The 115,343-nt window shown below is 70.3% G+C and carries 94 protein-coding genes and 2 pseudogenes (2 of these 96 cut by a window edge); 39 read left to right on the forward strand and 57 right to left on the reverse strand.

Features of this window, described 5'->3' with window-relative positions:
• Window positions 1–817 carry the 5' portion of an APC family permease gene (locus ACWD02_RS14585; protein ID WP_451209389.1) on the reverse strand. The gene continues 773 nt to the left of window position 1, outside the view, so the window shows 817 of its 1,590 coding nt (coding positions 1–817); its start codon is at window positions 815–817; its stop codon lies beyond the left edge, outside the window.
• Window positions 814–2,283, reverse strand: a complete 1,470-nt coding sequence (locus ACWD02_RS14590) for an aldehyde dehydrogenase family protein (RefSeq protein WP_451209392.1) — start codon at window positions 2,281–2,283, stop codon at window positions 814–816. Before ACWD02_RS14590 ends, ACWD02_RS14585 begins: the two co-directional genes overlap by 4 nt.
• Window positions 2,284–2,408: 125 nt before the next feature.
• Here ACWD02_RS14590 and ACWD02_RS14595 point away from each other — a divergent pair, with 125 nt between their 5' ends.
• Window positions 2,409–3,608, forward strand: coding sequence for a methyltransferase (locus tag ACWD02_RS14595; protein ID WP_451209395.1), 1,200 nt, complete (start codon window positions 2,409–2,411; stop codon window positions 3,606–3,608).
• Here ACWD02_RS14595 and ACWD02_RS14600 read toward each other — a convergent pair.
• Window positions 3,592–4,446 (reverse strand): oxidoreductase, encoded by an 855-nt coding sequence (locus ACWD02_RS14600; protein WP_451209398.1) that lies wholly within the window; start codon window positions 4,444–4,446, stop codon window positions 3,592–3,594. The genes ACWD02_RS14595 and ACWD02_RS14600 overlap by 17 nt on opposite strands.
• 102 nt (window positions 4,447–4,548) lie before the next feature.
• On the opposite strand from ACWD02_RS14600, the gene ACWD02_RS14605 reads away from it, so the two are divergent.
• Both ACWD02_RS14605 and ACWD02_RS14610 read left to right on the forward strand, forming a co-directional pair.
• Entirely contained in the window at window positions 4,549–5,472 is a 924-nt protein-coding gene (locus ACWD02_RS14605) for a LysR family transcriptional regulator (RefSeq protein WP_451209401.1), read from the forward strand.
• Window positions 5,473–5,623: 151 nt separating this feature from the next.
• Entirely contained in the window at window positions 5,624–6,682 is a 1,059-nt protein-coding gene (locus tag ACWD02_RS14610; RefSeq protein ID WP_451209404.1) for a glycoside hydrolase family 43 protein, read from the forward strand.
• On the opposite strand, the gene ACWD02_RS14615 is transcribed toward ACWD02_RS14610, so the two are convergent.
• From ACWD02_RS14615 to ACWD02_RS14625, 3 genes and pseudogenes are all read right to left on the reverse strand, one after another.
• A complete protein-coding gene (locus ACWD02_RS14615) occupies window positions 6,679–7,995 on the reverse strand; it encodes an FAD-binding protein (RefSeq protein ID WP_451209406.1) in 1,317 nt (438 codons plus the stop codon). The two genes, ACWD02_RS14610 and ACWD02_RS14615, sit on opposite strands and share 4 nt — an antisense overlap.
• Before the next feature lie 41 nt (window positions 7,996–8,036).
• Window positions 8,037–9,227, reverse strand: a pseudogene (locus ACWD02_RS14620) (pyridoxal phosphate-dependent aminotransferase); the annotation flags it as partial.
• Between the two features lie 106 nt (window positions 9,228–9,333).
• Window positions 9,334–11,301, reverse strand: coding sequence for a glycoside hydrolase family 127 protein (locus ACWD02_RS14625; protein ID WP_451209409.1), 1,968 nt, complete (start codon window positions 11,299–11,301; stop codon window positions 9,334–9,336).
• A 167-nt stretch (window positions 11,302–11,468) separates the two neighbouring features.
• Here ACWD02_RS14625 and ACWD02_RS14630 point away from each other — a divergent pair, with 167 nt between their 5' ends.
• A complete protein-coding gene (locus tag ACWD02_RS14630) occupies window positions 11,469–12,125 on the forward strand; it encodes a ThuA domain-containing protein (RefSeq protein ID WP_451209412.1) in 657 nt (218 codons plus the stop codon).
• A 76-nt stretch (window positions 12,126–12,201) separates the two neighbouring features.
• Here ACWD02_RS14630 and ACWD02_RS14635 read toward each other — a convergent pair whose 3' ends face one another.
• Both ACWD02_RS14635 and ACWD02_RS14640 read right to left on the reverse strand, forming a co-directional pair.
• Window positions 12,202–12,699 carry a peptidylprolyl isomerase gene (locus tag ACWD02_RS14635; RefSeq protein ID WP_451209415.1) on the reverse strand — a complete coding sequence of 166 codons (498 nt, stop codon included), beginning with the start codon at window positions 12,697–12,699 and terminating at the stop codon, window positions 12,202–12,204.
• A gap of 127 nt (window positions 12,700–12,826) precedes the next feature.
• Window positions 12,827–15,325 carry an alpha-L-arabinofuranosidase C-terminal domain-containing protein gene (locus tag ACWD02_RS14640; protein WP_451209418.1) on the reverse strand — a complete coding sequence of 833 codons (2,499 nt, stop codon included), beginning with the start codon at window positions 15,323–15,325 and terminating at the stop codon, window positions 12,827–12,829.
• A 265-nt stretch (window positions 15,326–15,590) separates the two neighbouring features.
• Between ACWD02_RS14640 and ACWD02_RS14645 the strand changes: the two genes are divergently transcribed.
• The 4 genes from ACWD02_RS14645 to arfA are packed head-to-tail and all read left to right on the forward strand — an operon-like array spanning window position 15,591 to window position 20,300.
• Window positions 15,591–16,943, forward strand: coding sequence for an extracellular solute-binding protein (locus ACWD02_RS14645; protein WP_451209421.1), 1,353 nt, complete (start codon window positions 15,591–15,593; stop codon window positions 16,941–16,943).
• The gene (locus tag ACWD02_RS14650) at window positions 16,940–17,887 is read left to right on the forward strand and encodes a carbohydrate ABC transporter permease (RefSeq protein ID WP_451209424.1); all 948 of its coding nucleotides are present in this window, start codon (window positions 16,940–16,942) and stop codon (window positions 17,885–17,887) included. Before ACWD02_RS14645 ends, ACWD02_RS14650 begins: the two co-directional genes overlap by 4 nt.
• Window positions 17,884–18,747, forward strand: coding sequence for a carbohydrate ABC transporter permease (locus ACWD02_RS14655; protein WP_451209426.1), 864 nt, complete (start codon window positions 17,884–17,886; stop codon window positions 18,745–18,747). Before ACWD02_RS14650 ends, ACWD02_RS14655 begins: the two co-directional genes overlap by 4 nt.
• Before the next feature lie 35 nt (window positions 18,748–18,782).
• On the forward strand, window positions 18,783–20,300 hold the full coding sequence (arfA, locus tag ACWD02_RS14660; protein ID WP_451209429.1) for an arabinosylfuranosidase ArfA: 1,518 nt from the start codon (window positions 18,783–18,785) through the stop codon (window positions 20,298–20,300).
• Between the two features lie 16 nt (window positions 20,301–20,316).
• Here arfA and ACWD02_RS14665 read toward each other — a convergent pair whose 3' ends face one another.
• Entirely contained in the window at window positions 20,317–21,300 is a 984-nt protein-coding gene (locus ACWD02_RS14665; protein WP_451209432.1) for an arabinan endo-1,5-alpha-L-arabinosidase, read from the reverse strand.
• Between the two features lie 417 nt (window positions 21,301–21,717).
• On the opposite strand from ACWD02_RS14665, the pseudogene ACWD02_RS14670 reads away from it, so the two are divergent.
• The 3 genes and pseudogenes from ACWD02_RS14670 to ACWD02_RS14680 form a co-directional block, all read left to right on the forward strand.
• A pseudogene (locus tag ACWD02_RS14670) lies at window positions 21,718–23,601 on the forward strand (glycoside hydrolase family 48 protein); the annotation flags it as partial.
• A gap of 8 nt (window positions 23,602–23,609) precedes the next feature.
• On the forward strand, window positions 23,610–25,901 hold the full coding sequence (locus ACWD02_RS14675) for a xyloglucanase (protein WP_451209435.1): 2,292 nt from the start codon (window positions 23,610–23,612) through the stop codon (window positions 25,899–25,901).
• Between the two features lie 120 nt (window positions 25,902–26,021).
• Entirely contained in the window at window positions 26,022–27,035 is a 1,014-nt protein-coding gene (locus ACWD02_RS14680) for a LacI family DNA-binding transcriptional regulator (RefSeq protein WP_451209438.1), read from the forward strand.
• Between the two features lie 50 nt (window positions 27,036–27,085).
• On the opposite strand, the gene ACWD02_RS14685 is transcribed toward ACWD02_RS14680, so the two are convergent.
• Together ACWD02_RS14685 and ACWD02_RS14690 are read right to left on the reverse strand one after the other, a co-directional pair.
• Window positions 27,086–27,211, reverse strand: coding sequence for a hypothetical protein (locus tag ACWD02_RS14685; protein WP_451209441.1), 126 nt, complete (start codon window positions 27,209–27,211; stop codon window positions 27,086–27,088).
• A gap of 123 nt (window positions 27,212–27,334) precedes the next feature.
• Window positions 27,335–29,242: a rhamnogalacturonan lyase gene (locus ACWD02_RS14690; RefSeq protein WP_451209443.1), complete on the reverse strand. Its 1,908-nt coding sequence runs from the start codon at window positions 29,240–29,242 to the stop codon at window positions 27,335–27,337.
• A 266-nt stretch (window positions 29,243–29,508) separates the two neighbouring features.
• On the opposite strand from ACWD02_RS14690, the gene ACWD02_RS14695 reads away from it, so the two are divergent.
• The 3 genes from ACWD02_RS14695 (at window position 29,509) to ACWD02_RS14705 (ending at window position 31,856) form a co-directional block, all read left to right on the forward strand.
• Entirely contained in the window at window positions 29,509–30,042 is a 534-nt protein-coding gene (locus ACWD02_RS14695) for a SigE family RNA polymerase sigma factor (protein WP_363206360.1), read from the forward strand.
• Window positions 30,042–30,917 (forward strand): hypothetical protein, encoded by an 876-nt coding sequence (locus tag ACWD02_RS14700; protein WP_451209446.1) that lies wholly within the window; start codon window positions 30,042–30,044, stop codon window positions 30,915–30,917. The genes ACWD02_RS14695 and ACWD02_RS14700 overlap by 1 nt, the downstream gene beginning before the upstream one ends.
• 96 nt (window positions 30,918–31,013) lie before the next feature.
• Window positions 31,014–31,856, forward strand: coding sequence for a pectate lyase (locus tag ACWD02_RS14705; RefSeq protein ID WP_451209449.1), 843 nt, complete (start codon window positions 31,014–31,016; stop codon window positions 31,854–31,856).
• 55 nt (window positions 31,857–31,911) lie between these two features.
• Here the strand turns inward: ACWD02_RS14705 and ACWD02_RS14710 are convergent, their stop codons facing one another.
• Together ACWD02_RS14710 and ACWD02_RS14715 are read right to left on the reverse strand one after the other, a co-directional pair.
• Window positions 31,912–33,027: a pectinesterase family protein gene (locus ACWD02_RS14710; protein ID WP_451209451.1), complete on the reverse strand. Its 1,116-nt coding sequence runs from the start codon at window positions 33,025–33,027 to the stop codon at window positions 31,912–31,914.
• A 71-nt stretch (window positions 33,028–33,098) separates the two neighbouring features.
• Complete coding sequence (locus ACWD02_RS14715; protein ID WP_451209454.1) at window positions 33,099–34,325, reverse strand: pectate lyase family protein; 1,227 nt, start codon at window positions 34,323–34,325, stop codon at window positions 33,099–33,101.
• Between ACWD02_RS14715 and ACWD02_RS14720 the strand changes: the two genes are divergently transcribed.
• Complete coding sequence (locus ACWD02_RS14720; RefSeq protein WP_451209457.1) at window positions 34,315–34,464, forward strand: hypothetical protein; 150 nt, start codon at window positions 34,315–34,317, stop codon at window positions 34,462–34,464. The genes ACWD02_RS14715 and ACWD02_RS14720 overlap by 11 nt on opposite strands.
• On the opposite strand, the gene ACWD02_RS14725 is transcribed toward ACWD02_RS14720, so the two are convergent.
• From ACWD02_RS14725 to ACWD02_RS14770, 10 genes are all read right to left on the reverse strand, one after another.
• Window positions 34,442–35,260, reverse strand: a complete 819-nt coding sequence (locus tag ACWD02_RS14725; RefSeq protein WP_451209460.1) for a rhamnogalacturonan acetylesterase — start codon at window positions 35,258–35,260, stop codon at window positions 34,442–34,444. The genes ACWD02_RS14720 and ACWD02_RS14725 overlap by 23 nt on opposite strands.
• On the reverse strand, window positions 35,257–36,621 hold the full coding sequence (locus ACWD02_RS14730; protein WP_451209463.1) for an ABC transporter substrate-binding protein: 1,365 nt from the start codon (window positions 36,619–36,621) through the stop codon (window positions 35,257–35,259). Before ACWD02_RS14730 ends, ACWD02_RS14725 begins: the two co-directional genes overlap by 4 nt.
• A 67-nt stretch (window positions 36,622–36,688) precedes the next feature.
• Entirely contained in the window at window positions 36,689–38,260 is a 1,572-nt protein-coding gene (locus tag ACWD02_RS14735) for a family 43 glycosylhydrolase (RefSeq protein WP_451209466.1), read from the reverse strand.
• The gene (locus ACWD02_RS14740) at window positions 38,257–39,111 is read right to left on the reverse strand and encodes a DUF6807 domain-containing protein (RefSeq protein ID WP_451209469.1); all 855 of its coding nucleotides are present in this window, start codon (window positions 39,109–39,111) and stop codon (window positions 38,257–38,259) included. The genes ACWD02_RS14735 and ACWD02_RS14740 overlap by 4 nt, the downstream gene beginning before the upstream one ends.
• A gap of 7 nt (window positions 39,112–39,118) precedes the next feature.
• On the reverse strand, window positions 39,119–40,375 hold the full coding sequence (locus tag ACWD02_RS14745) for a Gfo/Idh/MocA family protein (RefSeq protein WP_451209472.1): 1,257 nt from the start codon (window positions 40,373–40,375) through the stop codon (window positions 39,119–39,121).
• Window positions 40,372–41,247 carry a carbohydrate ABC transporter permease gene (locus ACWD02_RS14750; RefSeq protein ID WP_451210766.1) on the reverse strand — a complete coding sequence of 292 codons (876 nt, stop codon included), beginning with the start codon at window positions 41,245–41,247 and terminating at the stop codon, window positions 40,372–40,374. Before ACWD02_RS14750 ends, ACWD02_RS14745 begins: the two co-directional genes overlap by 4 nt.
• A 32-nt stretch (window positions 41,248–41,279) precedes the next feature.
• A complete protein-coding gene (locus ACWD02_RS14755) occupies window positions 41,280–42,236 on the reverse strand; it encodes a carbohydrate ABC transporter permease (protein WP_451209475.1) in 957 nt (318 codons plus the stop codon).
• Window positions 42,237–42,378: 142 nt separating this feature from the next.
• Window positions 42,379–44,094, reverse strand: a complete 1,716-nt coding sequence (araD, locus tag ACWD02_RS14760; RefSeq protein WP_451209478.1) for an L-arabinonate dehydratase — start codon at window positions 44,092–44,094, stop codon at window positions 42,379–42,381.
• Window positions 44,091–45,017: a dihydrodipicolinate synthase family protein gene (locus tag ACWD02_RS14765; RefSeq protein ID WP_451209481.1), complete on the reverse strand. Its 927-nt coding sequence runs from the start codon at window positions 45,015–45,017 to the stop codon at window positions 44,091–44,093. Before ACWD02_RS14765 ends, araD begins: the two co-directional genes overlap by 4 nt.
• Window positions 45,014–45,658, reverse strand: a complete 645-nt coding sequence (locus ACWD02_RS14770; RefSeq protein ID WP_451209484.1) for a GntR family transcriptional regulator — start codon at window positions 45,656–45,658, stop codon at window positions 45,014–45,016. The genes ACWD02_RS14765 and ACWD02_RS14770 overlap by 4 nt, the downstream gene beginning before the upstream one ends.
• Window positions 45,659–45,958: 300 nt before the next feature.
• Between ACWD02_RS14770 and ACWD02_RS14775 the strand changes: the two genes are divergently transcribed.
• The 5 genes from ACWD02_RS14775 to ACWD02_RS14795 all read left to right on the forward strand — a co-directional run bounded on the left by ACWD02_RS14775 (window position 45,959) and on the right by ACWD02_RS14795 (window position 52,539).
• A complete protein-coding gene (locus tag ACWD02_RS14775) occupies window positions 45,959–47,260 on the forward strand; it encodes an ABC transporter substrate-binding protein (RefSeq protein WP_451209487.1) in 1,302 nt (433 codons plus the stop codon).
• Between the two features lie 11 nt (window positions 47,261–47,271).
• A complete protein-coding gene (locus ACWD02_RS14780; protein WP_451210769.1) occupies window positions 47,272–48,261 on the forward strand; it encodes a carbohydrate ABC transporter permease in 990 nt (329 codons plus the stop codon).
• The gene (locus ACWD02_RS14785) at window positions 48,258–49,142 is read left to right on the forward strand and encodes a carbohydrate ABC transporter permease (protein ID WP_451209490.1); all 885 of its coding nucleotides are present in this window, start codon (window positions 48,258–48,260) and stop codon (window positions 49,140–49,142) included. Before ACWD02_RS14780 ends, ACWD02_RS14785 begins: the two co-directional genes overlap by 4 nt.
• A 39-nt stretch (window positions 49,143–49,181) precedes the next feature.
• Window positions 49,182–49,730, forward strand: coding sequence for a hypothetical protein (locus ACWD02_RS14790; protein ID WP_451209493.1), 549 nt, complete (start codon window positions 49,182–49,184; stop codon window positions 49,728–49,730).
• Window positions 49,731–49,812: 82 nt separating this feature from the next.
• Window positions 49,813–52,539, forward strand: coding sequence for an exo-rhamnogalacturonan lyase family protein (locus tag ACWD02_RS14795; protein ID WP_451209495.1), 2,727 nt, complete (start codon window positions 49,813–49,815; stop codon window positions 52,537–52,539).
• Here ACWD02_RS14795 and ACWD02_RS14800 read toward each other — a convergent pair.
• The 5 genes from ACWD02_RS14800 to ACWD02_RS14820 are packed head-to-tail and all read right to left on the reverse strand — an operon-like array spanning window position 52,536 to window position 58,914.
• Window positions 52,536–53,249: a glycoside hydrolase family 12 protein gene (locus ACWD02_RS14800; RefSeq protein WP_451209497.1), complete on the reverse strand. Its 714-nt coding sequence runs from the start codon at window positions 53,247–53,249 to the stop codon at window positions 52,536–52,538. The two genes, ACWD02_RS14795 and ACWD02_RS14800, sit on opposite strands and share 4 nt — an antisense overlap.
• Entirely contained in the window at window positions 53,246–55,282 is a 2,037-nt protein-coding gene (locus tag ACWD02_RS14805; protein WP_451209500.1) for a beta-galactosidase, read from the reverse strand. Before ACWD02_RS14805 ends, ACWD02_RS14800 begins: the two co-directional genes overlap by 4 nt.
• Window positions 55,283–55,290: 8 nt before the next feature.
• The gene (locus tag ACWD02_RS14810; protein ID WP_451209502.1) at window positions 55,291–56,217 is read right to left on the reverse strand and encodes a carbohydrate ABC transporter permease; all 927 of its coding nucleotides are present in this window, start codon (window positions 56,215–56,217) and stop codon (window positions 55,291–55,293) included.
• Window positions 56,214–57,236, reverse strand: coding sequence for an ABC transporter permease (locus tag ACWD02_RS14815; protein WP_451209505.1), 1,023 nt, complete (start codon window positions 57,234–57,236; stop codon window positions 56,214–56,216). The genes ACWD02_RS14810 and ACWD02_RS14815 overlap by 4 nt, the downstream gene beginning before the upstream one ends.
• Window position 57,237: 1 nt before the next feature.
• Entirely contained in the window at window positions 57,238–58,914 is a 1,677-nt protein-coding gene (locus tag ACWD02_RS14820; protein WP_451209507.1) for an extracellular solute-binding protein, read from the reverse strand.
• Between the two features lie 241 nt (window positions 58,915–59,155).
• Here ACWD02_RS14820 and ACWD02_RS14825 point away from each other — a divergent pair, with 241 nt between their 5' ends.
• From ACWD02_RS14825 to ACWD02_RS14835, 3 genes are read left to right on the forward strand one after another with little or no spacing between them, the layout of a single operon-like run.
• Window positions 59,156–62,017: a glycoside hydrolase family 3 C-terminal domain-containing protein gene (locus ACWD02_RS14825; protein ID WP_451209510.1), complete on the forward strand. Its 2,862-nt coding sequence runs from the start codon at window positions 59,156–59,158 to the stop codon at window positions 62,015–62,017.
• Entirely contained in the window at window positions 62,014–64,281 is a 2,268-nt protein-coding gene (yicI, locus tag ACWD02_RS14830; RefSeq protein WP_451209513.1) for an alpha-xylosidase, read from the forward strand. Before ACWD02_RS14825 ends, yicI begins: the two co-directional genes overlap by 4 nt.
• A gap of 32 nt (window positions 64,282–64,313) precedes the next feature.
• Window positions 64,314–65,144 (forward strand): pectate lyase, encoded by an 831-nt coding sequence (locus ACWD02_RS14835; protein ID WP_451209516.1) that lies wholly within the window; start codon window positions 64,314–64,316, stop codon window positions 65,142–65,144.
• Between the two features lie 55 nt (window positions 65,145–65,199).
• Here ACWD02_RS14835 and ACWD02_RS14840 read toward each other — a convergent pair whose 3' ends face one another.
• From ACWD02_RS14840 to ACWD02_RS14870, 7 genes are all read right to left on the reverse strand, one after another.
• Window positions 65,200–66,351 carry an aldose epimerase family protein gene (locus ACWD02_RS14840; RefSeq protein WP_451209519.1) on the reverse strand — a complete coding sequence of 384 codons (1,152 nt, stop codon included), beginning with the start codon at window positions 66,349–66,351 and terminating at the stop codon, window positions 65,200–65,202.
• Window positions 66,352–66,384: 33 nt separating this feature from the next.
• Entirely contained in the window at window positions 66,385–67,614 is a 1,230-nt protein-coding gene (gene mmsB, locus ACWD02_RS14845) for a multiple monosaccharide ABC transporter permease (RefSeq protein WP_451209522.1), read from the reverse strand.
• A 10-nt stretch (window positions 67,615–67,624) separates the two neighbouring features.
• Window positions 67,625–69,205 carry a multiple monosaccharide ABC transporter ATP-binding protein gene (mmsA, locus tag ACWD02_RS14850; protein WP_451209525.1) on the reverse strand — a complete coding sequence of 527 codons (1,581 nt, stop codon included), beginning with the start codon at window positions 69,203–69,205 and terminating at the stop codon, window positions 67,625–67,627.
• Window positions 69,202–70,320, reverse strand: a complete 1,119-nt coding sequence (gene chvE, locus ACWD02_RS14855; protein ID WP_451209528.1) for a multiple monosaccharide ABC transporter substrate-binding protein — start codon at window positions 70,318–70,320, stop codon at window positions 69,202–69,204. Before chvE ends, mmsA begins: the two co-directional genes overlap by 4 nt.
• Before the next feature lie 3 nt (window positions 70,321–70,323).
• Window positions 70,324–71,292: a hypothetical protein gene (locus ACWD02_RS14860; RefSeq protein WP_451209531.1), complete on the reverse strand. Its 969-nt coding sequence runs from the start codon at window positions 71,290–71,292 to the stop codon at window positions 70,324–70,326.
• A gap of 80 nt (window positions 71,293–71,372) precedes the next feature.
• The gene (locus tag ACWD02_RS14865; protein WP_451209534.1) at window positions 71,373–72,392 is read right to left on the reverse strand and encodes a zinc-dependent alcohol dehydrogenase; all 1,020 of its coding nucleotides are present in this window, start codon (window positions 72,390–72,392) and stop codon (window positions 71,373–71,375) included.
• Window positions 72,389–73,549 carry a mandelate racemase/muconate lactonizing enzyme family protein gene (locus tag ACWD02_RS14870; RefSeq protein WP_451209536.1) on the reverse strand — a complete coding sequence of 387 codons (1,161 nt, stop codon included), beginning with the start codon at window positions 73,547–73,549 and terminating at the stop codon, window positions 72,389–72,391. Before ACWD02_RS14870 ends, ACWD02_RS14865 begins: the two co-directional genes overlap by 4 nt.
• 254 nt (window positions 73,550–73,803) lie before the next feature.
• On the opposite strand from ACWD02_RS14870, the gene ACWD02_RS14875 reads away from it, so the two are divergent.
• Window positions 73,804–74,568 carry an IclR family transcriptional regulator gene (locus ACWD02_RS14875; RefSeq protein WP_451209538.1) on the forward strand — a complete coding sequence of 255 codons (765 nt, stop codon included), beginning with the start codon at window positions 73,804–73,806 and terminating at the stop codon, window positions 74,566–74,568.
• On the opposite strand, the gene ACWD02_RS14880 is transcribed toward ACWD02_RS14875, so the two are convergent.
• From ACWD02_RS14880 to ACWD02_RS14910, 7 genes are all read right to left on the reverse strand, one after another.
• Window positions 74,565–75,083: a methylated-DNA--[protein]-cysteine S-methyltransferase gene (locus tag ACWD02_RS14880; RefSeq protein ID WP_451209541.1), complete on the reverse strand. Its 519-nt coding sequence runs from the start codon at window positions 75,081–75,083 to the stop codon at window positions 74,565–74,567. The genes ACWD02_RS14875 and ACWD02_RS14880 overlap by 4 nt on opposite strands.
• A 96-nt stretch (window positions 75,084–75,179) precedes the next feature.
• A complete protein-coding gene (locus ACWD02_RS14885) occupies window positions 75,180–77,468 on the reverse strand; it encodes a glycoside hydrolase family 3 N-terminal domain-containing protein (protein ID WP_451209544.1) in 2,289 nt (762 codons plus the stop codon).
• On the reverse strand, window positions 77,465–79,399 hold the full coding sequence (locus tag ACWD02_RS14890) for a glycoside hydrolase 5 family protein (protein WP_451209547.1): 1,935 nt from the start codon (window positions 79,397–79,399) through the stop codon (window positions 77,465–77,467). Before ACWD02_RS14890 ends, ACWD02_RS14885 begins: the two co-directional genes overlap by 4 nt.
• Window positions 79,400–79,452: 53 nt before the next feature.
• On the reverse strand, window positions 79,453–80,502 hold the full coding sequence (locus ACWD02_RS14895) for a LacI family DNA-binding transcriptional regulator (RefSeq protein ID WP_451209549.1): 1,050 nt from the start codon (window positions 80,500–80,502) through the stop codon (window positions 79,453–79,455).
• Window positions 80,499–81,326 (reverse strand): carbohydrate ABC transporter permease, encoded by an 828-nt coding sequence (locus tag ACWD02_RS14900; RefSeq protein ID WP_451209551.1) that lies wholly within the window; start codon window positions 81,324–81,326, stop codon window positions 80,499–80,501. The genes ACWD02_RS14895 and ACWD02_RS14900 overlap by 4 nt, the downstream gene beginning before the upstream one ends.
• Before the next feature lie 42 nt (window positions 81,327–81,368).
• Window positions 81,369–82,298: a carbohydrate ABC transporter permease gene (locus ACWD02_RS14905; protein WP_451210773.1), complete on the reverse strand. Its 930-nt coding sequence runs from the start codon at window positions 82,296–82,298 to the stop codon at window positions 81,369–81,371.
• 61 nt (window positions 82,299–82,359) lie between these two features.
• The gene (locus tag ACWD02_RS14910) at window positions 82,360–83,652 is read right to left on the reverse strand and encodes an ABC transporter substrate-binding protein (protein WP_451209555.1); all 1,293 of its coding nucleotides are present in this window, start codon (window positions 83,650–83,652) and stop codon (window positions 82,360–82,362) included.
• Window positions 83,653–83,913: 261 nt separating this feature from the next.
• Between ACWD02_RS14910 and ACWD02_RS14915 the strand changes: the two genes are divergently transcribed.
• Together ACWD02_RS14915 and ACWD02_RS14920 are read left to right on the forward strand one after the other, a co-directional pair.
• On the forward strand, window positions 83,914–85,935 hold the full coding sequence (locus ACWD02_RS14915; protein ID WP_451209558.1) for an oxidoreductase: 2,022 nt from the start codon (window positions 83,914–83,916) through the stop codon (window positions 85,933–85,935).
• A gap of 65 nt (window positions 85,936–86,000) precedes the next feature.
• Complete coding sequence (locus tag ACWD02_RS14920; protein ID WP_451209561.1) at window positions 86,001–86,552, forward strand: PadR family transcriptional regulator; 552 nt, start codon at window positions 86,001–86,003, stop codon at window positions 86,550–86,552.
• A gap of 99 nt (window positions 86,553–86,651) precedes the next feature.
• On the opposite strand, the gene ACWD02_RS14925 is transcribed toward ACWD02_RS14920, so the two are convergent.
• The gene (locus ACWD02_RS14925; protein ID WP_451209564.1) at window positions 86,652–87,164 is read right to left on the reverse strand and encodes a hypothetical protein; all 513 of its coding nucleotides are present in this window, start codon (window positions 87,162–87,164) and stop codon (window positions 86,652–86,654) included.
• A 187-nt stretch (window positions 87,165–87,351) separates the two neighbouring features.
• Window positions 87,352–88,335, reverse strand: a complete 984-nt coding sequence (locus ACWD02_RS14930) for a fibronectin type III domain-containing protein (protein ID WP_451209567.1) — start codon at window positions 88,333–88,335, stop codon at window positions 87,352–87,354.
• 212 nt (window positions 88,336–88,547) lie between these two features.
• Here ACWD02_RS14930 and ACWD02_RS14935 point away from each other — a divergent pair, with 212 nt between their 5' ends.
• Window positions 88,548–89,222 (forward strand): glycoside hydrolase family 75 protein, encoded by a 675-nt coding sequence (locus ACWD02_RS14935; RefSeq protein ID WP_451209570.1) that lies wholly within the window; start codon window positions 88,548–88,550, stop codon window positions 89,220–89,222.
• 28 nt (window positions 89,223–89,250) lie between these two features.
• Here ACWD02_RS14935 and ACWD02_RS14940 read toward each other — a convergent pair whose 3' ends face one another.
• From ACWD02_RS14940 to dhaK, 3 genes are all read right to left on the reverse strand, one after another.
• A complete protein-coding gene (locus ACWD02_RS14940) occupies window positions 89,251–89,661 on the reverse strand; it encodes a PTS-dependent dihydroxyacetone kinase phosphotransferase subunit DhaM (RefSeq protein ID WP_451209573.1) in 411 nt (136 codons plus the stop codon).
• Window positions 89,654–90,262: a dihydroxyacetone kinase subunit DhaL gene (dhaL, locus tag ACWD02_RS14945; RefSeq protein ID WP_451209576.1), complete on the reverse strand. Its 609-nt coding sequence runs from the start codon at window positions 90,260–90,262 to the stop codon at window positions 89,654–89,656. Before dhaL ends, ACWD02_RS14940 begins: the two co-directional genes overlap by 8 nt.
• A gap of 95 nt (window positions 90,263–90,357) precedes the next feature.
• Complete coding sequence (dhaK, locus tag ACWD02_RS14950) at window positions 90,358–91,350, reverse strand: dihydroxyacetone kinase subunit DhaK (protein WP_451209578.1); 993 nt, start codon at window positions 91,348–91,350, stop codon at window positions 90,358–90,360.
• A gap of 576 nt (window positions 91,351–91,926) precedes the next feature.
• On the opposite strand from dhaK, the gene ACWD02_RS14955 reads away from it, so the two are divergent.
• The 12 genes from ACWD02_RS14955 to ACWD02_RS15010 all read left to right on the forward strand — a co-directional run bounded on the left by ACWD02_RS14955 (window position 91,927) and on the right by ACWD02_RS15010 (window position 104,940).
• The gene (locus ACWD02_RS14955) at window positions 91,927–93,270 is read left to right on the forward strand and encodes a hydroxymethylcytosylglucuronate/cytosylglucuronate synthase (RefSeq protein WP_451209580.1); all 1,344 of its coding nucleotides are present in this window, start codon (window positions 91,927–91,929) and stop codon (window positions 93,268–93,270) included.
• Window positions 93,263–94,249 (forward strand): cytosylglucuronate decarboxylase, encoded by a 987-nt coding sequence (gene blsE, locus ACWD02_RS14960; RefSeq protein WP_451209582.1) that lies wholly within the window; start codon window positions 93,263–93,265, stop codon window positions 94,247–94,249. The genes ACWD02_RS14955 and blsE overlap by 8 nt, the downstream gene beginning before the upstream one ends.
• Window positions 94,237–95,160, forward strand: a complete 924-nt coding sequence (gene blsF / locus ACWD02_RS14965) for a CGA synthase-related protein (RefSeq protein WP_451209586.1) — start codon at window positions 94,237–94,239, stop codon at window positions 95,158–95,160. Before blsE ends, blsF begins: the two co-directional genes overlap by 13 nt.
• A 32-nt stretch (window positions 95,161–95,192) precedes the next feature.
• Window positions 95,193–96,368 (forward strand): arginine 2,3-aminomutase, encoded by a 1,176-nt coding sequence (blsG, locus tag ACWD02_RS14970; RefSeq protein WP_451209588.1) that lies wholly within the window; start codon window positions 95,193–95,195, stop codon window positions 96,366–96,368.
• A complete protein-coding gene (locus tag ACWD02_RS14975) occupies window positions 96,365–97,543 on the forward strand; it encodes a DegT/DnrJ/EryC1/StrS family aminotransferase (RefSeq protein WP_451209590.1) in 1,179 nt (392 codons plus the stop codon). Before blsG ends, ACWD02_RS14975 begins: the two co-directional genes overlap by 4 nt.
• Complete coding sequence (locus ACWD02_RS14980; protein WP_451209593.1) at window positions 97,540–98,784, forward strand: ATP-grasp domain-containing protein; 1,245 nt, start codon at window positions 97,540–97,542, stop codon at window positions 98,782–98,784. Before ACWD02_RS14975 ends, ACWD02_RS14980 begins: the two co-directional genes overlap by 4 nt.
• A 48-nt stretch (window positions 98,785–98,832) precedes the next feature.
• Window positions 98,833–100,107, forward strand: coding sequence for an MFS transporter (locus ACWD02_RS14985; RefSeq protein ID WP_451209596.1), 1,275 nt, complete (start codon window positions 98,833–98,835; stop codon window positions 100,105–100,107).
• 223 nt (window positions 100,108–100,330) lie between these two features.
• The gene (locus ACWD02_RS14990; RefSeq protein ID WP_451209598.1) at window positions 100,331–102,211 is read left to right on the forward strand and encodes a hypothetical protein; all 1,881 of its coding nucleotides are present in this window, start codon (window positions 100,331–100,333) and stop codon (window positions 102,209–102,211) included.
• 48 nt (window positions 102,212–102,259) lie between these two features.
• A complete protein-coding gene (locus ACWD02_RS14995) occupies window positions 102,260–102,889 on the forward strand; it encodes a class I SAM-dependent methyltransferase (protein ID WP_451209601.1) in 630 nt (209 codons plus the stop codon).
• Window positions 102,890–102,899: 10 nt separating this feature from the next.
• Window positions 102,900–103,901 (forward strand): thymidylate synthase, encoded by a 1,002-nt coding sequence (locus ACWD02_RS15000; protein WP_451209604.1) that lies wholly within the window; start codon window positions 102,900–102,902, stop codon window positions 103,899–103,901.
• Window positions 103,898–104,419, forward strand: coding sequence for a nucleoside 2-deoxyribosyltransferase (locus tag ACWD02_RS15005; protein WP_451209607.1), 522 nt, complete (start codon window positions 103,898–103,900; stop codon window positions 104,417–104,419). Before ACWD02_RS15000 ends, ACWD02_RS15005 begins: the two co-directional genes overlap by 4 nt.
• A gap of 149 nt (window positions 104,420–104,568) precedes the next feature.
• Entirely contained in the window at window positions 104,569–104,940 is a 372-nt protein-coding gene (locus ACWD02_RS15010; RefSeq protein WP_451209609.1) for a VOC family protein, read from the forward strand.
• 13 nt (window positions 104,941–104,953) lie between these two features.
• Here ACWD02_RS15010 and ACWD02_RS15015 read toward each other — a convergent pair whose 3' ends face one another.
• The 10 genes from ACWD02_RS15015 to ACWD02_RS15060 all read right to left on the reverse strand — a co-directional run.
• Complete coding sequence (locus ACWD02_RS15015; protein ID WP_451209611.1) at window positions 104,954–105,598, reverse strand: endonuclease; 645 nt, start codon at window positions 105,596–105,598, stop codon at window positions 104,954–104,956.
• A 16-nt stretch (window positions 105,599–105,614) separates the two neighbouring features.
• Complete coding sequence (locus ACWD02_RS15020) at window positions 105,615–105,908, reverse strand: DUF6343 family protein (protein WP_451209615.1); 294 nt, start codon at window positions 105,906–105,908, stop codon at window positions 105,615–105,617.
• 84 nt (window positions 105,909–105,992) lie between these two features.
• Complete coding sequence (locus ACWD02_RS15025; RefSeq protein WP_451209618.1) at window positions 105,993–106,478, reverse strand: flavin reductase family protein; 486 nt, start codon at window positions 106,476–106,478, stop codon at window positions 105,993–105,995.
• Window positions 106,479–106,492: 14 nt separating this feature from the next.
• On the reverse strand, window positions 106,493–108,043 hold the full coding sequence (locus ACWD02_RS15030; protein ID WP_451209621.1) for an FAD-dependent oxidoreductase: 1,551 nt from the start codon (window positions 108,041–108,043) through the stop codon (window positions 106,493–106,495).
• Between the two features lie 182 nt (window positions 108,044–108,225).
• Complete coding sequence (locus ACWD02_RS15035) at window positions 108,226–108,405, reverse strand: hypothetical protein (RefSeq protein WP_451209623.1); 180 nt, start codon at window positions 108,403–108,405, stop codon at window positions 108,226–108,228.
• A 114-nt stretch (window positions 108,406–108,519) separates the two neighbouring features.
• A complete protein-coding gene (locus tag ACWD02_RS15040) occupies window positions 108,520–110,562 on the reverse strand; it encodes a glycoside hydrolase (RefSeq protein WP_451209626.1) in 2,043 nt (680 codons plus the stop codon).
• A 107-nt stretch (window positions 110,563–110,669) separates the two neighbouring features.
• The gene (locus ACWD02_RS15045; protein ID WP_451209628.1) at window positions 110,670–112,721 is read right to left on the reverse strand and encodes a beta-galactosidase; all 2,052 of its coding nucleotides are present in this window, start codon (window positions 112,719–112,721) and stop codon (window positions 110,670–110,672) included.
• A 69-nt stretch (window positions 112,722–112,790) separates the two neighbouring features.
• On the reverse strand, window positions 112,791–114,131 hold the full coding sequence (locus ACWD02_RS15050; RefSeq protein ID WP_451209631.1) for an ABC transporter substrate-binding protein: 1,341 nt from the start codon (window positions 114,129–114,131) through the stop codon (window positions 112,791–112,793).
• A gap of 67 nt (window positions 114,132–114,198) precedes the next feature.
• On the reverse strand, window positions 114,199–115,167 hold the full coding sequence (locus ACWD02_RS15055) for a carbohydrate ABC transporter permease (RefSeq protein WP_451209634.1): 969 nt from the start codon (window positions 115,165–115,167) through the stop codon (window positions 114,199–114,201).
• A 4-nt stretch (window positions 115,168–115,171) separates the two neighbouring features.
• Window positions 115,172–115,343 carry the 3' portion of a carbohydrate ABC transporter permease gene (locus ACWD02_RS15060; protein ID WP_451209637.1) on the reverse strand. Its footprint extends 755 nt past the window's final position, so the window shows 172 of its 927 coding nt (coding positions 756–927); the start codon falls outside the window, past its right edge — the gene reads right to left on this strand; its stop codon occupies window positions 115,172–115,174.

Consider the following 115,343-nt stretch of genomic DNA (forward strand, 5'->3'; position numbering starts at 1 on the left):
CCCGCGGGGCGTTGCGGCTCGGGTCGAGCGACTCCTCGCCGAGCGAGGACGCGGTGTCGAAGCCGTACATCACGTACGCCGAGGCGAGCGACGCCGTCAGGAACGCCCCGAAGTAGCCGAGGTTCTGCCCCTGGCCCAGGCCGCCGGTCTCCGTGATGGCGCTGGGGCCACGGGTGATGTGGGCGGCGAGCAGCACGATCAGGACGACGGCCGCGATCAGCTCGATCAGTACGCCCGCGGAGTTGATGCGGGCCATCAGCTTGACGCCGAACGCGTTGACCAGCGTGGTGAACAGGATCAGCACGGAGCCGAGCAGCACCGCGTTCTTCGCCGCGTCGGTCGTACCGCTGCCGTCCCCGATGAACTGGAACGTGTCGGAGATCTGCGGCAGCGTGATCTGGTACGCGAGGGCGACCGCCGCGAGGGACACCATGGTGGCCGTCAGCATCATCCAGCCGCCGAGCCAGCCGATGTGCTTGCCGCCGAGCTGCTTGCCCCAGTTGTAGACGGACCCCGCGACCGGGAAGCGGGCGGCCAGCTCGCAGAAGCAGAGGGCCACCATCAGCTGGCCGACGAAGACCATCGGCCAGGACCACCAGTAGGCGGGACCGCCGAAGCTCACGCCGAAGTAGAAGAGCTGGAAGGTGCCGGTCAGGATCGAGATATAGCTGATCCCGGCGGCGAAGGTGTGGAAGTTGCCCAGGGTGCGCTTGAGCTCGGGCCGGTAGCCGAGCTTGCCGAGCGCGTCGTCGTCGTCCTGGTGCTGCTGCCGGGCGGCGTCGGCGGCCTCGGCGCCCTTGCCGGGATCCGTGCTCATTCGAACCACCTCTGTGGTGTCGGGGCGAGGTTGCGCCAGATGTGCTTGGCCTCCTGGTACTCGGCGAGACCGGCCGGTCCCAGCTCGCGCCCGAACCCGGACTGCTTCATGCCGCCCCACTCCGCCTGCGGCACATAGGGGTGGAAGTCGTTGATCCATACCGTCCCCGCGCGCATCCGGGACGCCACTCGGTGCGCCTTGCCGCCGTCCTGCGTCCAGACGGCGCCCGCGAGCCCGTAGACGGTGTCGTTGGCGAGCGCGACCGCCTCGTCCTCGTCCCGGAACCGTTCGACGGTGAGCACCGGGCCGAACGACTCGTCGGTGATCACGGACATGCCGGGCGTGCACTCGTCGAGCACGGTCGGCGGGTAGTAGTAGCCGTCCGCGAGGGCCGGGTCGTCGGGGCGTGCGCCGCCGCACCGGAGCACCGCGCCCTCGGCGATGCCCGCCGCCACGTACGCCTCGACCTTGTCGCGGTGGGCCGCGGAGATCAGCGGGCCGGTGCGGGCGTCGTCGTCGAAGGGGCCGCCGAGCCGGATGCGCTGGGCGCGGGCGACCACCTCGTCGACGAACCTGTCGTGCAGTGAGTCCTCGACGAGCAGCCGTGCCCCGGCCGAACAGACCTGGCCGGAGTGCAGGAAGATCGCCATCAGGGCGTAGTCGACGGCGGCCTCGAAGTCGGCGTCGGCGAAGACGATGTTGGGGTTCTTGCCGCCCAGCTCCAGGGCGACCTTCTTCACCGTGGGGGCCGCGGCGGCCATGATGCGGCGGCCGGTGACGAGCCCGCCGGTGAACGACACCATGTCGACCCGCGGGTCCTCGCTGAGCGGGGCGCCCGCGGTGGGGCCCGCGCCCAGGATCAGGTTGGCGGCCCCGCCGGGCAGCCCGGCCTCGGTGAGCAGGCGCATCAGGATGATGGCGGTGTGCGGGGTCAGCTCGCTCGGCTTGAGGACGAAGGTGTTGCCTGCGCCGAGCGCGGGGGCGACCTTCCAGGCGGTCTGAAGCAGCGGATAGTTCCACGGCGTGATCAGCGCGCACACCCCGACCGGCTCGTGCACCACCCGGCTGTCCACCTCCGGGCTGCCGGCGTCGACGATCCGGTCGGTGCCGCCCGCCGCCGTCAGGTTGCCGAAGTAGCGGAAGCAGTTCGCGATGTCGTCCATGTCGTATTCGCTCTCCACGAGCCGCTTCCCGGTGTCCAGGGATTCGGCGCGGGCGAGTGCGTCCTTGTCGCGTTCGAGGAGGTCGGCCACGCGCAGCAGCAGACGGCCGCGTTCGGCCGCGGGGGTGCCGGGCCACGGCCCGGTGTCGAAGGCGTCACGCGCGGCGGCGATCGCCGCCGCGGCGTCCTTCGGTCCTGCTTCGTCGACGGTGGCGACCAGGGTGTTGTCCGCCGGGCAGCGGATCTCCCGTGTCTGCCCGTCCTTGGCAGTGGTCCATGTTCCGCCGATGAACAGCTCCGGCATGACGGCTCCTCGGGGATGGAATGCGCGGGTGCTCCACCAATGGACGCTATGGAGAACGGCCCGCACGCGCACCACAGGAGCCGCTGATCGGGGCAGCCGCCCCACTCCGTTAGCCTGAGGGCACGATGAACCGGCTGAGCACGTCATGGGGCGCGTACGACCTCACACGATTTCCCGAGGACCCTCGCGACCCGCTGCGCGCCTGGTCCGCCGCCGACGCCTACCTGCTGCGGTATCTCGCGGGCGAGGACAGTGGAACGGCCGAGGCCGAGGAGACGGCGAAGCCCGTCGACCTCTCCGGCACCGTGGCCGTCGTCGGCGACCGCTGGGGTGCGCTGACCACCGCGCTCGCCGAGCACGGGCCGACGCTGATCACCGACTCGTTCCTCGCGCGCGAGGCGACGCGGGCCAACGTGGCGCGCGCCGGGTTCGCGCCGGACGCGGTGCGCCTGACGACGACGGGTGACACCCCGCCGAGCCGCGTCGACGTACTCCTGGTCCGCGTGCCGAAGAGCCTCGCGCTCCTGGAGGACCAGCTGCACCGGCTCGCGCCCGCCCTGCACGCGGGCACGGTCGTCGTCGGCACCGGCATGGTCACCGAGATCCACACCTCGACCCTCGACCTCTTCGAGCGGATCATCGGACCCACGCGGACCTCGCTCGCCCGGCAGAAGGCGCGGCTCATCTTCAGCACGCCGGACCCGGAACGCGGCGCGGGCCCCAGCCCCTGGCCGCGCAGCTACGTCCTCGACGACGACTCCGGGGCGGGAGCGGGACTGACGGCCGTCAACCACGCCGGGGTGTTCTGCGCCGAGCGGCTCGACATCGGCACGCGCTTCCTTCTGCAGCACCTGCCGACCGGCAGGGGAGCCGCGGGGGGCGCCGCGCACATCGTGGACCTGGGCTGCGGCAACGGCGTGCTCGGCACGGCGGCCGCCGTCGCCGACCCCGAGGCCGCGGTCACCTTCATCGACGAGTCGTATCCCGCTGTCGCCTCGGCGGAGGCCACCTTCCGCGCCAACGCCGCCGAGACCACACGTGCGCACTTCATCGCGGGCGACGCGCTGGCGGCCGTCCCCGCGGGGACGGTGGACCTCGTCCTCAACAACCCGCCCTTCCACACCCACCAGGCGACATCCGCCGCGACGGCCTGGCGGATGTTCAGCGGGGCACGCGCCGCACTGCGCCCCGGCGGCGAGCTCTGGGTGGTCGGCAACCGCCATCTCGACTACCACGTGAAGCTGAGGAAGCTCTTCGGCAACGCTCAAGTCGTCGCGGGCAACCCCAAGTTCGTGGTCCTGCGGGCGGTCAAGCGCGACCGCTGACACCCGCCGCGGCGTCGAAGGCGGTGGCCCGGGTCACCTTCTCCCAGGTCGCGATCTCCGCGCGGACCGAGTCGAGGTGCCCGACGACCGCGTCCACGGCGTCCTCGCCCAGCGGCAGGCGCAGCGGAGTCTCGTCGGCGTCGAGCGCGGTGATGATCGCCGCCGCGGCCTTCGCCGGGTCGCCGGGCTGCTCGCCGTCGCCGCCCGCGACCATCGTGCGCGTGGCGCCCGCCGTCGGCGCGTAGTCCGGGATCTCCACGGGGCTCGCGCTGGTGTTGCCGAACAGGCTGGTGCGGAACGCTCCGGGCTCCACGACCAGGACCTTGATGCCGAGCGGGCCCACCTCGGCGGCCAGCGCCTCCGACATCCCCTCAAGGGCGAACTTCGTGCCGCTGTACGCCGAGAAGCCCGCGAAGGACATCTGCCCGCCCATGCTGCTCATCTGCACGATCGCTCCCGAGCGCCGGGCCCGCATGTGCGGAAGGACGGCGCGGGTCAGCGCCGCGGGACCGAAGACGTGCACGTCGAACAGGGCGCGCAGTTCGGCGTCCGAGTCCTCCTCCAGGGCGCCGACGTGGCTGCGGCCCGCGTTGTTCACCAGGACGTCGATGCGGCCGTGCCGGTCGGTGACGTCACGCACGGCGGCCTCGATGCCGGCCGTGTCCGTCACGTCCAGGGTGAGGGCCTCGACCTGGTCGGGGTGGGCCGCGACCAGGTCGTCCAGGGAGGACGCGTTACGGGCGGTGGCCACGACCACGCCGCCCGCGGCGACGGCCGCCTCGGTGATCGCCCGGCCGAAGCCGCTGTTCGCGCCTGTCACGAGCCATACCTTCGTCATGCCGAACTCCCCTTGTATGTAGGCCAGTTCGTTCCGCCCCGGCTCTGTGGATCACCCTGCAGCAGAATCGGGTGGCCCGTCCAAGATCTGTCGTGATAGCTGATGGTTATGGACCTACACGGCAAGGACGTGCACAGCAGGGACCTCCGCTACTTCGTCGCGGTCGCGCAGGAGCTGCACTTCACGCGGGCCGCCGAGCGGCTCTTCGTCTCGCAGCCCGCGCTGAGCAAGCAGATACGGTCCCTGGAGCGGCAGTTGGGCGCCGATCTGTTCGTGCGCGAGAGCCGAGGCGTGCGACTCACCCGTGTGGGTGCGGCGCTCCTGCCGTACGCCCGACAGGTGCTCGAGCACTGGCATTCGGCGGTCGGCGCGGTGGAGCGCGCGAAGACCGAGGAGCGGGCGACGCTCTCGGTGGGGATGAGTACGCGACCGGCTCGCGGGGGCATCCTGCCGGCGGTGCGTTCCCGCTTCGGAGACGTCCACCCGCAGGCCACCATCCGCCTGCGGCAGGTGAGTTGGGAGGACGCCAGCGCCGGCCTCGCGGACGGCGCGGCGGACGTCGCCTTCGTCTGGCTGCCGCTTCCGGACCTGGAGCGCTACGGCTGGATGGTGGTCGCCGAGGAGCCGCGCCACGTCGCTCTTCCCGCGACGCACCGCCTCGCGGACCGGGACGAGATCGACTTCGCCGACCTCCTCGACGAACCCTTCCTCGCGCTGCCCGGGAGCGCGGGCGCGCTGCGGGACTACTGGCTCGCCCTGGACGCCCGCGCCGGCCGCCCGCCGCGCATCGGCGCGGAGATCGCCAGTACCGACGAGACGTACGAGGCGCTGGTGGACGGCCGCGGGGTCTGTCTGGTCGCCGCGGGCAACGCACCGCTGATCACGCTGGGCGGCGTCGTCACACGACCGGTCCGAGGCGTCACGCCCAGCCGGTTCGCCCTGGCCTGGCGCGCGGGTGACGACCGGCGCCCGCTGGTGGCCGCGTACATCAAGGCGTGCGGGGAGGCGCTCGGGCGGGCTGAGTAGGGACTCGCGAGCTGGTCGCACAGTGGCCCGCGGACACATTCGCCGCATCTCGTCGCAACCGTTGACCCTGCCCCAACACCCCCTTACCGTTTCGGCGTTCGGAGTATCAGATGGCGTTCGAAATGACGAACGTCGGCGCGAGGGGAGCCGCATGAGGCACAGTGAAGTACCCAGTCGCAGAACGGTGTTGAGGGGGACGCTGGCTGCCGGCGCCCTCGCCGCCGCACCCGCGCTCGCCCAGGCACCGGCCCACGCGGCCTCCCGGGCCCCGGCCTACCGCAACCCGCTCGTCGAGCAGCGCGCCGACCCGCACATCCACCGCCACACCGACGGCCACTACTACTTCACGGCGACGTCCCCCGAGTACGACCGCATCATCCTGCGCCGCTCCCGCACCCTGCGAGGCCTCACGCGGGCGGACGAGTCCGTCATCTGGCGGCGGCACACCAGCGGCGACATGGCCTCCCACATCTGGGCGCCGGAACTGCACCGCATCAACGGCAAGTGGTACATCTACTTCGCCGCGGCCCCCGCCCACGACGTGTGGAAGATCCGCATCTGGGTCCTGGAGAACACCAACGCCAACCCCTTCAAGGGGACGTGGACGGAGAAGGGGCAGCTCACCACGGCCTGGGACACCTTCTCCCTCGACGCCACCACCTTCACGCACCGGGGCAGCCGCTACCTCGCCTGGGCGCAGTACGAGCCCGGCATGGACAACAACACGGGAGTCTTCCTCTCCCGCATGGCCGACCCCTGGACCCTGACCGGGCCTCAGATCCGCCTGACCACACCCGAGTACGACTGGGAGTGCGTCGGCTTCAAGGTGAACGAAGGCCCCAGTGTGATCCGGCGCAACGGCCGCGTCTTCCTCACGTACTCGGCGTCAGCGACCGACTTCAACTACTGCATGGGGCTGCTCACCGCCGACGCCCGCAGCGACCTCATGGACCCCGCGTCCTGGTCCAAGTCGCCCACCCCCGTCTTCACCAGCAACGACACGACCAAGCAGTACGGTCCCGGCCACAACTGCTTCACCGTGGCCGAGGACGGCCGCACCGACGTCCTCGTCTACCACGCCCGCCAGTACAAGGACATCGTCGGCGATCCCCTGAACGACCCCAACCGCCACACCCGCATCCAGAAGTTCGGCTGGAAGGCGGACGGGACACCGGACTTCGGCATCCCCGTCGCCGACGCCGCGTCCTAGCTCAGCGGCCCGAGGAAACGCCGCACGAAGGCGTTGCGGAACTTCCCCGCCGGGTCGAGGCGACCGGCGAGCGCGGCGAAATCGGCCGCGTGCGGATAACGGGCGCCCAGCCCGGCGGGGTCGGCGGCGAACACCTTGCCCCAGTGCGGCCGGGGCCGGAACGGGGCCAGGCGCTCCTCGACACGAGCGACCACCGGGAGCACGGCCGCCGCGTCAGGCACCCAGGTGAAGTGGAACGCCACGGTGTCGCGGCCGTGCGCGGGGCTGAGCCACTGGGTGTCGGCGGCGACCGTGCGCACCTCGCACACCTGAAGGACGGGTGCCACCTCGGCCCTGAGGGAGTCCAGGGCGTGCAGGGCCGCCAGGGCGTGCTCGCGCGGCAGCAGATACTCCGACTGGAGCTCGGCACCGCTGCTCGGCGTGAAATCGGCCCGGAAGTGGGGCAGCCGCTCGTGCCACGGGCCCGGGACACCCAGCTGCTGGGTGCAGTTGACGGCGGGCATGCCCGGCACCGGGTGCTGCGCGGCGGTCGCGGGCGCCGCCCAGGGAAAGTCCACGGGGGTCTCGCCGAGTTGCTTGAGCCACACCTGGCCGAAGCGCGGCCCGCGCCAGTCGGTGAACAGACTCACGCTGTACGCCGCCGACGTCACCGCCTCGAAGTCGAGCCCCTCCAGCGGGAGTTCGCCGAAGACGTACTGGCTCACCCCGAAGTCCGGCGCCAGGTCGAGGGTGAGCGAGAGGACCACGCCGAGCGCGCCGAGCGAGACGACGGAGCCGTCGAACCCGTCGTCGCCGCGATTCAGTACGACCGTCTCCCCGTCGGCCGTCACCAGCTCCACCGCCCGCACGGTCTCCGCCAGCGACTGGTTGCCGTTGCCGGAGCCGTGCGTCCCCGTGGCGACCGAACCGGCCACCGAGATGTGCGGCAGCGAGGCCATGTTCGGCAGCGCGAGCTGGAACGAGGCCACGTACCGGGCGAGTTCGGCGTATCGCACGCCCCCTGACACGCGCACGGTGCGCGCCGAGGTGTCCACGTCGATGGACGGCTCCAGGGCGGAGAGGGAGAGCAGGGTCGCGCCCGCCGCGTCACCGTCCACGTCGGCGATCCGGTTGAACGAGTGGCCGCTGCCCAGAACCCGCACCTGCCGGCTGCCCGCGACGAGCGCCCGCAAGGCGGCCGGCGACGCGGGGCGGTGCAGCTCACGGGCCGAGAAGGTGATGTTCCCGGCCCAGTTGGTCACCGGGCCCACGGTGCCGTCCCGGCCGGTGGTCGTGCTTCGTCGACCGTCCGCGCCTGCCCCCGTTGATTCCATGGTCGCGATTTTACGGCTCGGGGCCGGCATCAGGCCCGCATCACCAGCCGGTCCACCGCGGGGTTACCCGAGCCGTAGGGCACCGGCAGGAGTCCGGGGTTGCCGCCCCCGGTCGCGTACAGCGCCTGTTCCAGGCCGCTGATCAGGGGCTGTACGTCGACCGGCGGGCGGACCACCAGGCGCAGGAAGCGGCTCGAGCTGCCGATCTTGTTGCCGCACTCGCGCACCAGGATGCCGTGCTCCGCCAGCAGCCGGTCGCGCAGCTCCGCTCCGTCGACCCCGTCGGGCAGCCGCACGTACACGAAATTGCCCTGCGAGGGATAACTGGTGAGCCCGGGGAGGCGTCCGAGGTGCCAGATCATCTCCTGGCGGTCGCGGCGCACCTGACGCAGGCTCAGGTCATAGGCGTGGCGGTGTTGTCTCAGCATGAACACCACGGTCTCCGCGAAGGAGTTGAGGTTCCACTTCGGCAGTGCGGCGCGCACCCGGCCCGCGAGGCCCGGGTTGGCGACGAGATAGCCGAAGCGCACGCCGTGCAGCCCGAAGTTCTTGCCGAGGCTGCGCAGCACGATGACGTTGGGCCGCAGGACCGCTTCGTCGGCGACGCTGGACTCCGGTCCCGCGTCGGCGAACTCCAGGAACGACTCGTCCACGACGACCAGGTCGAGGTCCTGCAGCGTGTCCAGCAGCGCGAGCACCGAGCGGCGCGGCAGCATGCCTCCGTCCGGGTTGTTGGGGTTGCAGATGACCGCGGTGCGGGAGCCGCGGGCCCGCACGAAGTCGACGAAGGCCGCCGGATCGAGCACGAAGCCGTCCGCCTCCGGAAGCAGGTACATGTCGACCCGCTTGCCGGTCTCCATCGACTGATCGGTCCACCGCCCGAACGTCGGCACGGGCACCGCGAGCGCGTCGCGCACCAGCAAGTGGTCGATCCAGGTGATGAGTTCGGTCGAGCCGTTGCCCATCACGACGGTCTGCGGATTGAGCCCGAGCACGGCACTGAGTTCGCCGGTGATGGTGTCGGCACTGCTCGGGTAGTACGTGAGGATGTCCCGCAGCCGCCCGCCGAGCTCCTCGTACATCTCGGGCGTGGGGAAGTACGGATTGCACGGGATGCAGAAGTCGACGAGCGGCCGCCCGCTGTCCGCCGCTGCCCTGTTCAGCGCGGAGTACGAGGGGCTGTGCGCGGTGGCCGCGCGGAAGAGAGCGGTGACGTTGCCCGCGTCTGCCATGTGAGGACTCCGGATGGGGGAGGGTGGTGTCTCCCGTACATACGTACGCGGGTGAGGGTGCGCTCAACTGCCGGGGCGGGAGGGCCCGGGGATCCGGCGGCGTCCGTCAGCTCCGCGGAATCCAGACCCGCATGGCTCCGTCGTCGCGGTTCGCCCACACGTGGTACGGCACCGCGGTCAACGGCGCAGGCGTCCCGTCCGAGCGGCGGTGGCCGGTGGTGGTGACGACCGTGACACCGCCCAACAGTTCCGGGCGGTGCTCGGTGACGAGGCGGGCGTCCGGTGCCAGTGTCACCTCGTCGAGGCGCAGGGCCGACCGCTGGTCGACGCCTTCCAGGCAGTACACGAGGGGCCCGCGCTCGATGGCGAGACAGCCGCGCACGGCGTCCACCCGGGGATCGGGCTCCGTGAGGCGTACGTCGAGGGCGAGGTCGAGGACGACGCGTTCCCCCGGGAGCCAGCGGCGCCGGATCCGCAGCCAGCCCCGGTCCGCTTCGGTGCGGTGCTGCTTGTCCGGGGCGGCCACCGTGAACTCGGTGCACCAGGAGGGGATGCGCAGCGAAAGCGTCCAGTCGCGGTCCGCCGGTGCCGCGTCGACGGTGACCGTGACGCGGCCCTTCCATGGGTAGTCCGTCTCCACCGTGACCGCTCCACCGGACCCGGCCGCGTCGGAGTCGCCGGTCGCGTACGGCGCGTACGTCGTGTACGAACCCGTCGCGTACTGATGCAGTTGCAGGCCGTCCGCGTCGCCGCTCGCCACGTAGTGGGGGAGCGAGGCAAGCAGCCGCATGACGTTCGGCGGGCAGCACGCGCACCTGAACCACGGCGTGCGGCGGGAAGCCTGGTCGCCGGTGCGGGCCTCGTGATCGTCACGCACCTGAAGCGGGTTGACGTACAGCCAGCGGTCGCCGTCGAGGGCGACCCCGGACAGGAAGCCGTTGTAGAGGGTGCGTTCGACGAGGTCGGAGTAGCGGGTCTCGCCGGTGAGCAGCGCCATCCGCCAGGACCACTGCACGGACGCGATGGCCGCGCAGGTCTCCGCGTACGCCCGGTCCGGCGGCAGCTCGAAGGGTTCGCCGAACGCCTCGCCCTCGTGGCGTGCGCCGACACCGCCGGTGAGGTACGTCTTGGTGGCGGCCATCGAGTGCCAGAGCCGCTCCAGCGCCTCGCGAAGGGTCACGTCGCCCGTCTCCATGGCCAGGTCGGTGGCTCCGGCCAGGAGGTACAGCTGGCGTACGGCGTGCCCCGTGACGGTCGGCGCCTCGCGCAGGGGCAGGTGGTCCTGCCAGTACGCCGGGCCCGGATCGCGGGCGCGGTCGATGACCGCCGCGAGCAGTCCGTGGCCGCGGCGGTCGGTGAAGCGGCCCGCGAGATCGAGGAAGCGCCGCTCACCGGTCTCGCGGTACAGCTCCACGAGTGCGGTCTCTATCTGCGGATGCCCGCAGATTCCGTGGTTCTTCTCGTCTCCCTCGCCCGTCGCGTCCGTTCCGAAGAGGGAGTCGATGTGCCCGGCGAACCGGACGGCCACGTCCAGGAGTTCGCGACCCTGGGTGGCCCGGTGGTGGGCGACCGCCGCCTGGATCAGATGGCCCGCGCAGTACAGCTCGTGGCCCCAGTCGAGCTCGCGCCAGCGCCGGTCGGGGCGGGCGACCTGGTAGTACGTCTGGAGGTACCCGTCGGGGTCCTGGGCGGCGGCGACGAGCGCGGCAAGCCGTTCCACGTCCGCGGCGAGACCGTGCGGACCCGGCTGGTCGGCCAGCTGCCAGGAGGCGGCCTCCAGCCACTTGTGGACGTCGGAGTCCTGGAACGGAAAGTCCCCGGCGAAGGCTCCCGCCCCCTGCGCCGCGGCACGCAGGTTGGCCAGGTTGCCGGCCTGTTCGAGGCGCTCGGGTCCCTGCGGAATGCTCACCGAGGCGTTGGTATGCCGCCGGGCGGCCCAGAAACCGCCGGTGATCCGTGCGGTGGCCGCCGGGCGCAGGGCGGTGTGGGCGTGGGCGCGAAGGCGGATGGGCCCTTGCGGACCCGTGGGCCCCCGAGAGCCCTGGGGTATGGGCGGGGGCGTGAGATCGGGCATACGTGCCATTCCTCGGTGCCATGTGCGTTCGATATCTAGAACATCGTTCGGACATCTGCTACTGGCGCTGACGCTACCGTGGGCCGCGGCGCGCGGGGGAGCAGTCGGCCGCATCCGGCACTTCCCCCTCACGTCCGCCCGCGCCACGGCTCCTACGATCGGGAGCCATGAGCCCTCGCCTGCTGATCAACAGCCGAACGACCGCCTACCGGCACGCGTCGATCCCCGCCGGGGTCGCCGCCCTGCGCGAGCTCGCCGCCGGGATCGGCTGCCCGGCCGACGCGACCGAGGACCCGGCCGCCTTCGAGCAGGACCTGTCCGCCTACACGGCGATCGTCTTCCTCTCCACCAGCGGCGACGTCCTGACCCCGGCCGGGCGGTCGGCGCTGCGCGCACACCGGTCGGCGGGCGGCGGTTTCCTGGGCGTCCACGCCGCGGCCTGCACCGAGTACGACTGGCCCTACTACGGCGAACTCATCGGCGCGCGCTTCGCCCGGCACCCCGTCCCCCAGCCGGGCCGCCTGATCATCGAGGATCACGCGCATCCCGCCACCGAACACCTCCCCGCCACCTGGGAGTTCACCGACGAGTGGTACGACTTCCGGGCCTCGCCGCGCGGTGCGGTGCGGGTCCTTGCGTCCGCCGACGAGACCTCGTACGAGGGAGGCGGCATGGGCTCCGACCACCCGCTCGTGTGGTGCCACGACCACGGCGGCGGCCCGATGTTCTACACGGCCCTCGGCCACGCCGAGGAGGCATACGCGGACCCGGCCTTCCGCGATCACCTCCTGGGCGGCCTGCGGTATGTGACCGGCATCGGCTGAAGGGCCCGCGCATGGGTGAGCCCCCGCCCGGTGGGGGCGGGGGCTCATGCACCAGGTGCCAGGGGTACCAGGGGTGCTAGAGGGTGCCGGAGGCGGAGATGGCGACCTCGGCCTTGGTGGCACCCGACTGCGAGCCGAAGCTCTCGATCTTCTTGACGAGGGCCAGGCTGTCGTCGTCCGCGACCTCACCGAAGACCACGTGCTTGCCGTCGAGCCAGCTCGTGACGACCGTGGTGATGAAGAACTGCGAGCCGTTCGAGTCGGGGCCCGCGTTGGCCATCGAGAGCAGGCCCGGCTTGGTGTGCTTGAGCTGGAAGTTCTCGTCGGGGAACTTGGCGCCGTAGATGCTCTTGCCACCGGTGCCGTTGCCGGCGGTGAAGTCGCCGCCCTGGAGCATGAAGTCCGGGATGACGCGGTGGAACTTCGAGCCCGCGTAACCGAAGCCCTTCTCGCCGGTGGCGAGCGCGCGGAAGTTCTCCACGGTCTTCGGCACGACGTCGTCGAAGAGGTTGAACGTGATGCGGCCTTCGGGCTTGCCGTCGATGGTGATGTCGAAATAAGCCTTGATTGTCATGGTCCTCATCCTGTCATTGCCCTGTCCCCACTCGCCAACCGAACCCCCCGAAGAGCCCGCCTCTACCTGTTTGACCAGGCATGATGGCGTTTGTGCCCAGGGCGCGCGCCGCGCGAAACGATCTTCTTCAGCCGGTTTTGACCCGCATGAAGGTGATCGAGTTCGCCGGGAACGTGTACGAGAACGTGTCGGACACGCCCCTGAACGTCGAGGTCACCGGCTTGACCGGTGTCGCGTCCTTCGTGTTCTCCGCGGCCGGGTCGGCGGCGAGCGTGGTCACCTTCGCGTTCCGCCCGACGCGGGTGCCCGAACCGAGGCCGATCTTGGTGCGCGCCTCGGAGCCCTGCGCGTTGACGACCTTGACGATCAGGTCGCCGGTGGCCTTGTCGCGGGTCACGACCTGGCGGAACGGCTCGGCCGGCTTGTCGTCCGTGAAGGATCCCCACTTGTCGCCGTCGAGGAAGAGGGTCACCTGACGCCCGCGCACCTCCACGCGCAGGTCGTAGCTGCGGCCCGTCTCGATGGTCGTCGTGTCCTGGACCATCGTCTGCTTCGCGCCGTCGACGCTCTTCTCGACGGCTGACTGGGTGTTGTTCCAGCCGCCCAGGTTCCACCAGTAGTGGTTGCCGGTGTCCTTGACCCCGAAGGCGATCATGAAGCCCTCCTTGCCGGACTTCTTGGTGGCCTTCACGTTCAGGTCGTAGTTCTGCCAGCTCTTGTCGCCCGCCGTGACCAGGGTGTTCTCCGCGGTCTCGTCGGACTGGACATACGCGCCGTCCTGGACGGCCCACGTGCCCTTGTCCGCCGCCTTGCTCCACTTGCCGTCACCGGCGGAGAAGTCGTCGGACAGGAGTGTCCTGCCGTCCTCGCCGGTGACCTTCACGTCGTCGTACGCGGCGCTGGTCGCCCAGGTGGACAGGCCGACGGCGCCGGTGATGGGGCCGGACGTGGCGGGGGTACCGGAAGCCGTGGACGGCACGACCTCGTCGCCGACGTTGCGCATGAAGAGCTTCTGCGTCTCGTAGTTGGCCGAGCCCCATGACTGGTCGTTGTCGTACCAGATCATGTTCGGCTTCCACTGCACGTAGTCCTCGTTGGCGAGCAGCGGGGCGTACGAGGCGAGCTTGACGACGTCGGCGTTGCGTTCGAGGCCGGTCATGAAGGCCGCCTCGGACAGGGCGTTGGAGAACTTGTTGCCCTGCGACGCGTACTCACCGAGGAAGACCTGCGGGCCCTCGCGGTCGTAGGAGTCGTAGCGGTCGTTGTTCTCCAGGAACCACTGTGGGCTGTTGTAGTAGTGCTCGTCGACCATGGCGACATCCGCGTCACGGTTGAGCTGCCACGCCTTGTCGAAGGTCGAACCGCTGTCGTCGGGGCCGGAGTTGGAGATGACGGTGATGTCGGGGTACTTCGCCTCGATGGCCGCGCGGAACTCCTTGAAGCGGGCGAAGAACTCCTCGGGGAGGTTCTCCTCGTTGCCGACTTCCAGGTGGGTGAGGCGGAAGGGCTTGGGGTGGCCCATCGCTGCCCGCTTCTTGCCCCACTCGCTGGTCGCCGGGCCGTTGGCGAACTCGATGAGGTCCAGGGTGTCCTGGATGTGCCGCTTCAGGAGGGCGGGGTCGTCGGTGGCCTTGTTCTGGCCGCAGCCGGTCACCAGGGCGGGCACGACGGGCAGCGGCATGGCGCCGGTGTCCTCGGCGAACTGGAAGTACTCGTAGTAGCCGAGGCCGTAACTCTGGTTGTAGCCCCAGAAGTTGGCGTTGGTGGCGCGCTGCTCCACCGGTCCGATGGTGTCCTTCCACTGATACGACCTCTTGCGCTGCCAGCCGGACTTCTCGTCGTACGCCTCGTGGGAGCCGGTGTTGACCAGGCAGCCGCCGGGGAAGCGCAGGAAGCCGGGGTCCAGGTCGGCGATCTTCTGGGCGAGGTCCTTGCGCAGGCCGTTCGCGCGTCCCTTGTAGGTGTCGCGTGGGAAGAGCGAGATCTCGTCCAGCGCGACGGGGGCGCCGGAGGTGACCGCGAGCCGGCCGGTGGCGGAGGTGCGGCCCGCGGTGAAGGATGCCTTGTACTTCGCCCAGCCGCCCCGCGCGGTGACGCGGCGGGCCGGTGCGAGCTCCCCCGAGGCGTCGCGCAGGGCGAGGGTCAGCGGAGCCTTGCCCGGACCGCCGTCCCCCGATCCGCTGGTGCGGGCCCAGACCGAGAAGTCGTAGCGCTTGCCCTTGGTGACCGCGATGCCGGTGTTGTAGCCGGAGTTGGTGACGGTCGAACCGCCGTCCAGGGAGAGGTAGGCGCGGTTACGGGCGTTCAGGCGGCCGTCGTCGTTCAGCACCTTCGCGGCGCCGGACGTCTCCCACGAGGTCAGCGGCGTGTAGGCGGTGTTGTCGGCGGTGGAGTACTCGAAGGAGCGGTTCTGGACGAGTTCGGCGTAGAGGCCGCCGTCCGCCGCGCGGTTGATGTCCTCGTAGAAGACGCCGTACATCGAGTCGTCGATCTTCGCGCCGGTGCGGGCCGTGTCGACGTCGATGGTGTAGTCGGTGGGTTCGGCCGCGGCGGTGGGTCCCGCGGCGAGCGTTCCGGCGAGCAGGGCTCCCAGGGTGAGCCCGAGTCTCCATCGTCTGCGTGCCATGCGTACCCCAGTCCTCGTGCGGTATTTCGAACGCTGATCAGTAGGTCGAACGGCAACTTAGATAGCGGGGAGCGGCGCGTCAACGCATCGCGCAGGAAGTGGCCGAGGTGAACTTCCGGGGTTCGTGATCTCGAACAACTGCCGTGAAATTCGGGGGACTTCACCCCGGGCTCTGTCCGAACCGTTGACTGGCCCCGTGTTCGACCTTACGGTCCCGTTCGAAGTTGCGAGCAGCATTCGAAATATCGAACAGAAGTGAGCCGCAATGTCACCACCCCTCCCCAGCCGACGAGGTGTGCTCGGCGGCATCGGAGCTTTCGCCGTCGCGGGCAGCTTCGGACTCGCCGCCGCGAATCGCAGTGCCTCCGCGATCGCGTCGGACGCGGACGTACGGGTCCGCTACTGGAATCTGTTCTCCGGCGGCGACGGCGCCAACATGATCGCGATGCTCGACGCCTTCCGCGCCGCAAACCCCCGGGTCGACGTCAAGGACTCGACCCTCCAGTGGGGCAACCCGTACTACACCAAGCTCGCCATGGCCGCTTCGGGGAACCGCGCCCCCGACCTCGCGGTGATGCACCTGGGCCGCATACCCGGCTTCGCGCCCGGCCGGCTCCTGGACCCCTGGGACGTGCGCCTGCTCGCCGAGTACGGGGTGCGCGAGGCGGACTTCGACCCGGTGCTGTGGAAGCGCGCGGTGGTCGACGGCAAGCTGTACGGCCTGCCGCTCGACATCCACGCCCAGCTCTGCTTCTACCGCCGGGACGTGTGCGAGAAGGCGGGTCTGCTCGACGCGGGCGGCGACCTGGCTCGGGTCACCTCGACCGAGGACTGGTTCAAGGCGCTCAAGGCAGCGAAGAAGGCCGTCAAGGGTGACGTGCACACCATCGGCATCAAGGCCGACGAACCGAACTTCTCCTGGTGGTTCTTCCTGTCCTTCTACACCCAGCTCGGCGGCACCTGCCTCAGCGCCGACGGCCGGGACATCACCTTCGACACCGGCAAGGCCACCCAGGTCCTCGAATTCCTGCGGCAGCACCTGACCGACGGCTACTCCACCGCGATCGGCATCGCCGACGGCGAGTCCTTCGTCAACGGCTCCGCCTTCACCTGGGAGGGCAACTGGTCGGTGCCCGTCTTCAGCGGCGCGAAGCTGAAGTACGGCGCGACCCCGCTGCCGCCCGTCTTCGGGAAACCCGCCACCCACACCGAGTCACACTGTTTCGTCCTGCCCCACCAGTCGCGGCGCGGCGGCGCCACCAACGAGGGCGCCCACCAACTGGCCGCGTACGTCGTCAAGAACGCCACGGCCTGGGCGCGCGGCGGTCACATCCCCGCCCATCTGCCGACGCTCGACGACAAGAAGTACTCGGCGCTCGAGCCACAGTCCGAGTACGTCTCCGCCATGGACCACATGGCGGTCGAGCCGCCCGCCTGGTTCGCGGGATCCACCGGCCTCCTGGCGCAGCGCATCGGCCCCGTCATCGCCTCGTCCAACGTCGGCTCCGCCAAGCCCGACGCCACCGCGCGGCGCATGAGGGACGTACTCGAAAAGCTGGTCGCGATGAAGAACCCGATGGAAGGCAGAGCCGCCACCGAGGGAGGGTCCGCCGCATGAGCGCCGTCGACACCGCGGTCGCCCCGGCCGCCGTACGGCCCGCCCCGGCGGCGGACGCCGACTCGCTGCGGGCCCGGCTGACGCGTCGCGTGCAGCACGGCGGCTGGTTCGTCGCCCCGTTCCTCGTCCTGTTCGCGCTGTTCGTGCTGTTCCCCATCGGCCGCGGCCTGTGGCTCAGCTTCACCGACGCCAACATCTCCGGCACCGGCGAGAGCTTCGTGGGCCTAGACAACTACCGCGAAGCCCTCGACAGCCCACTCCTGTGGGACTCCCTGGGGCACAGCGCGTACTTCACCCTGCTCGTGGTCCCCTGCATCGTCGTCCTCGCGTTCCTCTTCGCGATGCTCGCCCACCACATCGAGCGCGCCACATGGCTGTGGCGGCTGTGCTTCTTCGCCCCCTTCCTGCTGCCGTCGACCGTCGCGGGCAACCTGTGGCAGTGGCTGTTCAACCCGGGCACCGGAATGATCAACCACGTCTTCGGCCTCGACACGCCCTGGCTGACCCAGAAGTCCACGGCCATGCTCGCCGTCGTGATCACCACCCTGTGGTGGACGGTCGGCTTCAGCTTCCTGCTCTTCCTGGCAGCGCTGCAGAACATCCCGAAGCATCTGTACGAGGCCGCCTCGCTCGACGGCGCGAACGCCTGGCATCGGCTCGTGCACATCACCCTGCCCATGCTGCGCAACATCACCGGCCTGGTGGTCACCCTGCAGATCCTCGCCTCGCTCCAGGTCTTCGACCAGGCCGTGGTCATGCAGGACTTCGGCCCCGGCCCCGAGGAAAGCACCCGGACCTTCGTCCAGTACACCCTCGAAGAGGGCTTCACCGCCTACCGCGTGGGCTACGCGTCGGCGATCTCCATCATCTTCTTCGTGCTCATCGCGGCCGTCGCCCTCGGCCGGATGTGGCTCCTGCGCAAGCGTGAGGAGGGCGTGCGATGAGTGCCACTGCCCTGAACAAGACTGCCGTACGCAAGAAGAAGTGGACCCCGAGCCAGATCGTGCTCACCGCACTCGGCGTCCTCGTCTCCGCACTGTGGATGACGCCCCTGCTGTGGGCCCTCTTCACGTCCCTGAAATCGGAGACCGAGGCCGTCGAGGTGCCCACCCACTGGGTGCCCGAGGAATGGACGGGCCAGGCGTGGAAGGCGCTCTTCGAGAGCGGCAACATCACCAACTGGTTCGTGAACTCACTCGTCGTCTCGGTCTGCGTCACCTTCGTCGTGGTGCTCGTCAGCGCGCTCGCCGGGTACGGCTTCGCGCGCACCGAGTTCCGCGGCAAGAACGCGCTGCTCGGCCTGGTGATGGCGGGCCTGATGGTGTCGCCCGCGGTGCTCGGGGTCCCGCTCTTCACGACCGTCCAGTCCATGGGGATGGTCGACACCTACTGGGGCATGATCCTGCCGCAGTGCGCGCCCGCCGCGATGGTCTACATCCTCTACAAGTTCTTCCAGTCGATCCCGCACGAGTTGGAGGAGGCCGCGTACATCGACGGCGCCGGACGCTGGCGGGTCTTCTTCACGATCGTCCTCCCGCTGTCCAGGCCCTCGCTCTCGGCCGTCGGGATCTTCACGTTCATCGCGTCCTGGAACAACTTCCTGTGGCCGTACATGGTGACCAACAACCCCGATCTGATGACCATGCCGAACGGCATCGCGACCGTCATGAACTCCTACGGCATCCAGTGGGCGCAGCTGATGGCGGGCGGCCTCATGGCAGGTCTGCCGCTGATCGTCGTCTTCGTCTTCTTCCAGCGCCAGATCGTCAGCGGTGTGGCCCACACGGGTCTGGCCGGACAGTAACACCCTTACCTGGTAACCCTGTTGAAAGGTTCTACATGGCCCCCCGCACCGCCCGCTTCACCCTCGACCCCGCCTTCACCGTGGGCGAGGTCGACCCCCGGCTCTTCGGCTCCTTCGTGGAGCACCTCGGCCGCTGCGTCTACACCGGCATCTACGAACCGGGCCATCCCTCGGCCGACGAGGCGGGGCTGCGTGCCGACGTGCTCGGCCTGATCCGCGAACTCGGGGTGACGGCCGTGCGCTACCCCGGCGGGAACTTCGTGTCCGGGTACAAGTGGGAGGACTCCGTCGGCCCCGCCGACGAGCGGCCGCGCCGCCTCGACCTGGCCTGGCACTCCACGGAGACCAACCGCTTCGGACTCTCCGAGTACCTCGCCTTCCTGCGCAAGATCGGCCCGCAGGCCGAGCCGATGATGGCGGTGAACCTCGGCACGCGAGGCGTCGAGGAGGCCCTCGAACTCCAGGAGTACGCCAACCACCCCTCCGGCACCGCCCTCTCGGACCTGCGCGCCGCACACGGCGACAAGAGCCCCTTCGGCATCCGCATGTGGTGCCTGGGCAACGAGATGGACGGGCCGTGGCAGACCGGCCACAAGACCGCGGAGGAGTACGGACGCCTGGCCGCCGAGACCGCGCGCGCGATGCGCCAGGCGGACCCGGACGTCGAGCTGGTCGCCTGCGGCAGCTCCGGCCAGTCGATGGAGACCTTCGCCGCGTGGGAGGCCACGGTGCTGGCCGAGACCTACGACCTCGTCGACCACATCTCCCTGCACGCCTACTACGAGGAGACCGACGGCGACCGGGACTCCTTCCTCGCGTCCGCCGTCGACATGGAGTCCTTCATCGAGAACGTCGTCGCCACCTGCGACCACGTGGGCGCCCGCCTGAAGTCCAAGAAGAAGATCAACCTGTCCTTCGACGAGTGGAACGTCTGGTACCAGTCCCGGCCGCACCCGGAGGCCGAGGAGAGCCTGCGCGACTGGCCCGAGGCCCCGCGCCTCCTGGAGGACAACTACACCGTCACGGACGCGGTCGTCGTCGGCTCGCTCCTGATCGCCCTGCTGCGGCACGCCGACCGGGTGGCCGTCGCCTGCCTGGCCCAGCTGGTCAACGTCATCGCTCCGATCCTGACCGAGCCCGGCGGCCCGGCCTGGCGGCAGACCACCTTCTTCCCCTTCGCGCAGGCCTCACGGCACGGCCGCGGTCAGGTCCTCGACGTACGCGTGGACTCGCCCGCGCACGGGACGCGGAAGTTCGGCGAGGTGCCTCTGCTGCACGCGACGGCCGTCCGCGCCGGTGACGGCACCGTCACCGTCTTTGCGGTCAACCGCAGCCAGAGCGAGTCGCTGCCGATCGAAGTCGCCCTCCATGGCCTTGAGCTGGCGGAGGTCATCGAGCACAGCGCCCTCGCGGACGCGGACCCCGACGCGCGCAACACCCTCGCCGAGCCGGAGCGCGTGACCCCGCACGGCGTCAGCGGGACAGCACTCCAGGACGGCACGCTGAGCGCCGTACTGGAGCCGCTGTCGTGGAACGTGATCCGCCTGGGCTGAGCCCCTCACGCCCGGGTCAGTAGGCGACGGGCCACCCCGAGCTCCAGTTCAGGAGGTTGACGCCGAGCTTCGGGGTGCCGTTGTCCTGGCCGTCGTAGTAGTGGTAGACGAGCAGGTCGCCGTCGGTGTCCTTCATGACCGACTGGCCGCCGGGGCCGATGTGGCGGCCGTGACTCTCCTGGACCGGCGTGCCGCCGTTGTTCATCATGCCGACGCCGTTCTTGTCGACGTACGGCCCGGTGACCTTGGAGGAGCGACCGACCTTGATCTTGTACGTGGAGCTGGTGCCGGCGCAGCACGTGTCGTACGAGGCGAAGAGGTAGTAGTAGCCGCCCCGCTTGACGATGTAGGGCGCCTCGACGGCCTTGGTGCCGGTGGGGCGCGAGGCGAGTGAACGCCGGGTCGTGTCGCCCGCGTACTGCTTGCCCGTCGAGGGGTCGACCCGGATCATCTTGATGCCGGTCCACCAGGAGCCGAAGGACAGCCACCACTTGCCGTCGTCGTCCACGAAGAGGTTCGGGTCGATGGCGTTGTAGTCGCTGGACGTGGTCGAGGTGTGGACGGCGCCGTAGTCGGTCCAGGAGCCGGGCTCGCCGGTCGTGGAGCCCGCCAGGCCGATGGCCGACTTGTTCGAGCCGAACGACGAGACGGAGTAGTACATCAGGTACTTGCCGCCGTGGTACGAGATGTCGGGCGCCCAGACGTCCCCGGTGGAGTTGTAGTTGCTCCACCAGCTCGGCCGGCCGGGGAAGGCGGAACCGCTGCGGCCGAAGGAGATCCGGTCGGTGGAGGTGCGCAGCTGCAGGCCGTCGCCGGTCGAGTAGAGCAGGTACTTTCCCGATGAGGTGCGAGCAAGAGTCGGGTCGTGCACGACGATGTCGCCGGTGACCCGGCCGGGATCGGGGTAGGCGGTCGCGCTGCTCGGGATGAGGGCGAGCAGGGCGGCCGCGGGCAGGGCGACGAGGGCCCTGCGGCGGAAGGCGGGGGAGGTATGGCTCACTCCGGTCTCCTTGAATGGGTACGGGGGCGAACGGGGGTGGCGCAGGAAGTCGCCGCCGAGAACAGAAAGGTTGCCGGATTCTTCAGATTCCTCGGATCGCCTCCGTCGAATTAATTCGACAACTCCCTTTCGTGTGCTGCCTCTTGACATCAGGCTCATCCGGCTGAATTTTGGGAGCGCTCCCACTGATGCCCTCACTGCTTACTCAGCTCCCCGTGCGGAGCTCGCCCCCATCGAGCCGTCAGGAGATCTCCCCGCATGTCCGCATTCCCCCCATCACCCCGCTCCGGCCCCTCCAGACCGGAAATCAGCCGCCGGAACCTGCTGACCCTCGGCGCCGGAGCCGCGCTGGCGCCGGTCATCGTGGCGCTCAACCCCGCAGGTCACAGTGCCCAGGCCGCCCCCGCGGCCACCGAGTACGAACAGCGCTTCCTCGACCTTTATGGGAAGATCACCGATTCCGCGAACGGCTATTTTTCGCCGGACGGTATTCCCTACCACTCCGTCGAAACCCTCATTGTCGAAGCCCCTGACCACGGGCATGAGACGACATCCGAGGCGTACAGCTATCTGCTCTGGCTGCAGGCCATGTACGGCAAGGTCAGCGGAGACTGGACACGTTTCAACGCGGCCTGGGAAACCATGGAGAAATTCATGATCCCGTCCCACGCCGACCAGCCGACGAACAGTTTCTACAATGCGGCGAAACCAGCCACGTACGCCCCGGAACACGACCAGCCGTCCCAGTACCCCGCCCGGCTCGACCCCTCGGTCCAGGCAGGCGCCGACCCCATCGCCGCCGAACTGAGGAGCGCGTACGGCACCGACGACATCTACGGCATGCACTGGCTCCAGGACGTCGACAACGTCTACGGCCACGGCGGTGACGCCGCGGGGCCCGTCTACATCAACACCTTCCAGCGCGGCTCCCAGGAGTCGGTCTGGGAGACCGTCCCGCACCCCACCCGCGACGAGTTCGAGCACGGCGGCCCGAACGGCTACCTCGACCTGTTCACCGGCGACGCCTCCTACGCCAAGCAGTGGAAGTACACCAACGCCCCCGACGCCGACGCCCGCGCGGTGCAGGCCGCCTACTGGGCGCACGTCTGGGCCTCGGCCCAGGGCAAGGAGTCCGAGGTCGCGGCGACGGTCGCCAAGGCGGCCAAGATGGGCGACTACCTGCGCTACGCCCTGTTCGACAAGTACTTCAAGACCATCGGCGACTGCACCGACCCGTCCGGCTGTGCGCCCGGCAGCGGCAAGAACAGCGCGCACTACCTGCTGTCCTGGTACTACGCCTGGGGCGGCGCCACCGACACATCGGCGGGCTGGGCCTGGCGCATCGGATCGAGCCACAGCCACGGCGGCTACCAGAACCCCCTGGCCGCCTTCGCCCTCAGCGCCTACGCCCCGCTCGCCCCCAAGTCAGCCTCGGGCAAGGCGGACTGGACCAAGAGCCTGACCCGGCAGATCGAGTTCTACCGCTGGCTGCAGTCCGCCGAGGGCGCCATCGCGGGCGGCGCCACCAACAGCTGGCAGGGCCGTTACGCCGAGCCCCCGGCCGGCACCCCCACCTTCTACGGCATGGCCTACGACGAGAAGCCCGTCTACCACGACCCGCCGTCCAACCAGTGGTTCGGCTTCCAGGCCTGGTCGATGGAGCGCGTCGCCGAGTACCTCCACGAGACGGACGACCCCGCCGCGAAGGTCGTCATGGACAAGTGGGTGAAGTGGGCGCTCTCCGAGACGAGGACCGCCGCCGACGGCACCTACACCTTCCCCTCCACACTCAAGTGGTCCGGTCGGCCCGACACCTGGAGCCCCACAAACCCCGGCGCCAACACGGCACTTCACGTATCCGTCGTCGACCGCACCAACGACGTGGGCGTGGCCGGGGCCTACGCAAGGACCCTCACGTACTACGCCGCCGCAACCGGCCACACCGAGGCCGCCGGCACGGCCAAAGCACTCCTGGACGGCATGTGGCAGCACCACCGGGACGCCCTCGGCGTCGCCGTGCCCGAGACCCGCGCCGACTACGACCGCTTCGACGACGCGGTGTACGTCCCGGACGGCTGGACCGGCACCATGCCGAACGGCGACACCATCGGCTCCGGGTCCGACTTCACCTCCATCCGCTCCTTCTACCGCGACGATCCGGACTGGCCGAAGGTCGAGGCGTATCTGGCCGGGGGAGCGGCCCCGCAGTTCACGTACCACCGCTTCTGGGCGCAGGTGGACATCGCGCTGGCCATGGGCGCCTACGCGGAGCTCATCGAACCGGGACCGGGATCGCGGTGACCGGCCGGATGACGCGCGGCGGGAAACTGCTCGCCGCCCTCGGCCTGATCCCGGGCCTGCTGCTCGCGGCCGCCCCGTCCTCCGGGGCCGACGACGCCAAGGAGAAGCCCCGGGCCGCGTACACCTGGAAGAACGTCCGCATCGACGGCGGCGGCTTCGTCCCCGGCATCGTCTTCAACCGTGCCGAGAAGAACCTCGCGTACGCGCGCACCGACATCGGCGGCGCCTACCGCTGGCAGGAGTCCACCCGCAGCTGGACCCCGCTGCTCGACTCCGTGGGCTGGGACGACTGGGGCCACACCGGAGTCGTCAGTCTCGCGTCCGACACCGTCGAACCGGACAAGGTGTACGCCGCCGTCGGGACGTACACCAATGACTGGGACCCCGGAAAGGGCGCGGTCATGCGCTCGGCCGACCGGGGCAAGACCTGGAAGAAGGCCGACCTGCCCTTCAAGCTCGGCGGCAACATGCCGGGCCGCGGCATGGGTGAACGCCTCGCCGTCGACCCGCACGACAACCGCGTGCTGTACCTGGGGGCGCCGAGCGGCCACGGCCTGTGGCGCTCCACGGACTCCGGGGCCACCTGGTCGGAGGTGACCGCGTTCCCCAACCCCGGCAACTACCGGCAGGATCCAGGGGATACGACCGGCTACGCCTCCGACAACCAGGGCATCGCCTGGGTCACCTTCGACGAGTCCACGGGCGCGCCCGGCGCGCGCACCAAGACCATGTACGTGGGCGTCGCCGACAAGGACAACGCCGTCTACCGCACGACGGACGCGGGCGTCACCTGGTCCCGGCTCGCGGGCCAGCCCACCGGGTACCTGGCCCACAAGGGCGTGCTCGACGCCGAGAGCGGCTATCTCTACCTCGCCTACAGCGACAAGGGCGGCCCCTACGACGGAGGCAAGGGCCAGGTGTGGCGGTACGCGACCCGCACCGGTGCATGGAAGAACATCAGCCCCGCCACCGACGCCGACACCTACTGGGGCTACAGCGGCCTGAGCGTCGACCGGCAGCGTCCGGGCACCGTCATGGTCACCGGGTACAGCTCCTGGTTCCCGGACACCCAGATCTTCCGTTCCACCGACAGCGGCGGCAGCTGGACCGGCGCCTGGAACTACGGCGCCTATCCCGAGCGCACCAACCGCTACACCATGGACATCTCGTCCGTGCCCTGGCTGTCCTGGGGCGCGAACCCGGCGCCCCCCGAACAGAGCCCGAAGCTGGGCTGGATGACCGAGGCCCTGGAGATCGACCCCTTCGACTCCGACCGGATGATGTATGGCACCGGGGCCACCGTCTACGGCACCAGGAACCTCCGGCAATGGGACAGCGGGGGCAAGTTCACCATCACCCCGATGGTGAAGGGCCTGGAGGAGACCGCCGTCAACGACCTCGCGGCGCCTGCCTCCGGAGCGCCCCTGCTCAGCGCGCTGGGTGACATCGGCGGCTTCCGGCACACGGACGTCACCAAGGTGCCGCCCCTGATGTACACCGAGCCCAACTTCACCACCACCACGAGCATCGACCACGCCGAGTCCGACCCGGACACCGTGGTGCGTGTCGGTCAGCTCGACAGCGGGCCGCGCATCGCCTTCTCCGGCGACAACGGAGCCAACTGGAAGCCGGGCAAGGAGCCTTCGGGAGTCTCCGGCGGCGGCACGGTCGCCGCGTCGGCCGACGGCAGCCGCTTCGTGTGGAGCCCGGACGGCGCGGGCGTGCACACCAGCGGTGACCGGGGCGCCTCGTGGACGGCGGCCACCGGCATCCCGCAGGGCGCCGTCGTCGAGTCCGACCGGGCCGACCCGAAGACGTTCTACGGCTTCAAGTCCGGCACGTTCTACGTCAGCAGGGACGGCGGGGCGACCTTCGCCGCGAAGGCGTCCACCGGTCTTCCGGCCGAAGGGGCGGCGCGTTTCAAGGCGGTTCCGGGAGAGGCGGGGGACATCTGGCTCGCGGGCGGCAAGGCCGGAGAGACGTACGGCCTGTGGCACTCGACGGACTTCGGCGCGAGCTTCACCCGCGTCCAGGGCGTCGAGGAGGCCGACACGATCGGCTTCGGCAAGGCCGCTCCGGGCTCTGACCATCAGACGCTCTTCACCAGCGCGAAGATCGACGGGGCGCGCGGCATCTTCCGCTCCACCGACGCGGGCAAGAGCTGGGTGCGTGTCAACGACGACACCCGTCTGTGGGGCTGGACCGGAGCGGCCATCACCGGCGATCCCCGGATCTATGGGCGGGTGTACGTGGCCACGAACGGCCGTGGCATCGTTTACGGGGACAACTCCCGGCGCTGAGTGCCCAGTCGAAGCGCTTCGACAGATCTATGGACAGCACATTGGGTGTCCCTCTAAGGTCAAGAAGGCCCCAAGTCGAAGCGCTTCGCCCCCGCCTCCAGACCTGCCCAGGAGAGCCGCATGGTCACCCTTGCCGAGGTAGCCCACCACGCCGGAGTATCGGCCAGCACGGTGAGCTACGTACTCAGCGGCAAGCGGTCCATCTCCGCCTCGACCAAGGACCGCGTCGAGCGGTCCATCCGCGAGCTCGGCTACCACCCGAACGCCGGTGCCCGCGCCCTGGCCAGCAGCCGGTCCAACATCATCGCGCTGATGGTCCCGCTGCGCACCGACATGTATGTGCCGGTGATGATGGAGATAGCCATCGCCGTCGCCACCACCGCACGCACCCACGGGTACGACGTGCTGCTCCTGACCGGCGAGGAGGGCCCCGAGGCGGTCCGCCGCATCGAGGGCAGCGCGCTCGCCGACGCCATGATCCTCATGGACGTGGAGCTGCACGACGAGCGGCTTCCGCTGATCCGCGAGACCGACCGGCCCACGGTCCTCATCGGCCTCCCCGCCGACCCCACGGGCCTGACCTGCGTCGACCTCGACTTCACGGCGACCGGCGCCCGGTGCGTGGAGCACCTCGCCGGGCTCGGCCACCGGGAGATCGCCGTGATCGGCGAGGCGCCCGCCGTGTACGAGCGGCACACCGGGTTCGCCGAGCGCACCCTGGAGGGGCTGCGCGCGCGAGCCGGGGAGCTCGGCGTTCGGGTGCTGCACCGGCCCTGCGAGGGGACGTACGACGCCCTCGCCGCGACCCTCTCGCGCATCTTCGACGAACGCCCCGGCACGACCGGGTTCGCCGTGCAGAACGAGTCGTCGGTGGAACCGCTCCTGAGCCTCCTGCGCCAGCAGGGCCGCGCCATACCGGAAGACGTCTCCGTCATCGCGGTCTGCCCCGACCAGGTGGCCACCCAGGCCTCGGTGCGCCTCACCTCCGTGGCCATCCCCGCCCAGGAGATGGGACGCCGCGCGGTGGAGCGCGTCGTCGCGAAACTGAAGGGCGAGGACGTGGCCGAAGTAACGTTGCTGACACCGGAGTTGACGATACGAAGCAGCTCGGGCCCGGCCCCAGCCAAGGGCTGACGGCGGGCGCGGGGGCCGGTCCCGAGCGAGCAGGAACCGGCGCGGCCGGCCTACCGCCGACGTCTGAAGTGCAGCCAGAGCCGGGCGACGATCAGGCCGAGGACCACGATGCCGACCGTGATCTGTACCCAGCGAGGGAGGGACCCCGAGCCGGGGAGGTACAGGGCGATCTCCATCGAAGACGTCATTCCTCACCGTTGCGACCCTCGCGACCGGAGAGGGTGAGGTGACGGTCATTCTGCTACGCGCGCCCCGCGGACATCTGTAGTGATGTCCGCGGGGCGTCGTGCTGTTCCACTTCAGGGAGTGGACACCACCGGGCGCGGTGCCTTTGCCATGCCTGCGCCGATGTAGAAGCTTGGGTGTGGGGGTTGGTTGTAGGCGGTGTTCTGCCATGCGAGCGCCGTGTGGTACTGGATGTCGTGGAGCAGTGTGGTGATCTTCGTGTTCGTCTCGTGCGGGGTGGAGTAGATCCGCAGCGCCTTGTTGTCCGACGTGCGCCACACGACTTCCTCGCGCCAGTCGCCGAGGATGTCTCCGGAGAGCGCGGGGGTCGCCTTCGTGCCGTTGTTGGACGCGACCGAGGCCCCTGTCAGGAGGCGGGTCTCGCCGCCCGTGCCGTACTTGTCGATCCGGGTGCCGTCGAGGAGTTCGCGGGTGGTGTCGCCGTCCCACCAGTTCACGAAGTTGACGCTGGACGGCTCGCGGCCGACCGACGCCCCGGACGGTGAGCGCAGGGTGCTGTCGGCCGCGGACCAGGACTCGGCGCCCGCCGAACCGGCGTAGACGTCGGCGGACACGCCCCGGCCGTTGTCGGAGCCCGAAGCAGTGGTCCACAGGCGCTGCCCCGTGCGGGCGTCGGCCATCCAGGAGCCGGGCTTGGAGCTGTCCTCGGACACCTTGAAGTACTCCAGGCCCGCGCGTGAGGGGTCGAGGTCGCCGACGTGCCCGGCGTCGCCGTGCCCGAGCTTGGTCGTCCACAGGCCGCTGCCGTTGTCGTCGACGGTCATCGCGCCGTAGACGATCTCGTCCTTGCCGTCGGCGTCGACGTCCGCCACCGACAGGCTGTGGTTGCCCTGGCCGTCGTACCCCTTGCCGGTGTTCGTCGAGGAGTTGGTGTCGAAGGTCCAGCGCCGGGTGAAGGCCCCGTTCCGCCAGTCCCAGGCGGCGATGACCGAACGCGTGTAGTAGCCGCGCGCCATGATCAGTGAGGGCCTGCTGCCGTCGAGGTAGGCGGTACCGGCGAGGAAACGGTCCACTCGGTTGCCGTAACTGTCGCCCCAGCTTGCGACGTTGCCCCGCGCGGGGACGTAGTCGACCGTGTCGAGCGCGGCGCCGGAGCGGCCGTCGAACATGGTCAGGTACTCGGGCCCGGCCAGGACGTAGCCGCCGGAGTTGCGGTGGTCGGCCGACGCGCTGCCGATCACCTTGCCCGCGCCGTCCTTCGTGCCGTCCGCCGTCTTCGTGGCGACCTCGGCCCTGCCGTCACCGTCGTAGTCGTACACCTGGAACTGCGTGTAGTGCGCGCCCGAGCGGATGTTCCTGCCCAGGTCGATCCGCCACAGGCGGCTGCCGTCCAGCTTGATACCGTCGATGATCGTGTTGCCGGTGTAGCCGGACTGGGAGTTGTCCTTGGCGTTGGTGGGCTGCCACTTCAGTACGAAGTCAAGGGCGCCGTCCCCGTCGAGGTCACCCACGGACGCGTCATTGGCCTCGTAGGTGTAGGCCACGCCGTCCGGGGTCGTGCCCCCGGCCGGCGGCGTGATCGGCACGTCCTTGTACCCGGCGCGGAACTGCACCGCGTGCACGGAGTCGCCCTGCTCGGCGCCGTCGACCACCGCGCGCACCGTGTAGTCGGCGCTGTTGGGTGCGCCCGCGTGGAAGTAGTTCGTCGAGCCGGTGACCGGGGACGAGTTGACCTTCGCACCACCTCGGTAGACGTTGAAGGCCACGTCGTCGACATCGGTGCCGAGCCAGCGCCAGCTGACCAGGTTCCCGGCGTCGGTGTGCACGCTGACCACGCCACGGTCGAGGGCTTCGGCCTGGCGCGTGGTGGCCGCGGACGAGGTGGACGACAGGGCGATGAGCCCTCCGGCGGCGAGTGCGCCCGCGACGACGGCGGTGACCAGGACCCGGCCGCGGGCCCGGCGTGCTCTTCGGCTTCGACCTCGGCGGCGGCGCAGTTCGGTGTACGGGTGCTCGGGCATCGGGGGCTCCTGCGGGGGAGTGCGGGGAGAGGGACAGTGCCTCGACTCAGTCGCCGCGGGGCGAGCAGAAGGTTGCCGCCCGTACGATTCCGTCCCCCGGATCCCCGGACCCTGCGGGCCAATGGCGCATGGCTCAGATCCGCCTGGGATTCCGGACGTTGTTCGATCTTTCGTACGGACGTTGCTATGCTCGCGCACCGCGCTTCGGCGGTACGGGGGTCACCAGCGCGCGGGCAGAGCCGCGCAAGCACAGAAAGAGGTCACCCGTGGGGACAGCCGTCGATGACGCCGCCGCCGCGGAGTTCCACGACTTCTTCGAGCGGCACTACAACGAACTCGCGCGCCTGGCACACATGCTGACCGGTGAGAAGGACGCCGCGGACGATCTGGCGGCCGACGCCCTGGTCGCGCTCTGGAACCGCTGGGACCGGGTCAGGGCCGCCGACCATCCGGCCGCGTACGCCCGTGGTGTCGTCGCCAACATGGCCCGCAGCCGCATCCGCAGCGCCGTGCGAGAGCGCCGTCGGGTGGCCTTGTTCTGGGGGCAGCGCGCGGAGGGCGTCGACGACCCGGACGTACCCGCTGTCGTCGACGTCCAGGAGGCGTTGCGTACGCTGCCGTTCCGTAAGCGGGCCTGTGTGGTCCTGCGGCACGCCTTCGACCTGTCGGAGAAGGACTGCGCGCTCACCCTCGGGATATCGGTCGGTACGGTGAAGAGCCAGACGTCCAAGGGGATGGCGGAGCTGCAACGGCTTCTCGGCGAGCGGGCCGCGTCGCAACTCGTGGGAGGGAGGCAGTGATGGACGACGTACGCAATCAGCTGCGCGATGCCGCGGCCGAGCACCGCCCCGACAGGGAACGGATGCTCGCCCGGGTCGAGCGCGGCATGGAGCGGGACTCCGCCGACCTCGGTGGCTCCTCCCGCGGCAGGCTGCGCCGGCCCGCCCCCTGGCTGCGGATCGCGGGCGCGACCGCCGCCGTGGCCGGGGTCTTCGCGCTCGGTGGATACGCCGTCGCCTCGGTCGTCCAGGGCGAGAAGCCGCCGCCGAGCACCGTGGGCACGCCCGCCGCCCCCGATTCCCAGGCCGGGCCGAGCCCCTCCGCTTCCGGGCCGGACGACGAGAACGCCGGGCCCAGTGCACCGGCGGAGCCCGCGCAGCCGTCGGGCAAGGCCACGAAGGGCACGCCCGGCAAGGACGAGGACCCGGACGCGAAACGGCCGCCGAAGAAGTCCGGCCCGCCGCCCTCCACGCGGCGCCTGGCGCCGGACGCCAAGGGCGTCGAGGACGGTTACCTCTGGAGCGACGGCTCCGTCGACCCGCAGAGCAACGACTTCTGGGCGCAGAGCACCCTCACCTTCAAGACCGGCAAACCGCTCACCGCGCTCAGCGTCGAGCTGCGTGTCGCGCAGACCGGCGGGGTCAACGACACGGGCAACTGGCGTTCTCTGCCCGCCGACGACTTCTCCGTCTCCGTGCGCGAGGAGGGTGATGAGCTGGTCTACCGCTGGACGCTGAAGGCGGGCCGGACCGTTCCGGCGGGCGAACACGTCTTCGCGGGCCAGTACAACCACGCCGAAGGCGGCAGGGACGCGGGCGAGGACACCTTCGCGGCGGAGGCGACCGCTTCGGGCCAGCAGGCCGCGGTACGAGGCGACTTCGCCCGCACGTCGTAGGCCCCGTACAAGAAATCTCGCGCACCCGGCAACCTTCCGCACCCGGGCGGAGACCAGCAGACGCAAGGTCATCCCCCCAGCGAAAGAGCGGTCCCCATGACCACGCAACGAGCCGAACTGCGCAAGAGCCGCAAGCGCCGCCTCACCCGCCGCCGCGCCGTGGGCGCGGCGGGCGGCGCGCTCCTGCTGACCGGCGCCACCCTCGGCGCCGGCGCGCTGCTCTCCCCGGCGGGAGCGGCCACCACGGCCGCCGCCTGGCCGACCCCCACCGGCGACAAGCCCGTCACCAAGACCATCGAGGTGTCCGGAACCTACGACGGCGGACTCCAGCGCCACTACGGCAGCGGAGACCTCGGCGGCGACGGCCAGGAGGAGGGCCAGGACCCGATCTTCAAGCTGAAGGACGGCGCGGTGCTGAAGAACGTCGTGCTCGGCAAGCCTGCCGCCGACGGCGTGCACTGCTCGGGCAGCTGCACCATCCAGAACGTGTGGTGGGAGGACGTCGGCGAGGACGCGGCCACCTTCAAGGGCACGTCGTCCGGCTCGACGTACAACGTCACCGGCGGCGGCGCGAAGAAGGCCGACGACAAGGTCCTCCAGTTCAACGGCGCGGGCAAGCTGAACATCAGCGGCTTCCAGGTCTCGGACTTCGGCAAGCTGGTGCGCTCCTGCGGCAACTGCTCCAAGCAGTACAAGCGCACGATCACCGTCAACGACGTGGACGTCACCGCGCCCGGCAAGTCCCTGGTCGGCATCAACACCAACTACGGCGACACGGCGACCCTCCGCCAGATACGCATCCACGGGGACAGCAGCAAGAAGATCAAGCCCTGTATCCGCTACACCGGCAACAGTTCGGGCGACGAGCCCAAGGAGACGGGCAGCGGCCCCGACGGGACGTACTGCAAGTACAGCGCGTCGGACATCAGCTACCAGTAGCCCTCACACCGGGCCACCAGCGACCGCGTTCCCGGTCGCTGGTGGCCCGGTGCCGTCAGTACCCTCCGCGGAGCCGCGGCGTCCAGTCCCCCAAGTAAGCGCCACGCGTCGCGGACTCAGCCTGGAGACGGGTGAGTTGAGGCCGGTTCTCCGGCACCACAACGGCCGCTCCCGGCCCCACGTTGCGGTACTCCGCGAACCGCTGGGCCTGCCAGGGATGGGCGTCACGCATGTTCGCGTACGGGGCCACCGCGTCGATGCCGGGCCCCAGGTGGGTGTCGCGCACCGTGAGCATGGGGCGGGCCGTCGTGTCGGAGCTGGGGACCCAGGGGCGGGCCAGCTTGTAGTACGCGTCCGGTGCGCCGCTCGTCACCCGGCCCCGGGTGACGAGATAGCCGCGCGGATTGGCGACGGCGGTGGACGGCGCGAAGACGAAGCCGTACGGCGCCGCCGCCAGGTCGATCCGGGTGAGCGTGTGGAAGTGGCAGCGCTCGAAGACGGCGGTGGCCCGGCCGAAGACGAAGTCGACGTCGCCCTCCACGTAGCAGTCGCGGAAGTACTGGCGGGCGAAGGCGCCCAGGTCCACGGTGTCGGCGTAGAGGGTGTCCTGGTGGCCCAGGAACCGGCAGCGGAAGAACGCCGAGCGGTCGCCCATGACCTTGAGGGCGACGGCCTGGGTTCCCGTGTACTCGGGGTGGTCGGCGCGCAGCCAGTCGTTGGCGAACGTGATCGCACGGGCGGTGAAACCGGCGGCCCGCACGGTCGTGGTGGCCGAGCCGCTGGTGCCGTAGGTGCCGGACCCGTCGGGCTTCGGGGTGCCCGCCGCGTTGGCGTACACGATGACCGTGTCGCGCGGGTCGCCGCTCGCGCCGACGAGAGTGAGTCCCGTGCTCGTCTCGGGAACGTTCACCGTCTCGCGGTACGTGCCCGGGGCGAGGACCAGGGTCCACCCGGGACCGGAGGCGGCGTCCACCGCGGCCTGGACCGTGGTGTGGTCGCCGCCGCCCGCCGGGTCGACGTACAGCGTCCGGCGGGTGGGGCGGTGCTCCGCGGCGCGGGCGGACGGCGTCCGGCCGAGGGCGAGCGCGGCCCCGGCGCCCGCGCCCGCGGCGAGCAACGCACGCCTGCGGACAGGGGAGTTGAGGCGGACGGGGGAGTGGTGCGAGGGCATGGCTGCTCCTTCGCCTTGCGGTCAGTGAGGAGGTGGCGGGGAGGGGAGGAGGTGAGCGGGAGGGCGGTGGCTCAGCGGCGCTTGCCCGCGCCCGCGTGACGCGCCAGCAGTCCCGGCAGCTTGCGCGGGTCGTCCACCCGCGTCCGGAGGGTCGGCGTCCAGCCCGCACCCGACTGGAGGGTCTCCTCCGGGAGCTCCGCGTTGTGTACGGCGATGAGATCGACGCGCTTGCCGTTGACGTAGTTGGCGTCGGCGGTGACCGGCGCCTCCTTCCACTTCTTGAGGATCTTCGCGGCGCTGACCCCGCGCGGGAGCGTGAACGCGTTCCTCTGGGCGACGAGTTGGGACTCCTGGCCGATGCCGAACGAGTACTGGTAGCCGTCGGCGGGGACCACGTAGTGGTTGTTGTAGGCGTCGACCTGACCGAAGCGCACGCGCGGCGCACGCTCGACGATGTCCCTGAAGACGTTGTGGTGCAGGGTGACCCGCAGCTTGCCGCGGTCGGTGGCGCCCGCGCTGTCGCTGTTGCCGATCATCAGGGTCTTGTCGTGGTCGGCGAAGACGTTCCAGGAGACGGTGACCAGATCCGCGCCGCGCACGACGTCGAGCTCGCCGTCGTGCTGCTGGTAGATCTCGCCGTAGTAGGACGGCAGCGAACTGTCGGGGTGCTCGCCGTCGGTGAACGTGTTGTGATCCACCCACACGTGCGTCGAGCCGTACACGACCATGCTGTCGTACTCGGAGTTCCAGGCTCCTCTGTCCCCGTCCGTGGGGTCCCACTGCGGGAAGCAGTCAAGCGGGCTCTCCAGGGTGAGGTTGCGGACCACGACGTTGTCCACGCCCTGGATCTGCAGGCTGCCGCCGACGATCCCGGCGTTCCTGCCGACGCCCACGATGGTCGTGTCGGCCGGGACGTACGCCTTGATCGCCGCGGCCTGCCGCGTCGCCGACGCCGCCCGCAGATCCTCCTGCGCGCCGCTGACCGGCGTGTCGCGTCCCCACACGGCGGGGTCGTAGTCGGCGAGATAGCGCTCGAAGTCGTAGCCGTCGGCCTCGAACGCGGCGCAGCCCGCGGCCGTCGCGTTCAGGGTGCCCTTGACCTTGATGACCCGGGGCGCGCCCGCGTCGTCCGCGAGCGCGGCCCGCAGCTCCTCCCAGGTGGTGACGGTGTAGGTGTGCGCCGCGTCGGCACCGGCGCCGCCGGTGGTGCCGCCGTCGGCCGACGCCCACCCGTCGCGGGGCGGCAGTACGTCGTGCCGGGCGCCGGCGGCCGAGGCAGGGGTACTGGTGACCGCCACCACCAGGGCGGTGCACCCGGCGAGCGCTGTGAGGGATCTGCGTGCGGTCACGCTCGTCGTCGATCTCGTCGATCTCGTCGATCTAATCGATCTCGTCGTTCTTGTGGTCCTCATCGTCACGGTCCTTCCGGCCAAGTGATCCAGGATTGGGGTATCGCGGCGTCGAGCCGCCGCACGTCCCGCGGCGTGAGCACCTGGTGGTGCAGCAGCCCGGCCGCCACCAGGCGGGCCACTTCGATCGCGCCCGGCGGGTTGAAGTGCGTGTTGTCCTGCTCGGTGGCGGTCCAGTTGAAGTACGCCTTGGTCGCCTCGGCGCCGAGCTTCTGCCACAGCGCGAGGGACTGGGTCTGCACGTCGAGCAGCGGCACCCCCTCGGCCGCGGCCAGCGCGCGCATCGCGGCCGGATACTCGCCATGGGTCGGCAGGGTGACGCCGTCCGCGTCGAACTTCCTGCGCTCCACGGCGCTCACGAGCACCGGCCGCGCGCCGCGGGAGCGCGCCCCGTCGACGTACTGCCTGAGGTAGTCCTGGTAGGTCGACCAGGGCTCGGTGTAGCGCGTCGGGTCGGCGCTCTTCTCGTCGTTGTGCGCGAACTGGATGAGGAGGCGGTCGCCGGGTCTGATCGTCTCCAGGATCACCGCGAGCCGGCCCTCGTCGACGAAGCTCTTCGAACTGCGTCCGTTCATCGCGTGGTTGGCGACCCGCAGGCGGTCTCGCAGGAAGAAGGGGAGGGCCATGCCCCAGCCGGTCTCGGGCGCCGCGTCCGCGTACTTCTGTGCGGCGGTGGAGTCCGAGGCGATGTAGAGCGTGGGTGTGGGCGTGGTGCCGGCGGGGCGGGCGAATGCCGCCGGGGCCGCGGCCGCCGCGAGCGGGAGGCTCGCGAGGGCCGCGACCGCACGGCGTCGGCCGACGCCGTGCGTGGGGCGCGCTGTCACTTGTTCTGTTCGTTCCACTCGGCCTGAGCCTTGTTGAGCTGCTCGGCGAGGGTGTCGAGGAAGTCCTTCGCGGACATCTTGCCGAGCAGGACCTTCTGGTAGTTCGGCTCGTTGTCGGCCTTGCTGATGGTGTTCCAGTCGGGCAGGTAGTACGGCAGCTGCACGACCTTCAGGGAGCCGTCGTTGAGCGCGGCGGCGGCCAGCTTCGTGGGCTCGGCCTCGTTCACCCAGGCGTCCTTGGAGGCCGCGACGTTGGCGGGGATGGCGCCCGCCGACTTGTTCCACTTGCTGTTGGACTCGTGCGAGGCGGCGAACTCGATGAACTTCCAGGCGGCGGCCTTCTTCTTGCTCGACTTGAAGAGGCCGAGCCCGTCGACCGGGTTGGAGACCTGGACGCGGATGCCCGCGTCGGTCGTCGGGTTGGGCAGACCGCGGAACTTGTCCTCACCGAGCGCCTTCACGTGGTCCGTGTAGGAGCCGAGGTTGTGGCTGAGCATGCCGATCTGGCCCGTGTCCCACTGGGCGTTCATCTTCTTGAAGTCGTTGTTGACGTCGGCCTCGGGGGTGTTCTTCTTGTAGAGCGCGACGTACTTCTCCAGCGCCTTCACGTTCTTCGGGTCGTTGACGGTGGTCTTCTCGCCGTCCCAGAACGACCCGATGCCGGACTGGCCGTAGGCCGCGTCGAGCGCCTGCGCGATGGACCCCTCGCCGCCGCGGATGGTGTACCCGAACTTGTTCTCGCCCTTGGCGGTGAGCTTGTCGGCCGCCTTGTAGAACTTGCTCCAGGTGGTGGGGGCGTCCAGGCCCGCGGCCTTGAACAGGTCGGTGCGGTAGTACAGGACGCCGTTGCTCGCCGACGTCGGCACCGTGAAGAGCCGGTTGCCGCCGCCCGCGGCCCGGACGCTGTCCACCATGCCCGGGTTGAGCTTGCCCTCCAGGGAGCTGCCGCTGAGCCGGTCGTCCAGCGGCTCCAGGGCATTCTGCGCGGAGATCCCGGCGAGCATCGCGGCACCGACGCCACCGACGTCGGGCAGGCCGCCGCCCTGGATCGCGGTGTCGTACTTGGACTGGACGCTCTCGGCGGGGATCGGTACGTACTTGACGTTGATGTCCGGGTTCTTCGCCTCGAAGTCCTTGATGATCTCCTTCCAGACGTCGGTGCGGACACCGCCGTTGTTGTCCCAGAAGGTGATCTCGCCCTTGCCGGAGCCCTCCTTGCCCTTGTCTCCGCCCGCCCCGCTGCCGTCATCGCCGCAGGCGGTGGCGGTCAGCGCGAACGCGGCGGTGAAGGCGACGGCGGCCACCGCGCGACGGCTTCTGCTTCTGTTTCCGCTTCTGTTTCCGCGGATGGTGAGGTTCATGGTCGGCTCTCTTCGTCGGATTACGGGTGGTGCGAGGTGATGTGGGGTCAGGGGGTGCGGGCCGGATTCAGTGGCTGGTGATCCGGAAGTGCGTGAACAGGGCTGTCCCGGCCCCGTTCCGTCCCGTGGGGGCCGTGGCGAACAGGCCGAGCAGGGCGCCCACCCATCGCCATGGCGTCGCGGCGAAGACCTGGCCCGAGGGGCGGAAGCCGTCGCCGGTGTCGGCGAGGAAGCGGCAGCGGGCGCCGTCCGTGACCTCGATCCGCAACCGGGCGGTGCCGTCGGGGGCGGGGCGCGGGTACTCGGCGTCGCGCTCGCGTTCCGCGACCGGCTCCGCGAACCGGTGGACGAGGCGGACCGTGCCGTCATCGGCGCGTTCGAGGCCGATCCAGCCGAAGGCGTCACCGAGCACGGTGAGCCCGGCCCTGGCGCCGGCCGTGGAGCCGTCGAGTCGGAGCCCGACCTCGACGGAGCACGGCGTGAGCGGAAGGCGCTGGGTCAGGACGTGGGGCAGACGGCGCGGGTCGTCGGCTTCCGCGGACCTGACGCAGGTCAGCCGCAGACCGTCCGAACCATGCGAAGTCGCCCACCCCTCAAGGGGGTTGGCGGACCACTGCCACTGGCGGCCGTGCCGTCCGCCGGGGAAGTCGTCGTCGGTGGCGGGCGCGGACACGGGCTGCGCGGGCAGGTCGGGCTTCTTGTGCACGGCGACGGGGGCGCCGCCGTCCCCGATCACGGGCCAGCCGTCGGGGTCCCAGCCCATCGGCTGGAGGTGGACGACCCTGCCGTACGCGCCGCGCTGCTGGAAGTGCAGGAACCAGTCGGCACCGGACGGGGTACGCACCCAGCCGCCCTGGTGCGGGCCGTTGACGGCGGTGTCCCGCTGCTCCAGGACGATCCGCTCCTCGTAGGGGCCGTGGAAGGTCCGGGAGCGGAAAGCACCCTGCCAGCCGGTCTCCACTCCGCCCGCGGGGGCGAAGATCCAGAACGAGCCGTCGTGGCGATACAGCTTGGGTCCCTCCAGCGTGAACCAGCCGGGAAGTCGGTCCCCGTCGACCAACACCCGCCCCTCGTCCAGGAGGTCACGACCGTCCGGGCTCATGCGGTGGCCCGTGAGCCGGTTCTTGATCCCGGAGCGCGACTTGGCCCAGGCGTGCACGAGATAGGCCTCGCCCCGTTCCTCGTCCCACAACGGGCAGGCGTCGATGAGGCCCTTGCCCGCCTTGACGAGGTGCGGCGCGCTCCAAGGGCCGCGGATGTCGGGCGAGTTGACCTGGAAGATGCCGTGGTCCGGGTCACCCCAGAAGATCCAGAACCGTCCCTCGTGGTGCCGGATCGACGGCGCCCACACCCCGCAGTCGTGCCGTGGCGCGGCGAACGACTCCGCGGGTTCGAGGTGCTCCAGGGCGTGCCCGATCAGGGTCCAGTTCACCAGGTCGTGGGAGTGCAGGAGCGGCAGCCCCGGGGCGCGCCCGAAGCTGGACGCGGTGAGGTAGAAGTCGTCGCCGACCCGCACGACGTCGGGGTCCGACCAGTCGGCGGCGAGGACGGGGTTGCGGTAGGTCCCGTCGCCGAGGTCACCCGTGCGGCCGGTGAGAGAACCGGGCTTGTCCGGGCCGCTCGTCCGGTGCGCGTTCACGCCGTCACCGCCTTGCGGACGAGCCCCGCGGCCTCGGTCCGGCTCGGGCGGCCGTCGGAGACGACGGTGAGGACACGGCGTACGACGGTCTCGCCGGGGCCGATCGGCAGGCGGCGGGTGTGCGCGAGCGAGGAGCCGACGCCGGGATACTCCGCGGTCCGCACGAACCACGGGTCACGCCGCGTCTCGGGGGTGGCCCCGGCGAAGACGAGCGTCCAGCCCTGACCGGAGAGTGCCACCCAGTCGGCCGTCGCCCCGTGCACGGCGGCCTCGCCGTCGGCGTCCGCGGTGAACACCTCGGGGGGCCGCGTCTCCTTGGGGGCACGCCAGAAGAAGCCCCCGTAGGCGGCGCCGGGGCGGCCGTTGGTGGCGGGGCTGCCGATCGAGATCTCCGCCGCGGCCGGATTGGTGAGGGAGAACGTGAAGTCGAGGGCCCAGGCGGACGGGGTGAGGGGCGTGACGGCGACGGTGCGCCGCTCGCGCAGCAGCTCGCACTCACCGTCGAGCCAGCCGATCTCCTCGACGAACCCGTCGGGGTCGCGCAGCTTGAACTCCAGATGGCGCTGTTCACCGTGGTTGTCGAGCTCGGTGGGCCCCTGGTCGCGTACGTAGGTGCGCCCGCCCCAGAAGTTGCGGCCCGCGGCGTCGGGCACGGCGACGCCCACGCCGAGGTGGTGCGGGTGGTCGGCCGGACCGTACTCGGTGACGGGGAGGCCGCCGAAGGTGCGGACGGGGTGGAGATAGGGGCGGGGCGCAAGGCGCGGGCCCGCCGAGGGGTGGATGACGTAGCGGCCGACGGGGCGGCCCGAGCAGCGCAGCATGAGCGCGGTGTCACTCGCGGTTCTGTTCATGGCGTACTCACCTCGGTGGGGTTTCGGCGGTGGGTGACGGGGAGGCGGGGGACTCGGGGGTGGCGGCAGCGACCGGCCGTGCGGCGGAACGGGAGTCGGGCAGCGCCCAGAACGTGCCGAGCTCGGCGAAGCCGCACAACGTGTCGGCGCTCGCCGCGACAAGTCCGTCGATGCCGTGCACGACCCGGCGCCGCACGCCTTCGTGCTCGCCGGGCACCGTGCGCCATGCCTCGGCCGGCAGGGGGAGTGGATCGGGCGCCGTGCGGACCGCCTCGACGACCTTCATGAAGGCGCCCGTCGACGCCGGTGGAACCAGCAGTTCGGCGCGGCCCGCGAGGTGACCGACAAGGTTTTCGAGGAGGTCCGTCCGCCCGTGAAGGACCTCCTCGGGCCCGTGCCCGGCGCGCTGCACGAGCACCCGGTCCTGCTTGTACCAGAACGTGATGCGGCCCCGGGTGCCGTGGACGATGACGTACGGCTCGTCGGGACGCTCGGCGCAGAGGGTCGCGGCGACGCCTACGCGGCCGCCGCGCGTGGTGCTGATCCCCACGAAGGAGGTGTCGTCCGACTCGATGGCGTTGGCGCGGAACAGCTCCGTGTCCACCCGTGCGATGTCCTCGGCCCGCGTGGACCCCTCCACCGCCAGGGCGGTGGCGACGGCGTGGGCCAGGGGGTTGGTCAGGACCCCGTCCAGGACGTCCGCGCCGTCCATGCGGCGCCGCCCCGCCCAGGGCGCGCGCCGGTAGTACGCCTCGTCGCGGGCCCAGGCTCCCGCCGCGCCGACGCCCATCGGCTCCCCGACCGCGCCATCGGCGACCAGGGCGCGGATGGCGGGCACGGCGTGCGAGCCGAGCGACTGGAACCCGACCTGGCAGACCACGCCCCCGGCGGCCACCGCGTCGGTGATCCGCCGGAACGCGGCGTACGACGGGGCGGGCGGCTTCTCCAGGAGCAGGTGCACGCCTCGCTCGGCGGCGGCCACGGCCAGGTCGGCGTGGGTGGGGATGGGCGTGCAGATGACGGCGACGGCGGCTCCGGTGGCGTCGAGCAGTCCCGCGAAGTCCGCGGACTGCGCGGGCTCGCCGAGCCCGTCAAGTTCGGCACCGGTCAGCGGCGCGAGCTCGCAGATCCCCACCAGGCGTACGAGTCCCGCCTGTTGGAGGCGCCGGATGTTCTCCAGGTGCCATCTGCCGTGCCCGCGAGCCCCGGCGAGGACCAGCGGAAGCGGGGCGCCGGGCGCCTTCGGGGCTGGGCCAGGGCTCATCCCTTCACCGCCCCGGCGCTGAACCCCGTGACCAGCCACTTCTGGATGAAGGCGAAGACGATCACGACGGGCAGGGCGGCGATGACGCCGCCGGCCGCGAGCGCGCCGAGGTCGACGCTGTCGGCGCCCATCAGGGTGGCGAGACCGACCGGGATCGTCTGCTTGTCCTGGTTGGAGAGGAACATCAGGGCGAACAGGAAGTGGTTCCAGCTGTGCACGAAGGCGAAGGAGCCGACCGCGATCAGACCGGGGCGAAGGAGCGGCAGGACCACGGCGCAGAAGGCGCGGAAGCGTCCGCAGCCGTCGACCCAGGCGGCTTCCTCCAGGGAGTAGGGCACGTTCTTGATGAATCCGCTGATCAGGATCATCGAGAGCGGCAGCTGGAAGACGGCCTCGGCGATGATCACGCTGCCGAGCGAGTTGATCATCTGGAGGTTGGCGAAGATCTGGAAGAGCGGCACCAGCATCAGCGCGCCCGGGATGAACTGCGAGCACAGCAGCGCCAGCATGAAACCGCGCTTGATCTTGAAGTCGAAGCGGGCCAGGGCGTAGCCGCCCGCCAGGGCGACGACCGTGGTCATCAGCATCGAAAGGACGCCGACGATCAGGCTGTTCTGGAAGAAGAGGCCGAAGCTGCGCTCGGTCCACACCTTGTCGAAGTGCTCGAAGGTGATCGGCCAGGGTAGCAGCGAGGTCGAGCCCGCCGGGCGGATCGCGAAGAGCAGCATCCAGTAGAACGGGATGAGCGTGAAGAGGAGGTAGAGGCCGAGCGGCAGGTAGATCTGCCAGCGGGGGGCCTCGTCCCAGGGGCGCCGCTTCGGTGTGCGGGGGCCGCCGGCGCGGGGCTCGGCGGTCGCGGTGATGTCCGCCATGGCGCTTTCCCTGTCGAGGTGCTGAGTGGTGGTCACTTGTCCTGACCTCCGAACTTGCTCAGCCGCAGATAGACCATCGAGCAGAAGAGGAGGATCACGAACGCGATGGAGGTCAGCGCGGAGGCGTAGCCGAAGTCGTGCGAGTCGACGGCGATGGACGCGATGCGCAGCGGCAGGGTCGTCGTCTCGCCCGCGGGTCCGCCGCCGGTGAGGGTGTAGAGCAGGTCGACGTTGTTGAACTCCCAGACCGCGCGCAGCAGCGTGGAGAGGATGATCGCGTCCTTGAGGTGCGGCAGCGTGATGTGCAGGAACTGCCGGAAGCGGCTCGCGCCGTCCACCTCCGCCGCCTCGTACAGGTCCTTCGAGACGGACTGCAGGTCGGCCAGGATGAGGATCGCGAAGAAGGGGACGCCGCGCCAGAGTTCGGCGACGACGACGGCGGGGAAGACGGTGCTGGTGTCCGAGAGCCAGGACGTCCCGTACGAGCCGATGCCCATGTCCGCGAGGTAACGGGTGATGCCTGTCTGCGAGTTGAAGATCAGCAGCCAGATCGTCGAGGTGAGCACGCCGGAGACGGCCCACGGCGAGAAGACCATCGCGCGGGCCATCGCGCGGCCGATGAACGTCTGGTTCACGATCAGTGCGAGCCCCAGGCCGAGGAGCAGTTGCAGGACGACCTCGACGACGACCCACTGGAGGCTGAAGCCGAGCGTCTGCCAGAACTGCGGGTCATCGGTGAACGCGGTGACGAAGTTGTCGAAGCCCGCGAAGCCGTCGCGCCAGGGCTTGGTCGGGTTGTGGTGGCGCAGGCTGTAGTAGAAGACGCTGATGACGGGGTAGGCGATGAAGCCCACCATCAGGAGTCCGGCCGGCGCGATCAGCAGATACGGGAGACGGCGCGGGGTCGCTCCCGTTCGGCGCCGGTGCGCACCCGGCATGCGGCGCCGGGGCGGTGGCTGCGGTGGCGCTTTCGCCACAGCTGAGGCCATGTCTGCTTCTCCGTTCTCAGGGGCGGCACACGGTCCGCGAGATGAAGCGCTTCGCAGACGTCGTTCGAGATCTCGTACAGAGGAGGAAGTGCGTGAGAGGTCGTGCGAGAAAGCCGTGGAGCTCAACCCGCGTACGGGTCGCTCAGCCCACGTACGGGTCGGGGACCTCGCCGTCGCGGGCCAGGAACGCGAAGTCGCAGCCGGTGTCGGCCTGGGTGATCTGCTCGTCGTAGAGCGCGCCGTAGCCGCGTCCGAAGCGGGCGGGCGGCGGCGTCCACGCGGCCCGTCGCCGCGCCAGCTCCTCGTCGGACACGTCGAGACAGAGGGAGCGCGCCTCGACGTCCAGGGTGATCCGGTCGCCCGTGCGGACCAGGGCGAGCGGCCCGCCCACGTGCGACTCGGGCGCGATGTGCAGCACACACGCGCCGTACGACGTGCCGCTCATCCGCGCGTCGGAGATCCGCACCATGTCACGCACCCCCTGCTTGAGCAGATGGTCGGGAATCGGGAGCATGCCGTACTCGGGCATCCCGGGGCCGCCCCTGGGGCCCGAACCCCGCAGCACCAGTACGTGGTCGGCGGTGATGCCGAGCTCCGGGTCGTTGATGGTGCGCTGCATCTGCCGGTAGTCGTCGAAGACGACCGCGGGGCCGGTGTGACGCAGCAGCCGCGGCTCGGCGGCGATGTGCTTGATGACGGCCCCGTCCGGGCAGAGGTTGCCGCGCAGGACCGCCACTCCGCCCTCCTCGGCCAGGGGCTTCGTACGGGGCCTGATGACTTCGGGGTTGTGCACGACGGCGCCCGCGAGCTGCTCGCGCAGGCTGTCGTGGGCGACGGTGGGCCGGTCCAGGTGCAGTACGTCGGTCAACTGGGCCAGGAACGCCGGGAGTCCGCCCGCGAAGTGGAAGTCCTCCATGAGGTACTGACCGCCGGGGCGCAGGTTGGCGAGCACCGGGACGGTCCGTGCGATCCGGTCGAAGTCGTCGAGCGTGAGCCGTACGCCGCTGCGGCCCGCCATGGCGATCAGGTGGATCACGGCGTTGGTGGAGCCGCCGAGCGCGAGCACGGTGGCGACCGCGTCCTCGTAGGCATCGGCGGTCAGGAACCGCGACAACTTCATGTCCTGGTGCACGAGTTCGACGATCCGCAGGCCGGACGCGGCCGCCATCCGGTCATGTCCGGAGTCCACCGCGGGGATGGCGGAGGCGCCGGGCATCGTCACGCCGAGGGCCTCGGCCGCGGCGGTCAGCGTGGAGGCGGTGCCCATGGTCATGCAGTGCCCGGGGGAGCGGGCAAGGCCGTTCTCCAGCTCGCCCAGTTCGCAGTCACCGATGAGGCCGGCGCGCTTGTCGTCCCAGTACTTCCACATGTCGGTGCCGGAACCGAGCACCTCGTTGCGCCAGTGGCCGGGGAGCATGGGCCCCGCGGGCACGAAGACGGTCGGCAGGTCGACGCTCGCGGCGCCCATGAGCAGGGCGGGCGTCGTCTTGTCGCAGCCGCCCATCAGCACCGCCCCGTCCACGGGGTAGGACCGAAGCAGCTCCTCCGTCTCCATGGCGAGGAGATTCCGGTAGAGCATCGGCGTCGGCTTCTGGAACGTCTCCGAGAGCGTGGAGACGGGGAACTCCAGGGGGAAGCCGCCCGCCTGCCACACCCCGCGCTTGACCGCCTGGGCGCGGTCGCGCAGGTGGACGTGGCACGGGTTGATGTCGGACCACGTGTTGAGGACCGCGATGACGGGCTTGCCCAGATGCTCCTCGGGCAGATACCCGAGCTGCCGGGTGCGCGCCCGGTGGCTGAAGGACCGCAGGCCGTCCGTGCCCCACCACTGGTGGCTGCGCAGCTCGTCGGCCCTCATGCCGACCACGCCTTGACCAGGGCCGCTATCTCGTCGCGCCGCTCCTCGGGCAGCACCCGGCTCGGCGGGCGCACCTCGCGTCGGCACAGACCGAGCGCCGCCAGGGCTTCCTTGACGACCGTGACGTTGTCCGCGGACTGATCGGCGGCGCGCAGCTCCTCGAAGCGGCGGATCCGCTCCCAGACCTCCATGGCCGCCGGATAGTCGCCGGCCCGCAGCGCCCGAAGCATGCTCAGTGACACCTCGGGCGCGACATTGACCAGACCCGAGGTGAAGCCGGTGGCGCCGACGGCCCAGTAGGCGGGCGCGTACAGCTCGGCGAGCCCCGCCACCCACACGAAGCGGTCGAGCCCCGCGTCCCGGGCGAACGCGGCGAAGGCGGCGGCGTCCGGGGTCGCGTACTTCGCGCCGATCACGTTGGGACACAGGGCCGCCAGGTCGGCGAGGCGTTGGCCGGTGAGGCGCGGATTGCGGATGTAGGGGACGACACCCAGCTCGGGCACGGCGTCGGCGACGGCACGGTGGTAGTCGACCCAGCCGTCCTGCGACACGTACGGATGCACGGGCTGATGGACCATCACCATGTGCGCGCCCGCGTCCCGCGCGTGCCGGGCCGCGGAGATCGCCGTCGGCAGATCATGGCCGACACCGACGAGCACGAAGGCACCGCCGGGCCCCGCCTCCTCCATGGTCAACTCGGTGACCAGGCGCCGCTCTTCGGGGCTCAGCGCGTAGAACTCACCGGTGTTCCCGTTCGGGGTGAGCGTGCGCACGCCTCCGTCGACGAGCCGCCTGACCAGGGTGCGGTAGGTGTCCCGCTCCACCGATCCGTCCTCGGCGAACGGTGTCACCGGGATCGCGACCACATCGGCGAGCGCCGAACGCAGCTCGCCGAAACGGGAGTCGAGGATCGGGCCGGTCATGAAAGCTCCCCTTCCGGGAACGCCCGCCGTACGAACGAGGCGATGTGGTCGTGGAGTCCGCGTGCCGCCGCGTCGGCCTCCCCCGCGAGTGCGAGCCGCAGGATCTCCCGGTGCTCGGCCGCCTCCCGCTCCCAGGAGGGCAGCGTCGCCCAGGCGACGGCGGACACCAGGGCCGCCTGGTCGCGCACGTCGTCGAGCATCCGGGACAGCAGCGGGTTGCCGCACGGGACGTAGAGAGCGCGGTGGAACTCCCGGTTGGCCAGGGAGCGTTCGGCCGCGTCCGCGGCGGAGTCAGCGCGCTCCAGCGCGTCGCGCGCCTCCTCCAGGTGGGCGCCGCTGCGGACGGTGCGCCGCAGGGCCTCCGGTTCGAGCAGCAGACGTACGTCGTAGACCTCCTGCGCCATGGCCGCGTCCACCGTGCGCACGGTGGCGCCCTTGTACTGGCTCATGACGACGAGACCGGTCCCGGCGAGCGTCTTCAGCGCTTCCCGAACGGGCGTCTTGGAGACGGCGAACTGGGCGGCGAGCTCGGTCTCGACGAGGGGCTGGCCGGGCGCCAACTGCCCGGTGAGGATGCGGTGCTTGACCGCCTCGAGCACGTACTGCGTGCGCGAGGGGATGGGGTGGGGCGCAAAGTTCATCGATGCTCTCAGTCGTCGTGCGGCCGTCCTGCGGTCATCGCGTACGGCCGTCGTGCAGTCATCGCGTATCGCGTCTCATATATGACGTACGAAGTACGACGCGATGAAGCTAGGGCGCCGACCGGCCCGCGTCAACGTTTCGCGCAAGAAAACTCGTTCGAAATATCGAAGTTGGAGCGCGTCGTCTCGAAGCGCTTCGACTGTTACCGCCCGAACCGTTGACGTACTCATCGCGGCTCCCTACCTTGTCCCGGCAAGCGCTTTCCTAAAACGATTCAATCGCGTAGCGGAGGACGAACTGTGCCGACGAATGGGGAAGTTGACAGGCGCGGCCTGTTGAAGCTGGCCGGTGGCTCCTTGGCGGCCCTCGGACTGACCGCGGCGGGCTGCGGCGGCGGAAGCGGAGCCGGGGACGGGACCGTCACCATCCGGTACGCGTGGTGGGGCTCCGACGACCGCGCCAAGCGGATCAACCGCACCATCGAGCTCTTCGAGAAGAAGCACCCGAAGATCAAGGTGAAGACGGACTTCCAGCCCTACCTCGACTTCTGGAAGAAGTTCAACACCCAGGCCTCCGGCGGCAACCCGCCCGACGTCTTCCAGAACGCGATCGGCTTCCTGCGCAAGTACGACAAGCGCAACGTGCTGCTCGACCTGAACGCGCAGGCCAAGGCGGGCAACCTGCGCCTGGACGGATTCCGGGCGGGCCTGGAGAAGTTCGGCGAGGTCGACGGCAAGCTGCTCGGCGTCCCCGTGGGCAGCAACTCCATGGCCCTGGTGATCGACAAGCCGGTCTTCGAGAAGGCCGGGGTCACCCCGGAGATGGGCTGGACCTGGGACGACTTCCACACCGCGATGGAGAAGATCCACAAGCAGGGCAGGGCCGGCGACAGCGGCCTCTACGGCGTCATGTACCTCTACGACCCCTACCTGCGTCAGCAGGGCAAGGCATTCTTCACCGAGAACGGCCTGGGCTTCGACGAGGCCGACCTCAAGGAGTGGTGGACCAAGGGGTACGCCGGGGTGAAGTCGGGGATCTACGCCGACCCGAAGAAGGTCGCCCAGATCAAGCCCAAGTCGGCCGTGGCCGCCGAGATCGCCGCGTCCGAGTTCACCTGGGACAACTTCACCGTCCGCTACACCGCCGAGGGCAAGAGTGAGTACGGCCTGGCCCCGCTCCCGACCACCGACGGCAAGAAGACGGGTCAGTACCTCGGCTCGCTGATGCTCAGCGGCTCCAAGCGCACCCAACACCCCAAGGAGGTCGCGCGGTTCATCGACTTCATGGTGCACGACCCCGAGGTCGCCAAGATCATGGGATACGACCGCGGCGTACCCACCACGACCGCGCAGTATGAGGCGTACAAGCCCGCCGAGGAGAAGGACAAGGTGATCGCCTCGGTGAACAAGGAGATCGCCGCGTACGAGGAGCAGCTCGTCGAATCCGGTGTCCTGGAGACCATCACGCCGCACCCGGCCGGCGCGGACGTCTGCGAGGCGGCGTTCCTGCGCATCGCTGAGGAGCTGGCTCTGGGGGAGCGGTCGGTGGACGAAGCGGTGAAGCAGTTCTTCACCGAGTGCAAGACCGCGCTCGGTTCCTGATGGGCGGCACGATGGCGTCCCTTCAGGCCTCGGTGGGCGCGCCCGCCCCCGAGAAGCCGTCGCCGCCGAGCGGCCGCCGCCTCCCCGAGGCCGCCCGGCGGCGACGGCGGGGCGAGAACATCGCCGGGTTCCTGTTCATGTCGCCGTGGCTCGCGGGTTTCCTGCTGCTCACGGCCGGACCCATGGTCGCCTCGCTCTACTTCGCGTTCACCGACTACAACCTCTTCGACGCGCCCCGGTGGATCGGCCTGGACAACTTCACCGAGATGTTCGGCGACCCGCGCTGGCGCAAGTCGGTGGAGGTGACGCTCTGGTACGTCGTCGTCGGCACCCCGCTGAAGCTGGCGGCCGCCCTCGGCGTGGCGCTGCTGCTGAACCAGAAGCGGCGCGGGCAGGCCTTCTACCGGGCCGCGTTCTACGCGCCGTCCCTGATCGGGGCGAGCGTCTCGATCGCGGTCGTCTGGAAGGCGATCTTCTCCGACGACGCCATCGTCGACCGTACGCAGCGGGCGATCTTCGGCATGGACGTCGGTGGCTGGACCGGCGACCCGCAGTGGATCATCTACAGTCTCGTGGCGCTCACGGTCTGGCAGTTCGGCGCGCCGATGGTCATCTTCCTGGCCGGATTGAAGCAGGTGCCGCGCGAGCTGTACGAGGCGGCGGAGGTGGACGGTGCGGGCACCTGGCGGCGGTTCTGGAACATCACGCTGCCGATGATCTCCCCGGTCCTCTTCTTCAACGTCCTTTTGGAGACCATCCACTCCTTCCAGATCTTCGCCTCTGCGTACATCGTCGGCGGCGGAGCGGGCGGCAACGCCTGTGGCCCGGCGGACGGTTCGCTCGTCTACACCTGTTATCTCTACGTCCAGGGCTTCGAGAACAGCCGGATGGGCCTGGCGTCGGCCATGGCCTGGATGCTGCTGCTCGCGGTGGCGCTGGTGACGGCGGTCCTGTTCTGGTCCCAGAAGCGCTGGGTGCACTACGAGGAGGGCGCCCGATGACCGCGTCGCACACACAGCCCGCACCGCACGCACGGCCCGGCCGCCGACGGCGTCCGGCCGGTTCGCTCGCCTGGCACATCGGCTCCCTGGCGGTCCTCGCCGTGGTCCTCTACCCGGTGATCTGGGCGCTCGGCGGTTCGTTCAAGCCGAACGACGAGATCGTCGGCAGCCTCGACCTGTTCCCGACCGACCCCATCGTCGCGAACTACGCCGGTCTTGCCGACGGGATCGCCGACATCTCCATCGCCACCTTCTTCTCCAACTCCCTGTACCTGGCGCTGGGTTCGGTGGTGGGGGTCCTTGTCTCCTGCTCCCTCGCGGGGTACGCCTTCGCGCGCATCAGGTTCGCGGGCCGCAATCTGCTGTTCGCCCTGATGATCGGGACCCTGCTCCTTCCGTACCACGTGCTCCTGATCCCGCAGTATGTGCTGTTCCAGAAGATGGGCCTGATCAACACCTATACGCCGCTGCTGCTCGGCAAGTACCTCGCGGTGGACGCCTTCTTCGTCTTCCTGATGGTGCAGTTCATGCGGAACCTTCCCAAGGAGCTGGACGAGGCGGCGCGGCTCGATGGCTGCGGGCATCTGCGGATCTACTGGTCGATCGTGCTTCCGCTGTGCAGGCCCGCGCTCATCACCAGCGCGATCTTCACCTTCATCAACTCCTGGAACGACTTCATGGGGCCGCTGATCTATCTCAACGACCCCTCGAAGTACACCGTCTCGCTCGGCCTGAAGATGTTCGTCGACCAGGTGGGCCTGGCCAACTACGGCGGCATGATCGCCATGTCCCTCGTCGCGCTGCTGCCCGTCCTCGCGTTCTTCCTGGCCTTCCAGCGCTACCTGATCGACGGTATGGCCACGTCGGGTCTGAAGGGCTGAGGCCGCGTGAGCGGGACATTTGTCAAGAGGTCCCTGTTCATGGACCGATTCGGCGCCTTCGCCGAGTGTCTGCTGACCGGGGTGTGGATCGCGCTCGCCGCCCTGCCCCTGGTCACCCTGCCCGCCGCCTTCGCAGCCGGGTCCCGCCACCTGGACCGGCATCTGGCCCACGAAACCGCGGGCTGGCGGGAGTTCACCGCCGATCTGCGCGCGGCGGCCCGGCGCGGCTGGCTGGTGGGTCTCGCAGGATGGGCGGCGCTCGCCCTGCTCCTCGCCGACATCGCGTTCGTACGGGCGGGTCTTCCCGGTGGCGCGTTCGTCGGCGCGGTCGGGGTCATCGCCCTGTTCGTCCTGGTCGTCGCGGGGCTGCGGGCGGCCGCGAACTGGGGCCCCGGGGCATCGTGGCGCGCGCTCCTGACCGGGGCGGTGCGCCGCACGCTGCGCGATCCCGCCGGGTCACTGGTGATCGTGTGCGGGTTCGCGGTGGTCGCCGCGTCCGCCTGGTTCGCCCTGCCGTTGGCGGCACCCGCCCTCGGGATGGTCGCGGCGGCTGCCCTGGCCGTCGAACGGCGCGGCGTGGCGGTTTGAGGACCACGTCACGAAGCCGACTCAGCCGCGCGCCTCGGGATCTGTCATGCCCACGTAAATCGTGCACAGAGAAAGGATCACCATGTCTTCGATCCCCCGCAGGTCCCTGCTCAAGGCCGCCGCCGTCGCCGGTGCCGCCGCGCAGTTCAGTTGGGTTCTCGGCCGCGGCGACGCCGAAGCGGATTCCCGTGCGGGGGCGGATGACGGTCCCGTCGCCATCGGCTGGCTGGAGAAGGGCGGCCTCGGTGCCGCGCCCGGATCCACCTTCGGTGTCCCGTGGCCCAAGGGCGCCCACCCCGCCGGCCAGAAGTTCGCCCTCGACACCGCCGACGGCAAGGGTGTGCCCGTACAGACCTGGGAGACCGCCCACTGGCCCGACGGTTCGGTGAAGTGGACGGCGCACGCGGTGGGCCCGGGGGCGGCCGGGGCCGAGAAGTTCCGCCTCGGGCCCGGCACGCCGGCGGCCCAGGGCAAGAAGGTCACCGTCACCGAGACCCGCGGAGCCATCACCGTCGACACCGGCGTCATCAAGGCCGTCATCTCCAAGGACGGCGAGAAGCTGGTCGAGTCCGTCACCCGCGACGGCGTGCGGATCGCCACCGACGGGCGGCTCGTCCTCCTCCGGCAGGGCGACCTCGACGACGGCGACCGCGGCAACGCCAAGTGGGACCGCTTCGACGGAGAGATCAGCGGGGCAAAGGCGGAACAGGACGGGCCCGTACGTGCCGTGGTCCGCATCGACGGCAAACACCGCAAGGGAAGCCGCAGTTGGCTGCCCTTCAGCGTGCGGCTCTACTTCTACGCGGGTGCCGACTCCTTCCGCATGGTGCACACCATCACCTACGACGGCGACGCGGAGAAGGACTTCATCCGCGGCCTGGGTGTCCGCTTCAGCGTGCCGATGCGCGACGCGGCGTACGACCGGCACATCCGTATCGCGGGCGAGGGCAAGGGGTTTCTGACCGAAGCGGTCAAGGGGATCACGGGCCTGCGCCGCGACCCCGGTTCCGCGATCCGCACCGCCCAGGTCCAGGGCGAGAAGCTGCCGGATCCGGCGACCTGGGACCAGCGGGTCACCACCCGCCTGCAGTACATTCCCACCTGGGGCGACTACACCCTCTCCCAGCTCTCCCCGGACGGCTTCACCCTGCGCAAGCGCACCAAGCCGGGGCACACCTGGATCACGGCCGGAGGCGGCGGTCGGGCGAGCGGATTCGGTTACGTCGGCGGGGTCGGCGGCGGATTCTCCTTCGGCCTGCGCGACTTCTGGGAGAAGCATCCCGCCCAGTTGGACATCCGGGGCGCCGCCGGTGACGAGGCCGAGGTCACCCTCTGGCTCTGGTCGCCCGAGGCCCAGCCGATGGACCTGCGCACGTACCACGACGGCATGGGCCAGGACACCTACCCCGAGCAGATCGAGGGCCTCAACATCACCTACGAGGACTACGAACCCGGCTTCGGGACCCCGTACGGCATCGCCCGCACCAGCGAGCTGATGTTCTGGGCGAACGCGGCCACCCCCTCGGCGGCCGCCCTCGTCGACCAGGCCGCCACCGTCCGCACCCCGCCCCAGCTGGCAGCCGCCCCCGAGCACATGACGAAGGCAGGCGTCTTCGGCGGCCTCTTCTCACCCGTCGACCGCTCGACGCCCGCGAAGGCGACGATCGAGGACCACCTCGACTTCCTCTTCACCTACTACAAGGAACAGGCCGAACAGCGCCGCTGGTACGGCTTCTGGGACTACGGCGACATCATGCACACCTACGACGAGGACCGGCACCAGTGGCGGTACGACGTCGGGGGCTACGCCTGGGACAACTCCGAGCTCTCGCCCGACCTGTGGCTCTGGTACGCCTACCTGCGCTCGGGCCGCGCCGACATCTTCCGCTTCGCCGAGGCCATGACCCGGCACACCGGCGAGGTCGACTCCTACCACCTGGGCAAGTGGGCGGGCCTGGGCACCCGGCACGGCGTGCAGCACTTCGCGGACAGTGCGAAGCAGCAGCGGATCTCCACGGCCGTCTACCGCCGCCCCTACTACTTCCTCACCGCCGACGAACGAGTCGGCGACCTGATGCACGCCCTGGTCGACTCCGACGAGACGTTCCTCGTCCTCGACCCGCTGCGCAAGATCCGCACCGAGCCGTACGAACCCGACCGCAACGCCCTGTCCATCGGCTTCGGCACCGACTGGAGCGGCCTCGCCGCGGCCTGGCTCACGGAGTGGGAGCGCGGCGGCCCCAAGGCGGCGAAGGCCGAGGCCCGCCTGCGCTCCACCATGCAGACCATCGGCGCCCAGCCCAACGGGTTCGTCCAGGGCAGCGGGCTCTACGACCTGGACACCGGGAAGTTCGCGGTGGCCGCCGAGCCCGCGGTGAACGTCTCCCACCTCTCCGCGATGTTCGGCCTGGTCGAGATGTGCGCCGAGCTCATCGACCTCGTGGACGAGCCGGAGTTCAAGGAGGCGTGGCTCGACTACTGCCGCTACTTCAACGCCACCAAGGCCGAGCAGAAGGAGCGCTACGGCAACGACTTCGGCAGCCTGCTGCTGTTCCAGGGGCACTCCCGCCAGGACGCGTACGCCGCCGCCCAGTTGAAGGACGAGAAGCTGGCGACGCGTGCCTGGCAGAAGTTCCACGACAGTGACGGCTATACGACGGCGATGAGCTGGGACCGCACCGACCTCACAGGCCCCGCCGTCCTGGAGCCCGGCTACGAGAACCTGCGGATCAACACCAACGAGACCGCGCTGTTCGGGCTCGCCGCGATCCAGAATCTCGCCCTGGTCGGCGACAAGCTTCCGGGCTAACCACCGCTCACGGTAAGGGAGTTGGTGGTGAAGTCCAGGCCGCCGGCCGATCCGCTGATCTCGTAGCCGAACTGCACGTCGCCGATGGTCTCGTTGCCCATCCAGCCCTTGGTGTTCTTGATCCACTTGAGGATCGGGAGGATGTCGACGGTCCCGGCGGAGGAGTCGGAGGTGCGCAGGAAGGAGAACACCTCGTTGGCGCCGTTGGTGCCCTTGTGGACCGCCCAGGTGTGGCCGCCCAGGCTGACGGTGCCCTGGGCGGTGCCGAGGGGGCCGACGTTCCCGTTGTAGTTGACCCAGAGCATGATCTCGTAGTCGTAATCGGTGTCCCAGATGTCGTAGGAGGAGTTGTAGTCGCCCGACGAGGGGACCTTGACGTTGTACGAGCTCTTCAGCGAGGACAGCGAGTCGACCGGCTTGCCGATGACCTTCTTGGAGTTCGGGTAGGACTTGATGCCACCGGTGTTCGGGTGGTCGGCGCGCACGCTCCACTTGGTGCCGGAGTCCGCCGATATGCACTGGCTGCCCGCGCCCGAGCCCCAGATGTTGTTGTAGAGGGTGTAGCCGTTCAGGTTGGTGTTGCCCCACTGGTCGCAGGAGCTCCAGACGGCGGCCTGCGCGGGGGCGGAGGCCATGCCGAGCACCGCGCCCGCCGCCAGCGTGGGTGCGAGCAGCAGGCGGGTGAGGGTGCGGCGGGGGTGTCGTGTCATGTGTCGTCTCCAGGGTGGGGGGAGTGCCGCGGGGCCGGGGCGGACCCGCGGACGTCGTCGCCGGCGTGGCGCAGGACGGCCACGCCGTAGCGGTCGAGGGTGATCGCACCCTCGACCGTCCTGCCGGTCAGCAGATCGAGGTGCCTGCCCGGCACGGGCACCGTCACCGGATCGCGGCCGTGGTGCAGGAGGAACAGGAGATCGCCGCGGCGTACGGCCTCCACCGCGCGGGGGAGGCCTGCGAGCGGCGGCCGTGCGCCTGCTTCGGCGGCCACGCGCGCGAGCAGGTCGCGCAGGGCCTCGGGCTCGGGCAGCGTGGACAGATACCAGGCGCGGTCGCGGCGAAGGACCGCCGGGAGGCCGTCGAGCTCGCCGCCCCGGTAGGCGGCGACCGTCTTCGCGCTGTCGTCGGTCTGCAGCTCCTCCGACCAGAGTGTGCCGCTGAACTCCCCGCAGTCCACGCTCTCCCCGGCTTCAAGGGGCCACCACTCGTGCACGGTCCGGATGCCGAACAGCGCGCGCAGCCGCGCGTCCATGCCGCCCGGCCGTACCCGGTCGTCCGCGTCGGCGACCCCGGTGAGGAAGCCGCAGACGAGGGTGCCCCCGTCGCGTACGTACGTCAGGAGGTTGTCGATCGCGGCGTCGGTGAGGAGGTAGAGGTGCGGCACCGCGACCAGGCGGTACGGGGTGAGGTCGTGTTCGGGGTGGGCGAAGTCGACGGGGGTGTTCGCCTCCCACAGGGCGCGGTGCCAGGCGCCGAGAACCTGCGCGTGGTCGACCAGGGAGGAGGGGCGGGCCTCCTGTTGGCTCGCCCACCAGGAGTCCCAGTCGTGCAGGACGGCCACGTCGGCAGTGACCCGTGTGCCGACGACTTCGGGCCCGACCAGGGCGAGTTCGGCACCCAGCTCCTTGACCTCCTGGAAGGTGCGGCCGTGCTCGCCCGCGTGGCTCAGCATCCCGGAGTGGAACTTCTCCGCGCCCTGCCGGGACTGGCGCCACTGGAAGTAGCAGACGGCGTCCGCGCCGCGCGCCACCGCCTGCCAGGACCAGAGGCGGTTCAGGCCGCGTGGCTTGGGATGGTTCACGCCGCGCCAGTTCACCGGACCCGCTGCCTGCTCCATCAGCATCCAAGGACCACCGCGCGCCTGCGAACGGGTCATGTCCTGTACCAGTGCGCCCTGTTGGGCGCCGAGCGGGTCTCTGGGGTCCGGGTAGACGTCGACGGAGACGACATCCTCCTGCGTGGCCCACATCCACGCGTCCTGCCCCGACCACAACGGCATGAAGTTGGTGGTGACCGGCAGGTGCGGGGTATGTGCGGTGACGATGTCCCGCTCGGCGCGGAAGCACTCGAGGAGGGCGTCGGACGTGAAGCGCTTGAAGTCGAGGACCTGGGTGGGATTCTTCAGGTAGTGCGCGTGGCGGGGTGGCAGGATCTCCGCCCAGTCGGTGTAGCCCTGACCCCAGAAGGCGGTCCCCCAGGCCGAGTTGAGCGCGTCCGTCGAGGGGTACTTGGCGCGGAGCCAGCGGCGGAACGCGGCCGCCGACTCGTCGCCCCAGTCGTAGGTGCAGTACTCGTTGTTGATGTGCCACATCGTGAGTGCGGGGTGGTGCGCGTACCGGACCGCCAGGTCCTCGGTGATCGCGGCGGCGTAGCTGCGGTAGACGGCACTGGAGTGCGCGAAGTGCTGGCGCGATCCCCACCACTCGACCTGCCCGTTCTCGTCCCTCGGCAGGGTCTCGGGGTGCAGCCGGCCGAGCCAGGGCGGGGGAGCTGAGGTCGGCGTGGCGAGGACGACTCCGATGCCGTGCGCGTGCAGCAGATCCATCAGCCGGTCCAGCCAGCCGAACTCCCGTACGCCAGGGCTCGGTTCGAGCTTCGCCCAGGAGAAGACCCCGACGGTGACGGAGGTGACCGAGGCCTCGCGCATCAGACGTACGTCGTCGAGCCAGACCTCCTCGGGCCACTGCTCGGGGTTGTAGTCGCCGCCGAACAGGATGCGGCCGCGGGTGGTGTCGTCGAGGGAAGGCATCGGTGCGGTCAGCCCTTCACTGCGCCGGTGAGCATGCCCTGCTTGAAATGCCGCTGCACGAAGGGCGAAAGGACGGCGACCGGCAGCAGCGCGAGGACCATCACGGCCATCTGGATGGCGAGCGGCGACAGGTGCCCCGTGTTGATCGCCTGACTCAGGCCCGTCGGCTTCTGCTGTTTGATCACCAGCTGCTGCATGACGTTCTGCAGCGGCATCATGTCCGGGTCGCTGAGGTAGATCGACGCGTTGAACCAGGCGCTCCAGTAGCCCACCGCGTAGAACAGGGTGATGACCGCGATGACCGCGCGGGACAGCGGCATGACGATCCGCCACAGGATGCGCAGGTCACCGGCCCCGTCGATGCGGGCACTCTCGATCAGCTCCTGCGCCGTGCCCATGAAGAACGCCCGCAGCACGAGGATGTTGAAGACGTTCAGGGCGCTCGGCAGGATCAGCGACAGATAGGTGTCGGTGAGACCGAGGCCCTGCACCACCAGATAGGTGGGGATGAGCCCGGCGCCGAAGAACATGGTGGCGACGATCAGCAGCAGGATCGGACGGTGGAGGACCGATCCCGGGCGCGAGAGGCCGTACGCGCACAGGACGGACACCACCATGCTGAAGAGCGTGCCGACGACCGTGACGCCCACGCTGACCAGGGTGGCCCGCGACACCTGGCCGCCGCCGAGGAGCTCCTGGTAGTGGACGAAGGTGATGCCCCGGGGGATCACCACCAGGCCGCCGGTCTCGGTGATCGTCCTGACGGAGGAGAGGCTGGTGACGACCACCACCCACACCGGGAAGAGGACCGCCAGACAGACCAGGCCCAGTGTCACGCCCTTGGTGGCCAGGCCGGCCCGCGTCGGGGGCTCCTCCCACACCGGGCGCAGACCGGTCCTGCTGCCCGGCTTGATGCCGAAGTTGAGCAGGCTCACCGCTTGTACACCCCCTGCTCGCCCATGAGATGGGCGGCCTTGTTGGCGCCGAGCACCATCAGGAGGCCGAAGACGCCCTTGACGATGCCGATGGCGGCGCCATAGCCGAAGTTGCCGTTGTCCAGGCCGGTGTTCCACACGTAGGTGTCCAGGACCTCGGAGGCCGTGGGTCCCACCGCGGTGCGCTGGAGCAGGATCTGCTCGAAGCCGACCGTGAGCGCGTTGCCGACCTGGAGCACGAGGAGCAGGGCCACCACCGGGCGCAGCGCGGGGAGCTGGATGTGCCACATGCGCCGCCAGCGGTTCGCGCCGTCCATCGCCGAGGCCTCGTACAGATCGGGGCTGACGGCGGCGAGCGCGGCGAGGAAGACGATGACGCCCCAGCCCGCGTCCTTCCAGACCATCTCGAAGGTGACCAGGAACTTGAACAGGCCCGGGTCGGTCATCAGGTCGAAGCCCTCGTGCCCGTGGTCGCGCAGCACCTGCGCGACGAGCCCCGCCCCGCCGAACATCTGCTGGAAGACCGTGATGACAAGGACCCAGGAGAAGAAGTGCGGGAGGTAGAGGATGGCCTGCGCGACCGCCCGCACCCGGGGGCGCACGAAGCTGTTGATGAACAGCGCGAGCGCGATCGGCAGCGGGAAGAACAGCGTCAGCTGGATCGCGAAGATCGCGAGGGTGTTCCTGACCGCCTGCCAGAACAGCCGGTCCTCGACCATGTGCCGGAAGTGCTCGATGCCGATCCAGGGGCTCTGTGTCATCGCCTGGAAGGCGTTGTCGGCGATGTAGGGGTCGTAGTCCTGGAAGGCGACGACGTTGCCGATCAGTGGCACGTAGTTGAAGACGAGCAGGAGGAGCAGCGCGGGCAGCACCATGAGGAGCAGTACCCGGTCGCGGCGCAGCCGGTGCCGCAGCGGGACGCGGGGCGGTGCCTTCTTCTTGGGGGGCGCGGCTTCGGCAGGCGGGGCGGGCGCCCGCTCGGTGCTGGTGTCGCGCGCGTGAGTCGTGCTCTGGGCCATGTCAGGACGCCGCGTCGCCGGTCTCGTCGAGCAGCTTCTTGTACCAGTCCCGCAGCTTGTCGCCGCCGCCCGACTTCCAGTCCGAAGCCGCCTGCTGCATGTCGGAGACCTTCTTGCGGCCGCGCACGACGTCCTTCTCCAGGTCCTCGAACTCGGCGTTCAGCTCGGTGTACCGGGTCGGCTCGATGATCTGCATGCCGTGGAAGAGCGGCTTCTTCGTGTGCGCGCCCTGCCGCTGCTGCCATCCGACCATGCCCTCGGTGACGTCCGGCAGGTCGGCGTAGGCGATGAAGGGCGCCGGCGACGCCAGGTATTCGTACGTGGAGAAGACCTCGTTGTTGCCCTTGCCGTTCTTGGTGAGGACGCCGTCCTCGTACGTGTGGTGGACGCCCTCGACGCCGTACATGCGAAGGCGCTGCTCCTTGGAGCCGTAGGGTGCGGCCGTGAAGTTGGCGAGGGCGAGGATGTCGCGGACGGTCTTCTCGTCGGCCTTCTCGCTGATGAACGTCCAGATGTCGGCCGGCGGACGGGCGTACAGGGTGGGCGCTCCGCCGTCGGCGGCGAAGTAGTCGAAGGCCTCCATGCGGAACTTCTTGTTGTCCACGCGCTGCACGGCCGCCTTGCCGTACCAGTCGGAGAGGTCCTGGCAGTACATCCAGACCTTGCCCGCCGCGCACAGGTCGCCGATGCTGCCGGTCTCGGCCTTCGCGTCGGGGTGCACGAAGCCCGCCGAGTAGAGCTTGCGCGACCACTCAAGGGCTTCGAGGTACTCATCGGTCTCGTAGCGGTTGACCAGTTTGCCGTCGACGAGCTTCCAGTAGTACGGCTTCTCGGGCAGCACCCCGAAGATGTTCCAGGCGGCCCAGCTCATGTCGCCGCACGCCCACACCTTGCTCTTGGGGGCGTTGAGCTGCTTGCACAGGTCGTAGAACTCCTGCGCGCTGGTGGGGGCTTCGAGGCCCTCCTTCTCGAAGAGGTCGGTGCGGTAGAAGGGCGCGATGTTCGGGGTCGTCGCGGACGGCATCGGCAGGCCGCGCAGCTTGCCGCCGAAGATGGAGCGCTGCCAGGCGCCGGACGGGATCGCCGCGAGGTTCGGGTACTCCTTGACCTTGTCGCCGCTCAAATACGGCCCGAGATCGGCGAACTTGTTGGCGATGGCGCTCGGTATCTTGCCGGTCAGCTCCCAGCCGGGCACGACCACGGCGTCCGGGACACCGCTGGAGGCGAGGACGGCGCCCAGCTTCTGGCCGTACGTGTCGCCCTGCTGGTTCTGCCACTTGACGCGGACACCAGCGGCCTTGTCCATCGCCGTCCAGTAGGGGTTGCCCTGCTTGGGCACGTTCCCCCAGATCGGCGCCATGACGGTGAACTCGCCGCCCTTGCCCAGCCGTTGCGGCACCGACGTCTTCAGCTCCGAGGCGGGCAGTGCCTTGGTGAAGCCGGCAGCCGAACCGTTCTTGGCGGGGATGTCCGGGCCGACGAGCTGCGACGCGGTGTACGCGGGGAGCAGGCCCTTGAGCTTCTTCCCCGTCGTGGTGCCCTCGTTCTTCGACCCGCTGCCCCCGCAGGCCGCGAGCAGTGGCGCTCCGCCGGCCACCGCGATCGCGGCGAGGCCCGAGGAGGCGAGGAAAGATCTCCGGCTCGAACGTGAGCTGCTGGAGAGGGAGTTCGGCGTCATTGCGTCAACCCTTCGTGGCGCGTGCCCGGACACACGGCGGTCACCGCCGGTCGGCTTTCGAAGCGCTTCGATATTGCTGCGAGGTTAAGTGAAGGCATGGGCTGTAACAAGAGGTGTTGCGCGAATGCCGCCTTGACATCGGCTGGAGCTGCGCCGAGCATCGAAGCGCTTCGAAGAACACGACGATGAATGACCACGAGTTCCTTCCACCGTGCCCACCGCTCGCCAAGGGGATCCGCACGTGACCGCAAGCCCGCCGCCTTTCCGTGACCCCGAACTGCCCCTGGACCAGCGCGTGGACGACCTGCTGTGCCGGCTGACCGCCGACGAACGCGTCGCGCTCCTGCACCAGTTCACGCCCGGAGTCGAAAGACTGGGCATCGCACCGTTCCGCACCGGACAGGAGGCCCTGCACGGCGTCGCCTGGATGGGCCCCGCCACCGTCTTCCCGCAGGCCGTCGGGCTCGGAGCCACCTGGAACGACGACCTCGTCCGCCGTGTCGGTGAGGCCGTCGGCGCCGAGGCACGCGCCATGCGCGCGCGGGACGACCGCGTCGGCCTCAACCTCTGGGCGCCCACCGTGAACCTCCTGCGCCACCCGCTGTGGGGCAGGAACGAGGAGGGCTACTCGGAGGACCCCCGGCTCACCTCCGCGATCGCCGTCGCGTACACCCGGGGCCTGCGCGGCGACCACCCGCACCACTGGCGCACCGCCCCCGTGCTCAAGCACTGGCTGGCCCACAACAACGAGACGCACAGGGACACGTCGTCCGCCTCCATACGCCCGCGCGTCCTGCACGAGTACGACCTGCGGGCTTTCCGGGCCGCCGTCGAGGCGGGCGCCGTGGCCGGGGTGATGCCCGCGTACAACCTGGTCAACGGCCGGCCCAACCACCTTTCGCCCCACCTCCGCGAACACCTGCGCACCTGGACCGGCCAAGAGCTGCTCGTCGTGTCCGACGCGGGCGCGCCCAGCAACCTCGTGGACTCCGAGAAGTACTTCGACACCCACGAGGAGGCCACCGCGGCGGCGCTCGTCGCGGGCGTGGACAGCTTCACCGACCACGGCACCGATGCGAGCATCATCACCGGACGCATACAAAGGGCTCTGGAACAGGGCCTGTTGTCCCAGGACGACATCGACACGGCGGTCCGCCGCCAGCTGTCCGTCCGCTTCCGGCTCGGCGAGTTCGACCCCGGCCAGGGACCGTACGCGGACCCGGCATCGCACGCCTTCGACACTCCCGGGCACCGCGCGCTCGCCCGGGAGGCGGCCGAGCAGGCCGTCGTCCTGCTGAAGAACGACGGGCTGCTCCCGCTGGACGAAGGGGCCCGGATCGCGGTCGTCGGACTCCTTGCCGACGAGTGCAGGACCGACTGGTACAGCGGCACCCTGATCCACCGCAGCACCCCCCTCGACGGACTGCGCGAGCGTTTCGGCGCTGACCGCGTCACCTTCACCGAAGGCGTCGACCGGGTGCGCCTGAAGTGCGCGGCCGGCTGGCTCCACGTGCCGCACCACGCGGAGGACGAGCGTGCCGGCGGCGCCGAGATCGCCCTGGACCCGGCGCTGCTCGCGGGCCGCACCGACCTGCCGCCGCTGACCTGCGGCCCCGAGCCGACCGAGTTCGCCCTCGTCGACTGGGGAGGCGGCGCATGGACACTGCGCGCTCCCGACGGCCGCTACCTCTCGGTCGCCGACGACGGCTTCGTGCGCGCGTCGGCGGACCGGCCCGGCGGCTGGGTCGTACAGGAGACGTTCGCGCTGGTCGACCACGGGGACGGGTACCTCATCGCACACACAGGGACAGGTGGATACGTCTCTGTCGCCGCCGACGGCGTGAAGGTTGCCGACGAGCCGGAGGTCTTCACCCTCGACGTCCTGGAACGCGGCGAGGACGCCGTGGCCCGTGCCGCCGCGCAGGCCGACACGGTGATCGTCGTCGCCGGGAACGACCCCCACATCAACGGCCGCGAGACCGAGGACCGCACCACGCTCGCCCTGCCGCCCCACCAGGACCGCCTCTGGCGCGCGGCCCGCGCCACCAACCCCCGCACCGCGCTCGCCCTGGTCTCGGCCTACCCGTACGCGGTCGCCGACGCCCACGCCGAGCTGCCCGCACTGCTGTGGAGCGCCCACGGCGGACAGGCCGCGGGCACCGCACTCGCCCGGGTACTCGCGGGCGACGTGTCCCCCGCCGGGCGCCTCCCGCAGACCTGGTACGCCGCGGACGCCGACCTGCCGGACCTGCTGGACTACGACATCATCGGCTCCCGGCAGACCTACCTCTACTTCGACGGAACCCCGCTCTACCCCTTCGGACACGGCCTGGGCTACTCCTCCTTCGCGTACGAGGACCTGGTGGTCGAGCGCGAAGGGCAGAACCTGCACGTCGCGTTCACCGTCACCAACACCGGGCCCCGCGACGCGGACGAGGTGGCCCAGCTCTACACCCGGGCTCCCCGGGAGGCCGCCTCGCTGGTCGCCCTGCCGCACCAACAGCTCGCCGCGCACCGCCGCGTCCATCTCACGGCCGGTGCCGCCTGCCGTCTGCAGTTCCGCCTGGCCTTGTCCGACCTGGGGTTCTGGGACGTGCGGCACGACCGCTGGGCCCTGGCTCCCGGCGCCCACGAGGTCCTCGCCGGTGCCTCCAGCGCCGACATCCGGCTCAGCGCCGGCGTGGACGTCGACGGCGATCCGATCGCCGCGAGGCCGGTGCGGCGAGCGGGCCTCGCGGCGACCGGTTACGACGAACAGCACGGCACCGAGATCGTCGACCGCGCCAGGACGTCGGGCGACGCCGTACGGCCACTGGACGACGGCACGGGCGAACTCCTCTTCCGGGCCTGCGACTTCGGCGAGGGGGTGAGCGGAGTGTCGGTCGAGGCCGCGGGGTCCGGAGCCGTCGACCTCATCTCGGGCAGCACCGCCACCACCGTGACCGTCCCCGCGACCGGCGGCCCCTACGACTACGCCACGCTCACCTCCGGCTTCACCGTCTCCGGAGTGCGCGATCTGCGCGTGCGGCTGCGCGGCCCCCTGCGGCTCGCCCGGCTCGCCTTCACCACCACCACCGCCGCCCGGCCGAGGGAGACCGCATGAAGTTCACCGACGGCTTCTGGCTGATGCGTGAGGGGGTGCGCGCCTCGTACGCGACCGACGTGCGCGAGGTGCGCGACGACGCGGGGCGGTTCACCGCGTACGCCGCCGTCCACCGGGTCCGCGAGCGCGGCGACACCCTCAACACGCCGCTCGTCACCGTCGAATGCTTCTCGCCCGCCGAGGGCGTGATCGGCGTACGGGCGACACATCACGCGGGAAAGGCCGCCCACGGGCCGGAGTTCGGCCTGAACGCCACCGAGGGCTCGGGGCTGGTGAAACGCGAGGGCACGGTCACCGAACTCACCAGCGGACCGCTCACCGTACGCCTCGACAGCGACAAGCCCTGGGGCCTCGAATTCCTCGACGCCGACCGGCAGCGGCTGACGGCCGTCGAGGGCAGGGGCACCGGCTTCGCCACCGCGCCCGACGGCAGCCACCACATGATCGGCCAACTCGCGCTGGGCGTAGGGGAGTACATCTACGGCCTCGGTGAACGCTTCACCCCGTACGTCAAGAACGGCCAGAACGTCGACATCTGGCAGGCCGACGGCGGCACCAGCAGCGAGCAGGCCTACAAGAACATCCCCTTCCACCTCTCCTCACGCGGCTACGGCGTCTTCGTCAACCACCCCGGCAAGGTCTCCTACGAGATCGGCTCCGAGTCCGTCGGGCAGGTCCAGTTCAGCGTCGAGGACCAGTCGATCGAGTACTTCGTCATCGCGGGACCCACGCCCAAGGACGTCCTGCGCCGCTACACCGCGCTGACCGGCCGCCCCGCGCTGCCGCCCGCCTGGTCGTTCGGCCTGTGGCTGACGACCTCCTTCTGCACGCCCTACGACGAGGAGACCGTCACGGCCTTCGTCGACGGCATGGCCGAGCGCGACATCCCGCTCGGTGTCTTCCACTTCGACTGCTTCTGGATGCGCGAGTACCAGTGGACCGACTTCCGCTGGGACCCCGAGGTCTTCCCCGACCCCGAGGGCATGCTGCGCAGGCTGCGCGAGCGCGGTCTGAAGGTGAGCGTGTGGATCAACCCGTACATCGCGCAGAGGTCCGCACTCTTCGCCGAGGCCGCCGACCGGGGCTATCTCGTGAGACGGCCGAACGGCGACGTCTGGCAGTGGGACCTCTGGCAGCCCGGCATGGCCCTCGTGGACTTCACCAATCCGGCCGCCCGCGAGTGGTACTCGGGCCACCTGCGGGATCTGCTCGACCAGGGAGTCGACTGCTTCAAGACGGACTTCGGCGAACGCGTACCCACCGACGTCGTCTGGCACGACGGCTCGGATCCCGCGCGCATGCACAACTACTACGCGCAGCTGTACAACAGCACGGTCTTCGAACTCCTGGAGAAGGAACGCGGCCCGGGGGAGGCGGTCCTGTTCGCCCGCTCTGCCACCGCGGGCGGCCAGCAGTTCCCCGTGCACTGGGGCGGCGACTGCTTCGCCTCGCTGGGCGCCATGGCCGAGTCGCTGCGCGGCGGTCTCTCCCTCTCGCTGTCCGGCTTCGGCTTCTGGAGCCACGACATCGGCGGCTTCGAGGGCACCCCCGACCCGGCGGTCTTCAAACGCTGGCTCGCCTTCGGCCTCCTCTCCTCGCACAGCCGCCTGCACGGCAACGTCTCCTACCGGGTGCCGTGGGCGTTCGGTGACGAGGCAGTCGAGGTGGCCCGCAATTTCACGCGGCTCAAGCACCGCCTCATGCCGTACCTGTACGCGGCCGCCGTCGAGGCCCACCGCACGGGAGTCCCCGCCATGCGGCCGATGCTCCTGGAGTTCCCGGCCGACCCCGCGTGCCGCACCCTGGACCGCCAGTACATGCTCGGCCCCGACCTGCTGGTCGCCCCGGTCTTCACCGCCGAGGGAGACGTCGAGTTCTACGTGCCCGAAGGCACCTGGACCCACCTGCTGACCGGCGAGACGGTCCAGGGTCCTGGCTGGCGCCGGGAGACCCACGGCTTCGACAGCCTCCCGCTGTATGTGCGGCCCGGGGCGCTGCTCCCGCTGGGCGCCGACGACCGGCGCGCGGACGGCGACTGGCTCCAGGACCTCACCCTCCTGGTCACCCCGGAGGCGGACGGCGCGCAGATCACCGTGCCGGATCTGGCGGGCCGGCCCGCGGCGGTCTTCCGCGCCGCACGCGACGGCGCGGACGTCAGGGTCACCGTGGAGGGGAGCGCGCGCCCCTTCACCGTGCGGACGGCGGCGGATTGGCCGGACCTGGGCGGCAACCCTTCGGCGGGCGGCGGCGACAAGGACATGTAAGCCGTCCACCACCGAAGGAATGATCCGGGAACATGACCCCACGAGCGAACAAGCGCGTCCGTCACCGCCGAGGTCTCACCAAGCGCCGTGCCGTCGTCGGCGGCGTCGCCGCGCTCGGCCTGACCGGCGCCGCCCTCCTCACCACCACCATGATGTCGACGGCGGGGGCGGCGACCGCCTGGCCCGAGGCCAAGGGCGAGAAGCCGACGTCCAAGACCATCGAGGTCTCCGGTACCTACGACGGCGGTCTCAAGCGCCACTACGGCACCGGTGCCCTGGGCGGCGACGGCCAGGACGAGGGCCAGGACCCGGTCTTCAAGCTGAAGGACGGCGCGACGCTCAAGAACGTCATCCTCGGCTCCCCGGCCGCGGACGGCGTCCACTGCTCGGGCAGCTGCACGCTGCAGAACGTGTGGTGGGAGGACGTCGGCGAGGACGCGGCCACCTTCAAGGGGACGTCGGCGGGCTCGACGTACACCGTCTACGGCGGTGGCGCGAAGAAGGCCGACGACAAGGTCTTCCAGTTCAACGGCGCGGGCAAGCTGGTCGTCACGAAGTTCCAGGTCTCCGACTTCGGCAAGCTGGTGCGCGCCTGCGGCAACTGCTCCAAGCAGTACCAGCGCACCATCATCGTGAACGACGTGGACATCACCGCCCCCGGCAAGTCGATCGTCGGCATCAACACCAACTACGGCGACACGGCCGCGCTGCGCAACATCCGCGTCCACGGCGACAGCGGCAGGAAGATCGCCACCTGCGACCGCTTCACCGGCAACAACACCGGCGCCGAGCCGCCCAAGACGGGCACGGGCCCCGACGGCAAGTACTGCAGGTTCACGTCGGCGGACATCAGCTACAAGTAGCGGACACGGCGATGCGGCACGACCCCGCCGGGCCGTGCCGCATCGCCGTTCCGGTTCAGCGCGCCGAGAAGCTGTGGACCGTGCTCGACCGGTAGGTCTGCCCCGGGCGCAGCACCGTCGTGGGGAACTTCGGCTGGTTGGGGGAGTCCGGGAAGTGCTGGGTCTCCAGGCAGAGGCCGTCGCCCTGCCGGTAGGTGCGCCCCGAAGGTCCGGTGAGGGTGCCGTCCAGGAAGTTCCCGGAGTAGAACTGCACGCCGGGCTCGGTCGTGGCGATCTTCAGGGTGCGTCCCGACTCCGGGTCCCGCAGCGTCGCGAAGTGTTCGGGGCGCTTGGTGATGCCCTTGTCCAGGACCCAGTTGTGGTCGAAGCCCTTGGCGGTCACCAGTTGCTCGTGCGCGACCCGGATGTCCTCGCCGACCGTCTTCGCGCGCCGGAAGTCGAAGGGCGTGCCCGCCACCTTCGCCAGCTCGCCCGTCGGGATGAGACCGGCGTCGGTGGGCGTGAACCGGGAGGCGGCCAGGGCCAGTTCATGACCCATGATGTCGCCGCTGCCCTCGCCCGCGAGGTTGTAGTACGTGTGGTTGGTCAGGTTCACCACGGTGGCCTTGTCCGTGGTCGCCGCGTAGTCGATGCGCCAGTCACCGCGCGCGTCGAGCGTGTACGTCACGGTCACCCGCAGCGTTCCGGGGTAACCCATCTCCCCGTCGACGCTCGTGTAGTGCATGCGCAGGCCGACACCGGAGGAGTCCTTGAACGGCTCGACGTCCCACACCCGCGTGTCGAAGCCCTTGGCCCCGCCGTGCAGGCTGTTCTCGCCGTCGTTCACGGAGAGCTGGTGGGTCTTGCCGTCCAGGGTGAAGCGGCCCTTGGCGATGCGGTTGCCGTACCGGCCGATCAGCGCGCCGAAGAAGGTGGTCCCGGCGACGTACGCCTCGATGGTGTCGTAGCCGAGGGACACGTTGGTGTAGCGGCCGCGCCGGTCCGGCAGTTCGAGGGACTGCACGATGCCGCCGTAACTGAGCACCTTCATGCGGGTGCCGCCGTTGGCGAGGGACCAGCGGTACACCTTGGTGCCGTCGGCCAGCTTGCCGAAGAGTTCCTTGGTGGGCGTGCGGCCCGCCGACGCGTACGCGGTGCCGGTGACGGCGGCGGCGGTGAGACCGACGGCGGCGGCCGAGGCCAGGACGGTGCGTCTGCTCGTTTCCATGTGCGTCTCCAGACAGGGGAGTTGGGGAGAGGACTAGCGACCGACCTTGCGCTTGTTCCAGACGTCGAAGCCGACCGCGGCCAGCAGCACGAGCCCCTTGATGACCTGCTGGTAGTCGGTGCCGATGTTCACCAGGGACATGCCGTTGTTGAGGACACCGAGCACCAGACCACCGATCACGGCGCCCATCACCGTGCCGACGCCGCCGCTCATCGACGCGCCGCCGATGAACGCGGCCGCGATCGCCTCGAGTTCGAAGTTCAGGCCGGCCTGCGGGGTGCCCGCGTTCAGCCGCGCCGCGTACACACAGCCCGCGAGGGCCGCGAGCACACCCATGTTCACGAAGATCAGGAAGGTGACGCGCTTGTCCTTGACGCCGGACAGCTTCGCCGCTGCCTTGTTGCCGCCGAGCGCGTACACGTGCCGTCCGACGACCGCGTTGCGCATCACGTAGCCGAGGGCGATGAGGATGCCGCACATGATGAGCAGCACCACCGGCACGCCGTGGAAACTCGCGAGGGTCAGCGTGAAGGCGATGACGGCGGCGGAGATCGCCACCAGCTTGGTCACCCACAGGCCCGTCGGCATCACGTCGAGGTCGTAGGCCAGCTGCTGCTTGCGGCTGCGCCATTCGCGGAAGAGCAGGAACGCGACCGTCACCAGGCCGAGGACCAGCGTCGGGTTGTGGTACTGCGTGTACGGGCCCATCTCGGGGATGAAGCCCTTGGCGATGTTCTGGAAGCCCTCGGGGAACGGCGAGAGCGACTGGCCTTCCAGGACGATCTGCGTGAGGCCGCGGAACAGCAGCATCCCGGCGAGCGTCACGATGAACGACGGGATGCCGACGTAGGCGATGAAGAAGCCCTGCCACGCACCCGCGACCGCGCCGATGAGGAGCGAGAGGACCAGGGCGAGCACCCAGGGCATGTCGTGCTTGACCATCATCACCGCCGACATGGCGCCGACGAAGGCGACCAGGGAGCCGACGGACAGGTCGATGTGGCCGGCGATGATGACGATCATCATGCCGATGGCCAGGATGAGGATGTAGCCGTTCTGCTGGATCAGGTTGGACACGTTGTTCGGCAGGAGCAGCGTGCCGTCGGTCCAGATCTGGAACAGGATGACGATGAAGGCCAGGGCGACGAGCATGCCGTACTGGCGCATGTTGGAGCGCACGCTCTGCAGCAGCAGGGCACGCGTGGACTCCTTGGCGGGCGGCGTGGACGACGCGTCACGTGGTGGCGTGGTCGTGGTGGTCATGGCGGATGCCTCAGCTTCTGTTCTTGGTCATGTGGCGCATCAGGAGTTCCTGGGTGGCGTCCGCGCGGTCGACCTCACCGGTCAGCCGGCCCTCGGCCATCGTGTAGATCCGGTCGCACATCCCGAGCAGCTCGGGCAGTTCGGAGGAGATGAACAGCACCGCCTTGCCCGAGGCCGCCAGCTTGTCGATGACGGTGTAGATCTCGTACTTCGCGCCGATGTCGATGCCGCGGGTCGGTTCGTCGAGGATCAGGACATCGGGGTCGGCGTGGATCCACTTGCTCAGGACGACTTTCTGCTGGTTGCCGCCCGAGAGCCGCCCCACCTGCTCGAAGACGGTGGGGGCCTTGATGTTCATCGACTTGCGGTAGCGCTCGGAGACCGAGCGCTCGTGGTGCTCGTCGACGAAGCCGTCCTTGCGCCGCATGCCCGGCAGCGAGGCCAGGGAGATGTTGCGGTTGATGTTGTCGATGAGGTTGAGGCCGTACTGCTTGCGGTCCTCGGTGACGTACGCGATCCCCGCGTCGACCGCGGCGGGCACGTTCTTCGTCAGGACCTCGCGCCCGCCGACGGCAACCGTGCCGGCGACGTACGAGCCGTAGGAGCGCCCGAAGACGGACATCGCGAGCTCCGTGCGGCCCGCGCCCATCAGGCCCGCGATGCCGACGATCTCGCCGCGCCGCACGGTCAGGGACACGTCGTCGACGACCTTGCGGTGGTGGTCGACCGGATGCCGCACCGTCCAGCCCTGCACGGACAGGGCGAGGGAACCCGCGTCCTCGCCCTCGTAGGGCGTGCGGTCGGGGAAGCGGTGGTCGAGGTCGCGGCCGACCATGCCGCGGATGATGCGGTCCTCCGACAACTGCGGTTCGGAGGAGGGTGTCTCACGTACCGTCAGGGTCTCGATGGTCTGTCCGTCGCGCAGGATCGTCACGGAGTCGGTGATGGCCCTGATCTCGTTCAGCTTGTGCGAGATGATGATGCAGGCGATGCCCTGGTCGCGCAGTTCCAGGATGAGATCGAGGAGCTTGGCGCTGTCCTCGTCGTTCAGGGCGGCGGTCGGCTCGTCGAGGATGAGCAGCTTGACCTCCTTCGACAGGGCCTTGGCGATCTCCACCAGTTGCTGCTTGCCCACGCCGATGTCGGCGACCGGGGTCTGCGGCTTCTCGTTCAGGCCGACCCGCTTGAGCAGCGCGCTCGCCCTGCGCAGCGTGTCGTTCCAGTCGATGAAGCCCCGGGTGCTCTGTTCGTTGCCCAGGAAGATGTTCTCGGCGATGGACAGGTACGGGACGAGCGCCAGCTCCTGATGGATGATCACGATGCCGTGCTTCTCGCTGGCGCGGATGTCCTTGAAGGTCATCCGCCGGCCCTCGAAGTGGATCTCGCCGTCGTAACTGCCGTGCTCGTGAACGCCGCTGAGGACCTTCACCAGCGTCGACTTGCCCGCGCCGTTCTCGCCGCAGATCGCGTGGATCTCCCCGGCGCCCACGGTCAGATTCACGTCGGAGAGCGCCTTGACGCCGGGGAACGTCTTGGTGATGCCGCGCATTTCCAGTACGGGCCCGCGCGTCTCCGGTCCGGGTCCGCTCATGAGAGCTGCCCTGCCTTGAAGTAGCCCTCGTCGACCAGGAGTTGGGTGTTGGACTTGTCGATGCTGACCGGGTCGAGGAGGAAGGACGGCACGGTCTTCTTGCCGTTGTTGTAGTCCTTGGTGTTGTTGACCTTGGGCTTCTTGTCGTTCAGGACCGCATCCCCCATGGCCACCGTCTGCGCGGCCAGCTTGCGGGTGTCCTTGAACACCGTCTGCGTCTGCTCGCCGCGGATGATGGACTTCACCGACGCGAGTTCCGCGTCCTGCCCGGTGATGACCGGCAGGGGCTGGCTCTTGGAGCCGTAGCCCGCGCTCTTCAGCGCGGAGATGATCCCGATCGAGATCCCGTCGTACGGCGAGAGGACCGCGTCGACCTTCGCGGAGCCGTAGTTCTTGCTGATCAGGTCGTCCATGCGCTTTTGCGCTGTGCCGCCGTCCCAGCGCAGCGTGGTGGCCTGGTTCATCTTCGTCTGCTTGCTGCGCACGGTGAGCTGGCCGCTCTTGAAGTACGGCTCCAGCACCTTCATGGCGCCGTTCCAGAAGTACTTGGTGTTGTTGTCGTCCGGCGAGCCCGCGAACAGCTCGATGTTCTTCGCGTCGCCGCCCTTCTCGGGCTTGCCCAGCTTCAGCTTGTCGACGATGTACTGGGCCTCCAGGCGGCCGACGCGCTCGTTGTCGAACGACGCGTAGTAGTCGACGTTCTCCGTGCCGAGGATGAGTCGGTCGTACGAGATCACGGGGATGTTCGCGTCTGCCGCGCGCTGCAGGACCTCGGTGAGCGCGGAGCCGTCGATGGCGGCGACCACCAGGAGACTGCGCCCCTTGGTGATCATGTTCTCCAGCTGGGCGATCTGGTTCTCGACCTTGTCGTCGCCGTACTGCAGATCGGTCTTGTAGCCGGCCTTCTCGAACTGCTCGGCCATGTTGTTGCCGTCGGCTATCCACCGCTCGGAGGACTTGGTGGGCATCGCGAGACCGATGGTGCTGCCCTTGCCCTCGTCCGGCTGGTAGCGGCTGCCGCCCTTGGCCTCCTGGCCGCAGGCGGTCAGCGAGCCGAGGAGTACGGCGGTGGCCACTGCGGCGGTGAGCCGCATGCGGGATATGCGGGTTCTCATGGATCAGTCCCCTTCCGGGACGGGGAAGCGCTGGAGCTCGCCGGGCAGGCGTGAGCCGAGCGGAGACATCCCGCCGTCCGCGCCGTGCCGGGCGAGCAGGTCGAGGGCGAGACGGCCACGGCGGACCCGCTCGCGGGCGGTGTCCAGGGTGTGGTCGCGCAGGTGGGCACCGTAGGGGTAGATGCCGGGGGACTTGCTCAGGCCGAACTTGAGGTAGAGCGGGGCGCCGCGCCGGATCAGCTCGGCCGCCTCGTACATCCGGACGTAGCCGCCGAGGTCGTCGGGCGCCTCGACGTACAGGTCCATCGGGGCGCGGCTGGCCCGGCGGATCTCGGTGAAGTGGTCCAGGGTGAGGTCGGAGGGGACATTGAGCGAGTCCGCGCCGAGCCGCTCGTAGACCGCGTACGAGGCCGGGTTGACCGGGCCGATCAGGGCCGACACCTTGAACGTGGTGTCGGCGGGCAGCACACCGGCCACCCGCAGCCGGTGCAGCGTCCACAGCACGCCCTCGTCGGCGACGAGCAGGCACTTCACGCCCAACTCGGTGGCCCGTACGGCGTCTTCGACGCATCCGGCGAGCGCGTCATGGCCGCGCGAGCGAAGCCCCGCGCCGCCGGAGTCGGTGCGGGTCGCGGCACCGATGTCCCAGGTGCCGCGCGGCCCGGTGAACAGGCACAGCTCGATGTCCCGTTCGGCGCAGGCCTCCACCATCTCGGTGATCTCTACGTCGGAGAGCATCCAGATGCCGCTGCCCTGGCTGATCCGGTGGATCGGCACATCGAGCCGCGAGCTCTCCTTGAGGACGACGGCCAGCGCCTCCGGCCCCTCGACGGAGGGGATCTCGGTGCGCCAGGTACCACCGTCGGGGAACGTGTGCGGGGACGCGTCGGCCGGATCGACGGCGGGTACGGGGTGCCCGATGCGGGCGAGGGCGTCGACGCCGGGGCGGCGGGGTGCTGACGGGCTGGTCACGGGACTCCCATACGCGGTGAATTCTGCTGTGGAACTGCTGGTTCGATATTTCGTACGTCGGTCGGTTCGGTGGGTACGTCTCAGGGGCGCAGGAGCACCTTCCCGGTCTTCGGGTCGCCGCCGCCGACCAGCGCCACCGCCTCGCCGAACTGCTCCAGCGGGAACTCGTGCGTGATGAGCGGCGCCGGGTCGAGCAGTCCGAGCCCGAACGCGCGGACCGCGTCCGACCAGGCGGAGGACGGCGCGCCGAAGACGCTGCGCACCTGAAGCTGACTCAGCGAGAGATGCACCGGATCGATGCCGACCGCGCCGGGCGTGAACATGCCGGTCAGCACGACCCGGCCGCCCCGGCGCGCGAGCAGACACGAGGAGGCTGCGGTGCTCGGCGCCCCCGCGGTCTCCACCACTAGGTCGAACCGGCCGTGGTACCCCTCGGCTTCGGCGGGCGACAGGCTCTCGCTCGCCCCGAAGCCAAGGGCCTGGCGGCCGCGCTCGGCCCGCGGGTCGATCACGACCAGTTCGCCGGGCGATGACGCGGCGAGCAACTGCACCGCCAGCATCCCGAGGGTGCCCGCACCGACCACCGCGATCCGCTCGCCGGGCCTCGGCCGCCCCGTCCGCACCGCGCCCGCGATCACCGCGGCGGGTTCCAGGAGGGCGGCCGCGGCCAGGTCCGCGTCGGCGGGCAGGAGGTGCAACAGCCGTGCGGGTACGACCACGTGGTCGGCGAAGGCGCCGGGCTCGGTGAAGCCGGTCTCCGCGTATCCGCCGCCGCACAGGCTCGTCTCGCCCTCGCGGCAGCGCTCGCAGGTGCCGCAGGCCCGGAAGCCCTCGGCGACGGCCTTCCGCCCGGTGAGCGCCGGGTCGACGCCCTCACCGGTGGCCTCGACGGTGCCGGACCACTCGTGCCCGGGGATCACGGGATAGCGCACGTAGGCGGCATCCCGGTGACCGTCGTACACCTCGCGGTCACTCATGCAGATTCCCGCCGCCGCCACCCGGACCAGGACCTCGCCGGGCCCCGGCTCGGGTGGCGCGCCGACCGTGAGCCGGTGCGTGCCCGGCCGGTCGACGACGATCGCGCGTGAGTCGCCGCTCACGCGCCGGCCGCCTTGGGGGCGCGCTTCTCCCAGCCCTCGGCCCACAGGTCGAACCGCGCCTGCTGCTGCGGGAACTCGGCTGCCGCGTCCGTGTCGAGCTCGACGCCGAGGCCCGGCTCGTGCGACACCTCGAAGTAGCCGTCGACCACCTGCGGAGCGCCCTTGACGACCTTCTTGATCTCCGCGTCCGCGAAGTCGTTGAAGTGCTCCAGGATCTTGAAGTTGGGCGTGCAGGCCGCGACTTGGAGCGATGCCGCCGTCAGCACCGAGCCGCCGACGTTGTGCGGCGCGACCAGCGTGTAGTGCGTCTCAGCGGTCGCGGCCAGCTTGCGGGTCTCCAGGATGCCGCCGATGTGGCCGACGTCCGGCTGGATGATGTCGGCGGCCTGCGACTCGAAGAGCTCGCGGAACTCGATCCGGTCGTGGATGCGCTCGCCGGTGGCGATCGGCATGTCCACCTTGCCGGCGACCTTCTCAAGCGCCTTGAGGTTCTCCGGCGGCACCGGCTCCTCGAGCCAGGCCGGCTTGAACGGCGCGAGGTCCCGCGCGAGGCGCACGGCCGTGGACGGGCTGAACCGGCCGTGCATCTCCAGCATCAGCTCGGCGTCCGGACCGATCGCGTCCCGCACCGCCTCGATCAGCGAGACCGCGTACGACGTGCCCGCCTGGTCGAGCTCGTAGTGCCCGGTCCCGAACGGGTCGATCTTCAGGGCGCGGTAGCCGCGCTCCATCACGGCCTGAGCGGCCTTGTGGTAGGCCTCCGGAGTGCGCTCGGTGGTGTACCAGCCGTTCGCGTACGCCTTGACCTTGTCGGTGACCTTGCCGCCCAGAAGCTGCCAGACCGGCACGCCGAGCGCCTTGCCCTTGATGTCCCAGCAGGCCATCTCCACACAGGCGATGCCCGACATGACGATCTCGCCGGCCCGGCCGTAGTCGCCGTACTTCATCCGTCGCACGAGGTCCTCGACCGCGAACGGATCGGAACCCACGACGTGGTTGGCCGCCGCCTCGTGGAGGTAGCCGACCAGTGCGTCGGTATGGCCGAGCATGCGGGTCTCGCCGACGCCGGTGAGGCCTTCGTCGGTGTGGACCTGGACGTAGGTGAGATTGCGCCACGGCGTTCCCACCACGTGCGTGCTGATTCCCGTAATACGCAAGGCAGTTGCCCCTTGGTTGTTCGGTATTTCGTCACACGTTCGAAATGTTGGCGTGACCGTATTCACGCAGGCGGCAGGGTGTCAATGGGTCGCGCGAAACGGTCTTGGGCGGACCGGTGACCGTCAGGCCGTTGCGCGCCGAACGTCGCTGTGTCTAGCCTGTGTTCGTCATATCGATCGTTGACCGAAGTTTCGGACGCATCTGCAAGGCTGACGTGGACGCGATTTCGGCCGCACGGGGTGGGAGGCCGACCATGGGACGACTCGTTCCCGCGGTGACCAGGGCGCTGGACATACTGGAACTGTTCCTGGAGGGCGACGGGACACTGTCCGCCCCCGAGGTCACCCGCAGGCTCAGGCTGCCGCGGACCACCGTGCACGAACTGCTCACCACCCTCGCCGCCCGTTCGTACCTTGTCCAGATACCGGACCAGACGGGCCGCTACCGCCTCGGCGTACGCGCCTACCAGCTCGGCAGCCGGTACGCCGAGCAGCTCGACCTGGCGGCGGAGGGCCAGCAGGTGGCCCGCGAGGTCGCCGAGACCTGCGACGAGACCGTCCATGTGGCGGTCCTGGAGGACACGGACGTCATCTACATCGCCAAGGTGGACTCCACGCACGCCGTGCGGATGGTCTCCGCCGCGGGCCGCAAACTGCCCGCCCACTGCACGTCGGTCGGCAAGATGCTGCTCGCCTCACTGCCTCAGGCGGAGCTCGAGTCCCGGCTCGCGGGGCGGGAGTTGGTGGCGATGACGCAGAACAGCATCACGGAGCCGGACGCGCTGCTCTCCGCGCTCGCCGGCATCCGGGAGCGCGGAGTCGCGGCCGAGCACCGGGAGTCGAACCCGGACGTCAGCTGTGTGGCAGCCCCGGTCCGTGACAGCGCGGGCCACGTCGTCGCGGCGCTCTCCATTTCCGTGCCGATGATCCGCTGGAGCGAGCAGCGCGAACACGAACTGGCCGAGCTTGCCGCCAAGGGCGCGGGCGACCTCTCGGAGCGCCTGGGGCATCGACGCTAGATCTGCGACTCCAGGTCCAGGAGCCGCCGCTTGGCTTCCAGGCCGCCCGCGTATCCCGTCAGCGAGCCGTCGGCGCCGATGACCCGGTGGCAGGGGCGGACGACGAGCAGGGGGTTGCGCCCGATCGCCGTCCCCAGGGCGCGGACCGCCACACGAGAGAGGCCGAGCCGCTCGGCGAGCTTCCCGTACGTGGTGGTCGTGCCGTACGGGAGCGAGTCGAGGGCCTGCCAGACCCGCCGCTGGAAGTCGGTGCCGACGCCGCTCGCGTACTGGATGTCGAAACGGGTCAGCGTCCCGTCGAAGTACGCGCGCAGCTGCCCGGCGATCACGGCGAAGGCCTCGTCGTCACGCACCCACCCGTCCTGGACGGCGACGCCGCCCTTCTGCCCCGGCAGGGACAGCGAGGCCAGCGCGGTGCCGCCGTTCGCGGTGGCCGACTCCTCGCCGACGAGCAGCAGCTCGCCCAGCGGGCTCTCGACGGTCGTGTAGACGGCCTTGGTCATGACCTTGCTCATCAGATGCTCCCTCTTACCCCGGCGACCTGTCCCCGGTGACACCCCCAAGTCTGCGGGGTACGGGGGCGCCCGGCTGGCGGGATTCGGACATGGCGCTCATGAGGGTGTCAGGGTCAGACGGGCGCCACTCGTGCGGTCGGCCGAAGGTCCGGTCTCCAGCAGGAGCTCGCCGGGCTCCACGACGAACTCCAGGGCGCGGTCCAGCGAGGCAAGGGTATCCGCCGCGACGACGAAGGCGACCTCGGCCCGTTCGCCGGGGGCCAGGTCCACGCGCGCGAAGCCGCGCAGCTCACGGACGCGCGGCCAGGAGCTGGACCCCGAGAGGCGGCGCACATAGAGCTGCACGGTCTCCCGCACGGACCGCGGGCCCGTGTTCGTCACGGCGACGGAGCAGGTGAGCGCCGGATCGGTGACCGGGGCACGCTCGCGCGAGAGCCGGGGCTCCCCGTACCGGACGGTCGTGTACGAGAGGCCGTGGCCGAAGGCGTGCAGCGCGGTGGCGGGCTGGTCCACGTAGCCCCGGTAGCCGTGATCCTTGGCGTTGTAGAACACCGGCAACTGGGCTGCCGAGCGCGGCACGGAGACCGGGAGCCGCCCCACGGGCTCCGCGCGCCCGAAGAGCACGTCGGCCACCGCCCGGCCTCCCCACGGCCCCGGATACCAGGCGCAGAGGACGGCACGGGCCCGCCCGGACAGCTCCGGCACGGCATGCGGCCGTCCCTGGACGAGGACCACGACGACGGGTGTGCCGGTGGCGGCCACCGCATCGAGCAGCGCCGACTGCCCGGCCGGCAGAGTCAGCTCGGCAAGGTCGACCCCCTCACCGCACGTCATGCCCACCGGGCCGCCGGAGACGACGACGGCCGCCCCGTTGCTGTCGAAGCGCGTGTCCGCCTCCCGCGCGCTGGACCCGCCGAGCACGAGCACGGCCGTATCCGCGCCCGCGGCGAGCGCCACCGCCTCCGCGATCCCGGAGCGGTCGTCGCCGACCAGCTCACAGCCCCGCGCGTACGTCACGTCGACCTCCGGCGGCGCCACCGCCCTGATGCCGTCGAGGACGGTGAGGCCGGTGCCGGGGCGCTGCGGCGCGGTGTAGTCGCCGAGCTGCTGAGGGAGCGAGTCGGCGTTGGGGCCGATGACGGCGACGCGGGGAGGGTCCGCCAGGGGGAGCGTCGCCCCGTCATGGCTCAGCAGGACGACGGACTCGCGCGCCAGGCGCTCGCTCACTTCATCCAGGGCGGGCGAGCTCTCACGGGCCTCTCCGCCGACGTAGGGCCGCTCGAAGAGCCCCAGGCGGAACTTCAGCGTCAGGACACGGGCGACCGCCGCATCCAGGGCGTCCTCGGAGACCAGGCCCCGCTCCACCGCCTCCGCGAGCCGCGGGAAGCAGCCGTCCCACAGACTCAGGTCGGTGCCCGCGTCCAGGGCGAGCGCGCCCGCGGCGACCGGATCGCCGGCCAGGCGCACGAGACGGTCGAGCGCGCACCCGTCGGCCATGACCAGGCCGGTGAACCCCCAGCGCTCGCGCAGCAGACCGGTGAGCAGCTCGCGGTTGGCCGCGCACGGCACGCCGTCGAACTCGTTGTACGCGGCCATGACGCCCGCCGCCCCGGCACGTACTCCCGCCCGCGCCGCGACCAGGTGGATCTCGTGGAGTTCACGCGGGCCGAGCTCCGTGGCCGCGCTGTTGCGGCCGCCGACCGTCGCGCCCTGTCCGGCGAAGTGCTTGAGCACGACGGCCGCCCGGTCCGGGGCGTACGAGGTGCCCTCACCCTGCATGCCCCGCACCAGCGCCCCCGTGAAGCGCGCCGCCAGATACGGGTCCTCGCCGAAGCACTCCTCCGCGCGGCCCCAGCGCGGGTCCCGGACCAGGTCGAGCGCGGAGACCAGGGCGACATGGCCGCCCCGGGCGCGCAGCTCGGCGGCGGCGCCCGCCGCGGCGGCCTCGTACAGATCCGGGTCCCAGGTCGCGCCCACCGCGAGATTCACCGGCAGGACCGTGCCGTCCAGGGCCTGGTGGCCGTGCGGGACCTCCTCGACGAGAAGGACGGGGATGCCGAGCCGGGTGCCGGACACGACGTGCCGCTGCACCGAGTCGGCCACCCGCGCCGCGTCCGCCGCCGTGATGCCGTCCGCGAAGGTCACTCCCGACCACGGGTCGGCGCGCTGCAGCCCGTACAGCGCGCCCATCCCGTCGAACGCGGCGACCTCGGCGCGGAAGGCGTCCGTCAGGCGGTGGCCGTCGGCCGTCCGCTCGTAGGCGTCCCAGCCATACATCCGCTGGTTGACCTGGCCCACCTTCTCGGTGAGCGTCATCCGGGAGAGCAGGTCGCGCACCCGGTCGGCGACCGGGGCTGCCGGGTCCCGGTACAGCGGCCCGCTCATCGCTGTTCGAGGACGCGCACGCCGAACGGGGCGAGCCGCACCTCCTCCACCGCCTCACCCGTCGCCAGGTCGTGCAGCGAACCGTCCACCGCGGGACGCACCGTCAGCTCCTCGTCCGACTGGCTGACCAGCCACACGAACCGCCGCCCGTCCTCGTGCACCAGGGCGTCCGCCGATATGTGGGCACTGTCGACCGTGACCGGCCGCCGCACGCCCGCGAGCTGGGCCAGCGCCGCGTACAGCCGGTGCGTCTGCTCGGGGTTGACGCGGGCCGTGCGCGCGGCCATGTGCTCCAGGGGGTAGGTGGCCAGGACCGTGCGGCCCCGGCCCGTCTCGTGGACGAGGAGCGCCGGGCGGCCGTGCGCGTCCTTCGCCACGACGCGCGCCCCGGTCGGGACGACCGGCAGATAGGCGCGGCTGTCCTCGTTGCCGGCGACCGGGAAGCGCAGGGTCTCGCCCGCGGCGATACCCCCGAACTCCTCGGTGAAGGTCAGCTCGAGGACATCGTCCTCGATGGGCTCGGCCACCCCGTAGGTGAGCTGGAGTTCGACCCCGAAGAGACCGTCCAGGTCGTCGAACCACGGACCGCGCGTCCCGGGGTGCTCGCCGGAGCAGAACGACAGATACACGGTGGCACCCTCGCGGGCCCGCCGCTCGAGTTCGCGCCGCGTCCGGGTGGTCAACTGCCGGGTGGACGGCAGGAGATACAGCGCCGCCTCTCCGGGGAGACCGTCCGCCTCGCGCAGAAGCCCCACCGGGAGATCGGCCCCGCACGCGGCAACGTACGCCTGGTGCAGGGAGGTGAAGATCAGCGGCCGGTCGGCAGGGCGGCTGTAGGGGTAGCCGCGCTCCAGGAACGCGGGCACGACGAGCGCCGCGTCCGCGTCTGATCGGCGGCAGCGGGCGAAGTCGACCTGCTTCAACACGGCGGAGAACGCGGCAAGTTCGTGGAGCGGTGTCTTGGGGGCGCCCGTACTGTCCGTGATCCCGAAGTGCATCTCGAAGGCGTGATGGTCGTACGGCGACTGGTCCCACAGGTCGTCGTAGTCGGTGTTGTTCCAGGCCATCCAGCCGGTCGCGCCGCCGAGGAGGGAGTTGTGGAGAGTCTGGCGGTAGTAGATGCCCGCGTTCTGGGCCGACACGGTGTCCGTGGAGAGGCCGAACTCCTCCAAAATCACCGGTTGTTCGGTGACGCCGGCCAGCTCGCACTCGAACGCGGCGCGGTAGTGCTGACGTACGCGGTCCGTGTCGGAGCGGTAGACGTGCGGGCCCACGAAGTCGACGTACTCGGCCGTGTCCCGCAGCGAGAAGCCGTTGTCGCGGCCCGTCACCTCGATGCCCCACGCGCCGTCGCCGAGCGACACCGGCTGGGTGCCACCGGCCGCGCGCACCGCGTCACACATGAACTGGGCCCAGGCGGTGACGACATCGCTGGAGGGCGGGTCCACCTGGTAGATACGGCCGTAACCGGGCATCTCGTTGGTGATGAGCCAGCCGGTGACGGCCGGATGGTCCTTGAAGCGGCGCGTCATCTGCGACACGAACCACGCCTGGCGGCCCACCAGCCACACGTCCTCGTACAGGTCGCGGTCCCCGCGCCATGCCGGGTCCCAGTTCTCGCCGGACATGTGCCCGACGATGAAGGTGGGCACCGTGCCCATCCCGGACTCGGTGTGCGCGTCGAGGAAGTCACGGAAGCGGTCGCACAACTCCTCGTCGATCCGGTGTGGTTCGGGGTGGAAGTCCGGCCAGTAGAAGAACGAGCGGGTCATCGTCAGGCCGTGCTCGCGCAGCACGGCCAGTTCCTCGCGGACCGTCTTCGGGTCGTAGTTCCGCCACATCAGCGGACCGCCGGTACGGGACCAGAAGTTGGCGCCGATCCAGGGCAGGACGGCGGAGTCGTGGGTGAGGTGGGCGCTGTGGCGTCGCATGGTGGTACTCAGGTCTTTCCGTACGGGGGTGGAGAGGTGAGCGGAAGCGGCGGTCAGGGGGCGTGGCCCGTCGACTCGCGGACGACGAGCCGTGGCCGTTCGTCGAGCGCGACGGCCGGCACGTCCTCGCCGCACTGCGCGAGCAGTGCCCGCGCGGCGGCCGCGCCGACCCGCTGCACCTGCTGGTCGACGGTCGTCAGACGCGGGTGCAGCCAGCGGCCGATCGGGAGATTGTCGTAACCGATGACGGACAGGTCGTCCGGGACGCGCAGCCCGGCGCGTTGAGCCGCGCCGATGCCGCACACGGCCATGGAGTCGTTGGCGTACATGACGGCGGTGGGGCGTTCCGCCATGCCGAGGAGTTCATCCGTCGCGGCCACTGCCGCCGCCTCGGAGAAGTCGGTGCTCAGGACGGCGGCGGGCTCAACTCCCTTGAGCAGCAAGGTCTCCTCGAAGACCGCCCGGCGCAGCCCGGTGTGCAGCAGTTCGCCGGGCCCCGACACATAGGCGATACGCCGGTGGCCGAGGTCCATGAGGTGGTCGACGGCCTCGTGTATGCCCGCGCCCTGGTTGCCGAGGCCCACGGTGGGCACGGGCGCGTCCGGGTGGGGCGAGCCGAGCAGCACGGCGGGCAGCCCCAGGCCGCGCAGGAGCGGCGGCCGTGGATCGTCGGCTCGGGCGTCGGTCAGGACGGCGCCGTCGACGCGGCCCTCGGCGGCAAGGCGTTCGTACAGCGCGCTCTCCTCGGCCACGTCCGTGACCAGGTGAAGGAGCAAGCCGTAACCGCGTGGCGCCAGTTCGCCCTCCAGGCCGGTGATCAGCTCGCTGAAGTGCGGGTCGGCGCCGAGCACGTCGGTGGGGCGGCGCACGACGAGGGCGAGCGTGCGGGTGCGCGCGCTGCGCAGTGCCGTGGCCGTGGCGCTGGGCGACCAGCCGAGCTCGGCGGCGGCGTCCAGGATGCGGCGCCGGGTGACCTCGGAAAGGCGGCCCTTGGCGTTGAAGGCCTGCGAGACGGCGGCCGTGGAGACCCCGGCCGCCGCGGCGACCGCCTTGATCGTCGGACGCCCGCCGCTGTCCCTGCCCGACGTGGTCGACCCGCTCACATCTTCACCGCCCCACTGACGAGGGCCTGCTGCATCCGCTTCTGCAGCACCGTGTAGACGGCCCATACCGGTACGAGAGTCAGTACCGTACCGGCGGTCAGCACTCCGTAATCCGTCCCCGTCAGGGACTTCAGGGTGGGCAGGGCGACCTGCACGGTGCGCTGGGAGGGGTCGGGGCCGATGATGACGAGCGAGTACAGGTACTCGTTCCAGAACGTCAGGAAGTTCAGGAGCAGCACCGTCGCGATGCCGGGCAGACACATCGGCGTGTAGACGTGCCGAAGGACCTGGAACGTCGACGCGCCGTCCATCCGCGCAGCCTCCTCCATCTCCTTGGGGATGGTGCGCATGAACTGAACCAGGATGACGACGGACAGCGGCATCGCGGTGGCGGGCAGGAAGAGCACCATGAACATGCGGGTGTGGAACAGACCGGTCGCCGCCGCGAGCAGGAACGTGGGGAAGAGCGCGGCGAACGTCGGGATGAGGAAGCCCAGCGAGAAGACCTTCTCCACGAAGGCGGCGAGCGCTCCCGTCGCGCGGGCGATGGCGAACGCCGCCGGAATCGCGAGCGCCAGCGTCAGAGCGAGCGAAAAGACCGTCACCAGCGCCGAGTTGACGACCGCGAGCCCCAGATCGGCGCTCTCGAAGGCCGTCCCGAAGTTGCCGAAGGACAGCGAGGTGGGCAGGGAGAAGGGGCTGGCGAAGATCTGCTCGTTCGTCTTGAAGGCGGAGGCGAGCAGGTAGTAGAGGGGGACGACGAGCAGCGCCGCGTACGCCCACGCCAGGATGTGCGCGGGCAGCCAGGACTTTCCGTGCTTCAAGGTGACCGGCTCCAATCGGGGGTCAATCGGGGGCGTGCGGCGTCAGTGGTTCTGGCGGAACGCGCGGCGGATGGTGAGCAGACCGACGAGGCCGACCAGGAAGAGGATCACGCCGACGGTCTGGCTGTAGCCGAGGTCGGCGGCGATGAACGCCTTCTGGTAGACGAGGAAGGAGAGCGTCGTCGACGAGCTGCCGGGCCCGCCCTGCGTCAGCAGCAGGACGTGCTGGGCCGACCCGAAGAACGTCCAGAGGAACTGGAGCATCGTCACCACGCCCACGTACTCGCGGATGACCGGGAAGTGCACGCGCCACATCGTCCGCCAGTGCCCGGCGCCGTCCAGCTGCGCCGCCTCGCCCAGTTCCTCGGGCACACTGCCCAGCCGGGCGGCGAACAGGACGGCGGTGAAGCCGATGCCGCCCCAGACGTCGAGCACGATCAGACAGGCAAGCGCCGTCGAGGGAGAGGCGAGCCAGGCGTCGGTCACCGAGCCCAGACCCACCGACTTCAGCGCGCCGTTGACCAGGCCGTCGGGAGAGAGGGCCGCGTAGAACACCATCGCCTTGGCCGGGGTGGAGATCAGGCCGGGGATGAAGAGGAGGTAGCGCAGGACGCGGTGGCCCGGCGGTTTCTGCGCCACGTAATAACCCAGCATGTACGCGCACACGATCATGATCGGCAGCGCGACGGCGAGCTGGACCGCCGTGTTGCGCACGGCGTCCCAGAACACCGGATCGTCGAAGACCGTGCGGACGTTGTCGAACCCGGCGAAGGAGACGGGCTGCAGCATGCCCGGCCAGTGCAGGGCCGCGATCACGAAGATCGCGATCATCGGCCCGACCATGAAGACCAGGTACCAGACCAGGGCGGGAACGGCGAGGATCGTGCCGCCTTCCTGGCGGCGCTTGCGGACGGGTGGCTCGGAGGGGGTGGGGCGGACCTCGGTCCCGCCCGGCGACACAACCGTCGACATTGTCGGCGTCTTCATCTCGGGTGACTCCCAGAAAACAGCTCGGGCGGCTCGGGCGGGCGGCTCATGCGGTGCGGTACGCGGCTTCGAGCACGGAGCGCACCTTGGCGGGACTCGTGCCACGGGTGAAGGCCGTACTGGTCGCGGTGATCAGGGGCTGCGTCGCGGCCGGCGGGACGTAGACGTCGGGCAGCAGGGCCTCGCTGACGTCGTTGCCGAGCTTCTGCGCGTCGGCGACCAGCGGGAAGTCCGTGCTGAGGGTGTCCGAGCGCAGGGCCATGTCGCGACCGCTCTCCTTGATGAAGCGCGAGACGGTGTCGGGGCGGTACATGAAGCGCAGGAACCTCTCGACCGCGTCCAGCTTCTTCGTGCCGTTGGGGCTGATCCAGAAGCCGATGAGGGTGTAGGTGCGCAGGATCGTCGGCTTGTCGTGCGCCGCGCCCGGCGCGAGCGGCCAGCCGCCGACCTCGGTGTGCCGGGCGATCTGGTCCGGGACCTTGGCGAGCGCCGACGACATGGCTGACTGGATGGCGGCGCCGCCCGTGTTGAACTGCGTCGTCATCGTGTCGGACGTCAGGCCCTGCGCCTTGTCGGCGAAGACGCCCGCGTCGCGCAGCGCGGCGAAGTACTCGATGCCCTCGCGGGCGCCCCTGCTGCCGCTGAAGTCGCCGCTCGTGAAGACCTTCCGTGCCTCGTCGGGGGAGAGGAAGGTCTGGATGATCTGGGCGAGGAGCTTCTGGCCCGTCCAGTCGTTGCCGCCGACGGTCACCGGGGCGATGCCCTTGGCGCGGAGCTTGCGGGCGGCGGAGATCAGCTGGTCGCCGGTGGTCGGGATCGCGTCGACCCCGGCCTTGTCGAGCAGCGCGGTGTTGTACGCGACCGGCCAGTTGGTGGCGAAGTACGGGAAGGCGCGGAGGCGGCCCTCGCTGTCGGTCCAGGCGTCGAGGGCGACGGGCAGGACGCGCTTTCGCAGCCCCCAGTCGTCCATGTACCCCTTGACGTCGACGGTCGCCCCGACATCGGTCCAGGCCAGCGTCTTGTCGTAGAGGTTCACCATGACGACGTCCGGCTCCTTGCGGGCGAGCCTTGAGGTCTCGTAGACCTGCGCGAGGTCGTCGCCGTTCACGAGGTTCTTCACCTTCAGGCCGGGGTTCTCGTCCCGGAAGGTGTTCAGGGCGGACAGGTAGGTGGGTGAGCCCGGAGCGGTGGTGCCCAGCTGGCTGTGCACCACGAGCGTGTCGGGATCGGAATCCGCCGATGCCAGCGTGGAACAGCCGGCGAGGGCGGGCAGGGTGGTGGCGGCGGCCAGGCCTGAACCTGCGGCGAGGAAGCCGCGCCGACTCATCGTTGAGCGCACAGCGGGATGTCTCCAACCAGGGCGATGACAACCAGGGGTTAATCGATATACCTGCGGGGGTGCGAGGACTCTAGGAGCGCTTCGTTGAATGGTCAATCCCCTGTTGCGCACGGTGAATCTTCCGGCGAAAGCGGCAAAACGGTCACCGGGTGCCGCCGGGCCGACGTGGCGCCCGCCACGTCTTTATGCAACTAGTTGCACAAGGGGTCGGCTTCCTCTAGAACTGTTCTGACGACACACCCCGTACGCCGGAGGGCCCGCATGAGCCGCTACCCGAACCTGCTGAACCCGCTGGACCTGGGCTTCACCACCCTGCCCAACCGGGTCCTGATGGGATCCATGCATGTGGGCCTGGAAGAGGCGCCGGACGGTTTCCGGCGGATGGCGGAGTTCTACGCGACCCGTGCGCGCGGCGGTGTCGGCCTCATCGTCACGGGCGGCATCGCCCCGAACGAGCTCGGCCGCCCCTGGGACGGCGGCGCCAAGCTGACCACCGAGGCGGAGGCCGAGGAGCACGCGGGCATCACGGCCGCCGTGCACGCCGAGGGCGGCAAGATCGCCATGCAGATCCTGCACTTCGGGCGGTACGCCTATCACGAGGGCCTCGTCGCGCCGAGCGCGATCAAGGCGCCGATCAGCCCCTTCGTGCCGCGCGCCCTTGAGGACGCGGAGGTCGAGCAGACCGTCGAGGACTTCGTGCGCGCCGCCGAGCTCGCCAAGCTCGCGGGTTACGACGGCGTCGAGGTCATGGGCTCCGAGGGCTACCTGATCAACGAGTTCATCGCCGCCCCCACCAACCAGCGCGATGACCGCTGGGGTGGCGCCTACGAGAACCGCATCCGTTTCCCCGTCGAGATCGTCCGGCGCATACGCGAGCGTGTCGGCGCGGACTTCATCATCATCTACCGCCTCTCCATGCTGGACCTCGTCCCCGGCGGCTCGACCCTCGAGGAGGTCGTCCACCTGGCCAAGGAGATCGAGGCGGCGGGCGCCACGATCATCAACACCGGCATCGGCTGGCACGAGGCGCGCATCCCCACCATCGCCACGTCGGTGCCGCGCGGCGCGTACACCTTCGTCACGAAGAAGGTCATGGGCCAGGTCTCCGTGCCGCTCGTCACCACCAACCGCATCAACACCCCCGAGATCGCCGAGCAGTTGCTCGCCGACGGCGCCGCCGACATGGTCTCCCTGGCCCGCCCGCTGCTCGCCGACCCGGACTTCGTCGCCAAGGCGAAGGCCGAGCGGTCCGACGCCATCAACACCTGCATCGGCTGCAACCAGGCCTGCCTGGACCACACCTTCAACCTGCAGATCACCTCCTGCCTGGTGAACCCGCGCGCCTGCCACGAGACCGAGCTCGTCCTCGCGCCGACCCGCACCAAGAAGCGCGTCGCGGTCGTCGGCGCGGGCCCGGCCGGACTCGCCTTCGCGGTGTCGGCGGCCGAGCGCGGCCACGACGTCACGCTCATCGACGCGGCGTCCGAGATCGGCGGCCAGCTCAACGTCGCCCGCAAGGTGCCCGGCAAGGAAGAGTTCGACGAGACCCTGCGCTACTTCCGCACCCAGCTCGAACTGCACGGCGTGGACGTTCAGTTGAATACCCGCGCCACCGCGGACAGTCTCGCGAAGGCGGCCTACGACGAGGTCGTCATCGCCACCGGAGTCACCCCGCGCACCCCCGAGATCCCCGGCATCGACCACCCCAGCGTGGTCGGCTACCTCGACGTGCTGCGCGACAGCGCGCCCGTGGGGGAGCGCGTCGCGATCATCGGTGCGGGCGGCATCGGGTTCGACGTGGCCGAGTACCTCACCGACAGCGGCGACAAGGCCAGCCTCGACCCGGCGACGTACTTCCGTCAGTGGGGCGTCGACATGGACTACAAGGACCGCGGCGGCCTGACCGCGCCCGACCGTCCCACCCCGCCGCGCTCGGTCCACCTCCTGCAGCGCAAGGCCTCCAAGGTCGGCCAGGGCCTCGGCAAGACCACGGGCTGGATCCACCGCACCGAGCTGCGCCACCGCGGCGTCACGATGGTCGCGGGCGTGAGCTACGACCTCATCGACGACGCGGGCCTGCACATCACGGTCGACGGGCAGTCCACGGTCATCCCCGTGGACACGGTCGTCCTCTGCTCCGGCCAGGACCCGCGCCGCGACCTCTACGAGGAGCTGCTCGCCGGCGGGCACAGCGCGCACCTCATCGGGGGCGCGGACGTGGCCGCCGAACTGGACGCCAAGCGCGCCATCAAGCAGGGCACGGAGCTCGCCGCGGCGCTGTGACACCGGGCGCCCGCTCCGGCTGACACCCGGTACCCGCTCCGGACGCCGTACTTAGGATGGCCGCCATGTCACTCCCGCACGCGATCCTGACCGCCCTGCTAGAGAAGCCGTCGTCGGGGCTCGAACTGACCCGCAGGTTCGACAAGTCGATCGGCTACTTCTGGTCGGCCACGCACCAGCAGATCTACCGCGAGCTGGGGAAACTGGAGCGGGACGGGGCCATCCGCGCGCTGGAGCAACAGCAGGCAACGCGCGGGCAGAAGAAGGAGTACGAGGTGCTGCCCGCGGGCCGTGCCGAGCTGGCCCGCTGGACGGCCGCGAGCCAGGACCCCAAGCCGCTGCGGGACACCCTCCTGCTGCGCCTGCGGGCGGCCGCGGTCGTCGGCACGGACGGCATCGAGGCGGACCTGCGGCGCCATCTCGCCCTGCACCGGAGGCAGTTGGCCGAGTACGAGGAGATCGAGGAGCGGGACTTCCCGCCGGGCAAGGACGCGGTGGAGGACCGCCTGAGGCATGTGGTGCTGCGGGCCGGGATCGACCTGGAGACGTTCTGGACGCGGTGGCTCGAGCGGACCCTGGAGGAGCTCGGGGCGCCTGACACGTCACCGGACGCCTGACGGCCGCGTGCATGATGCTTGATGCCCGCGTGCACGAAGGCTGCCGCCGGTCCCGGTCTGAGCCGGGGCCGGCGGCAGCCGCTTCTTCGCGGCCCTGGATCAGAGCCGGTGCCGCGCACCGCGGCGACGCAGGTACCAGGCGCCGCCACCGCCCGCGGCCAGGACCACCAGGGCCCCGCCCGCGACCAGGGTGGTCGTGCCGTGGTCCTCGCTGCCGCCACCGAGGCCGCCCCGGACGCCGCGCGCGGGCGACGTCGTGGACGCGGTGGTCGGCGACGCCCCGACGGTGACCGTCTGGGAACCGGCCGTCGTGCCGTCCTCGCAGATCACGGCCACCGTGTGCAGGCCGGTGCTGACGTTCTGCCAGGAGGCGCTGCCGCCCGTCAGCTCCATCTGCTTGCCCTGGGCGAAGCTCGCCTGGCCGTTGCTCATCAGCGAGGCGTTGCCCCCGTCGGGGCACGCCGCCGTGGTCACGGTGACCGTCGATCCCCTGGCGGTGACCGTGATTCCTCCGGCGGCGGCGAACGCCGACGGAGCGGTCAGTGCCATCGGAAGCGCAGCCGCGGCGGCGATGGTCAGGCCGGAGCGGACGAATATCTGAGTAGTGCGCATGAGTCTGCCCTCCGGTGGCACGGGAGGCGGTACATCCCATGCGCCGCCGGGGGTAGGGAAGCGCCCGTGCTACCTGCCGATGAGCCAACGTGCCATCCGGCAGGGCCGCATGCGGACAGCCACCGGGCAGGTGACGGAATCCTTCGTACGGCCGACAGCCGACGCCCCGCCCGACGCCAGGCCCGGCTCAGGGGCGCGGACCCGTGGTGACCGTCCGCTCGGGGGACCAGCCGCCCCACGTCCCGTCGGGGAGCTTGGCCCGCAGCTTCACGCGGTGGCTGTCGCCCGGCTTCCTGCCCACGTAGAAGCTGTGCTTGGCCTTGCCCCGTGGCGCCGTACCGCCGAACACCAGCGAGGTGGCATTCTTCCCGTCGAGATGGATCTGATACTCCGCCACCGCGCCTCCGGTGCGCGGCGGCGTCCACGCCAGGTCGATGTAGTACGCCCCGTCGGCGAGGCGGGTCGTCGCGCGGAAGTCCGTCGGTGCCGTCCCGCTCCCGTCGTCCCGGCCCGCCGCCGTGGTGAGGCGGACGGCGCGGCTCGCGGGGGACGCGTTGTCTGCCGCGTCCAGGGCCTTGACGGTGAAGCGGTAGGCGGTGCCCGGCCGCAGCCCCGTGATCAGGGTCCCGCGCTCGTTCCCGCCCACGCTGTGGATCTTCGACGACCCCTGGTAGATCTCGTACGAGGCGACGCCCTTGTCGTCCTTGGCGGCTCCCCAGGACAACGTCACCGCCCGGCTTCCCTCGACCGTGCCCCGCGCGGAGCCGGGGCGGGACGGCGGCTCGCGGTCGGCGGAGGCCGCGGCGGGTGTGGTGACCGTCAGCTTCTTGCTGGCCGGACCGACGTTCCCCTCGGCGTCCCGGGCGCGGACGGTGAAGGTGTAGGCGGTGGACGGCTTCAGGCCGACGACGTCCACCATGTGTTTGCCGCCGGGCACGCGCTCGACCCTGGTCGTGCCCCGGTAGACGTCGTAGCCGGTGACCTTCGTGTCGTCCGTCGCCTGGTTCCACATGACGTGGGCGGTGGTGGCGCTACCCGCCTGGACCGTGACGCCGCGGGGCGCGGCCGGGGGCTGCACGTCCTTCGCGTCCGGGTCGCCGCCCCACGCGCAGGCGGTGAGGGTGCAGGCGGTGACGGCCAGGATGGCGGACAGGTGGGGGGTCCGTCGCACGGTCGTGCCTTCCGTTCGGGCGGCATTGGTCCGGACCTATTTGACAGGGCTGTCGGGTGCACATCAAGAGGTCCGGCGTGCGCCGTCCGTACCGCGGCGGCGGCCGAGGTGTAGGACCCGGGACAGACTGGGATGTCTGGTCACGTGCTCCCGGCGTCGGCCCCCTCCCGTCCGACCGGCCGTCAGTCCCTCCCCACGGAAGGCCCTTTCTCGTGCGTACCAGAGTTCCGGCGCTCGCCGTCGCCACCGTCACCACCCTGCTCGCCCCCGCGGCTCTGCCCGCCGCGGCGTACCCCCAGGAAGGAACCGTGTCCGCCGCCGCGCTCCTGGCCAAGGTGACGACCTGCGAGCAGGTGTCGAGCGGCAACTACCGTACGGACAGCGGAGCCCGTGCGGACATCCCCGTCTGCGGCAAGCGGGGCGCGGTGTTCTGGAAGGCCGACATGGACATCGACTGCGACGGCCGGCCGAGCAGGGCCTGCAACCGGCGCACGGACCCGCAGTTCCAGGACACCACCGCGTTCCAGGAATCCAACGGCCGCCAGCTCAGCGCGGAGCAGCTCCCGTACGTCGTCGTGCCGGGCCCTAGCAGCCGCTGGAATTACGCGAAGCACGGCATCACGGGTGGCTCGGTGGTCGCCGTGATTCATCAGGGCAAGGTCCTGTACGCCGTCGTCGGCGACACGGGGCCCACCGACCTCATCGGCGAGGCGTCGTACGCGGCGGCGAAGTCGCTGGGCATCAACCCCGACCCCAGGACGGGCGGCACCGGCGCGGGTGTCACCTACATCGTCTTCGACGGTCCCAGGGCGTCCCCCATCGAGAGCCACCAGGCCGCGGTCACCCAAGGTGACGCGCTGGCCCGGCAGTTCCTCCGCCAGAACTGACCCGTCCGCCAGAACTGACCTCCTGGCCTCACACCTTCCGGTAGGAGTACGCCTCCGTCGCCGCGGCCTCCACCGCCGCCAGGTCGGCGCCCGCCGAGGCGGTCACCACCGCCGCGACCGCACCCTCCACGAAGGGGGCGTCCACCAGACGGGCGCCTTCCGGGAGTTCGTCGCCCTCGGCGATCAGGGCTTTCACGGTAAGGACCGCGCTGCCCAGGTCGGTGAGGATCGCGACGCCCGCGCCGCCGTCCACCTTCGCCGCCGCCGCGGAGATGAGCTCCGCGCTCGTGCCGAGGCCGCCGTCCTCGGTGCCGCCCGCGGCGGCCACGGGTGCGGTCGACCCGCCGCCCGCGAGCCCCGTGGCGAGGGCGGCGACGGCTTCGGCGACGGGGCCACTGTGCGAGACGAGGACGATGCCGACCAGCTTGTCGTCAGTCACGGCCGGCCTCCGCGGTCTGCGCGAGCGCGTCGAAGAGGAGCGCCGACGAGGTCGCCCCGGGGTCCTGGTGCCCGATGCTGCGCTCGCCGAGATAGCTGGCCCGCCCCTTGCGTGCCTGCAGCGGTGTCGTGGCCAGGGCGCCTTCGTTCGCCGCGGTGCGCGCCGCGGCGAACGACTCCGAGAGCGCGTCGACCGCGGGGACGAGGGCATCCAGCATGGTCTTGTCGCCGGGTGCCGCGCCACCGAGCGCGCTGACGGCGTCCACGCCCGTGCGCAGCGCGTCGGCGAGCTCCTGCTCGCTGACCTCGGCGGCGTCACCGAGGCTTTTGCCGGTGCGCCGGAGCAGCGTGCCGTAGAGCGGCCCGGACGCGCCCCCCACGGTCGAGATCAGCTGCCGTCCCGCCAGGGTGAGCACGGCCCCCGGCGTGGCAGGCGCCTCCTTCTCCAGCGTGGCCACCACGGCGGTGAACCCGCGCTGCAGGTTGCTGCCGTGGTCGGCGTCGCCGATCGGCGAGTCCAGCTCGGTGAGCCGCTGCGCCTCCCGGTCGACGAGTGCGGCGGCCGAGGTCAGCCAGTGACGGAAGAATGCGGCATCGAGCACGGAAACTCCTTGCGCGGTAGAACAATTGGGCAAAGTGGCACGAGTGGCACGAGTGGCACGAGTCGTACGTGGTGAGGGCGGGAAGCCGGTGCGGATCAGATACCCCAGCGAAGCCCCGCCGTACGCACCGGGGCGTTCCAGAGCCGCAGCAGCTCCTCGTCGACCTGGCACAGCGTGACGGAGGCCCCGGCCATGTCCAGCGACGTCACGTAGTTGCCGACCAGCGTGTGCGCGACGACGACCCCGCGCTCGGCGAGGACACGCTGGACCTCTGCGTTGAATCCGTACAGCTCGAGGAGGGGAGTGGCCCCCATGCCGTTGACGAGCACGAGCACCGGGTTTCGGGGGCTGAGGTCATCGAGCACCACGTTCACGGCGTACTCCGCGATTTCGCTCGACGTCATCATCGGGCGCCGCTCGCGGCCTGGCTCGCCATGGATTCCGACGCCCAACTCCAGCTCGCCGGAGGGCAGATCGAAGGTCGGGCTGCCCTTGGCGGGCGTGGAGCAGGCGCTCAGGGCGACCCCGAAGCTCCGCGCGTTCTCGTTCACCTGCCGGGCGATCGCCTCGACCCGCTCCAGCGGCATGCCCTCGTCGGCCGCGGCTCCCGCGATCTTCTCGACGTAGAGCGTCGCACCGGTGCCGCGACGTCCCGCCGTGTACAGGCTGTCGGTGACGGCCACGTCGTCGTTGACGAGCACCTTGGCGACCTGGATGCCCTCGTCCTCGGCGAGCTCCGCGGCCATGTCGAAGTTGAGGACGTCCCCCGTGTAGTTCTTCACGACGAACAGAACCCCCGCCCCGCTGTCCACGGCGGCCGCGGCCCGCACCATCTGATCCGGCACGGGTGAGGTGAACACCTCACCGGGGCAGGCGGCGGAGAGCATCCCCGGCCCCACGAACCCGCCGTGCAGCGGCTCATGTCCGGAACCGCCGCCGGAGACGAGGGCCACCTTCCCGTCGACGGGAGCGTCCCTGCGCACGATCACGCGGTTCTCCACGTCGATCGTCAGGTCGGGATGCGCGGCAGCCATGCCTCGCAGCGCGTCCGCTACGACTGTCTCCGCGACGTTGATCAGCATCTTCACGGGTACCTCCTGGTGACATCGGCAAGGCTGGGTGTCGCTGGGACCCGAGGTCCCGAGGTCAGTATCAAGGCAGTGGCGTAAAGATGCGCGAAGCTCGGACGAAGGTGCCTGTCGGCCGGGTGGGGGAGCGTCCAGGAAGCTCATCGCACGGCATGTGCCAGTGGCCTCTTTCGGTCGTTGTTCCGGGGTGTCCCCCTGACCGTCTTCGGTCGCCAAAACGGCTTGTTGGAGAGGGTGTCGGGCGCAGCCACGGCCACGCGCGCACTCCGTTCGCCCTAGGGATGACGGGGCTTGGGACGTGTCATTCGGGTGAGTCCGGGCGCGGCGCGTGCGCGTCTTATTGCAATAGGTTCGCAACTACTTCTGGATGGCCAGAAGGTGACAGGGGGGCCTTTGCGTCGCCTGGTGACAGGGGTGATCGTGGGGCAAGCGGAGGGACTCCCTCTGCGCCAGGGCCGCCGTGGACGACCGCTGCGGCACGGCCCGAATGCACCCGACATCCCGACGTGGCATTCCCTCCCCGCACTCACCCGACGGGGCCACACTCCGGCCCCAGCAAGGGAGTTGGTCAGAACGATGCACGGTGTACGCCCTCCGGACCCACTGGACGTCCGGGAGAAACCCGCCCCCGCCCCCGGCGCACACTCCACGGCCACCGAAGCCGGACCGGCCACCGTCGCCGTCGTGGGCGCCGAGTTCGGCTGGGGAAGCTCGGGCAAGCTGAGCGCCGTCCTTGCCGCGCTGCGCGAACGTTCCGCTCGTCCGCTGAGGTTCGTCGGCCTCGCGTCCGGCCTCGCACGCCCACTCCTGGCCCCGCACGCGGTCGACCGCTGGTACGACCTGCCGGTCGGGGGCCCGGCGGGGGAGTGTGCCGATGCCGTGGCGAAGGCCGTGGAGGCGGAGCGGATCGACGCCGCCGTCGTCGTGCTCGACGGGCCGGCGGCCATGGCCCTGGAGGCAGCGGGTGTGCCGACCGTGTTCGTGGACAGCCTGCCGTTCCTGTGGACCGAGGGCGACCTGGCCGATCTTCCGCTGAAGGTCTCCGTCTACTGCGCGCAGCAGTGCGTCGAGTTGCCGCAGGAGTGTCTCGGCGTGCTGGCCTCCGTACGCGAACTGCGCTGGGTCGAGGCCGTGATCGGCGCTCCGCCCGACACCCCCGCGCCCCGGCGCAGCCGGCCACAACCCTTTCGGCGCGCCTTGGTGAACCTGGGTGGCCTGCGCGCCCCCGGCCTCGCCGACTGGACGCGCTATCCGGAGATCGTCGTGCCCGCGGTGCTCGAAGCCCTCGAAACGTATGGGGTCCGTGAGGCCCATGTGGCGGGCAATCTGCCCGCCGATCTCGCCGAGCGGCTCTGCGCGGCGAGCGGCGCGGGCCTGCGCGTCACGGCGGGCCCGCTCTCCCACGGCGAGTTCCTCCACCGGCTCGCGGCCTGCGACCTGCTGCTCACCTCGCCGGGTCTGACCACCCTGCTGGAGGCCGGCAGCCTTTCGGTGCCCACGGTCTGCCTGCCCCCGCAGAACCTCAGCCAGATCTTCAACGGCCGCTTCCACAGCCGGGCCGTGCTCGCCGACGTCAGAGTCGTCTGGCCGCCGTCGGTCTTCGCCGAGAGCGAGGTCCTGGCCCGCCGGTCGCAGGGCGAGGAGGCGGCACTCCGCGTCATCTACGGGGGGATCACCGCCGCTGCCGGGGAGCGCGAGGCCCCGGGCAGCGTGACCGCCGTGCGCGACGGCGTGCTCGAGGCCCTGCGGCGCGCCTCGGAGGGCGCCGTGTGGGGAGGACTCGCCGCCCACGTCGGCATCGGCGGCGCCGCCCAGGTGGCCGACGCCCTGCTCGGCGTACTCGACAGGGAGCCGTTGCCCGGCCCCGCCGGACCCTCGGCTCCGCGTACCGTCCAGGAAGGCATCGACGTACATGACTGAACGTCAGCGCTACCTCTTCATCAGGATCCTGGAAGCCTGCAACGCGGACTGCTTCATGTGCGAGTTCGCGCTGTCCCGCGACACGTTCCGCTTCTCGCCGGAGGACTTCGCCGACCTGCTGCCCAAGGCCCGCGCGGCCGGCGTGGCGTACGTACGGTTCACCGGCGGCGAACCGCTCATGCACCGGGACATCGTCGACCTCGTCCGGGCGGGCACGGACGCGGGCATGAAGATGTCCGTCATCACCAACGGCATGATGCTGCCGAATAAGGCCCCGCGTCTCGCCGAGGCGGGCCTCGCCCAGGTGATCGTCAGCCTCGACGGCGGCTCCGCCGCGACACACGACGTCTACCGGCGTTCCCCCGGCATGTTCGACAACGGCCTGCAAGGGCTGCGCGACGCCGCGGCCCTCGGCGTCCTGCCCCGGGTCAACACCGTGGTCGGGCCGCACAACTACACAGAAATGCCGCAGCTGCAGAAGGTCCTCACCGAGGCCGGCGTCAAGCAGTGGGAACTCTCCGCACTGAAGCTGGAGCGCTCCATCACCTATCCCGACCCCGATCACGTGCGCGCCGTCTGCGACCCGATCTACGACGCCGACCCCGCCACCCACCTCGTGCCCCTCGGCAAGCGCTTCTACGGGGACACCCGCGAGGAGCAGGACCGCTACTTCGCGGAATCGCTGACCCCGCGCGCCTCCGAGCCCCTGTGCCATGTCGTGGACGACGTGATCTACATCGACGGCAAGTACGGGCGCATGTACGCCTGCAGCTGCCTCCCGCACCGCGAGGGGGACGACCTGGGCGGGGCCCCGCTGCGCGAAGGCGGCGCCATCCACCTGGACACCCCGGTCTTCCGCAGCCACGCGGACTTCTTCCGCGAGCGGGGCCCCGACATGTGCGGCGGCTGCTCCACCACGGCCGCCGGTTACAGCGACGACGTCGCACGGCTCGGGGCGGCGGCGCCGTGGCAGTACTGAGCCCCGGCGGGACCGCCCCGCTGCCGTCCGGGCCCGCCCCGCGCCGGGTGCTGCTCGTGACCCGGGACGAGGAACTCGACTCGCTCCTCGCCGGGCGACGGATCGCCGCGCACCTGACGGACCTGGAGCCCACCGCGGGTGACGGACCGCCACCGGACGTGGCCCTGGTCTGCGACGACGACGCCGCCACCCGCCGTCTGCTCGACCTCGGCGTACCGGTGGTGCGGCTCCACTCGGGACACAGCGCCTCCGTCGCCCCCGCGACCGACGGCGCACTGCACCGGGTGCACCGTCCGGGATGGCTCCCGGGGCCGTGGCCCGCCACTCCCGGCGGTGCGCGCGCCACCGGGGTGCTCGCCCCCGCTCGGACGGCTCGCGGGCGGCAGCGCGGCGGCACCCTGCTGTTGCTCTCGCTGTGGGGCGTCCCTGCCGAGGAGGTGGACGCGTACGTCTCCGGGACGCTGCGGCAGCTCGCCGCCGAGGCCGTGCGCCGCACCCAGCGGTGCGAGGTGGTGTGCGACATGCGCGTCGAGAGTGTGCGTGCCACGCTCGCAGGGCTCGACGGCGTACGGGTCCATCGCGCCGCCGACACCGATGTCGACGCCCTGCACGCCGGTACCGAACTGCTCCTGGCCGCGCCCACCCTGGGCGCGGTGGCGCTCGCCCAGGCCCGCCGCGCGCCGCTCGCCTTCCTGCCACCGCTCGGTGACGGGCAGCGCGACCTGGCCGACCGGGTCGCCCTCGCGGTCCCCGTCCCCGTGGCCGCCGACCCGGGCGATCCCTCCCTCTGGGCCCGCGGGGAGCCGGGCGCACCGGACCCGTGGTCCGCGCTCGACGGCGCCGCGGACGACCTGCGGGGCGCCCAGCGCGTCGCCCGCACCCTGCGCCAGCTCTCCCTCGCACCCCTGTGACAGGTCACTCACCCGCAGAACCTGGAGACACCATGCCCCGCACTCCTGGAGCCACAGACGCGGACCGCCACCCCGTACCGGACCGGCCGGGAATCCCCGAGATCACCGAGGCGGAGTGGAACGACTGGCGCTGGCACATGCGCAAGCGTGTCACCAACGTCGACAAGGCGCGGCAGTGGATCAACCTCACCGCCGACGAGGAACAGGCCATCGACAAGTCAGCGGGCAAGTACCGCTGGAGCGTCACCCCGTACTACGCGTCCCTGATGGACCCGGACGACCCCACCTGCCCGATCCGGCAGCAGGCCGTACCCGCGCTCGGCGAGCTCGCGGAGTTCAGCGGTGCCGAGGTCGACCCCGTGGGCGACATGTTCTACCGCAAGACCAACCGGGTGGTGCACAAGTACCCGGACCGCGTGATCATGCTGATCACCGAGGCCTGCCCGGTCTACTGCCGGCACTGCACACGCAAGTTCCACACCACCGACGTCGACGGCAGCTACTTCCGCGACAACGAGGGCGAGTCCTTCGAGGAGGACCTGCGCTACATCGCCGAACACCCCGAGATCCGGGACGTGTTGCTCACCGGCGGCGACCCGCTCTCGTACCGGGACGGCAAGCTGGAGGAGATCATCTCCGGCCTGCGGGCCATCCCCAGCGTGGAGATCATCCGCATCGGCAGCCGCTTCCCCGTCCTGCTGCCGCAACGCGTCACGGACGAGCTCTGCGAGATGCTCGCGCGCTACCACCCGGTCTGGCTGAACACCCACTTCAACCATCCGAAGGAGATCACCCCCGAGTCCGCGGCCGCGGTCGACCGGCTGCTGCGCCACGGCATCCCGGTGGGGAACCAGACCGTTCTCCTTCGCGGGGTCAACGACGACGTGACGACCATGCGCACCCTGATGACCGAGCTCCTGCGCATCAGGGTCAGGCCGTACTACCTCTACCACTGCGACAACGTCACCGGCGTCTCCCACTTCATGACCTCCATCGAGAAGGGCTGGGAAATCATGGAGGGCCTGCAGGGGCACATCACCGGCTTCGGCGTACCGCAGTACGTGCTGACGACGAAGATCGGCAAGATCCCCATCGCCCAGCCGTACTTCTCCCGCGTTCCCGAAGGCCTGCTGCTCCGCAACTACCGAGGCCAGGAGATGGTCGTCGACGCCTCGGTGCACCCCATCACGGAGGCTGACGCGACATGACCCTCGACAAACGGCTCGGACTGCGCTTCCTCCCCTACGGCGCCAACTACCTCGACTGGCCCGACATGCACGAGCTGCGCGCCGCGATCGAGCACGGGGTCCTCTTCCGCTACCAGACGGAGACCGAGAGCGTCGCCTCGCGCCTCGAACGGCGGGTCGGGGAGCGGCTCGGCGCCGGTCATGTGCTCGCGGTGCACAACTGCACCGAGGCGCTGCGGCTCGCTCTGGTCTCCACCCGCCCGCGCGTCGGTGACGTCGTGCACATACCCGCGGTCACGTTCGTCGCGGTGGCGGGCGCGGTGCTCTCCAGCGGGCTCATCCCGGTCCTGGTCGACGTCGACGAGTCGCTCTCCATGGACACCTCGCTGATCCCCGAGGGCGCCCAACGGGCCATCGTCGCCCACATGGAGGGCACGGTTGCGCCGCTGCCCGACGGCGTCCCGTACGTCATCGAGGACAGCGCCCAGGCGCTCGGCGCCACGTTCCCCGACGGGCGGCACACCGGAACCCGGGGTTACGCGGGCACCTTCAGCTTCCACCACAACAAGGTGCTGACGTCGGGCGAGGGCGGCCTGCTCGTCACGAACGACCCGGCCGCCTGGGAGACGATGCGCTGCTATCACGACCACGGCTCCGCGCGGGTGCCCGGCCGCTACCCCACCTGGAACGAGGACGCCTACTACGGCGAGAACCTGGTCACCAGCGAGGAGGTCGCGGCCATCCAGTACCAGCAGTTCCGCCACCTCGACGAGGTGCTCTCCGGCCTGGAGCGCCACCACGCCATCGCCATGCAGGAGTTGCCCGACCGACCCGGACTCGACATCCTGCCCAGGGCGGCGGGCGACGTGAAGATCAGCCTGCGGTTCCGTTGCGAGAGCCGGGAGTTACGCGACGCCGCCGTGTCCGCGCTCACCGAGCGGGGCATCGCGAACTGGACGCTCAACAAGTATCTGCTGCCCGACCACCCCGTGGTCGCCGGACGGCGTTCGCTCTACGCCGACGGTTTCCCCTGGAACCTCGCCCCCGATCAGTCGCTCGCCCTCAGCCGCGACGGGTTCGCCCGCACCAGGGACCTCCTCGACCGCACCCTGTGCGTGCCGCTCTCACCGGAGCTCTCCGAGGCCGAACAGGTCCTCGCGGTCAAGGCGGTCCGCCAGGCGCTGGAGAGCGTGTGAACGCGCCGCCGGTGCTCCTGATGGCGGACGACCGCGCCTCCTCCTTCACCCGGTACGCCGTGGACGCCCTGCCCGGCCGCCTTGTCCTGCTGCGGTTCGCCTCGGCCCGCCAGGACCTCTCGGAGGCATACCTGCGGCAGACCGCGCACGTGCCCGCGTTCTGGGTGAACGAGCGGCTTCCGCTGGAGGCAGAGGCGGCCCGCTACCGCGCCTGGGCCGCCGAACTCCCCGCCGTACCCACCCGGTTCTGCAACCCCTCCGAACCGCGCCAGGACATCGCCCAGCGGTTCGCCGCCCTGGCGGGCCTGCCCCACATGACGGAACGTCAGGTGAGCTGGGTGCGGGACAAGGCGGCGATGAAGGACAAGTTCCGGGAGCTGGGCCTGCTCACCGCCCGGTACGCGCGCGTCTCCACGGCACAGGAGATCGGGGAGTTCGCCGCGCGGTGCGGCTGGCCCGTCGTCCTGAAGCCCGTGGACTCCTTCGCCTGCGTCGACACCTTCCGGCTCACCGGCCCCGAACAGCTGCCGGACGTGGCCCTGGAAGGCCGGTCCTGGCTGGTCGAGGAGCATCTGGGCGGCACCGAGTGGGAGGTGTGCGCGCTCATCCACGAGGGCGAGGTGCTCGACGCGTGGCCGAGTGCGATGCCGTGCCGCCCGCTGGACATCGTCGACGGCGCGATGAACGCCAACATCAGCGTCGCCACCGACGAGGGCCCGCCGTTCGACCTGCGCGGCATGCTCCAGCGGATCGTCACCGGCATGGGGATCGACCACGGGTACGCGCACATGGAGTTCTTCGTCGTCGGTGACGAGGTGTACGCGGGCGAGATCGGGGTCCGGCTCGCGGGCTGCGAGATCACCGCCAACCACGGATACGCCTACGGCTTCGACGTGTTCGGCGCCACGCTCGACGTCCACCTCGGCCGCCGCCCCTTCCTCGACTACTCCGGGCGCCGCTGCGCGGGCGACCTGCTGCTGCCGCTGCCGGGCTCGGGGACCGTGCACCGCATCACCGCCGAGGAGGAACTGCTGCGGCTGCCCGGCGTGGTCAAGAGCGTCCTCAGATACCGCGAAGGGGACCTCGTGGAGGCACGCCGTGCCTCGCACAACGCGTCCGGGTACGTGCACGTGACCGGAGGGTCGATCGCCGAGGTGGAACGGCGCATGCGCGGCGTACTGGACGCCTTCACGATCGAAGTGATCACCCAGACGCCGGCGGCCAGAACGCTTCAGCGCTGAGTCACCCCCCCTCACCGGCCCGCAGCGGGCCACCACGGAACAGGAACCATGGAATCGAAGCCGAACGGTCTTGCCCGCCGTCTCGCCGCCCTGCTCACCCGCCGCCAGATCGCGGGACCCGCCTGGTGGAGCGTGGTCTCCAGGCTGCCCGTCTACCTCATGTCCCTCGCCATGGTGCTCCTCGTGCGCGAACAGGGCGGCAGCTACGCCCAGGCCGGTCTGGTCTCGGCGCTCTACACCGTCGGCATGGCGCTCGGCAGCCCGCTCGTCGCCCGCCGCGTCGACCGGCGGGGCCGCAGGACCGTCCTGGTGCTGACCGGCATCGGCTACCCGGCGGCGCTCGGCGCGCTGGTCTGGGCGACCGAGCCGGGTGACTGGGCGCAGCCGGCGCTCGCGGTGCTCGCCGGTATCGCGCTGCCCCCGGCGAACGCCTGCATGCGCTCGCTGTGGGCGCGGCTGCCGCTGCGTGACGACGAGCGGGAGACCGCCTACTTGTGGGAGGCGCTGCTCACCGAAGTCCTCGTGATCGGGGCGCCGTTGATGCTCGCCGCCCTGATGCTGACGGGCTCCGCCGGGGCCGCGCTGACCACCGTCTCGGTGATCGGCGGCGTCGGGGCGATCGGCCTCGCCTTCACCCGCGTACCCGAGGAAGCCGACGGGAAGACCGCGACGCCGGGCAAAAACGCGGCGGACACGGGGGACGGGACCGGCCGTGGCGGGCTCCTCGGCCCGCTGCGCTCCTCGCCGATGCTCGCGCTGACCGCCGTCATGGCACTCAGCGCCGTGCCCGTCGGCCTGATGACGCTGGCCATCCCCGCCTTCGTCGACGACCACGGCTCACGGGGCAGCACCGGCCTGGTGTACGCCTGCTGGGGCATCGGCAGCGCCCTGGGCGCCCTGTGGCTCGGCCGCTCCCAGTCCGAGGTCGCCGTGCACCTGCGCTTCCCGCGCCTGGTGCTCGCCTTCGCCGTCGGCACCGGTCTTCCGCTGCTCGCGACCTCCCAGCTCACCCTCGCGCTCGCGCTCGCGGTCGGCAGCGTGCCCATCGCGCTCGTCTCCGCCAGCGAGATGTCCCTGGTCAGTCTGCTCGCCGACAGCGACTCCCTCACCGAGGCGTTCACCTGGGCGTCCCTGGCCACCGTGGTGGGGGACGCGCTCGGCCAGCAGGCGGGCGGACTCCTCATGGAACCGGCGGGCCCGCGAGGCGTCTTCGCCGCGGCCTTCGGCACGTCACTCGTCGCCGCCCTGGTCGCCTTCGCCTGCCGGGACCTGATGGGGCGCACGGCAGCGGCCCGCGTGCCCACCGAAGCGGGGGAGCGGTGACCGGGCAGGGGTGGCGTGCCCGCCGCCGGGCGGGCGCTCCGGCCTTGTCGCCGAGCTCCGTGTGTCCCGGCCGGCCGGCGGCCACCGCGTCGCCCGGCCGTTCACCGCCGCCGCGCGTCCCGGCCGGTCACGGGCCATCCCGCGCCCCGGCTATCCCGGAACACTCACCCGCCCGACACATCACTCCTCGCAGGGTCAGCGTAAGAACACGAGGTAACGCTTCATGAAGTCTGCCGTCTCCCGACAGCGCCACGAGCGGTCGTACGCAGCATCGGACAACGCGCTGTTCAGGCCGGTGAAGTACGCCGATCTCCCTCTGGCCGTAAGGGAGTTCCTTGGCGCCCCCGAGCGCACGCCGATCCCCGTCCCGGTCGACGAGCGGGACGACCTGGTCCACAGCGTGGGGCTCGCCTCGCGCCTCTACTCCGGGGTGCGGTGGCCCGAGCCCCTGGACTTCGGCGTCGTGCTCGGCCCCGCCGAACTGGCCGACGGCGTCGTCGATCTGGCCCGCCCGCTCGCCCGCGAGTGGCTCACCGAGGACGACCTCGCCGGCTTCCACGACCGGCCCCCGGGCACGCTCCTGCTGGTGGGCACCTACGCCCGGCTCAACCTCGACCCGGTGCGCCCGCTGCTCCTGGCCACCTACCGGGACGCCCGGCGGGGCCTGTCCCTGCTGAGCGGCCGGGACGGGGCGTCGGTGGCGTGGAACATCGCCAAGCAGTACGCCAGGATCCCCGCGGACCTCGAAGCGCTCGGCCTGTTCACGGACACCGACCGGCCGCCGCGGCTCCCCGGGGTCAAGGTCTTCGACGACCGTGACTTCGAACGGCACGACATCCAGGCCGAGATCCTCGGCACCCGGTGGCGTCGCGTCGTCTTCCAGGGCCACGGCAAGGACGACAGCATCAACCTCGGCGAGTTCACCATCTGCGGCCTGAACGAGACCGCGACCGCCGAGCCCGGTGTGCTGGCCCCCCGCTGCGCCTACGGACTGCCCTGCTACAAGCCCGAGGACAAGCTCGTTCCGCTCAACAAGGTCGAGGCGACGGAACTGGTCCTCAGCGCCTGCAACAGCGGTCCGCTCGCCGACCTCGCGCTCTACGACCCCAAGTACCAACTCCTGCTCAACGCCCTCGACAGCCCCGCACGCACGATCGTGTCCGCCGTCTCCGTGCACGACTCCGACCGGCCCGAGAACGTCGCCTGGATGCGCGCCGCCGCCACCGGGGCGGACTCCGTGGACACCCTCAACGCCAGCCTGGCGGGCTCGCATCCCTACCCCGCGTTCATGCGCTTCGGGCTGCCCGGACAGCCGGAGGACACTCCCGCCCCGCCGCCGCCCTCCGACCACGCGCCCGACCCGCTGGTCCTCACGGTCGGCCGCCGGCTCTCCGCGCTGCTCACGTCGGAGCTGCTGCCGCACAACCACGGCCTGCGCCCGCGCCTGGGCAAGCTCGCCCGCAAGGTGGACCTCCTGGTGGCCCGGCCCACCCACCTCGCGGACCAGTCGCCCGAGGAGATCCGCTCGTCCCTCTCGGCGGACCTGCAGTCCCTCGACCATGTGATCGCCGGACAGGTCTCGGAGAACCCCGAGAACGAGATCATGAACTACCCCGCCCATTTCGGGGACCGCAGCTCCCTGGACCCCGATGTGCACGAGGTGGTCTGCCACTGCGGCCGCCCCGCCCAGGAGTTCGCCCGCCGAGGACTGCTCCCACACATCCTCGACACCCTCTGCGTGGTGTGCATGCGCTGCGGCGACGTCACCTTCCGCGTCCCCGAAGGACCCCGGCTGCTCGCCTACGCCGCCGACGAGGTGGAGCAGGGCGGTGTGCTCGAAGTGCGCGCCTCGCTGACCGCCGCGCGACCCGGCCCCGTACGGCTCGGCCTGTTCCTGCCGAGCTACCTGCGCGACGACACCACCGTGGAACCGGAACGGATCAAGGTGCGGGCCTCCGACGACCGTGCCAGGGACGTCGTGTTCAAGGTGCGGTTCGCGCCCGACACCGCCCCGCAGGCCTACTACTTCACGGTTTTCGCCGTGCAGGACCTCGCTGTCTCGACCGCCCGGCGGCACTTCGGAGTCGTCCCGGGCCACGACTGAAATGGCGCCCCGCCCACCCCGGCACCCACACGACGAAGGACGGCTGTCATGGAGAAGACCCCCGAGAAGAGCCCCGCACCGGACATCCAGCTCATCGACCACGACGGCGAACTGACCCTGAGCATCGGCGGCGAACAGGCCATGCAGGCCTGGGAACGCGACCTGATGTGGGCCAGCGCCGACATGCTCTGCCGCCACGGCAAGGACTTCTACGAGGTGGGCCTCGGCCTCGGGCTCTCGGCCCTGCGCATCGCCGAGAACCCCGCCACCCGCAGCCACACCGTCCTCGAACTCTTCGGGGAGGTCGAAGACCTCTTCCGCGAGCAGCACCCGGAACTGCCCGGCACGCTCTCCATCGAGCGGGGCAACTTCTTCGAGCGGGTCTTCGATCTGGAGACGGAGAGCATCGACGGCATGTTCTTCGACCCCGCGCTCGACATGGAGGTGTGGAAGGACGAGGAACTGTGGCGCAGGACCATGCCGGAGGTCGTCCGCGCGCTGCGACCCGGCGGGGTCTTCATCCCCTTCTTCAGCACCAAGCCCGAGCTGCGCTGGCAGTACGTCGAGCACTTCCGCACCATCCGCGTGGAGCGCCACCCGTACACCGCGTACGACACCACCGAATACACCTACGGCACCTCGGGTGACGCGTACATCCAGTGCTTCTACAAGGACTGACGGGGGTCACGTGCACAGCACCTATGAAACCGTCGAGGACGCCTACCTGACGGAGTTGCGGAGCACCTACCTCGGCGCGCCCTTCCGCAACGCCCCGCGCGGCTTTCCCAGCCGTGAGCGACTGGGCGCCGGATTCCTGGTCCGCCGCCCCGTCCAGCGGCATGTCGCGCTGCCGGCGCGCAGGTCCAACCTGGTCTTCAACTTCGCCGAAGCCCTCTGGTACCTGTCCGGTTCGGCCGACCTGGCGCTCGTCGCCCACTACGCGCCGAGCATCCGCAAGTATTCGTCCGACGGCGCCACCCTGACCGGCACCGCCTACGGGCCACGGATATTCGACTACCGGGGCACGGGCCTCGACCAGTGGCGCAGCGTCATCGACGTACTGGCGGAGGACCCCGACAGCAAACGCGCGGTCGTGCAGATCTTCCACCCGGGCGAGCTGCGCGAGCCGGGCAACATCGACGTCGCGTGCACCCTCGCCCTGCAGTTCATGCTCCGCGAGGGGAAGCTGCACGCAGTCGGCTACATGCGCGCCAACGACGCCTACCGGGGCATGGTGAGCGACGTCTTCTCCTTCACCTTCCTCCTGGAGATGCTCGCCGGCCAGTTGGGGGTCGAGGTCGGGAGCTACGTCCACCAGGTGGGCTCCCTGCACGTGTACGACAGTGACGCCCCGCTCGTGGAACGCGTCCTGCGGGAGGGCGCGGACCATCCGGACCCGGAGCCGTTCCCCACGATGCCCGCCGGGGACAACTGGCCGCATGTGCGCGACGTGCTGCGGATCGAGGCGCGACTGCGCGCCGACCGGCTGCGGCTCGGCCCCGCCGCGCTGCGCGCCCTTGACCTGCCCCGCTACTGGCAGGACGTGACCGGGCTCTTCGAGCTGCACCGCCAACTGACCTTCGAGGCGCGGACGGACCGTGAACTGCTCGACGAACTCCCGCCCCTGTACCGCCGCATGATGCTGTCCCGATTCCCCCGTACCGCTGCCGACCAGGAGGTCTCCGCATGACGATGACACCCGCCCGTGAGCTCGCCGGTGAGCTCGGCGTCAACACCCTGTTCCTCGCGGGGCCCTTCCTCCAGTTGCTCGATCCCGGCACGGGTGAGATGCCGTCGGGGACGCGGGCGCCCTTCGCCTTCTTGATCGAGCACTTCGAGGGGCACGGGTTCAGCGTCCACAACGCGCACCGCCGTGAGGCATGGGGCGCGGAGCTGATGTCCCCCGATCAGTGCACCCCCCTCGACCAGGAGGAGATCCGCAAGGCCGACGTGTTCGTGGCCTTCCCCGGGCTCCCCGCCTCTCCCGGCACCCACATAGAGATGGGCTGGGCCAGCGCCTTCGAGAAACCGATCGTGCTGCTCCTGGAGGAGGGCCAGGAGTACGCGTTCCTCGTCCGCGGGCTGCACGCGGTCGCGACGGTCGAGTACGTCGTCTTCAGCGACCTGGAGTCGTCGCTTCCCGCCATCGACGCGGCGGTACGGCGAGCGGTCGCGCGGCAGCGTGAGGCGCAGAACCAGAGCCGTTGAGAGAGGGAGCCCCCGCCGGCGAACGGGCGGGGGCTCCCCGCGTGCGCCGCGTGCGCCGTAAGGGGCACCGGGGAACCGGTGGGTTTACGGTGAAACCGTGGGGAACCCGATCCCCCTCTGCACGTCGAGACGCGGGAGGCGAACCGCCCATGGCGATCGCGACCTACACCCTGGTTGCGCTGGACTGCCCCGAGCCCGAGCCGTTGGCCCGCTTCTACCAAGCGGTGCTCGGCGGCGAGATCCGGCAGTACGACGAGGACTGGTACGACCTGTACGCCACGGGCGGCGCCCGGATCTCCTTCCAGCGCGCACCGGACCACCGCCCGCCCAAGTGGCCGCAGGCGGAGTCGGATTCGCAGCAGCTGCACCTCGACTTCACCGTCACCGACATGGAGAAGGCGCACGACGAGGTGCTCGCGGTGGGGGCGACACCGCTCGACCTCGACGACCAGGGCGGCGAGCGGGGCTGGCGGGTCTACGCCGACCCGGCGGGCCACCCCTTCTGCCTCTGCCAGGACTGAACAGCCTCAGGAGTCACGCGGAGCCGCGGGCGGCCTGCGCGAGCTTCCGGTCGAGGGCGGCCCGGACGAGCGCCGCGGCGGTCACGCCCGGCTTCTCGTCGCCCGCGAGCCGCAGCAGTGCGGACGTGTCCTCGGGCAGCCCGAGGCGCTCGGCCCCTTGCAGCACCTTGGCGTCGAAACGGGGCGCGTACTCGGTCCACACGTCCTGCACCTCGCGCAGGAAGATGTCCGCGCCGGTGGGCCCGAGACCCGGCACTCGTTGAAGCTGCCGTTTCAGGTCCGCCGCGTCGCCGTCGGCCCTCTCCCGCATCCGGCGCAGGTCCCCGCCCCACTCGTCGAGCACCAGCCGGGCGCCGTCACCGAGCTGGGTCGCGGTCCGTTCGTCGTAGCGCCGGTAGCCGCCGCGTCCCAGGGCGTCGACCCGCTGCTGCCAGGTGGCGTCGGCCATCCGGCGCGGACCGCCCATCCCCGCCTCGTACAGCGCGCGGGTACTCGACACCGCCACGGATGCCCGGATCCGGGCGCTGAGCAGACACGACAGGACGAGCGTGCGATAGAGCGGCTGGGGGGTGTCGGCCGCTTTGATGCCGGCCTCCGCCGCGTACGTCTGCCCGGACGTCCGGAGCAGCTCCCGCATCACAGCCTTCTGGCCGGCCATGTCTCCCCTTCCTGGTTCAGTGCTGTGGGCCGTTGTGGTCCCGGTGGTGGTGGTGCAGGGCCGTGAGGACGGCCAGGGCCAGCAGAGCCAGGATCGCGAAGAGGAGCGCGAGGCCCGCCAAGGCCCAGGGGCTGGGAGGTTCGCCGCTGAGGGAACGCGTCGCCCACACCCCGAAGAGCACGGCGAGGGCCAGGAAGAGCGGCGTGTAGAGGTAGGTGAGCAGGTGGCGCAGACGATGGGCCCGGTGTGTGTGCGGCGCGGTCGCGCCGGCCCGAGGCGGGTCGCGCGGGCCGGGGTGTTCGCCTTTCATGGCCGCCTCCAGCAGCTGAGGGCGCAGGCTGCCGTTGGTCCTTGACAAGCTCCAGGATAGTCCTGCCCGATCGCGGTCCCGGCTTCACGCGGGATGGCCGGGGGAGAGGTCGGAGACGTCGCTCAGGCGGAGCAGCTCCTCGTGCGGCGGCGGGTTCGCACCCGCCTCCACCGGAGTGAGATGAAAGCCCACGTGATCTCCCCAGTCGGCGTGCCGCTCGACCTTGCCGACCCACCAGGCGCAGGAGTCCGTGAGCACGGGAGTCCCGCCCGCGCCCGGCTCCCACCGCACCCGGGCGAACTTGTCCACGCGCTTGCCGCACTCGCCGCCGAACAACTGCGCCAGGTGGTGCTGATCGCGCCTGAGGAGATGCACGCCGAGGAACGCCGCCTCCCGGGCCACCTGATACGTGTGGTTGGCCCGGGAGAGCCACACCACGAAGCGCGGCGGCTCCAGCGCGCACTGCGAGGCGAAGCCGACCAGACAGCCGGCCGGTGCGTCGTCGCCCGCCACCGTCACCACGTACATCGGGTAGTCGAGCCGGTCGGTGAATCCGTCCACAGCCACCAAAGCGACAACCTCTCCTAGGCCGGGGAATCCGGGGTCTCGCGCGGTTCCAGGGGATGCGTGGCCGGGCCGTGCAGGACCGAGCCGTCCGTCGCGAAGCGCGAGCCGTGGCAGGGGCACTCCCAGACGCACTCCGCGTCGTTGAACTGCACCAGGCAGCCCAGATGGGTGCAGCGGGCGGAGAGCGCGGTGGTGTTCCCGCTCTCGTCCCGGTATACCGCGCACCGCTTGCCCTGCACGCGTACGACCGCTCCGCTGCCGGGCGGGATGTCGGTCAGCGAGTCGACGTGGCTGGTGTGCAGCCGGTCACCGACGAAGTGTTTCGCCGCGGACGCCTGATAGGAGACCAGTTGCCCGGCGTCGCGCATCGGGGGCAGCCGCCGCGGGTCGTACAGCTCGGTCCAGGCCGGTCGCGGTCCGCCCGCGATGTGGGCGGTGAGCAGGCGCCCCGCCATCACGCCGTTGCTCATGCCCCAGCCGCCGAAGCCGGTGGCGACGAAGACGTGCTGGGTGCCGGGGTGGGCGTGGCCGACGTACGGCAGCTGGTCGGCGGAGTCGTTGTCCTGCGCCGCCCACCGGAAGGCCTCGCCCTTCTCGGCGAAGTGCGGCAGGTGCTCGCGTGCCCAGGCGTCCAGCCGGTTGAAGCGTTCGCTGACGCCGCCCGTGCCCGGGGTGAACGACTCGCCGGTGACGATGAGCAGCCGGCGCCCTTCGTCGTAGGGGGCGCTGCGCAGCGAACGGGTGCCGCCCTCGGGCGTGATGTACATGCCGTCGGGCGCCGCGTCCGACGGCACGGGCGCCGCGATCACCAGCTCGCGCCGGGGCTTGATCCGGGTGAAGAGCAGGGTGCGGTCGAAGATCGGGTAGTGCGTGGCGATGACCGCGTCGCGTGCGTCGACCGTGATCCCGGACTCCGTGGTGAGCCGGCAGCGGGCGCCGTCGTGCAGCCCGGTGACCCGGGCCCGCTCGAAGATGCGGCCTCCGGCGCGGGTGATGTTCTCGGCGAGGCCCAGCAGGAACTTGCGTGGGTGGAATTGCAGTTGGCCCTCCACGCGGACCGCGCCCGCGACCTCGAAGGGCAGCTCCGTCTCGGTCACGAAGGACGCGTCGAGTCCGGCCCGGCGCGCCGCATCGGCCTCCTGCCGCAGCTCGTCGACGCGTGCGGGGTCTTGCGCGTAGGTGAAGGCGGGGGCGCGTTCCAGCTCCGCGTCGATGTCCAGTTCGGCGCAGAGGGCCGCGGTCCGCTCGACCGCGTCCTGCTGCGAGAGCGCGTACAGCCGGGCGTCGTCGGCGCCGTGTTTGGCCTCGAGGCCGGCATAGATGAGGCCGTGCGCGGCGGACAGTTTGGCCGTGGTGTAGCCGCTCACGCCCGCGGCGATCCGGTCGGCCTCCAGGACGACGACGTCGAGGCCGGCGCGGACCAGGTCCCAGGCGGTGCAGAGCCCGGCGATGCCACCGCCGATGACCGCGACGTCCGCCGACAGATCCGCCTCGGGGGCCGGATAACCGGTGCTGGGGGTGGTCGCGATCCAGTACGACTCGTCGACTGTCCGGTGCTGCGTGGTCATGTCTTCTCCTGGGGGCCGGTAGGGCGCCGCGGCGAGGCCTCGGGACGTGGTCATCACGACGCTGACGCGGACGAGTACCCCCGGCGTGGGATCTCAGTGATCGGCGATTGCGTCGCAAACGCTGCCGAGGGGCGCACCCAAGCGCTTGGGTGCGCCCCTCGGGGCCATGCGCGGTCCGTGCGTCAGACCAGGTCGTCGTCCGTGTCCTGACGACGCTGGGCGCGCTCGGCGCCCTGCTCACGCTCCTGCTGGCGGTGCTGGCCCGGCTGCGCGGGGTCCTGGTCGCGACGGCCCCGCTGCGGGGGCTCCTGCCGGGCGGGGGCCTGACGGGACGGGTCGGCGGACCGCTTTTGCTTGCCCATGAGTTCACTCCTGGTGAGGGCGGATTGGTCCCCTTCAGCGTGACACGCCAGGTAACCCTGCGCATATCGAACAGTCGCGCACTGTGATCGTGCCTGGTGGGAGGCCGTTCGAGGTCAGGTCACGTCGGTCACCCGCCAGCGCTGGTTGGCGCCGGAGTTCGGTGTCCATGTCGTGACGGCCGCTCCGTCGTGCGTGGCCTGGCCACCGACCTCCAGGAGCCTGCCCGTGGCGGCGTTGACGAGGGTCCATGTGCCGTCACCGGTCGTGGACATGATCCACTGGGCGGCCTTGCCGCGGGGACCGGTGTCGGCCTCGACCACCGGGACGCCGCCCCGGACGGCCAGCCGTTTGCCTTCGGCGGAGCTGGTGAAGACGTACCGCCGCTGATTGCCGGTGTCGCCGCTGATCTGCCGCAGCCGCCAGCGCTGGTCAGCCGTGTCCGCCGCCGACGTGATGACGAGGCCGGTGCCGTCGTCGCCGACCGTGAGTTCCTTGCCGCTCTGGACGCCGGTCAGCTCGTACGTGTGGTTCTTCCGCAGCGGGGCGGCGTCCTTCGCCACTCCGGAGACGCCCTTGACGAGGAAGGACGTCACCGACTGCGCGGGCACCTCGAAGGTGGCCTTCTTGCCGCTGACGTCGACGGGGTCATGCCGTTCGAGCTTGCCCTCGGCGCTGGTCACCACGGGCGTGACGGTGGCCTTGCCGCTCACATGGCCGAACTTGGAGAGGTCGACCGTGACCGTACGCGCGGCGGTCGAGCTGTTGACGTGGACGACCGTCGCGCCGTTGCCCTTGCGGGTCACGGCGGCCGCGCTGGAGGTGTCGTCGACCTTGACCAGCCGGTCGCCGGGCCTGATGAAGTGGGTGAAGTTGCGGGCCGTGTCGAACTTGGTGTTCGTCCGGATCGGGCAGGTCTCCAGTGTGTCCTCGGAGGTGCAGCTGAACGGCAGTTGGATGCTGCCCCAGTTGCCGCCCTTGGCGGATTCGCCGCCCGGCTTCATGTTGTCGTAGTCCTCGACCGGCTGCCAGAACACCCAGGCCTTGGGCTCCAGTTCGCGCAGGTCGTCCACGATGCGCTGGGCCATGCCGAGGCCCGGCCGCATGTCGTCGAAGTCCTGCCCGTCACCCCAGTCGCCCTCGACCTCGCTCATCCACAGCGGCTTGTCCTCGGCCTTGGCCAGGTCGCGCACACTGGTGCGGCCGTCCGTGCCGTAGGTGTGGACGTTCAGCTGGCCGACGGCGTCCCGTACGCCCCGCGGGTAGGTGTTCCAGTTCCGCGTGAAGGTGGTGGGGTTGGTCTCGTCCATCGCGGCGATCTCCGTGCCGCTCCGGGCCTTCTTGAGCACCGGGTCGAGGGCGCTGATCACCTTCTGCTGGAGCTCGGGACCGATGTGGGCCCCCTCCTGCCGGCCGCCGACCGGCTCGCCGTCCGCGCCGAGGCGGGTTCCCCAGTAGTCGGTGTTGGGTTCGTTGAACGGGTCGAGGGTGTCGACCTTGATGCCGTGGGCCTTCTCGAGCCGCTCGGTCGCGCCCACCAGGTAGGAGGCGAAGTCGTCGACCGACTCGGTCTTGAGCTGGTCGGTGCCCGCGTCGAAGTTGCCCGAGACGTAACCGCTCTCGGTCATGAACCAGGGCGGCGAGTTGCTGAACGTCTCCCAGTGGTCGACGTCCTTCTTGATCCGGTCGACCCACCAGCGCTGGGTGGCGTCGGCCTTCGGGTTCCAATCGGCCTTGTCCGCGGCACTCCACCAGTCGGTGTCCTCGCGCGTGGTGCCCGCTGGTGCCTTCCACCAGCCCTCGACCGCGCCACCGGGGCGCAGATAGTCCTTGACGTCGGGGGCGTTGCCGCCGCCGATGTTGTAGCGGGCGATGTTGAGGCCGAGCCCGTCGTCACCGAAGAGCAGCTCGGCCAGCTTCTCGCGTATCTCCTTCGGATAGTCGCCGGTGGCGTTCGCGAACCAGACCAGGCTCGTGCCCCAGCCCTCGAACTTCTCGTGCTGATAGGAGGGGTCGGGCCGGACGGTGACGGCCGCGGAGGCCGCCGCGGCCGACTGCGACGGGACGGTGAGCAGGGCCGCCCCGGTGGCCAGGGCGGTGGTGCCGACGACGCCGATGAGTCGCCTCGTACGGGTTCTCGTGCGGAAACGGGGTGCCAACGTGTGCTCCCAACGCGGGTGCGCTTGGGGGCGTGCCGTGCCGCGTCAGGGCAGGACGGCACGCCCCGTGGACGGGGTGGCGCTGTACAGGAGGAACGGGAGGGGTGTCAGGGGGCGGGCTGTCGCAGGACGGCGACTTCCCTGGGCGGCAGGACGAGACCGCCCTCGGCGGCATCCGGGGTGTGACCGATGAGGACCTCACCGGTCAGGCCGGGCAGTGGCACGGTCTGGTCGGTCCGGTTGACCAGGAACAGATAGCGGGCTTCGGCGTCACGGCGCACGGCGAGCTCGACGCGCCCACGTGCGGGGGCGGGCAGTTCGCTCTCGACACCGGCCGCGGCGAGAAGCTCCGGCAGCAGGGCGGTGAGGCCGTCCGCGCCGAGCCGGGTGGAGACATACGCCGCCGAACCGCGGCCCGCGGCACGGCGGGTGACGGCGGGACGTTCGGCGTGGGCGCCGCTGCGGTAGCGGGCGAGCACCTGTACCTCCGGTCCCGTGACGGTGATCCGGTCGGTCCACACCGTGCCCGTGGTGGCGTTGTCCAGCGCGACCGTGTCATCGGCGAGCAGCGGCCCGAACTCCTCGACGCGGATGCCGAGCAGCTCGCGCAGCGCCCCCGGATAACCGCCGAGCCAGATGTGGTCGTTCTCGTCGACGATGCCGGAGAAGTAGGTCGTGACCAGATGGCCGCCGCCCTCGACGTAGCGCGTGAGTTCCTTGGCGAGCGCCTCGGGGACCACGTGCAGCACGGGTGCGATCAGGACGTCGTACGAGGTGATGTCGGTGCGGGTGGTGACGACGTCGGCGCGGACGCCGAGGGCGAGGAGCGCGGAGTACCAGTCGAGCGCTTCCTGGTGATAGTCGAGACGGGAGGTGGGGTGGGAGTCCTGCTCGCTCGCCCACCACGAGTCCCAGTCGAAGAGGACGGCCACGCGCGCCGGTTCGCGCGCGGCCCCCGCCACGGGTGCCAGCGCCTTCAGGGTCCGCCCCAGGGCGGTCACGGCACGGAACACCTCGCTGTCGGCGCCGGCGTGCGGCACCATCGCCGAGTGGTACTTCTCGGCACCGGCCGCCGACTGGCGCCACTGGAAGAAGCACACCGCGTCGGCGCCGTGCGCGACGTGCAGCAGGGAGTCGCGGGCCAGGTCGCCGTCGCGCTTGGCCAGGTTGACGGGCTGCCAGTTGACGGCACTCGTGGAGTGCTCCATGAGGAACCACGGGCGGTGGCCCGCGATGGAGCTGGTGAGGTTGGCGGAGAAGGACAGCTCGTCCCGGGCCTGCGGCCCCGGCACGACGTAGTGGTCGTTCGAGACGAAGTCGATCTCGCGGGCCCAGTCGGCGTAGTCCATGCCCTTGGTGCCGCCCATCACCATGAAGTTCGTGGTGACGGGCACCTCCGGGGTGAGTTCGCGCAGCACGTCACGCTCGGCGCGCAGGTACTCCTTGAGCGCGTCCGAGGAGAACCGCTTGAAGTCCAGCTGCTGGGTGGGGTTCGGATGCGATGCCGCGAGCCGCGGCGGCAGGATCTGCTCCCAGTCGCTGTAGCGCTGCGCCCAAAACGCCGTGCCCCAGGCGTGGTTGAGGCCGTCGAGGGTGGTGTAGCGGGTGCGCAGCCAGTCGCGGAAGGCGCGGGCCGCGTCGTCGGAGTAGTCGTAGATGTTGTGGCAGCCCAGCTCGTTGGAGACGTGCCAGGCCACGAGGGCCGGATGTTCGGCGTAGCGCGTGGCCATCTCGCGCACCAGGCGCAGCGCGTGCTCCCTAAAGACGGCCGACGTCGGCCGCCAGTGCTGCCGCGCCCCCGGCCACACCGTCTCACCGGAGGCGGTCACCGGGAGGATCTCCGGGTGCGCCGCGGTGAGCCAGGGCGGCGGGGACGCGGTGGCGGTGGCCAGGTCGACCCCGATGCCGCCCGCGTGCAGGAGGTCCATGACCTCGTCGAGCCACGCGAAGTCCCAGGTGTCGGCGTCCGGTTGGACGCGGGCCCAGGAGAAGATCCCCACGGAGACGATGTTGACGCCGGCCTCGCGCATCAGCCGGACGTCCTCCTCCCAGACCGCGCGCGGCCACTGCTCGGGGTTGTAGTCGGCGCCGTACGCGAGCCGGGGGGAGGTGTCACCGTCCGGTCCGCGCAGCAGCCGGGACGGGAGGGTGGGGGGCATGGTGGTCCTTCCGGTGTGTTGCTCGGGGGCGATGATGGGGTACGGGGTACGGGGTACGACTGGGCCGCGTCACTTCTGGATGCTGAAGCCCTGCTCGGAGCCGTACTTGACCGAGGCGTCCTGCCAGGACTTCAGGCCCTTGGACAGGGGGGTGCCGGAGACGTAGGCCTTCCCCGCGGTGTCGTTGAAGATCGAGTTGGCGTACACCTGGTAGGGCAGGTAGTTCCAGTCGTCGGCGACGTTCGCCGCGGACTCGGCGAAGACCTTGTTGGCCTTCTGTCCGCCGAAGTACGGGAACTCGGTGTTCTGGAACGCCTTGGACTCGAGGTCCTTGGTGGTCGCCGGGAAGGCGCCTTCCTTGATGCGGGTCTGCACGCCCTTGCCGGAGTTGGCGTACTCGACGAAGGCGTAGGCGAGTTCCTTGTTCTTGCCGAGCTCCGGCAGGGCCAGTGAACTGCCGCCGTTCTCGGCGCTCGCCTTGTCACCCGCGGTCCACTGCGGCAGAGGAGCCGCGCGCCAGTCGCCGGCTGCCTCCTTCACGCCGGAGGCGAAGTTGGCGGGCATCCAGGCGCCGGTGGGCAGGGTCGCGACGGTGCCGTCGGCAAAGCACTTGTACCACTCGTCGGTCCAGGGGTTGATCGACGCGACCAGCTTCTCGTCGATGAGCTTCTGCCAGATCTCGGTGTAGGCGCGGGCGCCCTTGTCGGAGAAGTCGATGCCCACCTTGGTGCCGTCTACCTTGTAGGGGCGCGAACCGGCCTGCCACAGCAGGCTGGTGGTCAGACCCGCGTCTCCCGTGTCGCTGGCGATGTAGGCCTTCGGGTCGGCCTTGTGCAGCTTGCGGGCCGCCTGGAGGTACTCGTCCCAGGTCGTCGGCACCTTGATCTTGTGCTTGTCGAAGACCTTCTTGTTGTAGAAGAGGGCCATGGGGCCGGAGTCCATCGGCAGGGCGTAGACGCCGTCACCGGACTTCACCGCGTTCCAGGGGCCCGGCGAGTAGGACTCGGCGAGCTTGTCCGCGCCGAAGGGGGTCAGGTCGGTGATGTCCTTGGTGAGGGCGTACTGACCCAGCGCGTAGTACTCGACCTGGGCGACGTCGGGGACGCCCTTCTTGGCCGAGATGGCGTTCTGCAGGGCCGTGTACTGGTCCTTGTTGGTGCCGGCGTTCACCAACTCGACGTCCACGGCGGGGTGTTCCTTCTCGAAGTCCGTGACGACCTTCTTCAGGGTGGGCTCCCATGCCCACACCTTGACCTTGCCGCCCTTCTTCAGGGCCGCCTCGATGTCCGCCGACGAGACCTGCTTCTGGTCGGATCCGTCGTCGTCGGAGCCGCCGCAGGCGGTCGCCCCCAGGGTGAGGGCGCAGACGATACCTATGCCGCGCAGCAGGCGGCGGGTGTTCTGGGGCATGGCGATGCTTCCACTTCTTCGTGGCTTACATGGAGTGGGCGGGGCGGGGTCAACTGGCTTGCGGGCGCTACTCCTTGACGCTTCCGGCGGCGAGGCCGGACTGCCAGTACTTCTGGAGCAGCAGGAACGCGGCGATCAGAGGCAGGACGGTGATCAGCGAACCGGTGATCACGAGATGGAAGACGGGATCGCCGCCCGCTGTCGCGGCCTGGGCGTTCCAGCTGTCGAGGCCCAGGGTCAGCGGGTACCAGTCGGGGTCCTTGAGCATGATCAGCGGCAGGAAGTAGTTGTTCCAGGTCGCGACCATCGTGAAGAGCAGGACGGTCACGGTGCCGGGTGCGAGCAACGGCAGGGCGACCTGGAAGAAGGTGCGCAGCTCGCTCGCCCCGTCGATGCGGGCGGCCTCCATCAGCTCGGTGGGGATGGCCTCGGTGGCGAACACCCACATCAGGTAGAGGCCGAAGGGCGAGATGAGCGAGGGGATCAGGACGGCCCAGGGGGTGTCGGTCAGGCCCATCTTGCTGAACATCAGGAAGGTGGGCACCGCCAGAGCCGTACCTGGTACGGCGACGGCGCCGATGACGACGGCGAAGACGGCGCGTTTGCCGGGGAAGTCGAACTTCGCGAGGGCGTAGCCGCCCAGGACCGCGAGGAAGGTGGCGCCCCCGGCGCCGACCACGACGTAGAGCAAAGTGTTCAGGAACCAGCGGGTGAAGACGCCATCGTCGTAGGTGAACGTCGAGCTGATGTTGTCCCACAGGGCGAACTCCCCGCCGAACCACAGGCCGAACGAACCGGCGAGACCCTCCTGGGTCTTGGTGGCGCTGATGACCAGCCACAGCAGCGGTACCAGGCTGTAGAGCAGGACCAGGCCGGTGAGCACGGTGAGCAGGACGCTGCGCCGGGGCCGGCCCGCGGTGTGCGGCCGGGAGGTGCGGACGCGGGGTGTCCGCAGCCGGGGTGCGGCGCCCCGGCTGCGAGCCGGTGCGGGGACGGTCGGGGGAGCGGTGGTGACGGGGCTGCTCGGTCCGGTCATCGGGTCACGCTCCCTTGCGCATGCCGCGCAGTTGGACGACGTAGGCGATGACCATGGTGATCAGGCCCATGACGATGGCGACCGTCGCGGAGTAGTTCTGCTGCTGTCCCGCGAAGGACAGCGAGTACGTGTAGAGGTTCGGGGTGTAGTCGGTGGTGATGGCGTTGGGCGCGAGG

The sequence above is a fragment of the Streptomyces sp. NPDC002853 genome (genome assembly GCF_053591915.1).

Bases quoted from the DNA above. Each gene is read 5' to 3' on its own strand.
- ACWD02_RS14590 (WP_451209392.1), bottom strand. From the start codon at position 2,283: ATGCCGGAGCTGTTCATCGGCGGAACATGGACCACTGCCAAGGACGGG.
- ACWD02_RS14595 (WP_451209395.1), top strand. From the start codon at position 2,409: ATGAACCGGCTGAGCACGTCATGGGGCGCGTACGACCTCACACGATTT.
- ACWD02_RS14600 (WP_451209398.1), bottom strand. From the start codon at position 4,446: ATGACGAAGGTATGGCTCGTGACAGGCGCGAACAGCGGCTTCGGCCGG.
- ACWD02_RS14605 (WP_451209401.1), top strand. From the start codon at position 4,549: ATGGTTATGGACCTACACGGCAAGGACGTGCACAGCAGGGACCTCCGC.
- ACWD02_RS14610 (WP_451209404.1), top strand. From the start codon at position 5,624: ATGAGGCACAGTGAAGTACCCAGTCGCAGAACGGTGTTGAGGGGGACG.
- ACWD02_RS14615 (WP_451209406.1), bottom strand. From the start codon at position 7,995: ATGGAATCAACGGGGGCAGGCGCGGACGGTCGACGAAGCACGACCACC.
- ACWD02_RS14625 (WP_451209409.1), bottom strand. From the start codon at position 11,301: ATGCCCGATCTCACGCCCCCGCCCATACCCCAGGGCTCTCGGGGGCCC.
- ACWD02_RS14630 (WP_451209412.1), top strand. From the start codon at position 11,469: ATGAGCCCTCGCCTGCTGATCAACAGCCGAACGACCGCCTACCGGCAC.
- ACWD02_RS14635 (WP_451209415.1), bottom strand. From the start codon at position 12,699: ATGACAATCAAGGCTTATTTCGACATCACCATCGACGGCAAGCCCGAA.
- ACWD02_RS14640 (WP_451209418.1), bottom strand. From the start codon at position 15,325: ATGGCACGCAGACGATGGAGACTCGGGCTCACCCTGGGAGCCCTGCTC.
- ACWD02_RS14645 (WP_451209421.1), top strand. From the start codon at position 15,591: ATGTCACCACCCCTCCCCAGCCGACGAGGTGTGCTCGGCGGCATCGGA.
- ACWD02_RS14650 (WP_451209424.1), top strand. From the start codon at position 16,940: ATGAGCGCCGTCGACACCGCGGTCGCCCCGGCCGCCGTACGGCCCGCC.
- ACWD02_RS14655 (WP_451209426.1), top strand. From the start codon at position 17,884: ATGAGTGCCACTGCCCTGAACAAGACTGCCGTACGCAAGAAGAAGTGG.
- arfA (WP_451209429.1), top strand. From the start codon at position 18,783: ATGGCCCCCCGCACCGCCCGCTTCACCCTCGACCCCGCCTTCACCGTG.
- ACWD02_RS14675 (WP_451209435.1), top strand. From the start codon at position 23,610: ATGACGCGCGGCGGGAAACTGCTCGCCGCCCTCGGCCTGATCCCGGGC.
- ACWD02_RS14680 (WP_451209438.1), top strand. From the start codon at position 26,022: ATGGTCACCCTTGCCGAGGTAGCCCACCACGCCGGAGTATCGGCCAGC.
- ACWD02_RS14685 (WP_451209441.1), bottom strand. From the start codon at position 27,211: ATGGAGATCGCCCTGTACCTCCCCGGCTCGGGGTCCCTCCCTCGCTGG.
- ACWD02_RS14690 (WP_451209443.1), bottom strand. From the start codon at position 29,242: ATGCCCGAGCACCCGTACACCGAACTGCGCCGCCGCCGAGGTCGAAGC.
- ACWD02_RS14700 (WP_451209446.1), top strand. From the start codon at position 30,042: ATGGACGACGTACGCAATCAGCTGCGCGATGCCGCGGCCGAGCACCGC.
- ACWD02_RS14705 (WP_451209449.1), top strand. From the start codon at position 31,014: ATGACCACGCAACGAGCCGAACTGCGCAAGAGCCGCAAGCGCCGCCTC.
- ACWD02_RS14710 (WP_451209451.1), bottom strand. From the start codon at position 33,027: ATGCCCTCGCACCACTCCCCCGTCCGCCTCAACTCCCCTGTCCGCAGG.
- ACWD02_RS14730 (WP_451209463.1), bottom strand. From the start codon at position 36,621: ATGAACCTCACCATCCGCGGAAACAGAAGCGGAAACAGAAGCAGAAGC.
- ACWD02_RS14740 (WP_451209469.1), bottom strand. From the start codon at position 39,111: ATGAACAGAACCGCGAGTGACACCGCGCTCATGCTGCGCTGCTCGGGC.
- ACWD02_RS14745 (WP_451209472.1), bottom strand. From the start codon at position 40,375: ATGAGCCCTGGCCCAGCCCCGAAGGCGCCCGGCGCCCCGCTTCCGCTG.
- ACWD02_RS14750 (WP_451210766.1), bottom strand. From the start codon at position 41,247: ATGGCGGACATCACCGCGACCGCCGAGCCCCGCGCCGGCGGCCCCCGC.
- ACWD02_RS14755 (WP_451209475.1), bottom strand. From the start codon at position 42,236: ATGGCCTCAGCTGTGGCGAAAGCGCCACCGCAGCCACCGCCCCGGCGC.
- araD (WP_451209478.1), bottom strand. From the start codon at position 44,094: ATGAGGGCCGACGAGCTGCGCAGCCACCAGTGGTGGGGCACGGACGGC.
- ACWD02_RS14765 (WP_451209481.1), bottom strand. From the start codon at position 45,017: ATGACCGGCCCGATCCTCGACTCCCGTTTCGGCGAGCTGCGTTCGGCG.
- ACWD02_RS14770 (WP_451209484.1), bottom strand. From the start codon at position 45,658: ATGAACTTTGCGCCCCACCCCATCCCCTCGCGCACGCAGTACGTGCTC.
- ACWD02_RS14780 (WP_451210769.1), top strand. From the start codon at position 47,272: ATGGCGTCCCTTCAGGCCTCGGTGGGCGCGCCCGCCCCCGAGAAGCCG.
- ACWD02_RS14785 (WP_451209490.1), top strand. From the start codon at position 48,258: ATGACCGCGTCGCACACACAGCCCGCACCGCACGCACGGCCCGGCCGC.
- ACWD02_RS14790 (WP_451209493.1), top strand. From the start codon at position 49,182: ATGGACCGATTCGGCGCCTTCGCCGAGTGTCTGCTGACCGGGGTGTGG.
- ACWD02_RS14795 (WP_451209495.1), top strand. From the start codon at position 49,813: ATGTCTTCGATCCCCCGCAGGTCCCTGCTCAAGGCCGCCGCCGTCGCC.
- ACWD02_RS14800 (WP_451209497.1), bottom strand. From the start codon at position 53,249: ATGACACGACACCCCCGCCGCACCCTCACCCGCCTGCTGCTCGCACCC.
- ACWD02_RS14805 (WP_451209500.1), bottom strand. From the start codon at position 55,282: ATGCCTTCCCTCGACGACACCACCCGCGGCCGCATCCTGTTCGGCGGC.
- ACWD02_RS14815 (WP_451209505.1), bottom strand. From the start codon at position 57,236: ATGGCCCAGAGCACGACTCACGCGCGCGACACCAGCACCGAGCGGGCG.
- ACWD02_RS14820 (WP_451209507.1), bottom strand. From the start codon at position 58,914: ATGACGCCGAACTCCCTCTCCAGCAGCTCACGTTCGAGCCGGAGATCT.
- yicI (WP_451209513.1), top strand. From the start codon at position 62,014: ATGAAGTTCACCGACGGCTTCTGGCTGATGCGTGAGGGGGTGCGCGCC.
- ACWD02_RS14835 (WP_451209516.1), top strand. From the start codon at position 64,314: ATGACCCCACGAGCGAACAAGCGCGTCCGTCACCGCCGAGGTCTCACC.
- ACWD02_RS14840 (WP_451209519.1), bottom strand. From the start codon at position 66,351: ATGGAAACGAGCAGACGCACCGTCCTGGCCTCGGCCGCCGCCGTCGGT.
- mmsB (WP_451209522.1), bottom strand. From the start codon at position 67,614: ATGACCACCACGACCACGCCACCACGTGACGCGTCGTCCACGCCGCCC.
- mmsA (WP_451209525.1), bottom strand. From the start codon at position 69,205: ATGAGCGGACCCGGACCGGAGACGCGCGGGCCCGTACTGGAAATGCGC.
- chvE (WP_451209528.1), bottom strand. From the start codon at position 70,320: ATGAGAACCCGCATATCCCGCATGCGGCTCACCGCCGCAGTGGCCACC.
- ACWD02_RS14875 (WP_451209538.1), top strand. From the start codon at position 73,804: ATGGGACGACTCGTTCCCGCGGTGACCAGGGCGCTGGACATACTGGAA.
- ACWD02_RS14880 (WP_451209541.1), bottom strand. From the start codon at position 75,083: ATGAGCAAGGTCATGACCAAGGCCGTCTACACGACCGTCGAGAGCCCG.
- ACWD02_RS14885 (WP_451209544.1), bottom strand. From the start codon at position 77,468: ATGAGCGGGCCGCTGTACCGGGACCCGGCAGCCCCGGTCGCCGACCGG.
- ACWD02_RS14890 (WP_451209547.1), bottom strand. From the start codon at position 79,399: ATGCGACGCCACAGCGCCCACCTCACCCACGACTCCGCCGTCCTGCCC.
- ACWD02_RS14905 (WP_451210773.1), bottom strand. From the start codon at position 82,298: ATGTCGACGGTTGTGTCGCCGGGCGGGACCGAGGTCCGCCCCACCCCC.
- ACWD02_RS14915 (WP_451209558.1), top strand. From the start codon at position 83,914: ATGAGCCGCTACCCGAACCTGCTGAACCCGCTGGACCTGGGCTTCACC.
- ACWD02_RS14920 (WP_451209561.1), top strand. From the start codon at position 86,001: ATGTCACTCCCGCACGCGATCCTGACCGCCCTGCTAGAGAAGCCGTCG.
- ACWD02_RS14925 (WP_451209564.1), bottom strand. From the start codon at position 87,164: ATGCGCACTACTCAGATATTCGTCCGCTCCGGCCTGACCATCGCCGCC.
- ACWD02_RS14955 (WP_451209580.1), top strand. From the start codon at position 91,927: ATGCACGGTGTACGCCCTCCGGACCCACTGGACGTCCGGGAGAAACCC.
- blsE (WP_451209582.1), top strand. From the start codon at position 93,263: ATGACTGAACGTCAGCGCTACCTCTTCATCAGGATCCTGGAAGCCTGC.
- blsG (WP_451209588.1), top strand. From the start codon at position 95,193: ATGCCCCGCACTCCTGGAGCCACAGACGCGGACCGCCACCCCGTACCG.
- ACWD02_RS14975 (WP_451209590.1), top strand. From the start codon at position 96,365: ATGACCCTCGACAAACGGCTCGGACTGCGCTTCCTCCCCTACGGCGCC.
- ACWD02_RS14985 (WP_451209596.1), top strand. From the start codon at position 98,833: ATGGAATCGAAGCCGAACGGTCTTGCCCGCCGTCTCGCCGCCCTGCTC.
- ACWD02_RS14990 (WP_451209598.1), top strand. From the start codon at position 100,331: ATGAAGTCTGCCGTCTCCCGACAGCGCCACGAGCGGTCGTACGCAGCA.
- ACWD02_RS14995 (WP_451209601.1), top strand. From the start codon at position 102,260: ATGGAGAAGACCCCCGAGAAGAGCCCCGCACCGGACATCCAGCTCATC.
- ACWD02_RS15005 (WP_451209607.1), top strand. From the start codon at position 103,898: ATGACGATGACACCCGCCCGTGAGCTCGCCGGTGAGCTCGGCGTCAAC.
- ACWD02_RS15010 (WP_451209609.1), top strand. From the start codon at position 104,569: ATGGCGATCGCGACCTACACCCTGGTTGCGCTGGACTGCCCCGAGCCC.
- ACWD02_RS15015 (WP_451209611.1), bottom strand. From the start codon at position 105,598: ATGGCCGGCCAGAAGGCTGTGATGCGGGAGCTGCTCCGGACGTCCGGG.
- ACWD02_RS15020 (WP_451209615.1), bottom strand. From the start codon at position 105,908: ATGAAAGGCGAACACCCCGGCCCGCGCGACCCGCCTCGGGCCGGCGCG.
- ACWD02_RS15030 (WP_451209621.1), bottom strand. From the start codon at position 108,043: ATGACCACGCAGCACCGGACAGTCGACGAGTCGTACTGGATCGCGACC.
- ACWD02_RS15035 (WP_451209623.1), bottom strand. From the start codon at position 108,405: ATGGGCAAGCAAAAGCGGTCCGCCGACCCGTCCCGTCAGGCCCCCGCC.
- ACWD02_RS15045 (WP_451209628.1), bottom strand. From the start codon at position 112,721: ATGCCCCCCACCCTCCCGTCCCGGCTGCTGCGCGGACCGGACGGTGAC.
- ACWD02_RS15050 (WP_451209631.1), bottom strand. From the start codon at position 114,131: ATGCCCCAGAACACCCGCCGCCTGCTGCGCGGCATAGGTATCGTCTGC.
- ACWD02_RS15055 (WP_451209634.1), bottom strand. From the start codon at position 115,167: ATGACCGGACCGAGCAGCCCCGTCACCACCGCTCCCCCGACCGTCCCC.